Source organism: Paenibacillus sp. cl141a (genome assembly GCF_900109305.1).
GTDB lineage: Bacteria > Bacillota > Bacilli > Paenibacillales > Paenibacillaceae > Paenibacillus_AQ > Paenibacillus_AQ lautus_A.
In genome coordinates this window covers 332,172-447,514 of sequence record NZ_FNZO01000003.1, presented here as the reverse complement: position 1 = coordinate 447,514, position 115,343 = coordinate 332,172, and the positions used below count along the sequence as shown (strand labels likewise).

The 115,343-nt window shown below is 53.1% G+C and carries 96 protein-coding genes, 2 pseudogenes and 2 riboswitches (1 of these 100 only partly in view); of the genes and pseudogenes, 23 read left to right on the top strand and 75 right to left on the bottom strand.

What is annotated here, in order from left to right; all coding sequences use genetic code 11:
* Positions 1–539 carry the 5' portion of a molybdenum cofactor guanylyltransferase gene (locus tag BMX45_RS11955; protein ID WP_090909871.1) on the bottom strand. The gene continues 106 nt to the left of window position 1, outside the view, so only the first 539 of its 645 coding nucleotides appear in the window; its start codon is at positions 537–539; its stop codon lies beyond the left edge, outside the window.
* Positions 540–736: 197 nt separating this feature from the next.
* Here BMX45_RS11955 and BMX45_RS11950 point away from each other — a divergent pair, with 197 nt between their 5' ends.
* The gene (locus BMX45_RS11950) at positions 737–1,963 is read left to right on the top strand and encodes an MFS transporter (protein WP_090909995.1); all 1,227 of its coding nucleotides are present in this window, start codon (positions 737–739) and stop codon (positions 1,961–1,963) included.
* Positions 1,964–2,128: 165 nt separating this feature from the next.
* Here the strand turns inward: BMX45_RS11950 and BMX45_RS11945 are convergent, their stop codons facing one another.
* Complete coding sequence (locus tag BMX45_RS11945) at positions 2,129–3,847, bottom strand: glutamine--tRNA ligase/YqeY domain fusion protein (protein WP_090909870.1); 1,719 nt, start codon at positions 3,845–3,847, stop codon at positions 2,129–2,131.
* 276 nt (positions 3,848–4,123) lie between these two features.
* On the opposite strand from BMX45_RS11945, the gene BMX45_RS11940 reads away from it, so the two are divergent.
* Positions 4,124–4,378 carry a DUF2164 domain-containing protein gene (locus BMX45_RS11940; protein ID WP_036662061.1) on the top strand — a complete coding sequence of 85 codons (255 nt, stop codon included), beginning with the start codon at positions 4,124–4,126 and terminating at the stop codon, positions 4,376–4,378.
* 48 nt (positions 4,379–4,426) lie between these two features.
* Positions 4,427–4,975: a GNAT family N-acetyltransferase gene (locus tag BMX45_RS11935; protein ID WP_090909869.1), complete on the top strand. Its 549-nt coding sequence runs from the start codon at positions 4,427–4,429 to the stop codon at positions 4,973–4,975.
* A 157-nt stretch (positions 4,976–5,132) separates the two neighbouring features.
* On the opposite strand, the gene BMX45_RS11930 is transcribed toward BMX45_RS11935, so the two are convergent.
* The 16 genes and pseudogenes from BMX45_RS11930 to BMX45_RS11855 form a co-directional block, all read right to left on the bottom strand.
* The gene (locus tag BMX45_RS11930; protein ID WP_090909868.1) at positions 5,133–5,792 is read right to left on the bottom strand and encodes an MOSC domain-containing protein; all 660 of its coding nucleotides are present in this window, start codon (positions 5,790–5,792) and stop codon (positions 5,133–5,135) included.
* Positions 5,793–6,019: 227 nt separating this feature from the next.
* A complete protein-coding gene (locus BMX45_RS11925; protein WP_009594544.1) occupies positions 6,020–6,517 on the bottom strand; it encodes a GNAT family N-acetyltransferase in 498 nt (165 codons plus the stop codon).
* Positions 6,518–6,599: 82 nt separating this feature from the next.
* Complete coding sequence (locus BMX45_RS11920; RefSeq protein WP_090909867.1) at positions 6,600–9,977, bottom strand: GH36-type glycosyl hydrolase domain-containing protein; 3,378 nt, start codon at positions 9,975–9,977, stop codon at positions 6,600–6,602.
* 41 nt (positions 9,978–10,018) lie between these two features.
* Positions 10,019–12,184 carry a glycoside hydrolase family 3 N-terminal domain-containing protein gene (locus BMX45_RS11915; protein WP_090909866.1) on the bottom strand — a complete coding sequence of 722 codons (2,166 nt, stop codon included), beginning with the start codon at positions 12,182–12,184 and terminating at the stop codon, positions 10,019–10,021.
* A gap of 197 nt (positions 12,185–12,381) precedes the next feature.
* The gene (locus tag BMX45_RS11910; protein ID WP_090909865.1) at positions 12,382–13,143 is read right to left on the bottom strand and encodes an alpha/beta hydrolase; all 762 of its coding nucleotides are present in this window, start codon (positions 13,141–13,143) and stop codon (positions 12,382–12,384) included.
* A gap of 24 nt (positions 13,144–13,167) precedes the next feature.
* Positions 13,168–14,169, bottom strand: a complete 1,002-nt coding sequence (locus BMX45_RS11905) for a LacI family DNA-binding transcriptional regulator (protein WP_090909864.1) — start codon at positions 14,167–14,169, stop codon at positions 13,168–13,170.
* Between the two features lie 40 nt (positions 14,170–14,209).
* Complete coding sequence (locus BMX45_RS11900) at positions 14,210–15,028, bottom strand: carbohydrate ABC transporter permease (RefSeq protein ID WP_009594477.1); 819 nt, start codon at positions 15,026–15,028, stop codon at positions 14,210–14,212.
* Positions 15,029–15,073: 45 nt separating this feature from the next.
* Positions 15,074–15,979, bottom strand: coding sequence for a carbohydrate ABC transporter permease (locus tag BMX45_RS11895; RefSeq protein WP_175495086.1), 906 nt, complete (start codon positions 15,977–15,979; stop codon positions 15,074–15,076).
* Positions 15,980–16,081: 102 nt separating this feature from the next.
* The gene (locus tag BMX45_RS11890; RefSeq protein ID WP_009594526.1) at positions 16,082–17,329 is read right to left on the bottom strand and encodes a sugar ABC transporter substrate-binding protein; all 1,248 of its coding nucleotides are present in this window, start codon (positions 17,327–17,329) and stop codon (positions 16,082–16,084) included.
* Between the two features lie 446 nt (positions 17,330–17,775).
* Entirely contained in the window at positions 17,776–19,029 is a 1,254-nt protein-coding gene (locus BMX45_RS11885; protein ID WP_090909862.1) for an MFS transporter, read from the bottom strand.
* 387 nt (positions 19,030–19,416) lie between these two features.
* Positions 19,417–21,249 carry a cache domain-containing sensor histidine kinase gene (locus tag BMX45_RS11880; protein ID WP_090909861.1) on the bottom strand — a complete coding sequence of 611 codons (1,833 nt, stop codon included), beginning with the start codon at positions 21,247–21,249 and terminating at the stop codon, positions 19,417–19,419.
* Complete coding sequence (locus tag BMX45_RS11875) at positions 21,246–22,820, bottom strand: response regulator (protein WP_090909860.1); 1,575 nt, start codon at positions 22,818–22,820, stop codon at positions 21,246–21,248. Before BMX45_RS11875 ends, BMX45_RS11880 begins: the two co-directional genes overlap by 4 nt.
* A 163-nt stretch (positions 22,821–22,983) precedes the next feature.
* Positions 22,984–24,663 (bottom strand): extracellular solute-binding protein, encoded by a 1,680-nt coding sequence (locus BMX45_RS11870; RefSeq protein WP_090909859.1) that lies wholly within the window; start codon positions 24,661–24,663, stop codon positions 22,984–22,986.
* A gap of 68 nt (positions 24,664–24,731) precedes the next feature.
* Complete coding sequence (locus tag BMX45_RS11865; protein ID WP_090909858.1) at positions 24,732–25,631, bottom strand: carbohydrate ABC transporter permease; 900 nt, start codon at positions 25,629–25,631, stop codon at positions 24,732–24,734.
* Positions 25,632–25,656: 25 nt separating this feature from the next.
* Positions 25,657–26,634 (bottom strand): ABC transporter permease, encoded by a 978-nt coding sequence (locus tag BMX45_RS11860; RefSeq protein WP_090909857.1) that lies wholly within the window; start codon positions 26,632–26,634, stop codon positions 25,657–25,659.
* A gap of 244 nt (positions 26,635–26,878) precedes the next feature.
* Positions 26,879–28,941, bottom strand: a pseudogene (locus BMX45_RS11855) (molybdopterin-dependent oxidoreductase).
* 496 nt (positions 28,942–29,437) lie between these two features.
* A riboswitch (cyclic di-AMP (ydaO/yuaA leader) is annotated at positions 29,438–29,633 on the top strand.
* 165 nt (positions 29,634–29,798) lie between these two features.
* Here BMX45_RS11855 and BMX45_RS11850 point away from each other — a divergent pair.
* The gene (locus BMX45_RS11850; protein ID WP_090909856.1) at positions 29,799–31,625 is read left to right on the top strand and encodes an APC family permease; all 1,827 of its coding nucleotides are present in this window, start codon (positions 29,799–29,801) and stop codon (positions 31,623–31,625) included.
* A gap of 137 nt (positions 31,626–31,762) precedes the next feature.
* Here the strand turns inward: BMX45_RS11850 and BMX45_RS11845 are convergent, their stop codons facing one another.
* The 5 genes from BMX45_RS11845 to BMX45_RS11825 all read right to left on the bottom strand — a co-directional run bounded on the left by BMX45_RS11845 (position 31,763) and on the right by BMX45_RS11825 (position 37,384).
* Positions 31,763–32,623, bottom strand: coding sequence for a formate/nitrite transporter family protein (locus BMX45_RS11845; protein WP_090909855.1), 861 nt, complete (start codon positions 32,621–32,623; stop codon positions 31,763–31,765).
* 459 nt (positions 32,624–33,082) lie between these two features.
* On the bottom strand, positions 33,083–34,330 hold the full coding sequence (locus BMX45_RS11840; RefSeq protein ID WP_090909854.1) for an MFS transporter: 1,248 nt from the start codon (positions 34,328–34,330) through the stop codon (positions 33,083–33,085).
* 116 nt (positions 34,331–34,446) lie between these two features.
* A complete protein-coding gene (locus tag BMX45_RS11835; RefSeq protein WP_090909853.1) occupies positions 34,447–35,040 on the bottom strand; it encodes a TetR/AcrR family transcriptional regulator in 594 nt (197 codons plus the stop codon).
* 254 nt (positions 35,041–35,294) lie between these two features.
* Complete coding sequence (locus tag BMX45_RS11830; protein WP_090909852.1) at positions 35,295–35,888, bottom strand: DUF4352 domain-containing protein; 594 nt, start codon at positions 35,886–35,888, stop codon at positions 35,295–35,297.
* 134 nt (positions 35,889–36,022) lie between these two features.
* A complete protein-coding gene (locus BMX45_RS11825) occupies positions 36,023–37,384 on the bottom strand; it encodes an FAD-dependent oxidoreductase (RefSeq protein WP_090909851.1) in 1,362 nt (453 codons plus the stop codon).
* 426 nt (positions 37,385–37,810) lie between these two features.
* On the opposite strand from BMX45_RS11825, the gene BMX45_RS11820 reads away from it, so the two are divergent.
* Entirely contained in the window at positions 37,811–38,446 is a 636-nt protein-coding gene (locus BMX45_RS11820) for an SDR family oxidoreductase (protein WP_090909850.1), read from the top strand.
* Positions 38,447–38,551: 105 nt separating this feature from the next.
* Here BMX45_RS11820 and BMX45_RS11815 read toward each other — a convergent pair whose 3' ends face one another.
* Positions 38,552–39,031: a glutathione peroxidase gene (locus BMX45_RS11815; protein ID WP_090909849.1), complete on the bottom strand. Its 480-nt coding sequence runs from the start codon at positions 39,029–39,031 to the stop codon at positions 38,552–38,554.
* A 291-nt stretch (positions 39,032–39,322) separates the two neighbouring features.
* On the opposite strand from BMX45_RS11815, the gene BMX45_RS11810 reads away from it, so the two are divergent.
* Entirely contained in the window at positions 39,323–39,859 is a 537-nt protein-coding gene (locus BMX45_RS11810) for a hypothetical protein (RefSeq protein ID WP_090909994.1), read from the top strand.
* A gap of 25 nt (positions 39,860–39,884) precedes the next feature.
* Here BMX45_RS11810 and BMX45_RS11805 read toward each other — a convergent pair whose 3' ends face one another.
* The 3 genes from BMX45_RS11805 to BMX45_RS11795 form a co-directional block, all read right to left on the bottom strand.
* Positions 39,885–41,138: a hypothetical protein gene (locus BMX45_RS11805; protein WP_090909848.1), complete on the bottom strand. Its 1,254-nt coding sequence runs from the start codon at positions 41,136–41,138 to the stop codon at positions 39,885–39,887.
* Between the two features lie 194 nt (positions 41,139–41,332).
* Positions 41,333–41,683 carry a DUF3243 domain-containing protein gene (locus BMX45_RS11800; RefSeq protein WP_090909847.1) on the bottom strand — a complete coding sequence of 117 codons (351 nt, stop codon included), beginning with the start codon at positions 41,681–41,683 and terminating at the stop codon, positions 41,333–41,335.
* Between the two features lie 96 nt (positions 41,684–41,779).
* Complete coding sequence (locus BMX45_RS11795) at positions 41,780–43,396, bottom strand: DEAD/DEAH box helicase (RefSeq protein ID WP_090909846.1); 1,617 nt, start codon at positions 43,394–43,396, stop codon at positions 41,780–41,782.
* A gap of 262 nt (positions 43,397–43,658) precedes the next feature.
* Between BMX45_RS11795 and BMX45_RS11790 the strand changes: the two genes are divergently transcribed.
* Entirely contained in the window at positions 43,659–44,228 is a 570-nt protein-coding gene (locus BMX45_RS11790; protein ID WP_090909845.1) for a hypothetical protein, read from the top strand.
* Here the strand turns inward: BMX45_RS11790 and BMX45_RS11785 are convergent.
* From BMX45_RS11785 to BMX45_RS11735, 12 genes are all read right to left on the bottom strand, one after another.
* On the bottom strand, positions 44,225–45,895 hold the full coding sequence (locus BMX45_RS11785) for an ABC1 kinase family protein (RefSeq protein ID WP_090909844.1): 1,671 nt from the start codon (positions 45,893–45,895) through the stop codon (positions 44,225–44,227). The two genes, BMX45_RS11790 and BMX45_RS11785, sit on opposite strands and share 4 nt — an antisense overlap.
* Positions 45,896–46,213, bottom strand: a complete 318-nt coding sequence (locus tag BMX45_RS11780) for a phasin family protein (RefSeq protein ID WP_009590344.1) — start codon at positions 46,211–46,213, stop codon at positions 45,896–45,898.
* Positions 46,214–46,462: 249 nt separating this feature from the next.
* The gene (locus BMX45_RS11775) at positions 46,463–47,050 is read right to left on the bottom strand and encodes a PepSY domain-containing protein (RefSeq protein ID WP_090909993.1); all 588 of its coding nucleotides are present in this window, start codon (positions 47,048–47,050) and stop codon (positions 46,463–46,465) included.
* A gap of 121 nt (positions 47,051–47,171) precedes the next feature.
* A complete protein-coding gene (locus tag BMX45_RS11770; RefSeq protein ID WP_090909843.1) occupies positions 47,172–47,798 on the bottom strand; it encodes a PepSY domain-containing protein in 627 nt (208 codons plus the stop codon).
* An 88-nt stretch (positions 47,799–47,886) separates the two neighbouring features.
* Positions 47,887–49,239 (bottom strand): sensor histidine kinase, encoded by a 1,353-nt coding sequence (locus tag BMX45_RS11765; RefSeq protein WP_090909842.1) that lies wholly within the window; start codon positions 49,237–49,239, stop codon positions 47,887–47,889.
* On the bottom strand, positions 49,236–49,934 hold the full coding sequence (locus tag BMX45_RS11760; RefSeq protein ID WP_090909841.1) for a response regulator transcription factor: 699 nt from the start codon (positions 49,932–49,934) through the stop codon (positions 49,236–49,238). The genes BMX45_RS11765 and BMX45_RS11760 overlap by 4 nt, the downstream gene beginning before the upstream one ends.
* Before the next feature lie 34 nt (positions 49,935–49,968).
* Positions 49,969–50,607 (bottom strand): ThuA domain-containing protein, encoded by a 639-nt coding sequence (locus BMX45_RS11755; RefSeq protein ID WP_090909840.1) that lies wholly within the window; start codon positions 50,605–50,607, stop codon positions 49,969–49,971.
* 108 nt (positions 50,608–50,715) lie between these two features.
* Positions 50,716–51,531, bottom strand: coding sequence for a uroporphyrinogen-III synthase (locus tag BMX45_RS11750; RefSeq protein ID WP_090909839.1), 816 nt, complete (start codon positions 51,529–51,531; stop codon positions 50,716–50,718).
* 229 nt (positions 51,532–51,760) lie between these two features.
* Complete coding sequence (locus BMX45_RS31285) at positions 51,761–51,916, bottom strand: hypothetical protein (RefSeq protein WP_175495085.1); 156 nt, start codon at positions 51,914–51,916, stop codon at positions 51,761–51,763.
* Positions 51,917–52,021: 105 nt separating this feature from the next.
* Entirely contained in the window at positions 52,022–53,482 is a 1,461-nt protein-coding gene (locus tag BMX45_RS11745; protein ID WP_090909838.1) for a catalase, read from the bottom strand.
* 187 nt (positions 53,483–53,669) lie between these two features.
* Positions 53,670–54,488, bottom strand: a complete 819-nt coding sequence (locus BMX45_RS11740; RefSeq protein WP_090909837.1) for a winged helix-turn-helix domain-containing protein — start codon at positions 54,486–54,488, stop codon at positions 53,670–53,672.
* Positions 54,464–54,859, bottom strand: a complete 396-nt coding sequence (locus BMX45_RS11735) for a Fur family transcriptional regulator (RefSeq protein WP_009590342.1) — start codon at positions 54,857–54,859, stop codon at positions 54,464–54,466. The genes BMX45_RS11740 and BMX45_RS11735 overlap by 25 nt, the downstream gene beginning before the upstream one ends.
* A gap of 198 nt (positions 54,860–55,057) precedes the next feature.
* Here BMX45_RS11735 and BMX45_RS11730 point away from each other — a divergent pair, with 198 nt between their 5' ends.
* From BMX45_RS11730 to BMX45_RS11715, 4 genes are all read left to right on the top strand, one after another.
* Complete coding sequence (locus BMX45_RS11730; RefSeq protein ID WP_090909836.1) at positions 55,058–56,068, top strand: D-alanyl-D-alanine carboxypeptidase family protein; 1,011 nt, start codon at positions 55,058–55,060, stop codon at positions 56,066–56,068.
* 118 nt (positions 56,069–56,186) lie between these two features.
* The gene (locus BMX45_RS11725; protein WP_036662019.1) at positions 56,187–56,882 is read left to right on the top strand and encodes a response regulator transcription factor; all 696 of its coding nucleotides are present in this window, start codon (positions 56,187–56,189) and stop codon (positions 56,880–56,882) included.
* Positions 56,875–57,972 carry a sensor histidine kinase gene (locus tag BMX45_RS11720; protein WP_090909835.1) on the top strand — a complete coding sequence of 366 codons (1,098 nt, stop codon included), beginning with the start codon at positions 56,875–56,877 and terminating at the stop codon, positions 57,970–57,972. Before BMX45_RS11725 ends, BMX45_RS11720 begins: the two co-directional genes overlap by 8 nt.
* Before the next feature lie 113 nt (positions 57,973–58,085).
* Positions 58,086–59,198: a GGDEF domain-containing protein gene (locus tag BMX45_RS11715; RefSeq protein WP_090909834.1), complete on the top strand. Its 1,113-nt coding sequence runs from the start codon at positions 58,086–58,088 to the stop codon at positions 59,196–59,198.
* Here BMX45_RS11715 and BMX45_RS11710 read toward each other — a convergent pair.
* From BMX45_RS11710 to BMX45_RS11695, 4 genes are all read right to left on the bottom strand, one after another.
* Positions 59,195–60,145, bottom strand: coding sequence for an aldo/keto reductase family protein (locus BMX45_RS11710; protein ID WP_090909833.1), 951 nt, complete (start codon positions 60,143–60,145; stop codon positions 59,195–59,197). The two genes, BMX45_RS11715 and BMX45_RS11710, sit on opposite strands and share 4 nt — an antisense overlap.
* A 79-nt stretch (positions 60,146–60,224) precedes the next feature.
* Positions 60,225–61,334 carry a Ger(x)C family spore germination protein gene (locus BMX45_RS11705; RefSeq protein WP_090909832.1) on the bottom strand — a complete coding sequence of 370 codons (1,110 nt, stop codon included), beginning with the start codon at positions 61,332–61,334 and terminating at the stop codon, positions 60,225–60,227.
* The gene (locus BMX45_RS11700; protein WP_090909831.1) at positions 61,331–62,440 is read right to left on the bottom strand and encodes a GerAB/ArcD/ProY family transporter; all 1,110 of its coding nucleotides are present in this window, start codon (positions 62,438–62,440) and stop codon (positions 61,331–61,333) included. The genes BMX45_RS11705 and BMX45_RS11700 overlap by 4 nt, the downstream gene beginning before the upstream one ends.
* Positions 62,433–63,794, bottom strand: a complete 1,362-nt coding sequence (locus BMX45_RS11695; protein WP_090909830.1) for a spore germination protein — start codon at positions 63,792–63,794, stop codon at positions 62,433–62,435. The genes BMX45_RS11700 and BMX45_RS11695 overlap by 8 nt, the downstream gene beginning before the upstream one ends.
* 215 nt (positions 63,795–64,009) lie before the next feature.
* On the opposite strand from BMX45_RS11695, the gene BMX45_RS11690 reads away from it, so the two are divergent.
* Positions 64,010–65,563, top strand: coding sequence for an FAD-dependent oxidoreductase (locus BMX45_RS11690; RefSeq protein ID WP_090909829.1), 1,554 nt, complete (start codon positions 64,010–64,012; stop codon positions 65,561–65,563).
* 208 nt (positions 65,564–65,771) lie between these two features.
* Here the strand turns inward: BMX45_RS11690 and BMX45_RS11685 are convergent, their stop codons facing one another.
* The 12 genes and pseudogenes from BMX45_RS11685 to BMX45_RS11630 all read right to left on the bottom strand — a co-directional run bounded on the left by BMX45_RS11685 (position 65,772) and on the right by BMX45_RS11630 (position 80,378).
* Positions 65,772–66,224, bottom strand: a complete 453-nt coding sequence (locus tag BMX45_RS11685) for a hypothetical protein (RefSeq protein ID WP_090909828.1) — start codon at positions 66,222–66,224, stop codon at positions 65,772–65,774.
* Between the two features lie 248 nt (positions 66,225–66,472).
* The gene (locus BMX45_RS11680) at positions 66,473–66,913 is read right to left on the bottom strand and encodes a hypothetical protein (RefSeq protein WP_090909827.1); all 441 of its coding nucleotides are present in this window, start codon (positions 66,911–66,913) and stop codon (positions 66,473–66,475) included.
* On the bottom strand, positions 66,897–67,115 hold the full coding sequence (locus BMX45_RS11675) for a helix-turn-helix transcriptional regulator (protein ID WP_090909826.1): 219 nt from the start codon (positions 67,113–67,115) through the stop codon (positions 66,897–66,899). Before BMX45_RS11675 ends, BMX45_RS11680 begins: the two co-directional genes overlap by 17 nt.
* A gap of 204 nt (positions 67,116–67,319) precedes the next feature.
* Positions 67,320–69,194, bottom strand: coding sequence for an ABC transporter ATP-binding protein (locus BMX45_RS11670; RefSeq protein ID WP_090909825.1), 1,875 nt, complete (start codon positions 69,192–69,194; stop codon positions 67,320–67,322).
* Complete coding sequence (locus BMX45_RS11665; protein WP_090909824.1) at positions 69,191–70,918, bottom strand: ABC transporter ATP-binding protein; 1,728 nt, start codon at positions 70,916–70,918, stop codon at positions 69,191–69,193. The genes BMX45_RS11670 and BMX45_RS11665 overlap by 4 nt, the downstream gene beginning before the upstream one ends.
* A gap of 11 nt (positions 70,919–70,929) precedes the next feature.
* The gene (locus tag BMX45_RS11660) at positions 70,930–71,490 is read right to left on the bottom strand and encodes a MarR family winged helix-turn-helix transcriptional regulator (RefSeq protein ID WP_090909823.1); all 561 of its coding nucleotides are present in this window, start codon (positions 71,488–71,490) and stop codon (positions 70,930–70,932) included.
* 122 nt (positions 71,491–71,612) lie between these two features.
* Positions 71,613–72,710, bottom strand: coding sequence for a ribosome small subunit-dependent GTPase A (gene rsgA / locus BMX45_RS11655; RefSeq protein ID WP_254778039.1), 1,098 nt, complete (start codon positions 72,708–72,710; stop codon positions 71,613–71,615).
* Between the two features lie 421 nt (positions 72,711–73,131).
* Positions 73,132–75,420, bottom strand: coding sequence for an ATP-dependent DNA helicase (locus BMX45_RS11650; RefSeq protein ID WP_090909821.1), 2,289 nt, complete (start codon positions 75,418–75,420; stop codon positions 73,132–73,134).
* A 156-nt stretch (positions 75,421–75,576) separates the two neighbouring features.
* Positions 75,577–76,371: a delta-lactam-biosynthetic de-N-acetylase gene (gene pdaA, locus BMX45_RS11645; protein ID WP_090909820.1), complete on the bottom strand. Its 795-nt coding sequence runs from the start codon at positions 76,369–76,371 to the stop codon at positions 75,577–75,579.
* Between the two features lie 146 nt (positions 76,372–76,517).
* The gene (locus tag BMX45_RS11640; protein ID WP_090909819.1) at positions 76,518–77,561 is read right to left on the bottom strand and encodes an oxidoreductase; all 1,044 of its coding nucleotides are present in this window, start codon (positions 77,559–77,561) and stop codon (positions 76,518–76,520) included.
* 195 nt (positions 77,562–77,756) lie between these two features.
* A pseudogene (locus BMX45_RS11635) lies at positions 77,757–79,310 on the bottom strand (catalase); the annotation flags it as partial.
* Between the two features lie 177 nt (positions 79,311–79,487).
* Positions 79,488–80,378 carry a cidABC operon transcriptional activator CidR gene (locus tag BMX45_RS11630; RefSeq protein WP_090909817.1) on the bottom strand — a complete coding sequence of 297 codons (891 nt, stop codon included), beginning with the start codon at positions 80,376–80,378 and terminating at the stop codon, positions 79,488–79,490.
* 126 nt (positions 80,379–80,504) lie between these two features.
* On the opposite strand from BMX45_RS11630, the gene BMX45_RS11625 reads away from it, so the two are divergent.
* From BMX45_RS11625 to BMX45_RS11595, 6 genes are all read left to right on the top strand, one after another.
* Entirely contained in the window at positions 80,505–80,876 is a 372-nt protein-coding gene (locus tag BMX45_RS11625) for a CidA/LrgA family protein (protein WP_090909816.1), read from the top strand.
* Positions 80,873–81,562: a CidB/LrgB family autolysis modulator gene (locus tag BMX45_RS11620; protein WP_090909815.1), complete on the top strand. Its 690-nt coding sequence runs from the start codon at positions 80,873–80,875 to the stop codon at positions 81,560–81,562. The genes BMX45_RS11625 and BMX45_RS11620 overlap by 4 nt, the downstream gene beginning before the upstream one ends.
* 268 nt (positions 81,563–81,830) lie before the next feature.
* Positions 81,831–83,690, top strand: coding sequence for an LTA synthase family protein (locus tag BMX45_RS11615; RefSeq protein ID WP_090909814.1), 1,860 nt, complete (start codon positions 81,831–81,833; stop codon positions 83,688–83,690).
* 685 nt (positions 83,691–84,375) lie between these two features.
* Positions 84,376–85,728: a hemolysin family protein gene (locus BMX45_RS11605; protein WP_090909812.1), complete on the top strand. Its 1,353-nt coding sequence runs from the start codon at positions 84,376–84,378 to the stop codon at positions 85,726–85,728.
* 150 nt (positions 85,729–85,878) lie between these two features.
* Entirely contained in the window at positions 85,879–87,468 is a 1,590-nt protein-coding gene (locus BMX45_RS11600; RefSeq protein ID WP_090909811.1) for a PTS sugar transporter, read from the top strand.
* 347 nt (positions 87,469–87,815) lie between these two features.
* The gene (locus BMX45_RS11595; protein ID WP_090909810.1) at positions 87,816–88,373 is read left to right on the top strand and encodes a hypothetical protein; all 558 of its coding nucleotides are present in this window, start codon (positions 87,816–87,818) and stop codon (positions 88,371–88,373) included.
* A 110-nt stretch (positions 88,374–88,483) separates the two neighbouring features.
* On the opposite strand, the gene BMX45_RS11590 is transcribed toward BMX45_RS11595, so the two are convergent.
* The 13 genes from BMX45_RS11590 to BMX45_RS11530 all read right to left on the bottom strand — a co-directional run bounded on the left by BMX45_RS11590 (position 88,484) and on the right by BMX45_RS11530 (position 105,954).
* The gene (locus BMX45_RS11590; RefSeq protein ID WP_090909809.1) at positions 88,484–89,524 is read right to left on the bottom strand and encodes a hypothetical protein; all 1,041 of its coding nucleotides are present in this window, start codon (positions 89,522–89,524) and stop codon (positions 88,484–88,486) included.
* Between the two features lie 267 nt (positions 89,525–89,791).
* Entirely contained in the window at positions 89,792–91,180 is a 1,389-nt protein-coding gene (fumC, locus tag BMX45_RS11585) for a class II fumarate hydratase (protein WP_090909808.1), read from the bottom strand.
* Positions 91,181–91,496: 316 nt separating this feature from the next.
* Entirely contained in the window at positions 91,497–92,522 is a 1,026-nt protein-coding gene (locus BMX45_RS11580; protein ID WP_090909807.1) for a DUF2332 domain-containing protein, read from the bottom strand.
* Between the two features lie 182 nt (positions 92,523–92,704).
* Complete coding sequence (cydC, locus tag BMX45_RS11575; RefSeq protein WP_090909806.1) at positions 92,705–94,498, bottom strand: thiol reductant ABC exporter subunit CydC; 1,794 nt, start codon at positions 94,496–94,498, stop codon at positions 92,705–92,707.
* Complete coding sequence (gene cydD, locus BMX45_RS11570; RefSeq protein ID WP_090909805.1) at positions 94,495–96,375, bottom strand: thiol reductant ABC exporter subunit CydD; 1,881 nt, start codon at positions 96,373–96,375, stop codon at positions 94,495–94,497. The genes cydC and cydD overlap by 4 nt, the downstream gene beginning before the upstream one ends.
* On the bottom strand, positions 96,375–97,391 hold the full coding sequence (gene cydB, locus BMX45_RS11565; protein ID WP_090909804.1) for a cytochrome d ubiquinol oxidase subunit II: 1,017 nt from the start codon (positions 97,389–97,391) through the stop codon (positions 96,375–96,377). Before cydB ends, cydD begins: the two co-directional genes overlap by 1 nt.
* Positions 97,378–98,781 (bottom strand): cytochrome ubiquinol oxidase subunit I, encoded by a 1,404-nt coding sequence (locus BMX45_RS11560; RefSeq protein WP_090909803.1) that lies wholly within the window; start codon positions 98,779–98,781, stop codon positions 97,378–97,380. The genes cydB and BMX45_RS11560 overlap by 14 nt, the downstream gene beginning before the upstream one ends.
* Positions 98,782–99,069: 288 nt before the next feature.
* Positions 99,070–100,872, bottom strand: coding sequence for an adenine deaminase (gene ade / locus BMX45_RS11555; RefSeq protein WP_090909802.1), 1,803 nt, complete (start codon positions 100,870–100,872; stop codon positions 99,070–99,072).
* A gap of 351 nt (positions 100,873–101,223) precedes the next feature.
* A riboswitch (purine riboswitch) is annotated at positions 101,224–101,325 on the bottom strand.
* Positions 101,326–101,432: 107 nt separating this feature from the next.
* Positions 101,433–101,777, bottom strand: a complete 345-nt coding sequence (locus tag BMX45_RS11550; RefSeq protein WP_254778038.1) for an NAD(P)H-dependent oxidoreductase — start codon at positions 101,775–101,777, stop codon at positions 101,433–101,435.
* A 20-nt stretch (positions 101,778–101,797) separates the two neighbouring features.
* Positions 101,798–101,989 (bottom strand): hypothetical protein, encoded by a 192-nt coding sequence (locus BMX45_RS11545; protein WP_090909801.1) that lies wholly within the window; start codon positions 101,987–101,989, stop codon positions 101,798–101,800.
* Positions 101,990–102,096: 107 nt separating this feature from the next.
* On the bottom strand, positions 102,097–103,341 hold the full coding sequence (locus BMX45_RS11540) for an MFS transporter (protein ID WP_090909800.1): 1,245 nt from the start codon (positions 103,339–103,341) through the stop codon (positions 102,097–102,099).
* Between the two features lie 124 nt (positions 103,342–103,465).
* On the bottom strand, positions 103,466–105,238 hold the full coding sequence (locus BMX45_RS11535) for a sensor histidine kinase (protein ID WP_090909799.1): 1,773 nt from the start codon (positions 105,236–105,238) through the stop codon (positions 103,466–103,468).
* Complete coding sequence (locus BMX45_RS11530) at positions 105,235–105,954, bottom strand: response regulator transcription factor (RefSeq protein WP_090909798.1); 720 nt, start codon at positions 105,952–105,954, stop codon at positions 105,235–105,237. The genes BMX45_RS11535 and BMX45_RS11530 overlap by 4 nt, the downstream gene beginning before the upstream one ends.
* Positions 105,955–106,095: 141 nt before the next feature.
* On the opposite strand from BMX45_RS11530, the gene BMX45_RS11525 reads away from it, so the two are divergent.
* Both BMX45_RS11525 and BMX45_RS11520 read left to right on the top strand, forming a co-directional pair.
* Positions 106,096–107,325, top strand: coding sequence for a DUF418 domain-containing protein (locus BMX45_RS11525; protein WP_090909992.1), 1,230 nt, complete (start codon positions 106,096–106,098; stop codon positions 107,323–107,325).
* Between the two features lie 146 nt (positions 107,326–107,471).
* Positions 107,472–107,777, top strand: coding sequence for an antibiotic biosynthesis monooxygenase (locus tag BMX45_RS11520; RefSeq protein ID WP_009590367.1), 306 nt, complete (start codon positions 107,472–107,474; stop codon positions 107,775–107,777).
* A gap of 164 nt (positions 107,778–107,941) precedes the next feature.
* Here BMX45_RS11520 and BMX45_RS11515 read toward each other — a convergent pair whose 3' ends face one another.
* The gene (locus tag BMX45_RS11515) at positions 107,942–108,400 is read right to left on the bottom strand and encodes a hypothetical protein (protein WP_090909797.1); all 459 of its coding nucleotides are present in this window, start codon (positions 108,398–108,400) and stop codon (positions 107,942–107,944) included.
* A gap of 139 nt (positions 108,401–108,539) precedes the next feature.
* Between BMX45_RS11515 and BMX45_RS11510 the strand changes: the two genes are divergently transcribed.
* Positions 108,540–108,671, top strand: coding sequence for a DUF4023 domain-containing protein (locus BMX45_RS11510; RefSeq protein ID WP_009590359.1), 132 nt, complete (start codon positions 108,540–108,542; stop codon positions 108,669–108,671).
* 97 nt (positions 108,672–108,768) lie between these two features.
* On the opposite strand, the gene BMX45_RS11505 is transcribed toward BMX45_RS11510, so the two are convergent.
* From BMX45_RS11505 to BMX45_RS11485, 5 genes are all read right to left on the bottom strand, one after another.
* On the bottom strand, positions 108,769–109,110 hold the full coding sequence (locus BMX45_RS11505; protein WP_090909796.1) for a DUF1801 domain-containing protein: 342 nt from the start codon (positions 109,108–109,110) through the stop codon (positions 108,769–108,771).
* Positions 109,111–109,198: 88 nt separating this feature from the next.
* The gene (locus BMX45_RS11500; protein ID WP_090909795.1) at positions 109,199–109,597 is read right to left on the bottom strand and encodes a VOC family protein; all 399 of its coding nucleotides are present in this window, start codon (positions 109,595–109,597) and stop codon (positions 109,199–109,201) included.
* A 120-nt stretch (positions 109,598–109,717) separates the two neighbouring features.
* Positions 109,718–110,980, bottom strand: a complete 1,263-nt coding sequence (locus tag BMX45_RS11495; RefSeq protein ID WP_090909794.1) for an RNA polymerase sigma factor — start codon at positions 110,978–110,980, stop codon at positions 109,718–109,720.
* Complete coding sequence (locus BMX45_RS11490) at positions 110,980–111,411, bottom strand: YciI family protein (RefSeq protein ID WP_090909793.1); 432 nt, start codon at positions 111,409–111,411, stop codon at positions 110,980–110,982. The genes BMX45_RS11495 and BMX45_RS11490 overlap by 1 nt, the downstream gene beginning before the upstream one ends.
* A gap of 262 nt (positions 111,412–111,673) precedes the next feature.
* Positions 111,674–112,231, bottom strand: coding sequence for a CGNR zinc finger domain-containing protein (locus BMX45_RS11485; RefSeq protein WP_090909792.1), 558 nt, complete (start codon positions 112,229–112,231; stop codon positions 111,674–111,676).
* 191 nt (positions 112,232–112,422) lie between these two features.
* Here BMX45_RS11485 and BMX45_RS11480 point away from each other — a divergent pair, with 191 nt between their 5' ends.
* Positions 112,423–113,592 (top strand): epoxide hydrolase family protein, encoded by a 1,170-nt coding sequence (locus tag BMX45_RS11480; RefSeq protein ID WP_090909791.1) that lies wholly within the window; start codon positions 112,423–112,425, stop codon positions 113,590–113,592.
* Positions 113,593–113,675: 83 nt separating this feature from the next.
* Positions 113,676–114,230, top strand: a complete 555-nt coding sequence (locus BMX45_RS11475) for a P-loop NTPase family protein (protein ID WP_090909790.1) — start codon at positions 113,676–113,678, stop codon at positions 114,228–114,230.
* 17 nt (positions 114,231–114,247) lie between these two features.
* Here BMX45_RS11475 and cysK read toward each other — a convergent pair whose 3' ends face one another.
* A complete protein-coding gene (gene cysK / locus BMX45_RS11470; protein WP_015737858.1) occupies positions 114,248–115,162 on the bottom strand; it encodes a cysteine synthase A in 915 nt (304 codons plus the stop codon).
* Between the last annotated feature and the right edge of the window lie 181 nt (positions 115,163–115,343).

Sequence of the window (115,343 nt, the reverse complement as noted above, 5' to 3'; positions counted from 1 at the left end):
TCCTCATTCGCAAAAACGACATTCAGCTCCTGCACCCACTCCACCATGCGGAGCTGCCTCCGCATCAGCCTGCGCTCAAGGCTTTCCGCGGCCTCTCTGCGATACGCTGCCAGCAGTGGATGCATCCTTCCTTCCACGACCGGGATTATAGCGTCGGCGGTGTCCTGCATGTTCGCAAGATCCAGCAGTCCCTGAAGAAACCGCTCGTGGATGTAAGGCATATCGCAAGCTGCGATCAGATTCCATGTGCTCCGGGAAGACTTCAGGGCGGCATGAAGGCCCGCCATCGGACCTTGTCCGACATATAGATCGGGGACGCATTCCAAGCCGAGGAATTGATAAGGTCCCGGGTCATTGGTAGACAGGATCACCCGTCCGCTGACTTTGTCCAGCGCGTGGACCGTCCGTTCAATCAAACTCATCCCCTCCATGGGCAGCAGCGCCTTGTTTCTCCCCATTCTCCGGGAGGCTCCTCCAGCAAGCACGATACCCGTCACCTGACCCGATGGCAGACGAACATCTTGGAATTGAACGCTCATATGCTCCACCAGCCTTTCTTCAAGTTATAAAAAATCGGATTCAGTTTATAGGCTAATATCCAGAATAATGGAAAATCATTTAAAAGATGGTTTGTATCCCTTTTCAATGCGTGATACATTGAAAGGAAAGCGGCTTTTTTCTTATACCGCGATTATGGATTGTATTCGGTTTGAAAGGAATGACCCACTTGCGGAATATGGACAATGCTCAACCTTCGCTGACATCGCTCAAGCTGTTCAACTTCTTCATTTACGGAACCATGGTCATCTTCACCGGTTTCTTCCAGTTGTATTTGCAAGATATCGGCATGAGCAAAATCGAAATCGGCAGCCTGATGGCGATTGCGCCATTTGTGTCCATCTTCGCCAATCCGTTCTGGGGATTCTGGAGTGACCGGGCGGCCAACATCAAACGCGTGCTGCTGATCATGATGACCGGTACGCTGCTGCTGGTTCAGCTTGTTTTTCAAGCGAATACCTATGCAATGATATACATGACGATGATTTTCTTTTATTTTTTCCAGACGCCGATGTTCTCGCAGACGAATTCGCTGATTCTGACCTATATTGATGGAACCCCGCAAAAGTTCGGCTCGTTCCGGCTGTGGGGCTCGCTCGGATGGGCGCTGACGGCCATCGCGGCCGGGCCTGTCATCGACCGGCTTGGGTCGGGACGCATTGCCATCGTGTTCTCGATCATGCTGCTGGTGGCGGCCGTGTTCATGTTTACGCTGCCCTCCATCCAGAAAACGGCTGCATCGGCATCGGTCAGCCTTAGGGGGCTCAGCAGGCTGTTTCTGAACTCCTATTTTGTCTGGTTCATCCTTTTAGGCATCATGGTATCCATCCCGAACACGGCGAATAATACTTTTATGTCCCTATACATTCTGGAGCTTGGCGGATCCAAACAGACGGTCGGCCTCGCCATCTTCTTCTCATCGATATTCGAAGTGCTGATCTTCATTCTGTTTGACCGCTTCCTGAAGCGGAAAATCAACGTCCTGGTCGGCTGCCTGACGATTGTCAGCCTGCTCTTCGCGCTCCGCTGGCTGCTTATGGCCGAAGCCAACAGCCCGCTGGAGGTCGCCTTCATCCAGCTGCTGCACTGCGTTACCTTCGGCGGCTACTTCTATGTCGGCGTTCAGCTGACAATGCTGTTTGTTCCGACGCCGTACCGCGCCTCCGGCCAAGCGATCTATACCTTAAGCTGGAGCGGCATATCCGGTGTCATCGGCGGCCTTGCCGGCGGCTGGATGTTCCAGAACTTCGGGGCGCAGGCCATGTACCGGACCGGTACGCTGCTCGCCATCGTGGGTGCCATCGGCTTTGGCTGGATGTGGTACAACCTCCGCAAGCACGGATACCAGCCGCTGCACCCGGACGATCCCGAAGGCGACGAGATCGAGGAGTACGCTGCGAGTTAGCGCGCAGTTATCTCCCGTACGATATCAATTCCAGGATGATATCACCGTAAATATAACAAGACTCGAATGAATCCTGGAACGGAATCTTCGAGTCTTGTTTACGTTTAGGGGCCAGGTCGACCTGATTAGCGCCTACCCGTACCCCTTTTTTATTCTCTGTCTTGTTTAGTTCTTCGGAAGCTGGAACGAGCTCTTCAGGGAAACCACGCGGTTAAATACCGGACGTCCTGGCTGCGAATACTTCGAGTCGACGTTGAAATATCCGTGGCGGAAGAACTGGAACTTGTCCTGCGGCGCTGCATCCTTCATATTCGGCTCCACGAAGCCTTGCACGATTTGCAGCGAATTCGGATTGATGTCGTCCAAGAAGGACTTCTCGGCAGCTGCCTCCTCCGCTTCGCCCGCAACCTCAGGCACCATTTCCGCTTCTTCGTCTTCGTCCTTGAACAGCGGCTCGAACAGACGGAATTCGGCAGGCACGGCCTGCGTGGCCTCCACCCAGTGAATCGTCCCTTTTACCTTGCGTCCGGTAAAGCCGCTGCCGCTCTTCGTCTCCGGATCGTACGTGCAGTGAATCTCGACGACCTTGCCGTTCTCGTCTTTGATCACGTCATTGCACTTGATGAAATACGCATGCTTCAACCGGACCTCATTGCCCGGGAACAAGCGGAAATATTTGCTCGGCGGATCTTCCATGAAGTCCTCTTGCTCAATGTAAATCTCGCGCGAGAACGGAATCTGGCGGATCCCCATCTCCGGATTCTCCGTGTTGTTTTCGGCGTCCAGCCATTCGACCTGACCTTCAGGGTAGTTCGTAATGACCACCTTCAGCGGGTCCAGCACGGCCATCGTGCGGGGCGCCTTCAGCTTCAGGTCTTCGCGGATAAAGTGCTCCATCACTTGGCGGTCCACCGTGCCGTAAGCCTTCGAGATTCCCGTCTCGAACACGAAATTGCGAATGGCTTCCGGCGTATAGCCCAGACGGCGAAGTCCGGAGATCGTCGGCATGCGCGGATCGTCCCAGCCGTCCACAATGTTCTCGTCCACGAGCTGCTTCAGCTTGCGTTTGCTGGTGACCGTCTGCGCCACGTTCAGACGCCCGAATTCGTACTGACGCGGCGTGCTGTCCATCTCGCATTCGGCCACGACCCAATCATAGAACGGGCGCTGATCTTCAAACTCCAGGGAGCACAGGGAATGCGTAACCCCTTCGATGGCATCCTCCAGCGGATGGGCAAAAGCATACATCGGATAGATGCACCACTTATCCCCTGTATTGTGATGATGCGCGTGGGAGATCCGGTAGATGACCGGATCCCGCAGATTGATATTCGGGGAAGCCATATCGATCTTGGCGCGCAGCACGCGTTCACCGTTGGCGAATTCCCCTTTGCGCATCCGCTCGAACAGATCCAGGTTCTCTTCCACGCTGCGGTCCCGGTATGGACTGTTCTGTCCAGGTTCGGTCAAGGTTCCGCGCGTTTCGCGGATTTGGTCGGCGGACTGGTCGTCCACGTAAGCCTTCCCTTTCTTAATCAGCAGCACCGCGCGATTGTACATCTCTTCAAAATAATCGGACGCGAACCGCAGCTCTTCCCAATCGAAGCCAAGCCACTTCACGTCTTCCTTGATGGAGTTCACGTACTCGATGTCTTCCTTCACCGGGTTCGTGTCATCAAACCGCAAGTGTGTCCGTCCGCCGAATTCATCGGCCAGCGTAAAATTGATCCAAATGGCCTTGGCATGTCCAATATGCAGGTAACCGTTCGGCTCCGGCGGGAAACGGGTAACGATCTCCTTGACTTTACCGGACTTCAGGTCTTCGGTAATAACATTCTTTATGAAATTGGAGGGGGTGCCCCGATGGTTCTCCACGTTGATCAACCTTTCGTCCTGTAATTTCTGTCTATCTCCTGTATAAACGTGTTTCTCTTAAATATACCTGTAATGACGCGATTGTTCAAGGAATTCGGCACTCCCGCGCAGTAAGCCCGCGACTTGGGACAGGGGGGGAGGCAGGCAATAACTACAAGTCCTCAACCTGTTTGCCAAGGCTCCTCCCTTAGCCGGATATAGCGGCGAAAATCATTTTGACGGGGGCTTTTTAATAGGGTAGCATGGAGAGAAAAACAGTGTTTGAAGGAGGCCGGCCATCATCTTATGAAGCCCAGCAAATTTCCCAAAGAGCAGCGAGAACAGCTGATTGAATTGGTGCAGGAATACTTTGAAACGGAACGCGGCGAAACCCTCGGAAATCTGGCCGCGGAGAGTGTTCTTGATTTTTTCGTGGAGACCTTGGGGCCTCATCTATACAATCAAGCGCTCAGCGACTGCCGAACGGTTGTCAATCAGCGCATGATTTCCCTGGAAGAAGATATTTACGCATTGGAGCAAAAAGTGAAGCGAACTCGTTAGAGGTACATATACTTTATACTTCGCGATGGAGAACAAAGGAGATACCGTATGTTTGGATACACATTGGACGATCATGTTGAATTGCGCCCGCTTGCCATCGAACATGCACGGGCGATGTTCGAGATTACCGACCGGTCGCGTGACCGTCTCCGCAAGTGGCTTCCGTGGGTGGATGCCGTCACTGAGGTTAACGATACTGTCAACTATATCAAGGGTGCCATGAAGCAAGCAGCAGACAATGGCGGCTTCTCGGCGGGCATCTGGGTGCGCGAGGAGCTGGCGGGCACGATCTCGTTTCACGAGATCGATTGGAACAATCGCTCGGTCGGCATCGGCTACTGGCTGGATCAGCATTTTACGGGGCAGGGCCTGATGACAAGCGCGTGCCGCGCGTTTACGGATCACGCGCTGATGCGCATGGGCCTGAACCGGGTGGAGATTCGATGCGCAACGGCTAACCATCGGAGCCGGGCGATTCCGGAACGTCTGGGCTTTGTCCTTGAGGGAGTCATACGGGAAGCCGAGAAGCTGCCCCAAGGCTATGTCAACCATGCGGTTTACGGCATGATTCAGAGCGAATGGAAGCGGATGAGGTAACGCATACGGTTTAGCCTCGCCGGTACTGTATTTTCTATAACCCCAATAAAAAAACGGCTTGTATCCTACCAAAAGGACGCAAGCCGTTTTTGTTGTCCGTATGTGTTCTAGAACGCGGGCTAACCTTGGCTTAGAGCTTGGCAAGAGTCGCGCTACTTCAATCCTGACGGCTTCGAAGGGTCGCCAGCCATGTCCCGAATTGCGACTTCAAGCTTGTGGCGAGTTCGTCGATCTCCAGCATGCGCTCAAGCCCTTGTTCATCCTTTCGCCCGTCCTTCATCATGCGAAGCACTTCCAGCACCGCGATGCCGGAAGCATGGCAATCAAGCCGGGTAACGGGGGAGTCTGCACTGACGCTTCCTTCCTCGAGCACGCGGAAATAAAAACCGCTGTAACCCGTGTTCAGCACCCTTGCCGGCATGTCTTTGACGCCATGCTTTTGCGACAGCTTAAAGCAGGGATATCGGGGCTGGCTGACCTGCAGCACCGCCTCCCCTACCCGGTATACGTCTCCGATGCAGACTTCATCCTCCAGCAGCCCTCGCAGCGTCAGATTTTCGCCGAATGCAGCATACGGCATCGGTCTGCCCAAGGACCGTTCCCAATACGGATAATGCTCCGAAGGATACGCGCACACCGCCTTATCCAAGCCGCCGTGATGGATGAGATCGGCTTGCCCGTCCCCTTCGAAATTCAATGAACTTAGAAACAAGGAGCCTTCCACAGGCTGCTTATAAATTCCGGTAGACAGGTCCTTCCCCTGGTAATCCACCGTTACAGGCTTTCCCACATTCAGCGATACAATGCCCATGGTCATGGAAAAACAACCTCCGCTATCTTTCTTTTCATCTACTATATGCAATCGGGTATGCCCTTGTCCAGAAGCCGTTTCAGTGGGAGGACCCCAAAAACAAAAGGCCAACCAGAAGTCTCCGGTTGACCTAATCATACGAACAGTCCAGTAAAGCCGCCCGGACTGTCCAACCCTATGATCTCATCTCTTTCGCATCCGTGAACCGGACCAGGGCGATATCCTGAGGGGGATCATGATAAGAAGTAACACATTAAAATATCATCAACGTAACGACCATCCACGTAGAACTCCCGAATCAGCCGCCCCTCTTCCTTAAACCCGCAGTTTCTGTAAAAGGAGAGCGCGCCCGGGTTGCTGGACAGCACCCGCAGCCTCAGCTTCGCAATGCCTTCCACCCGCGCCATATCCTTCGCCGCCTCGATCAGCCGCTGTCCGATGCCCTGCCGCTGATGGGCAGGGTGGACTGCGATATTCAGCTCGAGCACATGGCGATTGCTGTTAAGGCCTGTGGGCGAACGGAAGCCGACGTAACCACACAGCTCCCCTTCATGCAGCGCAACAAGCTGCGTGCCTGGCGGGCACTGCAGAAGATAATGGTCCCGTGAGCTCCATTTCAGGGGCTCCGGGGCCGTATTGCGATCCCATACCAGTTCGTCGAGTTCCATAAGCGCAGCGGCATCCTTCATTTCCGAGAAACGGATGGTCACTGTCTCTTGACGGGTATTCATCGACATCCCTCGCTTCGATAACCATTCCCTATATTATAACAGACCGGTCCGGTTCCTGCAGACGAGTTTCACGGGTTACGATTTATTGTTCATGAACGCTGCCGTAAATATCCACGACGCTGCCTTGTTCGTCATTTCCGGTCAACCGCTTGAAATCGTCGCCCGAGATGCGAACGCCTCCCGTGCGGTAGCGGTTCCGGATCGTATTCGCGGATACATCCTGCCCGTTAATCGTGACACGGGTCCGCTCGGCGCCATCCATATGATAAACGAATGTTACCGGCACGCCGGCATAGTTGAATTGGAACTCCAAGCCATCCAGCGTCTTCGGCAGAACCGGGTCGATCACCAGGTCGCCTCCCACTTCGCGGATGCCCAGCGCATTGGAGATCAGCTGGTTCATGTAGATCCCCGGACCGCTGGAATAAATCCGCCATCCCCCTTTGACAGGTATGTCTCCGCTGCGCAGCGCATCAAACGATTCCTGGGCTTCGTAGCGCGTGTTGAACTTTCCGTCCGAGCTGCTGAAATATGCATTGCTCTGGCGCAGCTCCGCATTCGGCACCACCTCGGTGATGCCGATCGGGTTGATGCGCTCAAGCCCGCTCCAAACCTCGCTGCTCTTGCCGAGCTTGGCCATGGCTTCGACAAAGCGGATATGCGCATGCACATATTGAAGGCCAACCTCCCGGCCGAAATTCGCCGCTTGCTCCGCCCGCTTAAAGTGCGTGCTGACGCCGCCGGCATATACCGCCGGTCGGTTCATCAGCCTTACGCCGTCCGGACAGAACAGCTGCTCCCGGATAATCTCATAATGGCTGGCCGCCTGCTCCGGGGTCAGCAGCTCGCTGATCATGCTGCGCGTCATCGGCAGCAGACGGTACTGGATCCCCGTTTCCTCATCGGACGGATGCAGCAGGAATCTGCTCTGCTCCTTGCTCTCCATATAGACAAAGCCCGGAATGACTTCGGAGTTCAGGATATACGTATTGAAATCCCGCTGAATTCCTTCCGCGAGTTCCCCCATCGCACCTGACATCGCTTGATCCACGCTTTCCATGACGCGGGAGAACTGGTTCAAGGTCTGATACGTCAAGGCGACCGTCCAGCTGCTGACCATGAACTGCTTCAGCTGGGCGTTAGCCGGCTGCAGCGTATCGTCCCAGTCCCCGTCCCCATACGAAGACAGGTGGGTACCATGAAGGAAATGCTCCTGAATATAGGCCATTTGCTTCTTCACGTGTTCAAGCACGGTGTACGTCCGCTCCGTAAAATCGAAGCTGTGCTTTCTCGTGTAAGGAACGGCCGACTCCAGGATGCTGTAATCGTTGGTAACGGCCAGATAATCGCCCAGCACCTTCAGCGGCCATACGATGATGTCGCCGTGGCTCTCTTCCTGCTGGATATGGGCATACTTATCAAACATGAACCACTGCGGCCAGTTTCCGTCATCCTCATATTGGTGGGAATACACCTCAAGCAGGATATCGCGGACCTGCTCGTACTTATGCGTGGCTATGAAATATTCCACGGGTCCCTGGCATACATCGCGCGTTCCCCACGCCGCACCGCCGTACTGTTCCAACCCGTGCGGCACCGAATAATGGACGAGCATGTTGTGCGTATACCACCAGGCAAGCGCATTGACTTTGAATAAACCGTCATCCTGCCCGTTGTTCAAGCTCAGATGGAACCCGTTCATAACGGATGCGTAAAACGAACGATAGTTTGCAATCTCCTCATCCGCATTCTGCGCCTCGATTGGAGCATCCGCTGCATCAAGGCTGCCTTGCACCGTCATGGCCCACTCGGCACTCTCGGCGAGCTCAAGCACCGTTAAGGAAGCGCTCCCTGGCGCGATGTTGCTTGCCAGACAGGTTTCGTCCGTCACCTGCATATCGGCTCCCGTCACCCCAAGCCGGTAATGCAGATCCTTGTACACGGACGCGCTCAGCGAAGCCGAATCGGCACGGAACGTGAGGACGCCGTCTTCCTGAACCACATGATACGGCACTTCATATTCGTTGACATCCATCGTCATCTGCATGGTCACCAGATAACGGTAAGCTCTTCCGCTTTCGGAACGGACCTGAAGCGTAACCTCCGGTGCCGCGGCGGACGTGAAGTTCGTGATGATCAGCTTGTCGTTTTCGGTTTTGTAATACCAGCGTACATAGTTAAAGCCGATCTCGAACACGGACGGCATCGTCAAAAGGCGGTACTGCCCATCCATCTCGACATAGATCCGCTGTCCGGAAGTCTTGGGCACGTTTAGCGCGTTCCGCGCGTGACTCATCATTTTGTTAAAGTTGGTGTTTCCCGTCACCAGTTGGGAATTAAACACGCCATACATGTAAGAGGTGGTCGTGATGACCGGACTGCCCAGCTTAACGTTGTTGCCGCTCATCAAGATATGGCCGTGCGGACGCTCCACGCGAAGCTCCTTCTCCTTCAAGACGATATGCTCATAGGTGTCCGTGAAGAACGAAAGCAGCGTTTCCCCGTCTCGCTCCTCTTGGCGGCGTACAGGATACAGTGCGTTCAGTTCGTCTGCCGTCAGCGGCACGGTCTGCAGAGGTTCGCCGAAGCGGTCGGAACGTTCCATCTGCGGCAGCTTATTGCCCGTATTGGTCAAACGGCGTGCTTCCGCCTGCTGCCAGGCGGCCTGGAGCTCCTCCTGGTATTCGAGCGCAGTGACGGCATCCGGATGATCCTCCTTAAACAAACCGTAGAATACGAACCGGGCCGTCCCGTTCAACGTTACGCGAGGGGACTGCAGAGCCGTATAGGCAAACTCGTATTGATATACCTCATTCGGGAGGTTCTCTTTGAATAAAGCCTCTGCCCGATTCGTCTTTTTATAGGAAAGACCGAAGAACTGAAAGCCGTCCGTGGCATACCCGACCGCCGATGTCAGCGATCCCTGCTGAAGATAAGGGAATACGCCACCCTGCGGCTGATTTTGGCGGGAGCACACGACATAACCCCGCTCATCCTGACGGAACACGGCATGGTCGATGTATTGGGACAGGTACGCTTCATTGTTTCGAACGGCACCCGGAAGGGCAATCCCGATATCCTGTCCGTAAACGACGTCGGCTTGCATCCCTTCCCCTTGGAGCTCGATGTCCCAAAACCACGCGCCGGCATCGGTTGGGGTAAACCGTATCGTATAGGCTACTCCCTTGACGCTGCCTTCCCACATCATCCGGTTATCCGCATGCGTGACCACGCTTCGGGAATGCACACCGAGCATGGGAACGGCCTCGATGCCGTCTTCGGTATGGATTCTCAGAAACAAATTGTTGAGGGCGCCGTCAATCGGATTGGAGAGCAGTTGATTGATCATCGTCGTGCCGTAAGCAGCTTGATAAAGATCCCCGCTTGGCAAAAAGGTAAACGTCAATTCTCCCGCCTGGAGTACAACTTTCGCATCGTTCATTACATGATTGGCTGTCACAAGTTTCACTTCCTATTCTGCATAAATGATGTTGGTCCGCGTTATTTCCGAAGCCGAAAACGTCTGATCTCCGTATCCCGGCTATTCCTTCCGACCATGAGGTCGAACTCGCCGGCATCGCTCGTGAAGGACAGGTCCGAATGGTGATACCGCAGCTGTTCTTCGGTCAGGGTAAAGGCGATTTCCTGCCGTTCTCCCGGCTGCAGCAGCACCTTACGGAAGGCCTTTAGTTCCCGGACCGGTCTGACAACCTCGCCGGAACAGTCGCGGACGTACAGCTGGACGACTTCTTCCCCGGCCATATCGCCGGCATTCGTGACAGATACTTTGATCTCAAGCGGCTGTTCCGAAGACATCTCTTCCGCTGAAAGCTCCATGTTTCCGTATTCGAATTCGGTATAGCTTAGGCCGAATCCAAAGGGCAGCAGCGGCTCATTCGGAATGTCCAAATACTGCGATACATAGCGCACCTGCGCATCCGGCGCACCCTTCGGCCGCCCGGTATTATAATGGTTGTAATAGACCGGCACCTGTCCGACGGAATAAGGGAACGACATGCTGAGACGGCCGGAAGGATTAATCTCGCCAGTCAGCAGCGAAGCGATGGCCGCCCCGCCTTCGCTTCCCGGGAACCAGGCTTCCAGCACGGCATCGGCCTCATCCAGCACGCCGTGCAAATCCAGCGGGCGGCCGTTGAACAAGACGGCTGCCATCGGCTTATCCAGCGTTTTCAAATGGCGGATCAATTCGAGCTGCGGCTGCGGCAGCGTGATAAACCCGCGGCTGCCGGCTTCGCCGCTCATCTCGGAATCCTCGCCCAGCGCCAGCACGATCACATCGGCTTGCTTCGCGGTCTCCATCGCCTCCTCCAGCTGCTGATCGGTCATAGCGCTCACGCTGCAGCCCTCGGCCACCGTCAGAGCGCCGGAAGGCAGCTTGGACCGCAGTCCCTGCTCCAGCGTGACGGCATCTTCTTTAGCGCCTGTCCAAGACCATGGGCCGAGTATGTCGCCGCTGGCAGCGAACGGGCCGATCAAGGCTACGCGCTGACCGTCTCTGAGCGGCAGCAGGGAGTCGTTCTTCAGGAGCACGCAGGATTTTCCCGCGGCTTCACGGGCCGCCTGTCTGTGTTCCTCACAGAACACGATCTCCCGTTCGGCTTGCGGGTCGGCTCCCCGCGCAGGACGCTCGAACAGTCCAAGCCGCTTTTTCAATGACAGAATACGCAGCACCGCTTCATCGATCAGGCTCTCATCCACCCGTCCATCGCGTACCATTTGCGGCAAATGATGCACGTAGCTGGAGGTCATCATCTCGATGTCCACGCCAGCCTCGATGGCTCTTAACGCTGCTTCTGCCTCGTCCTCGGCAACTCCGTGAGGGATCAGCTCTTTGACCGCTCCCCAGTCGGAAATCAACACACCGTCAAATCCCCATTCGCGACGCAGCAAATCGCGCATCAGCCGCTTATTGCCTGTAGCCGGTATGCCATCGACGGTATTGAAGGCGGTCATGACCATCTCGACTCCCTCATCCAGCGCGGCCTTGTACGCAGGCAAGTAATACTCCCGGAGCTGGCGCTCGGACATGTCCACCGTGTTGTAATCACGGCCGCCTTCACCGGCTCCGTAGGCGGCAAAGTGCTTCACGCACGCGGCCAGCCGGTTTACATCGCCGCTCAAGTCGTCGCCTTGAAAACCTCTGACAAACGCTCTTGCAAATTCACTGTTCAGATAGGGATCTTCACCGGTCGACTCCATCACGCGACCCCAGCGCGGATCGCGTACCAGGTCCACCATCGGCGCAAATGTCACGTGGAGGCCGGATACCGCGGCTTCGCGCGCGGCGATTTCTGCGCTTCGTTCCGCAAGGACAGGGTCCCACGAGCTTCCCATGGCCAGCGGCACCGGGAAGATCGTTTTGAAGCCGTGTACGATATCGGCCATCAGGAGCAGCGGAATTTTTAATCGATTTTTGCGCATATGCGCTTCTTGGACGGCTATCACTTCCTCCGCCCCCGCCAAGCCCAGCACCGAGCCTGCATTGCTAACGATCTCATCGGTGATGCCCAGCGACTCCATCGGTCCTGTAATTTGTCCTGATTCTTGAGCTCCTTCGAAAAAAGGGACGGCCAGTTGTATAAGCTGCGCAATTTTTTCCTCCAGCGTCATCTGCTCGACCAGAGAAGTCAGTTGTTGATCTGCCATTTCCCATCCTCCTATGTCTTAACCTTCACGATCTAGTCGATTCGAATCGTTTTGATGTTTGCTCAAGCCATGAAATATATTCATGCAACCTTATATTTAATAGGATTTTTCACTTATACATCCATTGTTTTAGACTTGAGAAAACCAGCCTGTTCCTGCTCCATAATCGAAACGTTTCAATAAAAACGGACGAAAAATCAGGGCAGTGGCAGCCAATCCAGCACACGCTGAATTTTACGGTCCCAATATCCCCATTCATGTCCGCCCGGTTCTTCCTCGTATGTCATCGGAATCCCCAGACTGTCTGCATATCGTCTAAACGTTTGGTTATCATGATATAAAAAGTCTTCCGTTCCGCAGCACTGATACAACATCGGTTTGTTACCCCCGTATGCCGCGAATTCCGAGGCCAAATACAGCAAGTCGTCCCGGCTTCCCCGCAATCGGTCGACGCTTCCGAACAGGGCACGGATTTCGTGCTCCTGGAAGCCCGGTCCCGCAGCCCGGCTGGCGAGATCCAGCCCTCCCGACAGGCTTGCGCCGGCCGCATAACGCTCCGGATAACTCATGGCCAGCTTAAATGCGCCATACCCGCCCATGGAAATTCCGGCGACAAAGGTATCTTCCCTGCGTCCGGACACCGGAAAGAACGACTGAACCAGCTGCGGAAGCTCCTCGCTCAGGAATGTAAAGTAAGACGGACCGTTGGCCATGTCCATATAATAGCTTCGTCCGACTCCCGGCATCACGAGTGCGATGCCTTTATCCTCGGCGTACCGCTCGATGGACGATCTGCGCATCCATTCGGTCTGGTCCGCGCCTCGGCCGTGAAGCAAATAAAGCACCGGCAGCTTCGAAGAAGAACCGTATGGCATCAGCGCGGATTGCGGTATAAAAACCTCGATACCGGTAGACAGCTGTAGTGTTTCGGAATAAAAATCACACGTGATCCATGCCAAGTTCCTCATCTCCGATCCGGTACATTAACTTTCTACTTTGCTCTTCCCTGCAGATGCACGCTCCATCATTTCCGTGGTCAGCATGTACGACTGCTTTACGGATTCGCCGCCCAATATCTGAAACAGCAGATGGGCAGCAAGCGATCCCGCTTCGCTCTTGGGCTGCCTGATGGTCGTCAGCGGCGGATTCACGTATTCGGCTAATTGGATATCGTCGAATCCGATGACGGACACATCATCCGGCACCGAAATTCCGCTTTCCTCGAATGCCTTCAGCCCTCCGATGGCCATCTCGTCGTTGCCGTAAAATACGGCCGTTGGGAGCGCTCCCTGCATAATCATCATCTTGGTGGCGTTGTAACCGCCCTCGCGCACGAAGTTGCCGCTGAGGCGCCACTTCGACTGTTCTTCCAGCCCCGCCTCCGCGAGTGCCCTTAAATACCCTTGGTAACGCAAATGATTATCGTACGAGTCCGAGGATCCGCTAATATAGGCTACGTGCCGATGTCCGTTCTCCAGCAGGTAACGAGTAGCCGTGTATCCTCCCTGCTCCCCGTCGACCAGCACATTGACCAGGAATTCGCTGCATAATGGACGATCCATCACGACGATCGGAAATTGAGGCCCGGAGGTCTCGATCAGAACTTCATCGCGAATATTGGGCGCGAGAATGATGGCGCCGTCGGCCCTCTTCTCCCGCAAAAATTTAACCGCCGTCGAATCCCTGCCGCCCATCGAGCTGCAGGCAATCAGATCATACCCGTTGGTCAAAGCAACTTCCTGTACGCTCCGGATCAACTCGGAATAATAGGGCCCGGATAAATCCGTCAGAATTAGAGCGATTGTCTTGGTGCGGCTCCGCTTCAAATCCATGGCAAATCCGTTCTTCCGATAATTCAACTGTCTTGCTGCCTCGAGCACTTTTGATCTTGTCTTGGAACTCACTCTGCTGTCGCCGCTTAACGCGTATGAAGCCGTCGACAAGGCGACTCCAGCGAGCTTTGCCACATCCTTTATCGTTGCCATTTCCTTTCGCCCCTTCTAATACTTAAAAACTCTATCTATCTTATTTCATGCCAGAGATCGTATATCCTTCAATAATATGTTTTTGGAAGAAAGAAAATACGATGATGATCGGAACAACCATAAATGCAGCACCTGCCATTTGCAGACCGAAATCGGATCCATGCTGCCCTTTCAGAAGCTGCAAACCTACCGAAAGCGTATAAAGCTTCTGGTCGTTTGCCATGATGAGTGGCCACAGGAAGCTGTTCCAAGCGCCGATGAAGGCCAAAATTCCCTGCACCGCAAATACCGGCTTCGTGATCGGAACGATCAAACGGAAGAAAATCCGCAGCTCTCCCGCGCCATCCAGCCTTGATGCCTCGATCAGATCCGTCGGGATCGTCGACATGAACTGTCGGAACAGGAAAATACCGAAAGCGCCGACCAAGCCGGGGAGCACGATACCCGCCATCGTATTGGTCAAGCCCATGGCGTTAATCAGCAGATACACCGGAATCATGGTCACCTGTCCCGGAATCATCATGGTGGCGAGCACGAGATAGAACAATTTTTTGTTGCCCGGAAACTCAAACTTGGCGAATGCATATCCTGCAAGCGCGTTGAGGAACAGACCCACAAATGACCAGAACACAATAATAAGCGTATTTTTGAGGTAGACCATAAAGTCCAGCTTCGTAAATAAATCCACATAATTTTTCATGGTAAATTCTTTGGGCAATAACGTCGGCGGAACCGCCGTAAATTCATTCTCCGGCTTGAACGAGGACGTGATCATCCAGATAAACGGAATCATCATCAGCAGTCCCCCTGCAATGAGCAGCACCGTCATGACCGTCTTTTCTATTCTTTTCGCTGCCATACCCTAAAGCCTCCTTCAGTTACGATACGGAACATCGCTTGCATCTTAATACTCGACATCTTTTTTCTTGACTGCGAATTGCGCGATCGTCACAACAATGATAATGAAGAAGAGCACAAACGATCCTGCGGCCGCATAACCAAAATTACTGAGCTGGAAGCCATTGTTGTATATGAAGAGGGCCATCGACATCGTGGAATTCAGCGGTCCGCCCTTGGTCATCACCAGCGGCTCTTCGAAGAACTGAATCCAGCCGATCAGCGTCGTAATCGTAACAAAGAAGGTCGCAAAGCTCAGCAGCGGAACGGTGATGTACAACAGCTTCTTCCACTTGCTCGCGCCATCGATCTCCGCCGCTTCATAATAGGAACGCGGAATGCCCTGTAGGGCAGCAAGGAATATAATCATGTTAAGACCGATCGATTTCCATACAGCCAGAAGGATCAGCGATAACTTGGCAAGCGTGGGATCATTCAGCCACTGCTGCGCGGGAATACCAAACCAGGATAACATATGGTTAAAGAGGCCATAATGGCTGTTATAGAGGTAACCCCAAACAACCGCGACCGCCACAATATTCGTAATGGAAGGCATGTAATAAACAACGCGGAATGTCTTGAACAGCCATCCCGTGCCATAGTTAAGCAGCAATGCAGCGCCCATGGCAAGCATAACGACAAGCGGAACTCCGATAATAACATAGAACATGGTGTTAAACATGGATTTCAGGAAAACCGGATCTTTAAATACATTCATGAAGTTATCGAAGCCGACGGCTTCAATATTGGAGTAATTGGCGAGACCCGCCAGGTCGATGTTCGTGAAGCTGATGACAAGCGCAATGATGATCGGAATGATTGAGAACGTCAGAAGCAGCACCAGCGCGGGCGCAATAAACATATAAGGGTACTTATAGCGGTTAAAGCGCTTGATCAAGTTCTGCAATGTCATTCACCTCCTGCAAAAATGGGTTTCGATGATACGCTTTGGAAGCAGTCAGGCTTGTTTCATCATCGTCTGAAGAAACAAGCCGGGCTGCGTTACACGCTTTTGTTATTTGGATAGAATTTCGGTAGCCTTCGCGTTCAACTGATCCATTTCGGTCTTGATGTCCGCACCGCCCACCGTGATTCTTTCAAAGGCACCGATGGCTTCTTGGGAAACCGCATCCCACTCTTTGATGAACGGAACGGGTCTGGCGTTCTCAAGCTGTTTTCCGAATGTAGCGAAGATCGGATCTTCAAAGCGTTTGTCTTCCCATGCGCTCTTAATGGCAGGCAAGTTTTTGGATACATCGTAGTTGGTCAGCTGCGATTCTTGTTCGCTCATGAAGGAGATGAATTTAACGGCTTCATCTGCATTTTTGGTGCTGCTGAATACGGACATGTTAGCTCCGCCAAGGAACGATGCGTTGTTTTCTTTTGCAGGAAGGGTTGTGGTTGCCCATTTACCCTCAATCTCAGGCGCTTTATCCTTCACGCCTTGAATCATCCAAGGACCGCTGATGAACATCGGGAACTGTCCGTCCTTAAATGCGGCAAACAGATCCAAATCGCTCGCAAGCGGCGTCATGCCTGTGTCGTAGAAGCTCTTCAGGTATTCCATGGCTCCCATGAATTCCGGCTCGTTGAAATGAGGCTTGCGGTTCTCGTCGATCATAGCGCTTCCATTCTGCCAAGCAAACATGGACAGGTAGTTCATATCTTTGGCATCGATGGTGATCGCGTAATTGCCATTGCCTCTGGCTGCCAGTTTCTGGCCGGCATCCTTCATCTCATCCCAAGTCTTAGGACCTTCAGGATAGCCTACTTCAGCAAGAATATCGGTACGGTAGAACAATACGCGCGTTTCCACGTACCACGGAATGCCGACAACCTTGTCGTCGTAACTCATCGTTTGAACAGCACCGTCGAAATAATTCTCCGGCTTCAAATTCGGATATTGCTCAAGGTACGGCGTCAGGTCAAGCAAAGCGCCGGCTTGCGCGAATTCAGGAATCCAGGTTGTGCCCATCTGCACGACGTCCGGGCCGCTCTTCGAAGCAACCGCCGTCAACAGCTTGTCATGCGCGCTTCCCCAAGGAATGGATTGAACGCTTACCTTCACGCCGGGATTCTTCTCTTCGTATTGCTTAATCAAGGTTTCGTCCGTTTCGTCACCCATCAACCAGACTTTCAGTTCCTTCTTGCCGCCGCCTTCGCTGCCTCCGTCTGCTTTCTCAGACCCGCCCGAGCATCCGGCTAATACGACCGAGAACACCAGCAATGCTGCCAACGTCCACAATATTGATTTTTTTCTCATTCTACATTCACCCCGTTTTTAATGTTTACCAGCATGCGAAACGTAATGCAAAACTTAAATTGAAAGCACTTACTTCGAAACGTTTCGATTTTATTCAAAAAAATAAAGACGCCGGATAAAGGTTGCTTCTATAATCCTAATGTCTCTTCATTCCTCCTATGGAGCACATTTCCATGGTTATCTTAAGGATAATCATGCTCTTGTGTTAACAAAATAAGAAAATTTCTTGCTTAATAACTTCAAAAATTGCATTTTGTTTTGAAACGTTTCGACACGTTCATTATAGCTCCCCCTGAGAGCGATTTCAATATCCTTTTTATTTTTTTTGTAAGGCGTTTCTTTGACAAGGGCTGTGAGCTATGAACCGCAGGCAAAAAAGCAGCAGGCTCCGAAGCATGCCTGCTGCTTAATATGGTTCTGCCATGTTCCGTCAATTTATTAATGCGCTAAGCGTTAAGTTGGCGTTCGCTCTTGTCATGACTGTCATGGCCCAGGCCCCTGTCCCTGCTAAGCCGGGCATGCACCGCAAACGACAGGAATGACAATACGGCAACTCCCGCGGCCAACCACGCGACCGGGGTCAGTCCGCCGCCGTCATACATCGTTCCCATGGCATAAGGCCCGATCACCCGGCCAGCGGCTCCCATGCCGCCGGTCACGCCGATATAGAACGGAGCAGCTTGTCCCGAACGTTCCGAAATAAAAGCCGGGATCGCCGGCGAAATCAGCATTTCGCCCAATGTGGCCAGCACCATCGCAAGGATCATGCCTGGGTAGCTGTGCATCGCCACGATGACGACATAAGCCGCCAGGTAGAACAAGGCGCTTGCGGTCATCTGGCTGCTCTCCGTACGGGCCACCCATCGCTTGATGGCATTGGTCAGCGGCTGCGCAGCGAAGATCAGGATCCCGTTCAACGTCCACAAATAACCGTAAGCCGTCTTGGACATCCCCTCCGAGATGATAAACGGAGACACGCCCGTGTTCCAGATGGAATTGCCGAACCATAAGAACAGCGAGCCCAGTCCCATAAAGAGATAGATACGAATGTTTCCAAGCAGTGCCCAAGCACCGGGTCCCGCCGGAAGCGGACTCTTGGGCTGCGGATGATGCGACCCGTCGGACGCGCCCGTTCCGCCCAGCTTCGTCAGGTAAGACAGGAAGAAAATCGCAAAGCCGAAGGACGTGACGCCGTTTAAGACAAAGCTTAAATGATACGATATTTCCGCCAGAAACCCGCTCATGGCCGTTCCCAAGGCTACGCCGATATTATTGGCAACATAGATGACGTTAAACAATTCGCCCCGCCGATCGGCAAACCGGAAGCCGATAAAAGCCTGGATGGCCGGCATCGATACGGCGTTGCAGAATCCGATGAAACCCATCATCGCGATGAACAAGCCCCATAATCCGTTAATGAACGGAAGGGTGAACAATCCGAGGGCATTCAGCAGGAGCGAGCCCACGATCAGCTTCTTCACCCCGACCCGGTGATATAACGCGCCGCCAAGGAGTTGACCCGCGATGCCCCCCATGGACTGAATCAAGATGACAAAGCCCGCATCCTGCATGCTGCGTCCCAGCTCGTCGAATACGTACATCGTTGTCAGCGGCCACATCAAGGAGCCGCCTGCGGAGGCAACGAGACTTGCAACAAGAAAACCTTTTACTTCCTTAGGGTACTGCTCCAACCATTTCATGTTTATTATCTCCCAGCAGCCTCGCAGCAGTATATTTACGCATTAAACCTAAAATAGCCCCACAAAGTGGAGCCTACGCTCCGATGCTTATTCCAAATACTTTGCGGGGACCCCAAAAAACTTTATAAATTCTAATATATTAAAAAAAGCCCACGCGGGCTTTTATAAATCCTTTTTAAAGGAAAGAGGCAAAGGCCTTCTATTTGGATACTCCGATAACCTGAATGAATGCACAATGCTTGTCATTTCTTATCGCCCAAATCCTAGTATCGCTTGAGAGATCGATTTTTAGCAAGCACACTCATTGCCGCTTTACCTTAACAGCGAACAGGCGCTAAAAAGCGGATCCCCACTTCACGATGAACCGCTCTGGTACGGGACTCCCGTCTATCCCCCTCTCTTATCCGGGTTAGCCTTTCTCGCTCTTGCAGGTATGCGTATTTGAACCGCGGTCCCGATTCCGACTTTGCTGAAGATGGACACGCCGTACTCGTTCCCGTAATGCAGCTTCACCCGCTGGTCAATGTTGCGAATGCCGCAGCCCGTATGGCTGTTATCCCGGGGATCGAATATCTCCTGTATTCGCTCCTGCTTCATGCCTAGACCATCATCTATGATCCGGTACAGAATATCGTCGCCTTCCTTTTGAACCGAAATCCGAATATGAATGCGATCTCCACTCCAAGCATGCTTCAGCACATTCTCAATAAAGGGCTGGAGGATCAGCTTAATGGTCTCGTAAGGCCATATATTCGTATCGATATCAAAAGTGACTTCCATGCGCTGACCATATTTTACCTTCTGGATGTCCAGATACGCATTGGCCTGCTCAATCTCGGATGCTATGGGTATCAATATTCTTCCTGAATTTAATGTAAGCCTATAAAATTGTGCCAGTTGCACAACCATATCCTGAAGCTTCTCCGTTTCCCCGAATTTTGCAAGTTGATTAATGGATGACAGCGTATTGTATAAGAAATGAGGGTTGATCTGCGATTGCAGCATTTCAAGCTCTGCTTCCTTTTTTTGAAGTTGGGTCAAATACACTTCTTTTATTAACGCTTCGATATCCTCGCCCATCGCATTCAAGGCATTCGCAATTTGAGAGAACTCCCCTTTTCCCCGGTACGTGATCCGTTTATGCAAATCGCCTTCCCTAAATGCATTGAGTACCCCTACAATCTTCATGATCCGCTTAGAGAAGGATTGGGAAATGACATACCCCATATATGTAAACAACACGACGCAGATGATACAAATCACAATCAAAACGGTTCGTACCCTCTTCGCTTCCTGTTCAATAATGTTAAGCGGAACCTCAGCAACAATCTTCCAATTCTTCTGTGGCAAATCTTCTTCGATGATCAAATAATTGTTCTTATCATATGCTGCTACAGCCGCATCATGATTTGCCTTGACGGAGGTTTGGCTGTTGTCTTCAACAAATTGACCGGAAGTAAACACCACATTCCCGAAGGGATCCAGCACCGATAACATACTTCCGTCGCCGAGCTTCGTGTAATCCACGCTATCGAACAGTTGTGACAAACGAACACTGAACCGCATGATTCCCACCTCTTTGATCTCGAGCGGATTATTCATATCCACCATGCGCCGAATCATCGAGATTCGCCCATCCCGCTCATCCTCTTCTACCTGCTTCCACATCATCGTTGCATTGTATTTCTCTTCCGGCAGTATGAAGTACCAAAACTTACCTAAAATTCGGTTCATGTGGTAAATGTCATAGGTTTGTTCGTTGAAATCTTTATTTTTTTCGCTATCCCAATTTTTATACTTCTCGTACACCGTTTGATTATGAAAATAGACGGATAGCCTTAAGTTAAGGCCAACCGCCTTCGCTGCGCTCTCTAACTTCGGGAGAATGACATTGTTCATGCGGGTATGATTCTCCGTACCCGATAAATTCCTGCGAACGCTCTGAACTAATGTAGGATCATCGTACAATGTCGCCGACGTCTGGACGATATCATCTACTTTATAGGCTACATTATCTCGGATCTGCTTGAGTGTTCCCTGGATGTTTACCCGGGTCTGTTTGCGCATGGTCTCATCATACATCGAGTGAGAAATATAAAAGTTCACGAAAACCAATAACAGGATAAATAACGTGAAGGTCAGCATGAGCTTGTAGCCGATCGGTATATACCCCAGCTTCTTGTCGTTTGGTCTGGACGATGTGATCCAGCGATGGTTCATCCCAATTCTCTCTTTCGATATTCCATGGGTGTCATCGCGAATTTTTCTTTGAATTGTCGGCTGAAGTAAGGGAGATAGCGGTAACCTACCTGATCGGCGACTTCATAGACTTTGAGGCCCGGCTGTTTCAGCAATTCGCATGCTTTTTCCATACGCAGTTGTACAAGCAGTTCATTAAACGTATTTCCCGACCTCTCTTTAATCAAAAATCCGATATGGCTCGGCGAAAAAGAAAAATGTTGTGCAATATCCTTTATCGTTAGATTCTCACTCATTCGCTCTTTCATCATTTGGATAACGCTGCGAATGAATTTACCGTCTTTTGAATTGGATTTCTCGAATAATCTTTCGGAAATCTCGAAAATATGCTGTATAAACCAAGAACGAATATCACTGACGGTTTCGAATTGCATCAGAATATCCAGATGATGAATCTCCATGCCTAACAGGTCAAACAAGTCTTCATTTCGACTGCTTAAATATTGTTCGAGCTTCCATATAATATAGTTCGACATATTGCGCACGGTAAATCGGGAGCGCAGATTCCTTATCGAACCGAATAACTTCTCTAACTCATCACAGATTTGGACCAGCTCGTATTCCTCCATTGCCTTTAAGAGGACATTCATACGTTCATCAAGCATCCTCGCATCAAGCATTCCTGGCTCAGCACAGACATCTTCGTACTTGATAATGCTTCCCTTGCCTAAAAACATTTTGCCTTCCACTGCTTCAACAGCTTGCCTATAAGAAAGCTGAAGTTGATTCAAGGTGTGTACAGGTTCGCCAATCCCCGTTGTCATGGATGTCGTCAAATGCTGCTGAACGTTATCCATCAATGTACGCATCGTTTGAGTGGCGTTATTGTCTTCAAGCAGTATCGCTACTCGTTTCGAGGACAGCTTGCAGTATGGAAGCATGCCACTATCCGTAATCGTCTCTTGAATACCTTGCAGAAATCTCCTCGCCATTTCCCTCTGGGAAGAAAGACTCCCTGCTTGGCGCCAAGATACATTATCGAGTTCCATGACAGCGACGCGTATCGGCCACTTCAACTGGTCGAATTCGTATGAAAAGTTCATCATTGTCAACGACTCTTCTGATTCTTCCCGTTCAAGCAAACGTATAAGAAAATCGCTTTTGACAATGGGAATCATCTCTTGATAGGCCATCTCCACTTCGCGCTGCTTGATTTCTTCATCGAGATCCCGTTTCACCTTAATTAACGAAGCGACGAGCTCTCTATCATTCATCGGCTTGAGAACATAACTGTACGCTTTCAATAAGAGCGCTTGCTGCACATAACTGAACTCCTGATATCCGCTGACAAATATGATTCGCATGTTAGGTTTATGTTCAAGCGCAATACGCGCAAGCTCAAGGCCGGACATATAGGGCATATTCACGTCGCTGACCAATATATCGATATCCTCGTTCTTGATAAGTTCACATGCCGACAACGCATTATTGACGCTTCCCACTACGGTCATACCCAAATCAGGCCAAGGAATGAACCTTTTCATTCCTTCAAGATCCAGCTCTTCATCATCCACTAGCAGCACCTTGTACACGAGAATCCCTCCAGGCATTGTAAAAAAATCCATATTCATATAGTATAATCGATCTAAAACAGGCATTTAGCAAAAGCAAAAAATAAACATGCATAATAAAAAGAGATCTCCCAAAGAACCTTAGGGTTCTTTGGGAAATTCACCTGCGACATCTTTGTTTACATTAGTTGCCGTTCAGCTTAGCTACGTTCTCCTGCCATTTGGCCGTACGCCATTCTAATAGCTGATCGTAGCCCAGATCCATCAAATCTTTATGGCCTTGATCAAGCACTTTGTCAACTTCTTCATCGCTCTTCGCCATAACCGATTTTGCATAGATTTCGAGGAACAATTCGTCTACCGATGTTTTGATAATCCCTTCATCTGAATCTGGAGCCGGATTCAGGTTCGCAAATTCCGTGACGTTTAACTGCGTAGGCCATGTAATCGTCTGTTGGTAACGCGTTCTCCAATCCTGCTCTTCGAAAGGAAGCTTCTCCATGTACTTGTATTTGGCAGGGTCAATATAACTCGTATTCCCAACAAACATAACAGGTTCATTCTTGGATTGGATTTCCGCTACTTCAGCCGGGTCATAGGTTTCCGTGAAGTTCGGCTTGCCCTCCTCATCGAATCCATCCCAGTTCTTGCCCTCTGGTCCGAAGTATTGAACATTCATTCCTTCAGGACCTGTATACCAGTCAAGGAATGCGAAGATCGCTTCAGGGTCTTCGGCAGCTGTTGTAATATAAGCAGCATTCCATCCGAAACTGGTGTAAGTACCCGGATAGATTTTATTCTTATCCAAACCTGGCTTATGAATCGGCCAGATCATGAAATATCCGCTATCTGGATCATTCTTGGTCAATTCCGGCTGCGCCTCGCCCGCCATCGTAGTTGGACTAGCTCCTGCAAATACAGCCACTCGTCCAGTCATGACTTTTTCTAAAATCTGATCCTCGGTTTGGCTGAAGGCATCTTGAGAAATAAGCTTCTCTCTGTATAGCTTAGCAATATATTTCTGTGCCTCACGGAATACCGGATCCGTTAGCAGAGGCGTCAGCTTCCCGTCCTTTGGAACTGCAAGCAGACTAGCGTTAAGGTTAGTGTAGCTCGCACCTTCTCCGAATGCGGTGTACAGCACGCCGAGCCCCTGTCTTTCCTGCGCACGGTGCGGTTCGAACGGAACAATTTCGCTACCATACTTCTCTTTAACCTTTACCAAGTAGTTGTATAAATCATCTGTTGTTTCAAGCGGCGGCTCGCCTAGCTCTTTGTAGATCTTCTTGTTAACTACGTAACCCGCGTTACCATACGGATTGGATGAATACCAGTTCGGGAACATATACAGCTTGCCGTCATCGGAGCGAAGCATGTTCAGATCGCCCATCCATGTTTTCAAATTAGGATATTTATCGAGATAATCATCATAAGCTACCAATTTCCCCTCTTTACGGAGTCTCTCCATGTCCGGATGGTTACGATCGGTCCAGATCATATCCGGAAGATCATCCGAAGCCATCATCGCACTCAGCTTTTGGGTATGTGCTCCAGCAGCCGCAATCATATTGATTTTCACTTGCTTCTCTTCGCTCAAATATTTACCGATAGGCGTACTTTCCCATTTAGGGAAGTCCGAGTTCTCATAGTGAGCATAAGCTGAAAATTCAAGCGGCTTCTCCCCGAGCACCCATTTGCCATCACCATTACCCTCTGCCGGCGGATCGGTTTTCTTCTCGCCATCATTGTTCGCTGCCGGTGGTGGTGGGGTTGGATCCGCCGATTTTCCGCATCCTGCTAGAGCTGTGACCAGTACCAAAAGCAAAGATACCATCAACAGCAACGACTTTCTTGTCTTTCTCATTCACTAAACCCCTCTCATTTACAAAAATATATATGTTCAAAGCTGTTCGCCTTAAACCGTTCCTGGGCCTACTCTTTCAGCGAGCCTACCAGCACGCCTTTGACAAAATATTTTTGGACAAAGGGATAGACCAGAATGATGGGTAGCGTCACAACGATCATCATCGCCATCGTGAGCGATTTGGACGTAATCTGTCTCGCATTCTCCAGCAGTGCCGTCGAAGCACTATCGAGTACAGAGCTTGAACCGGTTACAATATTGGCATTCAAGGTTTGTCGAAGAATGGTCTGGATCGGGAGCAAATTATCGTTGGTGATGTAAATGCTTGGCAGAAACCAGTCGTTCCAGTGCCCAACGGCAGTCAGCAAAGCAAGCGTCGCGATAACCGGTCCGGACAAGGGGAGGATAATCCGAAAGAAAGTGCCCCAATTGCTGCAACCGTCGATATTAGCCGATTCCTCCAAGCCAACAGGAAGGCCTTTAAAGAAGGTTCGGAATATGATCATGTTCCACACACTGATGAGGGATGGAATAATAAATACTAGAAAGCTATCCATCAGTCCCAAGGAACGGATCAGGAGATACGTTGGAATCAATCCTCCACCAAAGTAGAGGGTAAATATAAAGAACAATGTGTAATATTTGCGTCCGATCAGATACGAACGGGTCATCCCGAATGCCAGGAGCGCTGTCATGAATATGGAGGTTGCCGTTCCGATTATGGTACGGCTTACGGATATAAAGAATCCGTTAAGCAGTCGATCATCTTGGAGTATGATATTGTAATTTTCGGTTGTGAACTCTCTTGGCCAGAAGGTGATTCCGCCTTTTGCGGTGTCCACGCCTACGTTGAAGGAAACCGCAACTGCATTCCAGAACGGATAGAGCGCCGAGAAGGCCAGCAAACTGAGAAAGACGTATATCACGATAAGCGTAACCTTGTCACTGAAGCTAATTCTTTTTAACATGCCGTACCTCCCGAGGGCTGCTGATTTACCATAAGCTATTACCGGATCTTCGAGCCAGATAGTTCGCGATCGTAAGCAGTCCTACACTAATAATCGCCTTGAACAATCCGATAGCAACCGCATAAGAATAACGGTGTGACCCTAGGCCCACTCGATAGACATACGTATCAATAACATCGGAAACCGGCCTCAGCACAGGATTGGATGCCAGGAGCAAGATGTCCTCGAAGCCTGCATTGAGCAAGTTGCCGATAGCAAGAATCATGAAGATGATGACGACCGGCATAATCGAAGGAAGCGTAATCAGATAGATCTGCTTGGTTTTGGAAGCCCCGTCAATGTCTGCAGCCTCGTACAGCGCCGGATCAATACTCGCAATTGCAGCCAGGAATACAATCGAGTTAAATCCGATCTCCTTCCAAACGTTAGCCGAAATGAGTATTGTCCAGAAATATTCTTTCAATGAGAGGAAATTGATCGGTTCATCAATGGCCCCTATCCTCTCCAGCAAAATGTTGATGCTTCCGTTCTCCGTTGATAGCAAGGCGGTGGTGAACCCTGCCACAATAACCCATGATAAGAAATGGGGCAGATATGTAATCGTCTGGATGACTCTTTTGAAGAGCATATGGCGAACTTCATTCAATAAAAGTGCCAGTACGATCGGTGCCGGAAATCCGATGAAGAACTTCAACAAACTGATAACAATGGTATTACGCAAAATCCTTTCAAACTCGGGAGCGGCAAAAAAGGCTTCAAAATGTTTAAAACCAACCCACGGGTTATCCCAAATCCTTGAACCGGTGAACAAGTTATAATCCATAAAACCCGTTATTACGCCGTACATAGGCAGATAGGCAAAAATAAAAACCAGAATCACTCCTGGTAACACCATGAGTTGAACATCCCATTGCTTCATTAATCGCCTAAGGAAACTTTTACTATGGATTTTTGGCTGCCGGGAAATGGGTGATTGCTGCTGTTCTGTAGTCGCTTGCGGCATATTTATCCTCCCGTTACGAAATGATGTAAAAGCATGCTGGGTCTCTGGATTTGTAGCATTCCGAAACCGTTTGCAAGTAGCTTAGTATCATTCTACCTATGGAAATATATTGAAGCTATATAATAAAACCCCGATTTTTTATACTTCCACCGGAATGTTTTATCGTTTCCAAATAATTAAAAAAGACTGCCTTCAGGTCATATAGACCTATAAGACAGTCTCTGTATGCATCTTTAGGCAGCCATCATTTAGCCCTGACCTCGACCACCGTCGAGAAGAAGGTAGCCCCTTCGCCCAAGTCGGACAGCCTGTCCGGCGTAAGGGCATTGGCGCGCTGCTTGCGGCCCTCGCCTTCCCACCACAGGCCTTGGCTGACTACGGTGCCCGGCAGCATTTTATCCGTCACCTTCGCCCGGACTTCATAGGTTCCGCGGTCATTATATACGATGACCATCTCGCCGTCCTGGAGCCCGCGTTCCTCCGCATCCGCCGGGTGAATCTGCAGGGCCGGTTCCTTCTCCAGCTTCTGATGCTTCTCCACGTTCGCAAAGGTCGAGTTCAAGAAGTTATGGTTCGGCGGCGATATGAACATAAGCGGATATTGACGCCCGCGGCCGCGCCTTACCCCGTCATATCCTTCCTTCAGCGGCACGTAGGTCGGAAGAGGCGGCAGACCTGCTTCCTCCAACTGCGCAGAGTATAACTCGATGCGCCCCGAAGGCGTCGGCAAACGGTCCAGATACGTGTCAAGCGGCGTCATGTCCAGCTTCACGTGGCGGTGTTCCCTCAGCTTGTCCAGCGTGACGCCGTTTAGATAAGGGTTATCCGGGAAGTCGAGCGCTCTTGCGATCATCTCTTCTTCGGTCTCATGAAAAGCCGGTTCCTGGAATCCCATAGCCCGTCCCAGCATGGAGAACAGCTCTACGTTGCCCTTGCTCTCCCCAAGTGCCGGAATGACCGGCTCCTGCAGCTGAACGTACTGATGCCAGTAGGAAGCGTACAGGTCCGTATTCTCGAACGAAGAGGTTGCCGGGAGCACGATATCGGCATACTTAGCCGTATCCGTCATAAACAGGTCATGCACAACCGTAAACAGGTCTTCCCGTGCAAACCCTTCCCTGACCCGCTCCGTATCGGGAGCCACAACCAGCGGATTGCTGCAATAAACGAAGAGCGACTTAATCGGCTGTTCGGTCATGGCAAGCGCTTCGCCGATCCGGTTCATGTTAATCGTGCGCGCTTCGGGATTCGGCCGGAGATCGGGACGCTCAAGCGCGTCGCTATCCATGCTGTTGTATCCGCCGTTCGACTTGGCGGCCCCTCCGCCCCGCTTCAGCCATTGTCCGGTCAAAGCGGGAAGCGCGGCAATGCTGCGCACCGTCAAGCCGCCGTTGTCGTGATGCTGAAGACCGTTGCCGATATGGATGTAGGAGGTATCGGCCCGCCGTAGAGTTCGGCCAATTTCTCGATATCCTCGATCGAGATGCCGGTAATGGAAGAAACGTACTCCGGCGTGTATTCTTTGACGTGCTCGCGCAAGGCTTCATGGCCAATCGTATACTTCCGGAGGAATTCTTCATTCACCATGCCGTCGCGGAACATGATGTGCATGAGGCCGACGGCCAGCGCCGCATCCGTGCCTGGATACAGCGGAATGAACCAGTCGGCCCATTGCCCCGTCTGATTCTTGTGGACATCGATCACAACGACCTTGGCACCGGCTTTGCGCGCTTTCTCTGCAATCACCATCTGGTGCATATTGGTGCTGACGATGTTGCCGCCCCAGACGAGGATGACGTCGGCTCGTACGGTGTCCTCCGGAACGGTTCCCCCATTAAACCCCATCACCGATTTCCAGCCCTCATTGCCCGCGGAATTGCAGATCGACTGCTTCAGGCGGCTGGCACCCAGCCTGTTGAAGAATCTGCGGTCCATGCCGTCGACGCTCAATATCCCCATATTGCCGTAGAAGCTGTAAGGCAGGATGCTCTCGGAACCGTATTCCTCGATCAAGTCCTTATAGCGTCCCGCAATCTCCTGAATGGCTTCGTCCCAGCTGATCCGCTCGAAGGCGCCCTCTCCCTTGGGACCTACCCTTCGCAGCGGATAGAGCACGCGTTCCGGATGGTACACCCGGTGTGCCATATTACGGACTTTATTGCAGATGGCTCCCTGCGTAATCGGATGCTCCGGATTACCGGTCACCTTGACGATTTTTCCGTTCTCTTTATGCAGCAGCAGGCCGCATGTATCGGGACAATCCAACGGACATACCGCCGGAAATACGCCGTTTTCCTGATGAATCATCGCTTGAGTCATTTCGTAATTCCCCCTTTTGCTCGGCTGCATCATATCCCTTTATCTTAAAAGAAAATCGGGGTTCCAGTAAAGTCATACATTTTTTTCTAATCAGGTGATTCACTTTTCTTCCCCCAGGGTATATTCCTATCAAGAGCAAAGAAGAGGAACCCAGACCCTTTCTCTTCCTTGCCGAATCATGGACCACTCCCAAAAAAATTCGCCATGCCAGTGTCTCCTCCCCCGAGACCGGCATGGCGAATTTGTTTATATGGCATCCTCCCAGTGACCGATGTCCCCACACCTAAACCTCCATATTATAGAAACTCGTGATTTTCGCAGAAAACATGCAAAATAAAAAGCCTGTCAAAGCCAGGTCGTTATGTAAGCGCTTATCTGTCATTTTTTATAAATAATTCTGTTCGAATGATCGTTGAAGGATGTTTTACAAACGATTGGAGCAGGCGTAATATACTATTCAGCTTCGAAAACATTCTTCATATTCACATGACATTCGCTTAATTTCCATGATGGAAAGCGGGGGAACCAACCGTATGGAGGGATACCTATAGGATCCTTCATCCATACTATGGGGTGAATCCTGATTCATTCGCGTACGTACGCCGCGATGGAGTCAGGTAGGGCGACTCTCACCGCCCGAATCCGACAGCTAACCTCGTCAGCGTTGATCGGGAGGGTTGTGAACTTGTGATCAAACACAGGGTTCTAACCTGTGTTTTTTGTTTGCCAAAAATCAGCATAGGAATGGCGACCGTTCCTATGTCCAGCTCATAAAAAACACCGATAGAAGTCCGTTCAGTAAGCTTCTACCATGAACTTAATCTTAAGCGGCGGTGAAAACAACCATGTTATCCTCAATCAAGCGCTTCCTCATCGGAAGACCGCTTAAATCAACGGAATTAGGCGAACAAAAGCTGAATAAAACCAAGGCCCTGGCCATCCTATCATCCGATGCGTTATCGTCCGTGGCTTATGGCCCGGAACAAATCCTCATTGTGTTGATGACCGTCGGAGCAGCTGCCTATTGGTATTCCATACCGATTGCCGTCGGCGTCCTGGTCTTATTGCTGGCACTTATCCTGTCGTACAGACAAATTATTTTCTCCTATCCGCACGGCGGCGGCGCATATGTCGTGTCCAAACGGAATTTGGGCATGTACCCGGGGCTGGTGGCCGGCGGTTCCTTGCTCGTGGACTATATCCTGACGGTTGCGGTCAGCGTGTCGGCCGGGACGGATGCGATCACGTCGGCTTTTCCGGAATTGCACGCCTATAATCTGCCGATCTCCATCGTGTTCGTTCTATGCTTGACCGTATTGAATTTAAGAGGGGTCACGGAGTCGGCCTCCATATTGGCTTATCCGGTTTACCTGTTCGTCCTTGCGTTATTCATCCTGATCGGGGTGGGGATATTCAATATTGCCACAGGCCATGCATCTCCGGACCTTCACACGCCGATCGGCACGCCCGTAGCCGGGCTGAGCTTGTTCCTGCTCCTGCGCGCATTTGCCTCGGGCAGCTCCGCCCTGACCGGCGTGGAGGCGATTTCCAACGCCATTCCGAATTTCAAAGACCCGGCCCCGAATAACGCGGCCAAAACCTTGGTGGCGATGGGATCGCTGCTGGCCCTGTTATTTTCGGGCATCGTCTTCCTGGCTTATTACTATGGGGTCAGTCCCAGCGAACAAGTCACGGTCGTTTCCCAAATTGCCGAGCATACCTTCGGGCGAAATGCGCTTTATTACTTCATACAAGGGACAACGGCCTTAATTCTGATCCTCGCCGCCAACACCGGGTATTCCGCTTTTCCCCTGTTGGCCGTCAATCTGGCGAAGGATAAGTTCATTCCTAGAATGTTCACCGTCCGCGGCGACCGTCTGGGATATTCAAACGGAATCATTATTCTTGGATTTTTCTCCATTCTGCTGCTGCTGGCTTTCGAAGGCAAAACCGAGCATCTGATTCCGCTGTATGCCGTCGGCGTGTTTATCCCGTTTACCCTCTCCCAGACGGGGATGATGGTGAAATGGATCCGCGAAAAGCCCGAAGGCTGGATCGTCAAGCTGATCATTAACACCACCGGCGCATGCATCAGCTTTATCGTGACCATGATCTTTTTCTTTACGAAATTCGCCCAGGTGTGGACCGTCCTGATATTCCTGCCGCTGATCATCTGGATTTTCACCCGGATCCGCAAGCATTACGAGGCGGTAGCGGACCAGCTCCGGATTACGACCTGCGAGCCGGTTAAGCCGATTGAGGGGAATGTCATCATCCTGCCTGTGGCAGGAATCACGCATGTGGTGGAGAACTCGCTGAATTACGCCAAATCGCTGGGAGCGGGCCAAATCATCGCAGTGTACGTGCCGTTCGAGCGGGAGGAGGAAGTCGCCTTCCAGGAAAAATGGAAAAAGTGGCAGCCGGACATCCGGCTGGTGACGCTGCACTCGCCTTATCGGAGCATCATTCAGCCGCTGACGAAATTCATCGATACCGTGCAGCGCAAGGCAAGCGAATCCGACTATCAGGTTACCGTCGTCATTCCGCAGTTCATTCCCAAGAAGGGCTGGCATAATTTCCTGCACAATCAATCCAGCCTGCTCATCCGGGCACATCTCCTGTATCGGAGAGACGTGATCATTACGACGGTTCCCTACCACTTAAAAAAATAGCGGGCTTGTTCCCTGCCTGATTCATTACGGCAGCCTCGCCCATCACGACAAAAAAGCTGCGATCAACCGATGCCTTTCATCAAGGACGGTTGAACGCAGCTTTTTCTTTAAACCAAAAGCTCGCCAGGCTTCCGGCATCAGGAAACGTTCTGCGCCGAATGAACCTGTTGAGGGACGCCGGCCGATGGCACAGGCGTCTGCTCGCCGCGCGGAGCGGCTGCGGCCTGTTTCTCCTTCTTTAAATACACGGTTCCGTATGTCGCCCCCACAAATAACGCGCCGCCAACGAAATTGCCCAGCCATACCGGAATGAAGTTCATCAGATACGCGCCCCAGCTGTAATAGCCTTCAAAAATCGCGGCCGGGATGAGAAACATGTTAGCCACCACGTGCTGAAATCCGATGGCGACAAACGCCATGGTCGGAAACCAGATCCCAAGAATTTTCCCGCTCATCTGATCCGATCCGTAGGAGAGCCATACGGCGAGGGCTACGAGCCAGTTGCACCCGATGCCCGACAGGAATGCTTGCAGGAAGCTGTCGTCCAGCTTATGCCCCGCCATGTCCACCAGCTTCTCCAGGTAAACGCCGCTGCCTGTCAGACCGGTCACATGGCCGAAAAAGTAAGCGACGAATAACGCACCCAACATATTGCTGACCGTGACAAGCGCTAAATTCCGCATCATCTCCTTCGTGGAAATTCGCCTCTTGAATCTGGCCAAGGACACGGCCATCATGTTGCCCGTCAGCAGCTCCCCGCCTGCAAGCAGGACAAGAATCAGGCCGACGGGGAATACCGCCGCGCCTATAAAACCGGCAATCCCTCCCCATTCCGGAGACGCTCCGGCAATCACGCGTATGTCAAGCAAAAAGCCGAGCGCAATAAATGCCCCCGCAAGGAATCCTAATATCATCACGTTTATGGCGGAGTTATGCGCTTTTTTCACCCCGTTCTCCACGGTAATCTCCGCAATGCGCTCAGGTTTATGGTAAGCCATGGTCACTCCCTCATTTCTTCCGCATCCGCCTTGTTCTATCTATCCGAATGCAGCTCATGGTATTCGTGTTTCGTTACCAACATTGTAACGCAGCTTCTTTGGCAAGAACGTGAATTATATCACGATCGTGTCCGTCAGGGACGGACATGTGCAGATATGATGTTCGGTATGCCATATGCTGACCACGCTGCAGCGAATAACATGGATCGGATTCGGCGTGGCCATTTACGCGAGATATGGATATAGGCACAGCACCTTGTCCATGGGTGGAGCTTCGGATCAACTTTAGCGGGGTGACTGCCTTTCGCTTCCCTCGAGGAATCGCATATGCCGAAAAAGCGGCGCCCGGTTTTCTCCGCGGCACCGCTCTTTTGGATTGCTTTTACCAGCACGAAATTTGTTCGTGTTGGATACCATTCTGCCAGATTCGGCTTAAATGTATAGATTTTTACTCACCTGCTAGGCTTTGGCCGCAGTCTCTACCCTGACAGGCGCCTCCGTTTCCTGCACCGGCACCTTGGCGATCGGCAGCTTCATGCTGATGAACGACGAGAGCAGGAATAGCGCGCCTGCCGTAAAATACACCACGACAATGGAGGTGACCGACATATACCATCCCGTCAGCCCGGAGCCGATGAGCAGCATGCCGGTAAATATCGGCGTCATCACGCCGTTCAGCCGGCCAATGAATTTTTCCTCCACCTGCTGCATCATCACCGCCATCAGGACCGTCTGCGCCATGGCCATCAGCACCCCGGTGACAAAGCGCATCGAGCCGGTCAGGATCGGCCACTGGGACAGCACCTCGACAAAGGTCGAGAATCCAAGGAAGGCCAGCCCGGCAAACAGCAAGTAGGAGCCTTTCACTTTGCCCGCAATCACCGCTGCGATCACACCGCCGATCAACATGCCCAAGCCCTCAAGCGCGGTGAACCACTGGACGCTGGACATCTCCAGCTGGAGACGCTCGGTGATGACAAAGATGTCAAGCGGCTGTACGAGCCCGCTGCCCAGCGCCAACAAAACATAGACCACCAGCAGCACCTTCAACAGCCGGCTGGAACCGATGTAGGCGAAGCCTGCCTTCATGTCCTTCACGAAAGAACCGGCCGACTCCGAGTTCTTCGAAGGTTCGTCCACGGTGGAAGGCAGAAAGGCCAACACGATCGCCGAAGCGCCGAACAGAACCAGCAAGCTGATTAAAGAGGCCTGCAATCCAAGTGCCTGATAAATCGTCGTGCCTACCATAGGCCCCAAAATGATAAACAGCGACATCGAGGTCTGGGATAACGCCGTGGCCGCGGGCACATGCTCATCCGGCAAACACCGCTTGATGATCTTCATGGACGATGGCTGCGAGAATTGCGACACGACGGCCGAGACCAGCGTCACCGCAAACACGGCCTGCCAATATCCCGCATACACAACAAACAAAATAAGCAGAATGGATATGAAGCTTAAAATATCCCCCCATATCATCGTTCGCTTGGGACGCCAACGGTCAGCCAGTACGCCGCCAACCATGGAAATCACGAAGATCGGCGCGTATTCAATCACGGTCAGCAGCGATACGGCGACCGGGTCATGGTTGCTCTGCTCCATAATAAAGAACAACAGCGCCATGTTGCGGATCCAGATCCCGATATTTTGCATAAAATCAGATACCATCAACAGTACGAACGCGCGGTTGCCAAACAAATGCTTCATACTCCATCCCCCTGTTAAAACCGACCATTCAGTTTATTTATATTTGCGAAAACGCCCTCTCCTGAAAATCAAAAGAAGCGTTTTTCGATAGATAAAACCACACATTGTATCCTACGCTATGAACCTTCACCCGATAACACACCGTTCAAAAAGTACATCACGCTCTTGCGGTACAGCTGCCTCAATTCCTCCTGGGACCGTTCGAAGTACGAAACCGACAACCCGTCCAGCAGCGATCCGAAAATAACGGCTATTTCGTCGATATCCTCTGCCGCTATGCGTCCCTCGTCCGCTCCCTCTGCCAGAATTTCGCGGTAGAGCATACGCGGACCTTGCAGAATCGCCAGCATTTCGCCCACAATCGTCTTATTTTCCGGCTGGTTGATATAGAATTCCTCCGCGATTTTGGTAAGCGGATTCTGGAAGTCGTCGACCATGTGATCGGCGATCCCGTACAGCTTCTCCTCAAAGCTGGCGTAACCGGCCTTTTTGTCGTCCCAGGCTTCCATCCATTCCCGATTCTGCTTTGTCAGCAGCTTAACGAACAAATCTTCCTTGCTCTCAAAGTGATAATAGATGCTTCCCTTGCTGGCCCCCGTATACTTGACCAGTTCATCCATTGACGTTGCTGCATATCCGCGCTGGATGAACAGCTCCTTGGCTTTATCCAGAATCATATCCCGCTTTCGCTGCGCTTTTTCTGATGACATCGGTGTGAGCACTCCTTGCCTTGGATTTAAAAGTCCGCATCAATCAGCGGAAACTCGTGATCCGTAATAATAAGATCTATTCTATGGATGCACATCATCCCTCATTAAAAACCGACTGTACGGTTTAATCATACGGTAAACCTTCCTCCATGTAAAGGAAGTTCCTCTGATACAACGAAAAAAGGATTTTGCCGAAGCAAAATCCTTGCCCACCTCGCACAATCCAAAATAACAACATGCGAGTTATTATTGCATTATTCCAAGGCCCAAATGGCTCTTCCTTCTTTCATCGGATCGCCGTAACTCAGCTGCAGCCCCTGAACGTCCTGCTTCACCTCGTACGGAATCTCGCCCGTCAGCTCGCCGCCCGGAGGAATGGTGCCGTCCAGCATCTTCACGTCATCCGTAATTGGAACCGTATAGTTAAGATCGCTTGAATCCGTCATGGAAAAAGACAGTGCCGAAGAGATGACCAACGGCTCCTGACCGTTGTTCTTCACGGTAATGTCGACCACCTTAAACGTATGGCCGGGCTGGGGCTTCAAGTACTCGTCGCCTTCGGAATCGCGTACGCCGTTCAGCGTGATGACCGCGCCGTGGTAATCGACCGTATCGCCTACAGCGGCAGGCTCGTCGATCGGTTTCGTCTCTCCATCGGCAGGTTGACCCTCCTCTTGGGATGGTTCTGCCGGCGGATTCTCTTCCGCCGCCCCCGTCTGATCGGCTCCCTCGCTATCCACGACAGCCGGCGGAGTTTCTGCCGGCGGGTCCGCCTGATTGCTGGAACATGCAGCCGTTAGCAGCATGGAGAACAACACAGCCGAGACCAGCATTATTTTTTTATTCATACTTTATCCTACCTCCTGAAAGTCGATATCGATATGTCCGGATATTTTCCAATTCGCTGTCAAAATCCATATTCCTTCTAAAACAAGTAAAAAGACCCCCGAATAAGGGGGTCTTCGTCATTGCCTTGAATGAATTAAGCGTGTATCGGCGCTTTGGTCTCAACCGCCGGCAAAGCCTGCAAGCCGGCCGTGTTAAGGAAATTCCACGGCTTATTGTAATGCGGCTGGAAGAAGAAATCGATGAAGGCCAGCTGGTCGATCGTCATGCGGTTCTGGATGCACACGGACAAGGTGTTGATGGACTGCGTCATATCCGCCTTGGAGATCACCTGTGCACCGAGCATCCGGCGGCTTTCCTGTTCATACACCACTTTCAGCGTAACCTCCTCGAAGGTAGGCATGAACTCCGGACGATAATGGTCTGTAATCGTGACCGTATCCACCTTCAAACCTTCATCCTTGGCCGCTCCCTCGGTTAATCCCGTCGAGGCAATGTTGTGTTCGTATATTTTCAATCCGGACGTACCCTGGGTTCCCATATAAGGCGTTGTGGGCTGCACCAAATTCCGTGCAACAAGCGTACCCATCCGGACAGCGTTGGTCGCCAGCGGAATGTACATCATTTTACCCGTCGGGTTATAGAGCACCGAGCAGCAATCGCCCGCTGCATAGACATCCTGCTTGCTGCTTTGCATATATGCGTCCACGACGATGGCGCCGTTCTTCAGCATATCGACCTGCCCCTTCAACAGCTCCGTATTCGGTCGGAAGCCGATGCAGAGAATGACCAGATCCGTGTCGATTTCCCCTTTGTCGGTGATGACCTTATTCACCTTGCCATCCTGGCCTTGGAAGGACGTCACGGTCTGCCCCATGGCCATCTCGATTCCTTTTTCACGGAACGATTCCTCGATCTTGCCGCTGAACTCAGGATCCAGGTATTTGTTCAGAATCCGATCGGCACTGTCGATCAAAGTCACCTGCTTGCCGTTCTGTTGGAAGGCCTCCACCAGCTCCACGCCGATGTAACCAGCGCCGACAACGGTAATATGTTTCGCTCCTTGCGCTTTATCAATGATCGCGTTGGAATGATCGTAGTTTTTGCAGAGCAAAATATTATTCAAATCGATGCCTTCAAGCTTCGGTACGATCGGCCAGGATCCGGTGGTAACAATCAGTTTGTCATAGGTATCCTCAAACGTATCCTCCGTGGCCAGATTGCGGACCTTCAAGGTTTTCCGGTCCGTATCCACCGAGATGATCTCATGCTTCATCTTGGTTTCGACACCAAGCTCGTCGAGTTTCTGCGGCGAAGAATAGAACAACCCGTCCGGATCCTTCACAACGCCCCCGACGTAAAGCGCAATGCCGCACGACAAGAATGAGATGTTATCATTGCGTTCGTAAACGGTAATCTGTGCATCGGGATAAAGTTTGGCGGTATTCACGATGGCGGACGTTCCTGCATGGGTACAACCGATAACTGCAACTTTCATGGTTTTTCCTCCTCCAAGTATGAAGCTTTATATTGGTTTAAGATGATCATTTTTGCCTGGATTCATGCTTGGTAACGCTTGTTGAGCATGAACGGGTGACTGGTAGTTCTAATTGTGAATAATTTCACTTCATGACCTTATTATAATGTGATTTATTTCACAGTTCAATAGGCGAGTTGCGTTATTCACATATTGTTCATAATTTCACATAGTGGGAATGATGAATGATCTTGACTCCAAGATTAATGTCTTGATGCCACCGAATAAGGTGAAATCGAGAATACCGGTACGGGATCTGGGGAAGCTAAAAGAGGCCCGCTTGCCAACATTCTCGAGATACCGGAATAGGTTTTTCTTATTAATAACGGATTATTCCCTTTTTGAAACAATCGGCTACGGGTAATGATGTGCAGGAGGTGCTTTATCATGACAACCGTATTTGTTGCCGGAGCGCATGGTAATACCGGAAGACGGATCGCGAAGCTTCTCGCCGAGAAGGGGTATCAAGTCCGCGGCCTGATCCCGGATGAGATTCATAAACGGAAGATGGAGCAAGAGGGTGCCGAGGGAATTATCGGTGATTTGACGCAGTCTTATTCCGATGGTTTAAGGGACGTTGACGCCGTCATCTGCGCAGTTGGCGCCGGGGTAACGGAGGATCCGCAGGAGACGGATCATGTCGGCACCGTGAGGCTGATCGAACAATGCGTGCTTCTAGGAATCAATCGTTTCATTATGATTAGCTGCATGGAGACCAAGCACCCGGAGCACTTCTCCGAACTGAAGCCCTATTTGCTTGCCAAACATAAAGCCGAGACCATTCTTGAAGAAAGTACGCTGACTCACACGATCATAAGGGCCGGCGAGTTAACGGATGACGCTCCTGCCGGCCGGGTTCAGGCACATCCCGATCTCCGGGAAGCCGGATCCATATCCCGTCAAGATGTCGCTGAAGCAGCCGTGATGTGCCTCTCCACGCCAGAGACGGAACTTAAGGCGTTCGATCTGATTCTAGGCGATCATCCCATACAAGATGCCCTGAAGGGTCTTGCTTCGGGCTGAATGGACGAAATGGCGAGGAATTTCCCAAAAAAACAGGACTGTTTCTCCTCCGGGACTAATCCCCCGACGAAAACAGCCCTGTTATGTGCTCGTTACTTCCTGCCATTAACCCAGCAGGGATTCAATGGCGCCCTTCATGGATTCAGGCGATTCCTTCGGTTCAAACCGCTGAATCACCTTGCCTTCGCGGTCCACCAGGAACTTCGTAAAATTCCAAGCGATCTCTCCGCCTTCATTCGGTCCGGGCTGCTCCGATTTCAGATACTGAAATAACGGATGAGCATGCTCCCCATTCACGTCAATCTTCTGGAAAACCGGAAAGTTCACGCCATAGTTCAATTGACAGAACGATTCAGCCTCTTCGCTCGTACCCGGCTCCTGTCCGCCAAACTGATTGCACGGAAAGCCAAGAACCTGAAGCCCTTGCTGGCTGTATTGGTCATACAGCTGTTGAAGCTCTCCATATTGCGGCGTTAGGCCGCATTGGCTTGCCGTATTCGCGATGATCAAGACTTTGCCCGAATACTGATCGAGCGAGACTTCCTGCCCCTTGGTATTGGTTGCACGATATTCATAAACTGACATCCTCGAATCTCCTCTCCAGCTTGTATTGGAATGAACCGCTTGCTTACAAGCTTCTCAGCCTGGCCCATCTTCTTACATCATACCGAATATACGTCCCTAAACCAAATTTTCGGTTCCAATACCTCTACCCCGCCATCCGTAAATCCATTATGATAAACTTATATCCGCTTCAAGCAAGAGCTACATAGACTCATGACAGCTGTTTAGTCAGCAAGTCAACAGGGTAATGATTTAGGGTTTGGAAAATATTGCGTGATCCCGCATTTCAACAACAGTAAGCGAGGAAACGAAATGAAATTGTATCCCGAAATGTTTATATCCCCATGGCATCTCATCGTCGTTGTCCTGGCCCTGATTGCCTTCATCGGACTGATCAAAGGGGGGTATGATCGAAGGACCGTGCTTCGCAGCACAGGGCTGTCGACGCTGGTTTTCTATTTTGTTCTGACGATCCCCATTGGCCTGATCACCCAGGAATCGCTTTACAAAGAAGAAACGATGCTGACCGACCTGGATCAGAACTTTGAGGACAAGAAGGCCGATTCCCAGTTGCAGAGTTTGAAAGACTATGTCGTACTTCACGTTGGAGCCTATAAAAATGAGGATGATGCCGACATCGTCGTCTATGCCGGCAACTATCACGAAAGCCAAACGTTCAACGGTCATATTACCTTGTTCGTGTACGACAAGAACGATGAGGAAGTCTTCACCGAGATGTACAGGGACATCACCCTCGCCCCCGGCGAGAAGAAAAAACTGGACACCTCTTTTACCAGCCAGCCCATGGATACCTACAGGTACCGATACGAAACGCACCCCCAAATGTGAAGGGTGCGTTTCTTTCGCTTCCGTATCAGGTTGACAGCCGGTCTCCAGACTCGAACCCTGACTTATCGTTTTCCGTAAGAGGCTGGTACGACCCCGGCATCGGCGGAAGATTCTTCGCATCCCGCCCTTTGCGCACATACCGGATTCCCAAATAGAAGAGAGCCGCCACAGGCAGCGACAGCATGGCTATCGCAAGGAGCATGCTGGACATTTGGTAGGAAGGATCGGTCTCGATCTCCGAGAAGTCCAGAAACATAAACGATACAAAAGTAACCAGCGAGAACATGATGATCTGTAACCAGCGCATCCATTTCACCAGGAAGAAGAACAGGACCGCCGACAGCGCAACAAGAAGAACGGGGTACAGCGGCTGTTCCGGGTCCGCGTTACCCAGCTCCGCCTGTCGCGTCAGCCAAAAACCGACGGCGAACTGAACCGGGAAAACCAGCCAAGCAAGCAAACCGGTTCCACGAAAAGCCGATCTTCGCTTTTGCAGTGCTTCTTCGTATTCGAGGAGCTTCATTTCGTATTCCAGCTGATCCCGTTCTTCCTCCGTCAGCTCCCTGTCTTCCTCCTCGTTCTCCTGTACCAGCCGATCCAGATACGGACGGAATTGTCGCTCGATATTCCCGTCAAATTCGGCACGCTCTAAATCCTCGTCCTCGCGAAGCAATGACGCCACCGATTCATCCCCCAGATCTTGGATGATGACGGATGTCAGATATAAAGGAATCCCTCTTCTGCCGATGACCTCCAGCCAGCGGTTCGCCTCCATCGGATCCGTGAAAGGAACGGCGACTGCCCGTTCAGCCTGCCCTTCTCCAGCAACAAGGTACATGATGGGCATTAGCTCCGCCATAGGCACCGACTCGGTCATTTTGCTGTTCCTATAAGCATAACTGAATTGAAAAATATATCGCCCGTAATATATCGCCTTTATATCGCCAATCCGAAGGCTCCCCTTCAAGGAGTCTTTCGTTTCGATATTCCATCGCTCATATTCAATGTGGTCTTCGTATAACAAATACTCATCCAGATGCGTATTATTCCAGATATGCCCTTTCAGACTCTTGGATAGTCGAATCACCATGAAGATGCCGGCGGGTATAGCCGCCAGGCTCATCCACGTCCAGACATTGGCCCAGAGGTACAGCAGAATGAAAGGTCCCATCGTAAACGCCAGGCCCAGCAAAATGCCCAGCACATGCATTTCGAACGTAAGCACCCAATAAAAAGGCTGCATTTTGGGTTTTCTCTGCTCATGAATCACCAGAGACATTCAGGCAGCGCCTCCTCCTCTAATCTTTCGAAGTTACCCAACCCAACAGATGGAATAAAGACATTGGAGATCATATTATGTATAAAGCCTAATATCAAGCCCTTCATCCTATAGTTAAGTTAATCCCTGCCTTCGAACCAAAAAACCTTCCCCGGCAAGTCGGCCGGGGAAGGACTTCCATCTCACGCTTAGCCTTATTGATTCGTACGGTTTTGAGCCAGCTTAACCAGCAGATGAGCCAGCTGATGCTGCTCCGCTTGCGTTCCGACCTTCCATAACTCCTGAAGGAGCTTCTCCTCGGAATTGCGGGGCTCCTCGTTTGCGGCGAGGTAGCCGGCTACCTTCTCTGCCGCCTGCGCCAGCTGCTCTTCATTCAAACCAATGCTCTCGGCAAGCTGAATTCGTTTGCTCAAATAGGATTGAAAGGCATCGAAGTCAGCCAGGATCCGTTCCTTCTCCTTGTCGTCAATCCGGTCCATTGCGTCATTGACCTTACTCACATCCAGCTCACCGTTCTTGTTCACCACATGATTATGTTCAGACATGGTAACGCCTCCTTGTCATTGACTGGGTAACGCTCTCTACTTAAACGTGAACTCCCGGATTGAAACAGATCGTCTCCTAAAATTTTCCTACAATTTCTAGCGGCTCCGGCCGCCACGTCGTCCACCGCTTTGGCCTCTGGCAGCGCGGCCTTCGGAGGATCGGGTTCCGCCTTGTCCGCCGCGGCCTACGAGATTCCCCCGCCCCTCGGTTCTGGACGGTCCGCGGCTGCTGCCTCGTGTTCCGGCTTGCTGCCCACGGCCCTCGCTTGCACGACCACCTTCACGCGCGCCGCTGCCTCGGCCTCCGGCCGCCGATGGTCCGCGGCCCTCTCCGGTACGGCCTCCTGTCGGGCCCGAATCGCGGTCATCCCTGCGCGATGATCCTGCCCTTCCTCTACCCTGCTCGTTACCGCGGCTACGCCCGGAACCCGTGCCCCGTTCGGCACGGCTTCTGCCTTGACCACGTTCATTATCGGATTCAAGTGACGAGACATTTCTTGCTTTTTTCGAGCGGCCCGTATCCCTGCCCGAGCCGCCGGAGCTTTCCCTAAGGCTTCCTGCAGCAGAATCATAGCGTACTCGCTTCAACCGCTGGGAGATTCCTTCTTCGATGCGCTGCAGATCATTAAGGTCTTTCCCGGCCGCAAACGTGATGGCCATACCGCTCCCCCCCGCCCGACCGGTCCGGCCGATACGATGGATGTAACTTTCAACATCATGGGGCATATCGTAGTTAAATACATGGGTAACGCCTTCGACGTCCAGCCCCCTCGCGGCAACATCCGTTGCAACGAGCAGCTGCAGCTTGGCTTCGCGGAATCGCTTCATGACCGCTTCCCGCTTCGCCTGGGACAGATCCCCGTGCAGCTCGTCCGATTGATAGCCATGGGCGAGCAGCGCCTCGTTCAACGTGGTGGCTCTGCGCTTCGTCCGGCAGAAGATGATCGCGAGGAATGGATTATGCTCTTCGATCATTGCACGCAAGGCATCCTGTTTGGAACGGTCCGTACATTCGACCACCACCTGCTGGATCTGCTCCAGCGGGATCGGGGAGGCCCCTTTAATCACGATATCGACAGGTTGATTCATATAATTGCCGGCAAGCTGCTTCACGCCGGCAGGCATCGTCGCCGAGAAGAGCATCGTTTGACGTCGATACGGAAGCGCATGGATCAGCGCCTCCACCTCATCCAGAAAGCCCATATGCAGCATCTGGTCGGCTTCGTCCAGCACCAGCTGCTTCACGCCGCCAAGCTCTAACGTGCCCCGTCGCAAATGGTCCAGCAGCCGGCCCGGCGTGCCGATGATCAATTGGCGTCCGCCTTCAAGCTTGCGGAGCTGTTTCTCCACGTCCTGCCCGCCATAGACTGCCAGAATTTTGATGCCCTCCGGCTCTCCTGCCGTCAGCTTCTTGGCTTCTTCCGTAATTTGCAATGCCAATTCCCGTGTCGGCGCAACGATGAGCGCCTGCGGGTACGCCCGCTTGGGATCGATATGCTGCAGAATCGGCAGCATGAAAGCCAGCGTCTTGCCTGTGCCGGTCTTCGCCCGGGCAATGACGTCCTTTCCCTGCAGCAGCAGCGGAATGCTCTCTTGCTGTACCGGAGTCGGTTCCGTAATTCCCTGCTCCTTCAATTTCCGTACTCTTTGTTCGTCAATGCCCAGCTGTTGAAAGTTCGGCAAACGTTCCACCTCATTTAATTTATTTAGCATCTTATAATTTAATTAGCATCCCATGGTCTCAATCCATTCGATTCAGCAATCAAAACCAACATATTTTCATACATAAATCCCAACTAAAGGCCGATAACATTCGTTCTTAGAAGAACAGGGCGCTTCCCTTATGTGTCCAGTGAATGAAAATATGGATTGAATCCATTTACTATTTTCGCCAGAAAACTGACAAACGACCCTGACTTTGGTAATGTCAATGATATAGAAATCCAGTATACGCCAGCGAGGAGGTGTCCCCGATATGCATATTCTACAGCTCATCCTGACAGCCTTGATCTTGATGATCCTATTCGGCCTTATCAATCTAATGATGAATTATATTTCAAGACGCGACGGGGAGCCCATCGTTCCCTTCCGGAAGAAGCTGTGGCTCATTCCGCTGTTGTCGGCCTTTATCATTATGCCGTTGGAGCTCTTTTCCATGCTGTATGCCCAGTGGTTCCCCATGCCCGATCCTTCAGGAACAGGCGAAACGCTTGCCTACGACGGCCAAGGCGTGCTGCTTGGCTTCTCGCTTTTGGTCCTGATCGGGTTCCTGATCTTCGAAGGTCTCATACATCCACTGGTCATCGCCTTGCTGCGGCTTCTGCTTCGCAAGGATACCTCCATCTATATGAAACAGGCAGTGACGGTCGTGACCGATACCCTGCTGTTGTACATAGCCTCTCTGATCGTGCCCGCCATTCCCGTGGAGGGCTGGCTGCAATCGTTGGTCATCGCCGTATTTTTCCATCTCATAGAGTGGATCCTGATCGGTGTTCAGGCCTGGATGCAGCAGCGCAAACGGACAAGAGCCGAATCGGCAGGCTAGAACCTGCCGGATTTGAATATGGCGTACAGCAGCCACGCCACCATCAGCAGGGCTACGATGAATCCGACTTCAATCACCGGGAAGCTCCATATCATCATCGGCTCCCGGCTGAGCGACGATCCGATAATCAGCCCTACCATGATGATGCTGAAAGCCAGAAGCACGATGCTGAAGGACAGCCGGTTACTGATCTGATCCAACTTGCGCATCAGCATTTTCAGTTCCGGAACGCTGATCTCCACCCGCAGTTTTCCTTTGCTGATCAGGGCCGACAGCTGCCGGGCTTGACCGGGCAGATCGAGCAAACTCTCGGCAAGCCCCGCCACCCCATCCAGCACCTTCCTGCTGATCCGGCGGGTATTGTACCGCTTCTTCAGCAGCTTCCTTCCAAAAGGCTCCGCCATATCGATAATGCTCAGGCTCGGGTCCAGCATCTCGATGACCCCTTCCAGGGTCAGCAATGATTTGCCAAGCAGCGTCATATCCGGAGGCAGCATAATCCGGTGCCGCTGGGCAACGGCAAACAGATCGGTCAATGCCTTGCCGATGCGCACCTGAGCAAAAGGCACGTCATAATACTCTTCCCGCAGACGGTCCATATCCGACCGCAGCGCATCCATGTCGCAATCGTCCGGAATCAAACCCATTCTGGAAATCGCCCGGATCATCCCTTCCGAATTCCGCCTCATCAATGCAATAATGAGTCCTGACAGGTGATCCTTCATATCTTCGCTGAGGTGACCGACCAGCCCGAAATCCAGAAAGACCAGCTTGCCGTCCTCCCTGACGAGCAGGTTCCCCGGATGAGGGTCGGCATGAAAGAAGCCCTCAATAAAAATCTGCTGCAGCATGCCGTCGGTCAGATGCTCGGCGATCGCCTTGAGATCATGCCCCTTGGCCACAATCTCCTGCCTGCGGCTTAAGGTAAGACCCTCGGCATACTCCATCATCAGCACCTTCGATGATGTATAATCCCAATAAATCCGCGGGATATGGACAAATTCCTGCTCCGTCATCCGGGATGCGATCTTCTCCGCATTCCGGGCTTCATGGCTGTAATCCAGCTCCGCCATCATCGCTCTGGCAAACTCGTCGACGATCCGATCCACGCGGTACTGCTTTACCCATTCCCAATGGCGCTCGGCAATCGAAATTAAATCCCGCAGGATTTCCAAGTCGCGGCCGATCATGCGGGCCACGCCCGGACGCTGAACCTTGATCGCTACAAGCTCTCCGGATTTCAGCCTCCCGGCGTGAACCTGCCCGATTGAGGCGGCAGCCAGCGGCTTGTCCTCAAACTCACTCAACACGTCATTGATCGGCATGCCCCATTCTTGTTCAATCAGCTCCCGCGCACTGGCGGAAGGAAACGGAGGCACCCGTTCCTGCAGTTTGACCAATTCCTGGATAATATGGTCTGGCAGCAGGTCCGATCTGGTGCTCGCCAATTGGCCCAGCTTCACAAAGGCAGGCCCCAGATCCTCCAGCACTCGCCGGATGCGTTCCCCAAGCGTAATCGTCTCCGGCTGCTCCTTGGAGTTCCAGCGGACAGGCAGCGACAGAACATGGAACAGTCCCATCTCCTCCACCATATAGCCAAAGCCATGACGCATGAGCGCCATGGCGATTTCCCGGTAACGTCCGGCATGTCGAATTCGGACCGCCATCTATTCCTGCCGCGATCCTTCCAGTTCTACAACCTTCTTCTCCAGAGCGGCAATGCGCTGTTCCAGGCTGGCGACATCGCTCTCTTTGGGAACATCCAGATCGGACAACACGCGCTGCACCTGCTCATAAATATATGACTTGATCTGGGATTGCTCCTCTTCGCCGCGCTCGACGAGGCGGTTCACCAGCGCCTTGGATTCCGCAGGAGCCAGCTCCCCGCGTTTGACCAGATCATCCACGATTTTCTCTACTTTTTCCTTGCTGACCACGGTAAGGCCCAATCCTAACGAGATGGCTTTCTTAAAAAGATCACTCACGATATATCCCTCCCGGTCGTTGTCTGGTTCCATTATAACCTTTAACGCTGGCAAAAACATCTATCCTTGGACTTGCTTTCATAAGTATCGAGAAGCTCCCTTATCAATGTCCCCTGATTTTCCATGAAATATGAGGGCCAATCGGGTGGACGGCGGGAATGCACTTAATGCCACGACAAAAAAGCGAACGCCCGGGTTACATCCCGTGCTGTTCGCTGATACGGCTATCCTACGCAGATGAAGAACGGTTTAATCGTCATCCCGATCGTCATCGTCATGGTCGTCGTATTTCTCGTATTCTGCCTTGATCACTTTGCCGCTGACCGCGTTAACCTCTACCTCGGACAAACCTTTGGCCGTCTTCACTTCGACGTCATACACCCACCGGCCGTCATCGTGGTCCAGATCAACCTCTACGGCTGTCCCGCTCTTGACGTGCTTGACAGCGATCGCGGATGCCTTGCCGGCACCGATCAGATTCCCCGGAATGCTGTCACGGTCATCATCCCGATCTACTATGACGCCAAGGGATTTGCCTGTATAGGCATCAATCCATACATCGACATCCCGGTTGCTCTGCTGAATCTCAACATCGTACACCAGCTTGCCCTTTTTGCGGTCGATGTCAATGCTCTCCACTTTACCGCTGGCAGCCGCGAGTGCCAATTGTTCGGCTTTTTCCATTCCAATGAGCTGTTTCTCCTGCTTGGCTGCTGCCTGGGCTCCTGCCGGCGTTGTCTGTCCTGATCCTGCAGCCTGCACGGCACTATAGCCGTATACTCCACTTGCCGCGATCGCTACGGACAGCGCACCTGCCCACCATGTTCTTTTGTTCATCATCTTACGCCTCCTCAAAACTCTCTGTGTGATCTCTACAAACCCAATATAACGTCACAACATGAGAGCTTTCGGAGAGAAAGATTAGAATACGATGAGAAAATGCGAACAGGCCTCTAATCTATTCATCGTCATCCTCGTCATCCCAAGTCACGGTCATGATCTTGCCGGTAATCGCGTGGACCTGAATGGTGGCTTCGCGCCCGTCTTCCCGCTCGATCTCGACCAGATAATAACGGCTGCTCTTGCTCTCGCGATATTCCACGTCTTCCACCGTTCCCGGTACCTTCTCTAAAGAAAGCTTGATCGCGTACTCTTTGGTGATCATCGTTGCAGGCGGCTCCGCAGTTCCGCTTTCACCATCTGCTGATCCCTTCTCGCCATTCTCAGCAGGCTCCGCAGGAGTCGTGCTTGGATTGTCGTTTGGCTGCTTGGTTTCTCCGGGTTCCGGCTCTGGCTCCGCTTTGGCTTTTTCCAGCTGCTTGATGGACACGATATCGCCTTGACGGGCATCCACCGTCATCTCATACCTTCCGGTATTGGACTCCAGCTCCATCCGGTACATCTCCCCATCCAGCGTTGCCTTTGTAATCTCACCGTCCGGATATTGTTTCAATACTCCGCTTACGGCTTCCTCCTGCGACATCGCCTCCGTCGAACGGGTAAACGGACTCCATACCGCATTCACGATGATCATGACAGCAACCACGATAATGACGCCCAGCAGCACACTCACTTTTTTACGCATTGAATCACCTCGCAACCCATTCGGTCTTTACCGTCAGTATAGCGCAGCATGGTTAGAATTCGATGAGAAAACGGTGGGCTGCTGACGTTTATTTCGATTCTTGGAGCCGAATGGTGGCCGTTGTACCCACGCCGGGCAGGCTGTCCAGCTCCAGATCAGCAGAGATGGCCTCCGCGATATCCTTGGCCAAGGACAATCCAAGGCCGGCTCCCCCGCCCCGGCGGGTACGAGCTTCGTCCACCCGGTAGAAACGGTCGAAGACGTGCTCCAGCTCTTCTTTGGCAATGCCGATTCCGCGGTCGATGACCCGGATATATACCTCCGACGGCTTTCTGCCCACCTGGATGACGATATGTTCGTCACTGTATTTCCGTGCATTATCCAGCAGAATGAACAAGAGCTGCTTGAGCCTGCGGCTGTCCGTCCAGCCCAGAACCTCGCCGCCGGCTTCAACCTCGACCGTGCGGTTATAGGCGTCGCGAAATGCACGGGCGGAAGACTCCGCTAATGCCGCGAGATCCAGCTGCTCCATCTCGACCTGCCATTGGTCCTGATTGCGGGCAAGCAGGAGCAGCTGCTCCGTCATCTCCTTCATCCGGATTGCTTCCGAATGGATCGCATCGACGGACTCCATGAACAGCTCCGGCCGATCCAGACCTCGCCGCTTCAACAAACTGGCGTAACTCTCGATGATGGTGAGCGGTGTTTTTAACTCGTGGGAAGCGTTGGACACGAATTGTTCCTGCCTCGCATGGTTGCTCTCCAGCAGCGTGATCATGTCATTGAACGCAGCTCCCATCTCCACCAGCTCATCCTTGGATGTTTCCTTCAGCTCGATCCGACGGAACCGTCCGCTCTGCCGAATCTCCCGCATCGTACGGATCAAGGCCGTAATCGGCTGCACGATTAAACGCCCCAATATCCGCGTCGAAATGATGACCGGAACCAAAGCAATCGCGGTTACGGCCACCAGCACGATCCGCAGCACCTGCAGCGTCTCCATCGTAGCGGCAAGGCTGCGGGAAATTTGGATGTTGTATACCGCCCCGTCGCTCCAAATGACAGGCAGGGACACCAGCACATAACGCATTCCTTCATATCGGATCTGCTCGACCTGCTTATTGGCGTTATAAGGCAGCTTCAGCTCATCCATATCCTCGCCGGAGGAGGTCACGTAAGGAGACTTCGCCTTGCTGTCAGCCGGGACGAATTGAATCTTTCCGTCAGCCGGGACATAACTTCGCAACAGATCGTCAATGGGAATGGTCGCGGCAGAATGCGCAGTGCTTCTGACGATGCTTCCCGCCTCGGCTTCCGCCTGCTCCAGCTGGCTGTCCACCGTCATTTTGCTGAACACGTAATACACGGATAAGTTCATGACTATCAGGATGGCGGCCATCAGCACCGACGAATAGAGATGGATTTTGCTGCTGAGCTTCATGGGGTCTCTTTCAGCACGTAGCCGACGCCGCGAACGGTGTGGATAAGCTCTTGCGTGCCGCCATGATCGATTTTCTTGCGGACGTAACGTATGTATACATCAACGACGTTGGTATCGCCGTAATAATCATACCCCCACACGGCAGCAAGAATCTGCTCGCGGTTCAGCACCTGCCGCTTGTTCTTCAGCAAATAGACGAGCAAGTCAAATTCACGCGGCGTCAGATCGATCCTTCTGCCGTCGCGAATCACTTCCCGCGTGCCTTCATTCAATTTCAAATCCGCGGCCGTAAGCCACTCCCCAGCCGCTTCCTCTTCCGGATGAGTCTTTCCTTGAAGCCGTAGTGCGGCACGAATCCGGGCCAGCAGCTCTTCGATCTGAAACGGCTTCGTAATATAATCATTGGCTCCAAGATCCAGCCCCGATACCTTATCTTCAACGGAGCTCTTCGCCGTAAGCAGCAGCACGGCCGTATGGGAATCATGGGCACGAATCCGCCGCAGCAGTTCAATCCCGCTCATACCCGGAAGCATGACATCCAGCAGAATGAGATCCACCTCCTGGCTGCGGTATGCCTCTAGCGCATCCAGCCCGTTATCCGCCTTGGTGACCTGGTATCCTTCACTCTCCAGCTCGATTTCAAGCAAACGGGAGATTTTCGCTTCATCCTCAACAATTAGTATCTTGCCGCTCACGCGCGTCCCTCCTGCCCGATCATTTCGAAATGCCTTAACCCGGAACGCGCGCCGCCCACTTGGCCGCTTGCGTAATCATTAAACGCAGCTGAGGCTGGAGAAAGGACGGCTCATGATGGCCCGGCATCAAGAAGACCACGCGTCCAATGCCATACGTATGGCACCAAGCGGCAGGCCACTGCTTGCCTTCGTACTCATAATGCAGCAGCACGGTTTTTTCCGTGAACGGACTGAATACGAACCGGTAAGGCTCCTCGTCCAGCACAAACGGCTCAACGCCCTCCGTAATATCGTGATCGGTCTCCCCCGGAACGAAATACAGCTTCTCCATCGGCGGGTGCCCGTCAAAACGGGCGCCAATCAGCTGCGCCAGCTCATAACGGTTTGCCAAGGTAACGCCATTATGAATCACGACCAAGCCGCCGCCTCCGCTTACGTAGGACAGCAGGCCTGCGGTCTGCCGCGGCGAAACCCGCTCGTCCCACAAGTCGCTATAGGCGATGCACAGCTCGTAAGGGTAGAGATTGCTTTCATGAAGCATTTTATGGTTTTCCGTGCACTGCACGGTGAACATGTCGTTCAGCAGATGCGTGATCTGTTTATCAATGCCTTGCAGCGGATGAAACTTCGGGTGCGTGTAGCTGCCGAGCAGCAATGCTTTTCTCTTATCCATCGGTCATCCTCCTATTTACTACTCAATATTTCACATGAACCTGGGGAACATGCATCGACGAGCTGGAATGGATCGAAATCCTTAGCTTCGTTACGTTATATCATGACATTATTCTTGATTTTGAGCAAAATAACGGCCAAGCGTCACCATCATGCTGCCCATTCGTTCTTCCTCGGGAACCACCATGCGTTCAATGCCTTCCTCCCGGAGCCCCTGAGCCGTCACCCTGCCGACAGCCGCCGCCACGACCGGTCCGCGGAACGCCTCCAGCACGGCTTCCAGCTTGCCATGGGCACGAGCATAATCCGCAAGAAAACGAAACTGTGGCGCACTTGTAAAAGCAACCGCATGAACCTTGCCGCCAACGATTTCGTCAACGAGCAGGGAAATATCCTCCTCCAGCGGCGGTATATGCTGATACGGCAGGATCTGCTGCACCTCTGCTCCCCGTTGCTGAAGCCAATCGACCAGCTTAGGCGCAGACTCGCCATGCAGCTGCAAAATGACGCGTTGACCCGACAAGTCATGCGGCGCTAGCGACCGGATCAGTCCGGACGTGCTGCCGTCATCGTCTCTGACCACCGGTGCCAAACCGCGTTTTTTCAGAGCATTCGCGGTCTTGTACCCTCTTGCCGCAATCGAGGTGCGCTCCAGCGTTTCATTCAATGTATCCAACAGGCCCATCTGCTCGGCCGTATCGTAAATGGCCTCCAGGCCGATTCCCGTCGTAAAGATCGCCCACGGCGCAGGCGCCTCGAGCCAAGCTTCGATGGAACGCCGGAGCACTTCATCATCCAAAAATACCGTCCCCTGCGCCGGGCGAAGCACCGCCGTGCCTCCCATCTTCTCCACCAGCTTGGCCATGTCCGCCGCTTTGCGCGGGCCTGCCAAGGCTACAACCCGATCTTTCATATGCTGTGCCATGATATATGCCTCACTCTCTTAAATTCTAGCTCGTGCAGCCTTCATGCTGTATAGCTTCTAGCAGTTGACTCCAGTATAAAGGCCATGATCCCATAGATAAAGCCACTAAGGTCTTATTCTTCCAAAAAACCCCCTTTCCTGCCGCATGCAAAAAAGCAGCAAAGGAATAGGCGTTCCTCTGCTGCTCAGCTTAAATATTTCAGTGGATGATACACCGCCTTGGATTCTCTTAAATCCTAAAGCGTTTGACCATCTCCTGCAGTTCTTCCGCCAACCGGCTTAAATCTGCCGCGGACGCCGTTACCTCTTCCATGGAAGCATGCTGTTCCTGGGAGGCTGCCGATATGGTCTGCGTTTGGCTGATCTCTAAAGAAAAAAGAGGCACCCATTTATGCGGGTACCTCTTTTGGCCGGCGACCGCCGTCTATATAAAGGCCTTCCATCCTGCACAGCGGAAACAGGATGGCGGGCTCTTATATGCTTAGTCGTGTTACTTCGGCTGACCGGCCGGGATGAATCCGCTCAGGTCCACGCCAAGCCCTGCGGCAAGTCTTGCGCCATATTCGGCGTCTGCACGGTAAAAATTGCATACGGCACGGAGCTGGATGTCGGATTTGACCTGGGTCAGGTCATCAACCAGATTGCGAAGCAGATGATCCTTCTGCTGCTCCGTAAACGAACGGTACAATTCGCCGGCTTGGGTGAAGTCATCCGTTTTCTCGATGCGCTGGCGAACGACATGACCGCTCAGCGGAGCTTCGCTCTCATTCACGGACGGATCTTCCACAGGGCCCGTTGTATAGCTGTTCGGTTCATAGTTCACCGGCGATGGATCTTGATTCACGTTCATCAAGCCGTCGCGTTGATGATTGCGCACAGGGGCATACGGGCAGTTGATCGGGATCTGCAAATAATTTGCGCCCAGACGATGACGCTGCGTATCCGGGTAAGAGAATAACCGGCCCTGAAGCAATTTATCCTCGGACGGCTCAATGCCAGGCACCAATGCGCTTGGGGAGAAAGCCGCCTGCTCCACCTCGGCGAAGAAATTCTGCGGGTTACGGTTCAGGGTCATCGTACCCACGGTTATGAACGGGAAGCGATCCTCCGGCCAAGTCTTGGTCGGGTCCAGGGGATCAAAGGACAAATCATCCATTGCTTCCGGAGACATCAGCTGCACCTGCAGGCGCCATTTCGGGAAATTCCCGTTAGCGATGTGTTCGCGAAGATCACGGGTGGCATGATTGAAGTCTTTGCCCTGCACCGCTCCCACTTCGTCTGCATTCAGCGTGTTGATGCCTTGCACGGATTCCCATTTGTATTTAATGTAGGTCACTTTGCCTTCGCTGTTCACCCACTTGAACGCATGGACGCTGAAGCCGTCCAACTCGCGATAGTTCGCCGGCGTGCCATGATCCGAGAACAGCCAGGTCATCATATGGGTGGATTCCGGGGACAGCGTCATGAAATCCCAATACCGGCCGGGCTCTTGAATGTTGCTCTCCGGCGAAGGCTTCAAGGAATGCACCATATCGGGGAATTTGATGGCGTCCCGAATGAAGAAGACCGGGAGATGATTGCCTACAATGTCATAGTTCCCTTCTTCCGTATAGAACTTCACGGCGAATCCGCGCGGATCGCGTGCCGTTTCGGGCGACCCGGTTCCATGGATGACCGTGGAGAACCGGACGAACACGGGGGTTTCCTGACCGATTTCCTGCAGGAATGCCGCTTTGGTATACGGCTTCATGTCATGCTCGACCACAAATACGCCGTGGGCACCTGCTCCGCGTGCATGAACGACGCGTTCCGGAATCCGTTCACGGTCGAAGTGGGCGATTTTCTCGATCAGATGATAATCCTCAAGCAGTGTCGGTCCGCGGCGGCCCGCCGTTTTGGAATTTTGGTTATCTCCTACGGGAGCACCTTGGTTGGTTGTCAATCTATCCATCTATGAACCCTCCATCATTTCTATAATTGATTTTAGACTGAATCTAAATTTATGAAATGATTGTATCATCGGAGGTTCCCTCGGATCATGATTGTCGCGTGAGCATTATGTGACCCTTCCATGAGCCTTATATGAAGTTCGGATGAATCATTGCTACAATCGCGTATGAACAAAAAAAGGGAGGGGATTAATCCGCCAGGCGGTATCCCACTCCTCTAACCGTTGCGATATAGCGCGGGGCACCCGCGTTGTCGTTCAGCTTTTTGCGCAAGCTTTTGATGTGGACATCCACCACGTTGCTGCCGCCCATAAAATCGGTATCCCAAATTTTGCACATCAGGTCCTCACGCGTGCATACGGCCCCTTCGCTGTCCAGCAGCAGCATCAGCAAATGATACTCCGTCTTGGTCAAGTGAATTGGGGTGCTGCCCCGGTGGATGGTCATTTTATCACGGTCGATCGATAAATCTTTATAGATCATGCCCCGCATGACCTCTTCTCCACCCGACAAACCCGCTGCCGAGGAGAATAATCGGATCGTCCGCTGCACCTGATACATCATCGTATCTTTGGAACGGGCCGGCCATACCATCAGCTCTTCATCCAACAGGCTTGATCCTGCATTGCTCAGGAGCTCCTCGCCTACAAGATACAAGATCGGAATCGTGGTATGTTCCGGCAGCAGAAGCTCCTTCTCCTTGTTGAACGCCGCCATATTCCGGCAGCCCGTCATGTCGGCGATAATCAGTCCCGTGTTCAGGGCAGACTGCAGTCGAGGTTCCCATTTACGGAACATCATGACCTCGAAGCAGTTCTCCGTCAAGGTTATGAACATTTCGTTCACTCGGCCCGGAGAACGGCTGATCAATGCGGCCCGAAGCGTGGTGGGACAAGCATCTCCAATCGCCATCGGCGTCGTGGGATGCACATACAGATTACCGGATTGGAAATCCGGAAACGCATAGACTTTCCCGAGCTCCGTCATTTCTTCCGTTTGATTTGACATTCTGGACACACCCCCCCGAATACGACGTGAGCATGATGGATAACGTAGTTGGTTTCACCGGCTACCGTAGCAGCCCAATCCTCTGGCACCTCCGTCATGACCTCGTCCACTTTGCCGCAGACTTCACAAATAATATGCTGGTGCTCGTCGGTACGGGCATCGTATCGACTCGCGCTCTCGCCCAGCTTCAATTCCCGGATCAGCTGTTTATCCGTCAAATAACGCAGAGAATTATAAACGGTCCCGTACGCGAGATTATATCCTTTCTCCACCAGCCGGTTCATGATATCCGCAGCAGTCGGATGATCATGCGATTCCCGAAGGACATCGTACACCGCTTGGCGTTGCGTCGTCAGATTTAAAGATTTCAAGGTATTCACCCTTTTAATTTATTTTTAGATCAAGTATAAATCCTATTCGCCTCAAGGTCAACATCCCGCACCAAAAACGCTGCTGGTAATCTTTAAGATTTCTTTAGATTCAATTAAAAATTACTTTAGTTTGTCTGGCTAGACTTAGAACATACATAAATGAGACATATAACCAGTCAAAGGAGACGATAGAGCGTCATGGAATCCATAACCAAGCATCCCCGCAAAACATCTCCAGCCCCTGAAACATCCCGGCAGCAAGCCGGCACGCTTCGGCATCAACGTGCGAACCGCCGCAAGGGACGGGCGAAATTAAGCCTGTTGCTGCTGCTGTTCGGCGTCATTCTGATAGCCGTGTTCATAGCGAGGGTATTTATCCCCCCTCCCATCAAAGCGAGCTCGGCCATCCTGATTCATGCGGATACGGGCCGCGTGCTCTACGCGATGCATGCCGATCTCCCCCTTCCTCCCGCAAGCATGTCCAAGATGATGACCGAGCTGCTGGTGCTGGATGCGGTTCGTTCCGGGCAGCATGCCTGGGACGAGAACGTACCGGTCAGCCGATATGCCGCAGAGGTACCCGGTTCGGCCATCGGCATGCATGAAGGCGAACGTTACACGCTGAAGCAGCTGTTCGAAGCACTCATCATCCATTCGGCCAATGATGCGGCCGTTGCTATTGCGGAGCACCTCGGCGGGTCGGAGGCCCGATTCGTGGAGACCATGAATGTCCGGGCGAAGGAAATCGGCCTCTCTGACCGCACCGTATTCGCCAATGCTTCCGGTTTGCCTGCGGCCGACCTGGTTCCTTTTGCCGAGGCGGCCTCCGAAGAGGACACCGTCATGACGGCCCGGGACTCGGCCATGCTCGCCAGATGGCTGGTGAACAAACACCCGGAAATGCTTGAGGTAACCAGCCAGCGGGATTTGCCCGTCCCGCAGAAGGAACTCTCCCTGCACACCACGAATCTCATGCTGCCCGGCGAGCCGCATGCTTACCAAGGCAATGACGGCTTTAAGACCGGGTATACAGCCTCGGCCGGTTATTGCTTCACAGGAACCGCATCACGGGGCGGGAACCGGCTGATTTCCGTCGTGATGGGAACCGGGGACGCCGATCAGCGGTTTACGGAAACCCGGAAGCTGATGGATTACGGATTCGATCGCCAAGGCATTCTTTCGAATCTCGTATCCGGCCTTTTTAAATAGCTATTGTGCAGGTACTCCCTATTTTTTGAAGGCAAAGCTGCACTTTATGCGGTTGATTTAGGGTACACTGTTCCTAAAGGAATCATAGTTTTCATGGGAGATGTACGGGAGGATATCAATGAGAAGCGTATTAATCGTAGATGACGATAAAGAAATATCCGGGCTGATCTCCATTTATCTGGAGAATGAAGGATACCGCGTAATCCAAGCCCACGACGGGGAAGAAGCCCTGCAGGCCATGACCTCGAACAACGGAATGATAGATCTCGTGATTCTGGACGTCATGATGCCCAAGCTGAACGGGATCGACACCTGCCGCAGAATCCGGGAAACCTCGTCCATTCCCATTCTGATGCTGAGCGCGAAGAGCGAGGATATGGATAAAATACTGGGGCTCATGACAGGCGCGGATGATTATATGATTAAACCGTTCAATCCGCTGGAACTGACGACACGAGTCAAAACACTGCTGCGGCGCTCCACCCAGTACAACGTGGACCTTCACCAGGGGGACAGCGACCGGATCCGGATCGACGGGCTCGACATTAACCGGACAACGCATGAGGTAACGGCCAATGGCCATGCCATCTCCCTGACGGCCAGGGAATTCGAGATTTTGTACTTGCTTGCCCGTCAACCGGGGAGAATCTTTAGCGCCGAGGATATCTTCCAGCAGGTCTGGAAGGAAAAATATTACGTCTCCAACAATACGGTCATGGTTCATATCAGCAACCTGAGGGACAAGCTCGAGAAGGAACTCGGTTATAAACTCATCCAAACGGTATGGGGCGTCGGGTACAAAATCCATGCGTAAGCTGCAGTGGAAGATTATCACGCTGTTCTTCGCCAGCGGTGCCTTGACCTTGTCCATATTGTTCATCGCACAGCAGATCATGCGATTGATCGGCCGGGAGTATTGGAAGGAGCCCTGGGTGGATACCCTTTTCAGAGTGGAACGTACGCTGTCGAGTTTCTTCGGCTTTCCGGTCGTCCCGACGATCATCGGCATCGTGCTGTTTATCTGCATGGTGCTTCTCTTAAGTCAAGGCACCATTCGCCAAATCAATCAATTGATGCAGGGGACGCAGCGTTTGGCGAAGGGCGAGTTGGACCAGGCGATCATCGTAAGCTCGAACGACGAGCTGGGCCAGATGGCCGTGCAAATCAATCAAATGGCCCAGCAGCTCAAGCTGTCGCTGGCAGAAGAGCGGATGGCGGTCCAGTCCAAAAACGAGCTTATCAGCAACGTATCGCATGATCTGCGCACCCCGCTCACCTCCATCATCGGGTACTTGCGGCTGGTCAACGAAGACCATTACAAGGATGAGGTCGAACTCCGCTATTACACTGATATCGCCTACGATAAATCGCTGCGTCTGGGCGGGCTCGTGAACGATTTGTTTGAGTACACCCGGATGGGGTATTCCCCGATTAACCGTGTGGACATCAATTTGGTTGAGCTGCTTGCCCAATTGGCCGTGGACTTTTCATTGACCGGGCAGCATGAATCAGTACAGGTCGTGTTTACGCCTGCCGCGGAGAAAATCATGATCTCATCGGACGGGGATAAGCTGATGCGCACCTTCGAGAATCTGCTGTCCAATGCGGTAAGGCACGGACGGGAGGCCGGGCGTGTGGATTTAAAAGTATCGCAGGATCCCAAGTTTGCCATCGTGCAGGTGATCAACTACGGTCCTCCGATTCCCCAGCATGCCATTCCCCACTTGTTCGAGCGGTTTTACCGGGCAGATGAATCGCGGACCGATCAAACCGGCGGCTCGGGGCTTGGCCTGGCCATCGTAAAAACCATCGTCGATGCCCATCATGGCACGATCCAGGTGACCAGTACGACAGAGTTGACGATGTTCGAGGTTCGCCTGCCATTGCAGGTCCCAGAAAATTAACAAACATTACGTTTGTCATTCGACATACAATTCCATTTTCCGATAAAATAGGGGGGAATGTCTTCATCGCTCTGTCGTTCTTACCGCAGGGTACGTGAAAGGAATGATCCCCTATGACTAATATCCTATTTACCAATTTTTGTATATTTGTAACCTTCTTATACTTATCCGGACTGCTGTCCCAAAAATATGTCGCAGGTGTCGTGGCGCCATCCTTCACCGTCAAGATCAACGCCGGACTGCTCTTTGGCATCTATGGGATCATTTTGATGTACTACTCGTTCCCCATCGACCCGCGGTTTTTTGCCGATTTGCGGCATCTGGCCATTATGGTGATCGCCACCTACCTGGGATGGCTTCCGTCCTTGATTGCCGGCATGCTGATTGCACTCGGACGGTTGATCCTGTTCGGCATGTCCGCCTCCTCGGCCATTGCAGGTGCCGGTATGCTGCTGATCAGCGTCGTCTGCGGAATCCTTTCCCGTACCTGTTGGAATCGTCTGAACAAAATGCTGATGATGAGCGTATCCAGCATGTTGATCATCTTGTTCATTATGTGGATGAACATCCCGAACCACCAAAAGGTGTTTACCGTCTTCACGCAGCAGCTCGTCATATCGGTGCTGGCCACGGTGGTCATCTACATGCTGACCGAATATATCAGCACCTCGAATAAACTGTTCCTGCAGATGAAGAAGAACGCGGAAACGGATTACCTGACCAGCCTGCACAATTTGCGCCAGTTCGAGCAGCTGTTGTCGGAACGCTTCCTCGAAGCCCAGCATTTCAGCGAGCGGCTGGGTGTCCTGGTCGTGGACATCGATCATTTCAAACAAATAAACGACACCTACGGCCATGCGGCCGGAGATGTCGTTTTGCAGCAGCTAAGCAAAGTGCTGAGGGATCATTCCCGTTCTTTTGATGAGGTATCCCGCAACGGCGGGGAGGAATTCTCGGTGCTGGTCCCGGAAGCCACCATCGACGAGACGGCCGCGATCGCGGAACGAATCCGAGCCGCGGTAGAGGACCACGTCTTCACCCTCGAAGACGGAGCCAAGCTTCGAATCACCGTGTCCATCGGCGCTGCCGTGCATCCCGATACGATCCGGTCCAAAAATGCCAAGGAGCTGCTCCAGCAAGCGGACCGCGAGCTGTACCGCGCCAAGGAAAGCGGGCGCAACCGCGTATGCTCCGCACCCGAAATCAACGACCTGATTCTCTCCTAATTCGGATCCGCCTTCAGGATGTCCTCGATGACAGCCACCGTATCCGAGGACAATTTCATACCGGAAGCCTTCACGTTCTCTTCCACCTGCTCCGGACGGCTGGCACCCACCAGCGCGCTGGCTACGTTGTTCTGGCGCAGAATCCAGGCCAAAGCCAATTGGCCGACGGTCATGTCCAGCTCGCTTGCGACAAGGCTCAGCGCCTGCACCTTTTGGATGCGATCTTCGTTTATTTTGAGCCGGTCGGCTCCAATCTTCGAAGCGCGACTGTTCTCCGGGACGTCCTGCTTCGAGGCGTACTTGCCGGTCAAAAGCCCTTGAGCGAGCGGCGAGTATACGACCTGTCCAATCCCCTTCTTCTCGCCAAGCGGAATTATCTCCTCCTCGATCTTGCGCTCGAACATGTTGTACAGCGGCTGATTCACCACGATGCGGTCCAGTAAATACCGGTCCGCCACGGCCAAGGCCGCTTCCATCTGGGCCGCCGTCCACATGCTGACGCCGACATAGAGCACCTTGCCTTGGCGGACAAGATCATCCAGCGCGCGAAGCGTCTCCTCAAGCGGCGTTTCCTCATGATATCGATGGCAGTAGTAGATGTCGATGTAATCGGTGCCCAGCCGCTTTAGACTGGCATCGCACTGCTCTTTGATATGCTTGCGGGACAGCCCCTGATCATTCGGTCCGTCTCCCATCTTGCCGAACACCTTTGTGGCCAGCACATAGGATTCTCTCGGAAATGCCCTTAAGGTCTCGCCCACGACGACTTCAGCCGCTCCTTGAGCATAGACGTTCGCCGTATCGAAAAAATTGACGCCGAGTCCATAGGCAGTCTGAATCGACTTGATCGCATTTTCCCGTTCCACGTATCCCCCGTAGGTCAGCCAGCTCCCGAGACTGATATCGCTAACCTTCAGTCCGCTTCCGCCCAGTCTTCTGAATTCCATATGTGAAACCTCCTTCATACAAGATAGATGCTTATCCTTATTGTAACATCTTCCTGTACGATAAACAGATATCCCCCGCCTAGCGTTTGTAGCCGGTAGACTTTATTTTTACCTTAACCGATACATTAAACTTGGCATGCGGATAAATGGCCGCCCATTCCTCCATCTCCGTCCGGTTGTTCCAATGCGTGCCGCCATACCGGAGGCCGAAACCCAGCGGATCCAGTCCTGTTTTTTGAATTTTCTCCAGAACGCTTTTGACCGCTTGGGATAACTCCTTGCCGAATTGCGCTTCGATGTTGTCCAGATCCCTCGGATCCAGCTGCGTGGGATCCTCTTTCTCCTCCAATATCGCCGTGATCCTTATCTTATAATCAATCGTTTCTTCACCCCGTTTATCCGTTACGATCTTGTATCTGGCCCGGGTTCTGTCCGTGTTCACTTCAAGCAATTTGCCGCCAATCTTCGTTCCGAAATTCGTGCTTAAATTCGGGAGGTCCAGCAGATTATACAGCCTGGTTTCATCCGGGGTCAGGATGTACTTCACTTTCTTCTTGTCCATCAAGGCTACTTTATCGATATTCAGAACCTTGTCTTCGGTCGTTTCCACAACGGGCATAACCGGGTCCTCCCCCTCCTCCATCATTCGGCGGCTCAGATCGAAGGAATAGGTCTTCGTGATGAAAGGGGATTCGGTGCCATCCTCGCTGAGTGCCAGAAATATGGCGTTCCCGGCGATCCGCTCCGTAGGGGGGTCCGCTTTCAATACGGCTTCTGCGGTAGGTACGGCAACAGCCGGATACATGAGCAGCTGCATGTCCCGTCTCCGAACGGTCCAGTCCTGGACTTTGCTGATATCTGTCCGTGCGAAAGCCTCGCCGTACATCACACCCTTGCAATGTCCGAAGTCAAGCTCCTTATCCACCTTGGATTTGACCTCCCGGATCGCCTCCGCTATGCTTGTCGATTCCTGCGTAATGAGCAGAGATTTTTTGTCCCCAGTTTTCGGATCGCCCGAAGGAATGGCGATTTTGAAGCTGAAACGGTGCATTTCGGGATTTTTCTCCGAGACATCGATCCCTATGGAAACTACGAATAGCCTAAGATCGATATCCCGAAATTCGCAGCCCGACAGTAACAAAAAAGAGCAGCACATGAGACAGAGCAGCCCTCGTTTCAGGCCATTCATGCTCTCTTCCTCCTTTTCTTCCATACCGCATAGATTAACATGGCAATAAGCAGGAACTCGCCCGCAAACCGGACGTCCAGAAATACGATCGCCATATCGTTCAATATGTATTGATTCACTATTAACGAGGTTCCGTAGGTAATAAGGGAAAAGAGCAACAGGACCCACCATTCGACTTTTCGCTTCTTATCTATCGATTTGCCCTTATCCCCCGTTAAACCGAAGCCTCCCAGGATCAATTCCTTGCCAACATGCCAGTGAATGATGGAATTCACGAGGGAAAGGCACATATAGGCCACATAGAAGACGTAAATCATCCGTTCAACGATGAAATAACGGATCCGGAGTGCGTCTATCGTCGAGAAGGCAGGATACACATGTCCTCCGGCTCCCGCGGCTCCCAATATCCCGATGGGCGCGAACATCGAAACGAGAAGGGTCAGTATGCTGACTACCACGATTGCCCAAATATGGCGAACTCTGAATTGGTGAAAGATCCGGTTGAATACCACCATGTTCACGTATCCCGTAAAAATATAGGTTGCTGCCGCAACCGTCCCGTAATTAGGTATATTCCAGGCATGGGTAATGATCTGCCTCACGGCATCCCAGCTGAAATACGGATTGCTGAAGACGCGCCATGACATATAAGCGATCAGAGGAACGGTGATGTACAAAATCATCTCCAACCCGTAAAGAATCGACTCGGAATCGAGCCTGGCGCTAAGCGCCACAACCACCAGAAATCCCATTAGAACGATATAGGGAGACACGTCCGGACTGACGTAACGGTTGGTAATATCCACGAAGCTGGTCAAGGTAATGACGCTGGAGAAATACCACGCAAGTCCGTATAACACAAGCAGGATGCCGGATATCCCTTTCGGCATCACCGATAGGAAAATCTCCGGCAGCCCTTGTCCCGGAAATTTCTGAATCAGTTTGATGAAGCCAAACATAATCAGGGTCCCGATCGGGATGGATACGAGGATCGACATCATCGCACCGTCAAAGCGATCCGTAATCAAGATGCGGGGGACATAATTAATCAGGTTGATGGTTGCGTTGAGCAGGAAGAGGTAATAAAAATATTTGTTTCTAACCACTTCGCTGGTCCCCTTTCTTGTTCCGATCCACGGCAAACATCTTCAAGTAAGGTTTGCCGAAGGACCGTAGGCTCGTGAGGTACATGATCATGGCCACCACACCCAACACGATGCCAACCAAGCCGAAGAAGGTCGCAAGCACGATGAACAGATACTTCGTAACGCGGATGCCGGAGCTCATCATCGTGATCGGGATGACGAAGTTAGTAATGGCAACCGCGGACACCAGAATGATCATGATGTTGCTGACCAGTCCGGCCTCCGTAGCGGCGGTTCCCAGAATGAGACCCCCGACCGTGGTCGCGGTCTGGCCAATCGCTTTGGGCAGCCGAACGCTGGCCTCCGTCAGAAATTCCATCGCGAGCAGCATAAAGATCACTTCGAAGAAGGACGGGTACGGTACCGTGGCCCGGCTTCCTGCAATGAGAAGCGTAACTTGCATCCTCAATATTTCCGGGTTATACGAAGTGAATGCCACGTATAGACTTGGCATCAGCACGGTTACAAACAAGGCGATATACCGAATGGCCTTGAGAAACCAGCCGATAGGAGGAAGCTGGATTTTATCGTCCATCGCGGTAAAGAAATCATTGAATATGGCCGGCAGCAGAAGGGCATACCCCGTTGAATCCATCAACACGGCGATCTTTCCCTGCGATATATTCAATACAGTCCGGTCTGGGCGCTCGGTCAGCATCAGCGTCGGATACAACCGAAATCGGGGGTGCATCGTGTGTCTCTCGATTTCGGATGCCGACTGCACAATATCCGCTTTGAGCTCGGACAGTCGCTTTTTAAGCTCCTGCAGCACCGTTTCTTCCACTTTGAGCGCATCGTACATAATGATGATCCGGGTCTGCGATATTTTGCCGACGGTCATGAATTCCGTCTTCAAATCGGTGGTTTGGTATCGATGGCGAACCAGGTTCAGGTTCACCTCGATATTCTCCGTAAACGAATCATCGGGTCCCTGAATGACGTTCTCCGTACTGGCTGGTTGGATAAAACTGGCATTAACCAAGACGGCGTCAAAAAGCAGCACGGTGTCCCGTATGAATATGGCAACGCAGCCCCTCAGTATATTGCGGAGCAATTCCTGCTCATCTTTCGGCTCCATGCTCGATGGAAAGGATCGGATGAATTGCTCGTATAAGTCCAAGGAGTTCAGCTCATAAAAGCGGTTAATCAAATTTTCGTTGATCATGACAGGATCGCACATGCTCTTTAAATAGACCAGCAGCGCGTGCTCACCCTCGTTCTTCAGCTCGCGCTGCTCGATATCACCGATGCGGTTAAGCTGCTCCTTCAGGCAGTTCTTGGCTTGGTCCGCGTTCAAATACTGTTCGCTGGTCAAGATACCATCCCCCATCTTCTTATATTTCCGTGAACTCCCGCTTGTTTCCCTAGGTTCTGCACAAATGTCCCAAAATATTTACAATCCTCCAGAAAACTTCAAGAAGCATCTTTCCATCCAAACGGCATAGTTTCTAATCATTCCCATGTGGTAATAATGAAGACAAGAGACTGAGTTTATGGGTGATCCCCATAGTAACCAAGGAGGAATCGTGAATGAACCCATCCAATTCATCGCATCAGGAACTGCCGCAATTTCCGGAGTCGCTGTGGGTAGCAACAACCGAACTGCCTGCCTTTCCCCGCTTGGCCGAAGATATTGAGACGGATGTGGCCATAGTCGGGGCCGGTATAACCGGCATCACGACCGCTTATTTGCTGGCCAAAGCAGGCAAAGATGTCGTGCTGATCGAGGCAGGGCAAATCCTGAACGGGACCACCGGCCATACTACAGCCAAGGTCACGGCCCAGCACGGGCTGATTTATCATGAATTCCTAAATCATTTCGGGGATGAGAAGACAAGGCTCTATTACGAAGGAAATCGGGAAGCGATTGAATTCATTAGGGACATTGTTGGCGGAGACGAGGAAAAGTTTGGGCTAAAGCTGGAGGATGCCTATATTTACGCTCAAACGGATGACAAATACCTCTCCAAGCTGGAGGACGAAATCAAAGCCTACGAGAAGCTCGGCATCCCGGGAGAATGGCAGGAAAGCCTCCCTCTGCCTATGCCCGTCCGCGGAGCGATCAAGATGCCGGGGCAATATCAGTTCCATCCCCTACAATACCTTAAGCATCTGACGGAGCAATTTCTGAAGCTCGGTGGGCGAATCTATGAGAATACGACCATGGATGAAAAAGTCGAAACCGACGGACCCATCACGCTGCTCACCAAGCGGGGCGGCCACCGGATTACTTGCAATCACGCCGTATCCGCGTCTCATTTTCCGTTCTATGACGGGAAAGGGCTGTTCTTCACGCGGCTGCATGTGGAACGTTCCTATGCGGTTGCCGTCAAACCCGAAACCGCTTATCCGGGCGGGATGTTCTTGAGCGTGGATCAGCCGACCCGTTCCCTGCGGTCGGCTACCTATAACGGCGAGGAGTTGGTTATCGTCGGCGGCGAGAACCATCCGACGGGCCGGAGCATCTGCACCCATCAGCATTACGAGAACCTGGAGCTTTTTGCAGGAAATCTGCTGGGCGCCTCCGCCATTCCTTATCGTTGGTCGACCCAGGACCTGATCACGCTGGACAACATGCCTTATATCGGGCCGATCACGTCCAATCAGGACCGGATCTTTGTCGCAACAGGCTTCCGGAAATGGGGGATGACAACGGGAACATTGGCCGCGAAGATCATTTGCGATCAAATACTGGAGAAAGATAATCGTTATGCCGACGTCTTTAACCCGTCCCGCTTCAAGGCAGACCCGAGCATCAAAACATTCGTCGCGCAAAATGCCATGGTTGCAAAGGATTTCGTTGCCGGCAAGTTCGAAATGTCCCACGCCGACATAACCGAGCTGAAGCCAGGCGAAGGCGCCGTCGTCCGTCATAACGGGCAGCGTGCCGGGGCCTATAAGGATGATCAAGGAAACCTCTATCTTGTGGATACCACCTGTACCCATCTCGGCTGCGAGGTGGAATGGAACGAGGGCGAACGCTCATGGGATTGCCCTTGCCACGGATCACGCTTCCGCCATAACGGCGAGGTGCTGGAAGGACCGGCTATTGAGCCGTTGAAGCAATTGGACCCGGAGAGCTAATAATCCCAGCCCACCGCGCCTTAAGAGGACTTAAACCAGAAAGAAGTGAGCCACCGGGCTTCACTTCTTTTTATACATCACCTGCGATATTCGTATTTCCTGCGGGATTCGGACAGCAAATCTCTGCAGATTTATTCCTCATTCAAAAAGGCACCCTGACGGGTGCCTGTGTCTTGATATATGGCGAAGATGCTCGTTGCACGACAGCCTAAGCGATTTCCGGCGCCAGCTCCTCGCGGTATGCCGCAAGCGACTGATCCACGATGACCTGTATGAAATCGGGATCGATATCCTGGATCCAAGGCATGGCGTTATTCCAAGCATTTTCCTCGATTTGAAGCGCGAGCTGCCTCTGATCCCATTCATCCACCGTTTGATCCATCCGGTCGCACAGCTCTGTCAGGGTCATGTCCATTGAATGGCCCAGCTCATGCGCGAATACCACCGCAAAATAGGCATGGAACGGCTCAAGCGTGCCAAACAGCTGCAAGCACTGCTGGCGTATGACTTCGGTATACATCGTCACGCTGTGCGAATGCATCACATATTTTCCGCCGATTAACCGGCCCCCTGGAAAATACGCCTCCATCTCCACGGTGACACTGCTGCCCGACCGACGTAGAAGCTCTTGCGTAATTCGGTTCAGTTCGGACTTATTCAATAATGATCATGGCTCCCTTTAAAGATATAAACATAAACATCATTATAAAAGAACCATATGAAATTGCAATATTAAATATGCCTGCCCGCTGACTCTCAACCAACCAAAAACCTTAACCGATGCGGGCTGACAGACATGGGTGCCGACGTCTACATATCGCCCCCCATCCATATTGGCCAATCCACCGATCCCATCATCAGCTTGATCAAAAAAGCCCTTACATACGCTAAATCATCCCAAAACGAACTTTACATTCTCTTCCCATAATAATTGAACAGCAAGATCCCCAACACAATTTGGAAAATGAAAACACCTGCCAATACAGTCACCACAATGGGTTCTACACCGACCAGACTGAATGCAAGGGTCACAGCCATAAGAATATAAAACATAGTAATGTTTGTTTTCCAGCCTGCTTTTTCCTTCAATCGAATGCTGCGTTCATCCTGAACATCGATCTTCTTCTGTCTTAATCGTTCAGCATACATTACCTGATTAGAAGACTTGTTCATCCATAACATGTACACCGTGTTACCCAAACCCAGAACGAGAAGAACGGAACCTGCACCGACCATTAAACCGGAAAGTCCGCGTAATGCTTCACTTCTAAGAACAAATCCACCAATACATGTGATAACCAGACCTGCCAGGGCCAACAATACATATACCCATTTACTGGTCGTTTTCATTCACTTGCTCCTCCTCATAAACAAAGATATCTTCAATGCTCATGTTAAAATAACGGGCAATTTTGAACGCAAGAATAATAGACGGATTGTAACGACCGTTCTCCAGTGAGCCAATCGTCTGTCTGGATACCTCCAATCTGTCCGCAAGTTCCTCCTGCTTGATCCCCTGTTTCTTTCGGATTTCTTCCAGTCTGTTCTTCAATCGTGATATCCCCTCCAAAATGGAAAGTTAACTTTCCATGAATATATCAAACCACCTCCCCTATGTCAAGCAAGCTTTCCATTGCTCTCTGCATTTCACCGGAACCTATCGTATAGTTGTCTGTAAGCTCCAGGCTTCCAAGGTAAAAAAAGAAGACCCACTTCACACTGAATGGGTCTTCTTATGATGGCAATCCTTGCCTCGTTATCCGGCTTCATGCTGTTCGCTGAATTGGCTGTTGTACAGGTCCGCGTAAAAGCCGCCTTGGGACAGCAGCTCTTCATGGGTTCCCTGCTCGATGATGCTGCCCTTGTTCATGACCAGAATCAGGTCGGCATCCCGGATCGTGGACAACCGATGCGCGATGACAAAGCTGGTCCGGTCCTTCATCAGCTCATTCATCGCTTTCTGGATATAAAGCTCCGTCCGCGTATCCACGCTGCTGGTAGCCTCATCAAGGATGAGAATGGACGGGTTGGCGAGAATGGCCCGCGCAATCGTCAGAAGCTGTTTCTGCCCTTGCGATATATTGGAGGCTTCCTCGTTCAGAACGGTATCGTAGCCCTCCGGCAGCGTCCGGATGAAATGATCCGCGTGAGCCGCTTCTGCCGCCCGGATGATCTCTTGTTCCGTGGCGCCTTCCCGTCCGTATCCGATATTATCCCGGATCGTCCCGTTAAAGAGCCAGGTATCCTGCAGCACCATACCGAACAGGCTGCGCAGTTCACTGCGCCGAAGAGCCGTTATATCCGTGCCGTCTATCGTAATTTTGCCCTGATTCAGCTCATAGAACCGCATCAGCAGATTAATGAGCGTGGTCTTCCCTGCACCGGTCGGACCGACAATCGCGACCGTTTGTCCGTGCTTCACGTCCACATTCATATTTTCGATGAGAAGCAGGTCCGCTTTATAGCCGAAACTCACGTTCTCGAAGGTCACGTCGCCAAGCGGCTGCTTAAGCTCGGCGGGAGCCGTATGCTCTGATACCTCTTCTTCCTCGTCAAGCACTTCGAATACGCGCTCTGCCGAGGCTACGGTGGATTGAATGACGTTCGCGATGTTCGCAAGCTGAGTAATCGGCTGCGTAAATTGGCGCGAATATTGAATGAAGGCCTGAATATCCCCGATCTCGATTGCCCGGCGGGTAACCAAAACACCGCCGACAACGCTGACGATCACATATCCGATATTGCCGACAAAACTCATGAGCGGCATGATGGTGCCCGATATAAACTGGGCTTTCCAACCGGCATCATAGAGTTTGTCGTTAACCTCGTCGAATTGCTCCATGGACTGCCGTTCTCGGCCGAAGGCCTTCACTACTTTATGACCGGTGTACATTTCCTCCACATGTCCGTTCAGCTGGCCCAGATGCTTCTGCTGGGCCACGAAATGCTTCTGCGAGCGCTTGGCAACCATGATGGTCACCACCACGCTGAGCGGCAGGGTCAGGATAACGACCAACGTCAGCAGCGGACTGATCGTGAGCATCATGATGATGACGCCGACCAGCGTGACCACCGACGTAATCATTTGGGTCAAGCTCTGCTGGAGCGTGCTGCTGATATTGTCCATATCGTTGGTCACCCGGCTCAGCGTTTCCCCATGCGTGCGGGCGTCGAAATATTTCAGCGGCAGGCGGCCGAGTTTGTTGTACACATCCTTACGCAAATCATACACGGTGCGCTGGGCCACGCCGGCCATGACATACTGCTGGATGTACGCAAACAACGAGCTTAAGAGATATAGTCCTGCTAGCCAGAGCATAATCGTCCGAATGGCGTCAAAATCGATTCCGGCACCCGGCACGCCTTGCATCTTGGCCATGAAGCCTTTGAATAGGATCGTGGTGGCATCCCCCAATATTTTCGGGCTCACGATGCTGAATATTGTACTGAGAATAGCTGCGATCAAGACGATCAGCAGCTTGCCGGTATGCGGCTTGAGATATCGCGTTAACCGGCGAAACGTGCCTTTGAAGTCCTTGGCTTTCTCCCCTGGCATCCCCGGCCCGTGCGGTCCGCCGCCAAAGGGACCGCCCGGGCCCCGAGGATGTCCTCCCCGTTTCTTCTCACTCATGCGATCTCCTCCTCTGACAGCTGCGAAGTGACGATTTCGCGGTACACATCGCTGGAAGCCATAAGCTCCTCATGCGTGCCGATGCCGGCAATGCGTCCCTCGTCCAGCACGATAATCCGGTCGGCGTCCATGACGGTGCTGACCCGCTGAGCAACGATCAAAACGGTGGCCTCCGTCGTTTCCTCGCGAAGCGCTGCGCGAAGATTGGCGTCCGTCTTGAAATCCAGTGCCGAGAAGCTGTCGTCAAACACATAAATCTCGGGTCTGCGAACCAGCGCCCTTGCAATCGAGAGCCGCTGCTTCTGTCCGCCGGATACGTTGCTGCCGCCCTGCGAAATCTCGGCATCGTACCCGCCTTCCATGGAGGAGATGAAATCGGCGGCCTGGGCAACCTTCGCTGCATGCCGGATCTCCTCGTCCGTCGCATCCTCTTTGCCGTAGCGGATATTCTCCGCAATGGTCCCTGTGAAGAGCAGCGCCTTCTGCGGCACGAATCCGATCCGGTTCCGCAGATCCTCCTGCATCATGTCGCGGATATCGGTTCCGTTGACGAGAATCCGGCCCGACGTCACGTCGTAGAAACGCGGGATCAAGCTAATCAGCGTGGATTTGCCCGAGCCGGTTCCGCCGATGATCGCCGTGACTTCGCCCGGCCCGGCGTGGAAAGAGATATCGGATATGGCGGGCTCCTCCGCGCCCGGGTAATAGAAGGTCACATCCTGAAATTCGATCGATCCCTGCTGCACGCCGGCACCGCTCGGCTGTTTCGGATCGTGGATCTCAGGCATCATGTTCAATACTTCATTGATCCGGACCGCCGATGCCTGTGCTCGCGGAATCATGACAAACATGACGGATAGCATGATCAGCGAGAACATGATCATCATCGCGTATTGGAGAAACGCCATGAGGTCGCCGACCTTCATATGTTCGGCATCTATGCGGTGGGCTCCGAACCAGACGATCGCCAGCGTGGCAAAGTTCATGACCAGCATCATGACGGGCATCATCGCCCCCATGATTTTGTTGACTTTGATCGAAGTGGCCGTCAGGTCCTCGTTCGCGTCGTTAAAGCGGACCGTTTCATGGTCCATCCGATTGAAGGAACGGATGACCCGGATTCCGGTCAGATTCTCCCGCAGCACCCGGCTCAGCGTATCGATCTTCACCTGAATCGCTTTGAAGAGCGGAATGCCTTTTTTGGCGATCAGGAAAATAGCAAGTGCCAGAACCGGCAGGACAATCAGCAGCACCGTCGTCAGTCCGGGATCTCTCGACACGGCCATCACGATGCCCCCAATACACATCATCGGCGCAATCGCCATCATGCGAAGGATCATGATCGTGACCTGCTGCACCTGCGTAATGTCGTTTGTCGTACGGGTAATCAGCGAGGCCGTGCCGATCTTGTCGAACTCCTGCAGCGTGAAATTCTCGACATGGGAGAACACGCGCCCGCGAAGAATCTTCCCGAATCCGGTCGCCGATTTGGATGCCAGATAACTCGCGGCAATAGAGCAAATCATGCCCCCCGCCGCAACCAGCAGCATAAAGCCGCCCACGCGCCAAATATAAGGGACGTCTCCCTTCACGATGCCGATATCCACGATGTCCGCCATCAAGGTTGGCAAGTACAGATCAGACAGACACTGGAAAAATGTGAACAGCAGGACCAAAATGACTGCTGTCCGGTACGGTTTCATATAGTGAAACAGCTTTAACAAATCCCCCACCCCTACTCGTTGTCTGATATCATTTCGTTTGATTTGCGTTTTTGTTCATGAAATTGATATACCTTCGTCAGCAGCTCCGTCAGTTTGACGCTGTCCTCTTCCCCGAGGAAATCCACCAGCTCGTTAAAGCTGTTCTTGACGTTCTGATAGGTTTGCTGGACAACGCGGTTCCCTTCCTCCGTCAGCTGCACGCGGACCGCACGCCGATCCTGCGCATCCATCACCCGCTCCACCAGCCCTTTGCTCTCCAGTGCATTGATGAATTGCGTGATCGTGGGCGACGTAACATTCATCATGCTGCTGATTTCGGACACTTTCATGCCCGGACCAGCAGGCTCGATATGATGTTTAAGTCCCATCAGGACGCGAATCTCACCTGGTGTATACCCTGAAATCAAGTGCTGATCCCACTCCTGCTTGTGGAACATGCGTATGCTGTACAAGAGCCTGCCGGCAACGCTGTCCTCCCGCCTGCCGCCCTTCATGCATGGTCCTTCCCGCGAATGTTGATCCTCGTTCCCGTTCATTTCTTTATGTAAATCTGGATGCTGATCCTCTGCCATGGTCCACCTCTTCTCGGCAACGGCTCGAATAAATAGATAGATTGCCAATTTATTTGGTTACCTAACTATATACCCGGAAGATAACCGAAGTCAAATCGACTCCGGCCTTCCCTTAACCTCCATTATTCATCATCGTACAGCAGCTGCTGATATGCCCCTTTGCGGCCTCGGTCGCCCTTGCGCGACGACTTGCCCGAGCTCTTGTTCTGGCGGCGTGTGCTTACCCTCTCTTTACGGGCGATATGGGCCAGCTCCCGCTCCGTCTTCTTGTAATTCGCATATCGCTTGGCATCCAGCGTTCCGTCCTGCAGCGCTTCCCGGACCGCACAGCCGGCCTCCGTTTCATGCCGGCAATCATGGAACCGACACTGCTGCGCCAGCGCGGAAATATCCGCGAAGGCCGCCTCGAACCCTTCTTCCGAATCCCACAGCTGCAGCTCCCGCATGCCCGGCGTATCCACCATGATCGCGCCTCCCGGCAGCACGAAAAGCTCCCTGTGCGTCGTGGTGTGCCGTCCTCTTGCGTCCTCCTCGCGTATCCCTTGAACCCGCTGCATCTCCTGGCCGGACAGCCAGTTCAGCAGCGTCGATTTGCCGGCACCGGAGGTACCCGTAATGGCGACCGTTTTCCCTTGCACCAGATACTCTCCAAGCTGCTCCTTGCCTTGATCCATCAAGGAGCTTACCGCATGGACCGGCACGCCCGGAGCAACCGCCTCTACCTCCGCGACGTACGCTTCCGGCGATTCGCATAGGTCCGCCTTGGTGAGCAGCACGACCGGTGCGGCTCCGCTCTCCCAGACCGCAATCAGATAGCGTTCAATCCGGCGAACATTAAAATCCTTGTTGAGCGCGTTAATGATAAACACGGTATCCATGTTAGCCGCAATGATCTGCTCATCCGGCACGCTTCCTGCCTCCCTGCGCGTAACGGCGGACTGACGGGGCAGCAGATGATGAATGACGGCGCGGGATTCGCCCTGCAGCGGCTCCACCATGACCCAATCGCCGACTGCGGGGAAGTCGCTTTTGCTGCCCGCTTCGTATTCATACTTGCCTGTGACAATGGCCGTCTGCTCACCCTCCTGGGTGATAATGCGGTACTGCTTCGAGAATTGGGCCGTAATGCGGGCCGGCACCAGCGCCTTGTCCTGCTTCGGGATCTGAGCGGCCATCAAACGCCAATGTTCATTCCATCCATAGGCTTGCAACGTTGTCATGTCTTGTTTAGTCAAATTCGTGATATCCCCTTATCGTTGTTGGATTGGTTGTTAACAAATGATCAAACACAAAAAAAACCGCAGATTTGTATCCGCGGCTGATCTGAAACTATGCAGGAAGAAGGCATTGATCCTCGGCGGCCTAACCGCCAAAGATCATACCGGAGCCTTGCATAGACACAAAAAACCCGCAGGATACCAAGCACGGTCTCCTGCGGGTTCTTAGGTACGGAGATGAAGACATGTTAAACCCAATGCCTTACACCCCGGTTACCATTAGAATTTCCCGTCCAAAGAGACCAACGTCAATGCGACCCATCCACTATGCATCATAACCATTTGACATCAGCCTCCTTCAGCTTAATTAATATATCCGTATTATAGGGGTCGTATTTCCAGGTGTCAACATCCCATGAAAAAATTAGATGCGCCTGTAATGCCTCCACTCCTCCGGCAGCAACATCCCGTACTGTCGATTCAGAAAGCGGTCGTCAACGAGCGTCAGCGTCCCGCTGTCCTGCTCGGATCGGATCAAGCGCCCTCCGGCTTGCAGCACTTTGTTCATGCCGGGGTAAACGTAGGCGTAATCGTATCCCCTCTTGCCGGTACGATCAAAATAATCCTTGATGATATCATTCTCGAAGGATAGCTGCGGCAACCCTACACCGATGACCACGACGCTCGAAAGCCGTTCTCCCTTCAAATCGATGCCTTCGGAGAAAATACCGCCCATCACGGCAAAGCCGATCAGCGGATCCTCCGCATCGGCCTGGAATGCATTCAGGAACGCCTCCCGCTCCTCCTCGCTCATTCCATGCCCCTGGAGCAAGGTACGGGCTTCCGGGTTCATTCTGGCAAACGCCTCGTGAATATCCTGCATGTAGGGATAGGACGGCAGGAAGATCAAGGTATTTACCGGTTTTTCCTGAACCAGTGCACTCAGCATCCGAACGATGGCCTCGCTGTTGCGCTCCCGATCCTTGAAGCGCGTTGATAACGGCAAAATCCGAACATCCAATTGCTCGGAAGAGAAGGGCGAGGGAATCGATAGGCTGTAATCCTCTTCCTCGCCTCCGAGCATGTCGCGGTAATATCCGAGCGGCATGAGTGTTGCCGAGAAGAATACGCTGGAGCGGTAGTTTTTTCCCGCCTGCTGGAGCAAATACGAGGGGTCCAGGCAAAACAGCTTGAGAAACACCTCGCTCCCGCTCATCTCCGCATACGTGACAAAGCGGTCGTCATACAGCTTGGAGATGCGCAGATACCCCTGAACGGCAAAATAGCATTCCAAAAGCGCATCGGCCTCATCCCCGCTCTTGCCGGTCATCAGTTCGGCCTCTGCCTGAAGCGAGAAATCCTCCAGCAGCTCGACCATCATCTCCGGCTGCTGGGACCCGACGATCCGCTCTTCCTCCTCGCTGACCTTGCGCAGCACCTTAAAGCGGTTATTCACCCGCTTCGCCGTGTTGTAAAGCCCGGGATTGCTCTCTTTGTACGCTCTTTGCAGCTCCAGGAACGCGGACTTATTCAGCTCGGCCGAGAACATCCCCCGCGCCCGGTCGACCAGGTTGTGCGCCTCATCTATGAGCAGCACGCTGCGCTTCTTCACGTCCTCCGGCATCCGCTTGAAGGAGACGCGCGGGTCGAACACGTAGTTGTAATCGCAGATGACGGCATCGGCGGCGTACGCGGCATCCAGCGAGAATTCAAACGGGCATACCGTATGCTTGCGGGCATACTCTTCAACGACAGGCCTCGTGATCAACGTTTCATTCGAGAGCAAATCCAGTATGGCGTCATTAATCCGGTCATAGTAGCCCTCCGAGAACGCGCAGCCCATCTGGCTGCAGCCCTCCGCTTCGCTGAAACAGATCTTGTCCTTCGCCGTCAGCGTGACTGTATGCATGCAGAGCCCTTGACGCTCCATGCGTGCCATGGCTTCCTCCGCGGTGGTTCGGGTAATCGTCTTGGCCGTCAGGTAAAAAATCCGGGATAACAAGCCCTCGCCGATCGCTTTGACCGAAGGAAACAGCGTGGATATAGTTTTGCCGATGCCCGTAGGGGCTTTGGCAAACAATCTTCGTCCTTCCCCGATGCTTTTATACACGGCTCCGGCCAGCTTCCGCTGTCCCTCGCGGTAGGCGGGAAACGGAAACTTTAGTTCGCGGATGCTCCGGTCCCTCCGCTCGCCATGCTCCCGCAGCAGGTTGGCGTAAGGCGCGTAGGCCGCCACAACCTCAAACACAAAGGATTCCAGCTGAGCGAAGCTCCATTCCTGCACGAACTGCTTCCGTTCTCCGCTCGGGACCTGGAAGTAGGTCAGTCTCACGGCCATCGTCGGAATTTCATGCAGCTTCGCGTACATATAGGCATACATTTTGGCCTGAGCCCAATGAACCGGGTACGTGTGCTCCGTAATCTCGCCCAAATCGCCGGAGGTCGACTTGATCTCGTCGATCATGATCCGCTCGTTCTCTTGAATCAGGCCGTCGCAGCGACCTTCCACCACAAACAGCAGATCCTCGTAAGGAATCTCCGCTTCAAGCTGAACTTCCTTCTGATCGTTCTCGCCATAGTCGCGCTGTACCTGTTGATGCGCACGGGTTCCCTCGGTCAGGGACGTCGCCGTGCGAAAACCGGAGGTAATGCTGCCGCTGCGAAAGACATATTCCACCAGCGGCCTGACGGATATTTGGATAGTATGAGGCATGATGGTCTCCTTCGTTCATGTTCTATATGAAGGGTATTATACCAAACATTCGTTCCGGAATGCGAAGTATCCGCGGGCATTCGATAACAAAAAAAGCGTGCAGACGGCCTCCTGGCAGGATGGCGTCTGCACGCTGTACGCATATGCAGCAGATGCTTATGGGGATTTCTTTTGCATCTGGTCGAGGCTCTTGAATTCGTAGCCCCGGTTCCTTGCTTCGTCAATGATCCGTCCCAGCGCCTCCGTGTTGTCCTTGGAGATGGAGTGCAGCAGGATTACGGCGCCGGGGTGGAGCTGCGCGGTCACTTTATCGTAAGCATACTGCGCGCCGCGCTGGGACTTCACGTCCCAGTCCATATACGCGAGCGACCAGAAGACATTGGTGTACCCCAGCTGCTTGCTGGTCGCCAGGGACCGCTCATCGAAAATGCCGCGGGGCGTGCGCAAATATTTCATGTCCGGCTGGCCGGTGATGCGCATAACCTCCTTCTTCACCCGTTCGAGCTCCTCGGTCAGCTTCTCTGCCGAGATGGTGGTCACGTCCGGATGATTCCAGGAATGGTTGCCGATAATATGGCCTTCCGCCGTCATCCGTTTCAGCAGGTCTTCCTGTGTCTTTACATAATGTCCGGTCACGAAAAAGGCGGCAGGCACCTTCTTCTCTTTAAGCGTATCCAGAATACGGGAGGTATACCCGTTCTCATACCCGTTATCAAACGTAAGATAAAGCTCCTTCTGCTCGGCATCGCCCATGAAGACGGCATCGTATTTTTGCAGAAGCTCCTTGAAGCCTTCCTCATTGATCGAGGGCAGCTGGCCGTTGACGCTTTTCTTAAATCCAAAGTGAAACGGACCGCTTCCGCCTGCCAAAGCTGCTCCGGAGATGGACAGCATCACCGCCAAGCTCACAAGAAGCATAAGGGCCGGCCGAAGGATACCACGTTTCTTCATATCCGTTCTCTCTCCTTCATTGTTGTGATATGGATCGACTCCCCTGATGAAAGACGTACCAAGGGTGGTATCACCTAATATCCCACAAATCGGAGCAAACTATGTGTCAATCCAGGACAGTCCTGCTTTCGGATGCGGCGGCATGTTTATGTGATCTTGATCAACCGGCCCTTCTGATGGCTCTGCAGCGCATATTCGATCATTCGAATGACATTGCGGGCTTCTTCAGGCTGGACAGGCAGCGAACCGCCTTTAAGGATTGCTTCGGCCAATCCCTGGTAAAAAGCTTGATAGCGTCCCGGCAGCGTCTCGATCTCCCCTTGCACCGCTAGCCCGCTCAGCTCGGTAGCCAGCTCCCCGTATTGGTCCGGCTGGTCTTCGCCCCAGCCCGCGTCCCCGGGATGCATGCCCTGCTTCAGCTGGCCTTCCTGCGGATCCGTTCCATATTTCAGGAAGCTTCCCTTATCGCCATGCAGCTCGAATTTCGGCCCTGCCTGCCGGACCAGCGAACCGGAATGCAGAATGACGCGAAACGTCTTATAACCCAGCACCAAATGAAAATAATCATGGGCTTTGGACCCTTTGCGCTCCGTTCTCAAGTCCGCCCAGAGCGTCTCCGGCAGGCCGAACAGGAACAGCGCCTGATCAATCAGATGCGAACCTAAATCATACAAGATCCCGGATCCGGCCATCGCCTGCTCCCTCCACCGCTCCGACTGAACTTCCGGACGGTAGCGGCTGAACTGCGACTGATAGATGGAAAGCTTGCCTAAGGCTCCCGTCTCCAGCAGATTGCGGACGGTCAGAAAATCATTGTCCCAGCGCCGGTTGTGGTACACCGTCAGCAGCACGTCCTTCTGCTTGGCCAGATCAATCAGCTCGTCCGCTTCGGCGGATGTTACGGTAAACGGCTTCTCGACGACCACATGCTTTCCGGCCTCGATGGCTAACCGGGTATATTCATAATGCGTTGCATTCGGACTCGTTATGATGACAACATCGATATCCGGAATGGACAAGAGCTCATCCACGCTGTCAACAACGGCCGTATCGGGCATATCCTGGTGGACCTTGTCCGGATCCGATGATACAACCGTGTGCACCCTGTAATCCGGCACGCTTCTAAGAATAGGTGCATGAAACACCGACCCGGACAGGCCGTAGCCGATGATTCCCGCTTGTATTGCCATAACGCAAGCCTCCTCTTCCCATGGTTCTATGTTGATTCGATATGTATCGCTTGGTTTCCTTGCAACATCTTAACATTCCGCAAATATTTTACAACCTGATACGGGAAAGCCGCCTGCACGTCATTCTTGTGCAGGCGGCTTCGCTATTCCGTGCTGTCCGCGTTTGCGGGACGGCGCTCTAAGGCCGGCAAAGGATTAATACGGGTCTGCCTCGTGACCCATACGGTTCGCATCCTCTACGGCCTGCTCCCGGGCGGTCTCGTTCGACGCCTTCCTTGCCTGCTCGAGCCCTTCCCGTACGCGGCGCCCATAGTCCTCATCCGCATTCGTGAAATATTCCACCATCTTGTCTTGAATCCGGATATCGCATTGGATCAGCGCACCCACGAGGTTGTTGATCAGGTCGTTTCGCTCCCATTCCTCAAACGCTCGGTACGTATCCCCGGCCTGCTTGAAATCCAGCGTGCGGTCCAGCTTCTGCCGCACGAGGTTGGCATCGTAATGCGGCTGATGCGGCTTCGCCGTCTGCGATGCTTCCACCAGCCCATCCGTCATGGATGGCTCGTAGTCCACATGCGGGCTTTGACCAGGCGCCTTATCCACGAAAAAGGACATCTGTCCGCCCCGCTGATTGGTAGCGACCCGTTTCTTCGGCGCATTGATCGGCAGCTGCAGGTAGTTCGTTCCTACACGATGCCGCTGGGTATCCGAGTAGGAGAAGGTACGCCCCTGCAGCAGCTTGTCGTCCGAGAAATCAAGCCCGTCAACGAGCACGCCCGTGCCGAAGGCCGCCTGCTCCACTTCGTTGTAGTAGTTCTCCGGATTTTTGTTCAGCACCATTTTGCCTACCTTCAGGAACGGGAATTGATCCTCCGGCCACAGCTTCGTCGGATCCAGCGGATCGAATTCCAACTCGGGATGCTCGTCGTCGCTCATAATTTGCACGCACAACTCCCACTCCGGGTAATCCCCGCGTTCAATGGCTTCGTACAGATCCTGCGTTGCGTGGCTGTCATTCATGCCCTGAATCTTGTTCGCTTCTTCCTGCGTAAGATTCTTAATCCCCTGCTTCAGCGGTTCCCAATGATATTTGACGAGCACGCCGGTGCCTTCTGCATTAACCCATTTGTATGTATTCACACCGGAGCCCTGCATTTGGCGATAGTTGGCCGGAATGCCCCAAGGGGAATACACAAACGTAATCATATGCGTCGCTTCCGGGGAACGGGACACGAAATCGAACATGCCTACGGGACCCGGAACGTTGGATACCGGATCCGGCTTGAACGCATGGACCATATCCGGGAATTTGAGCGGGTCGCGGATAAAGAATATTTTCAGGTTGTTGCCGACCAGATCCCAGTTTCCCTCCTCGGTGTAGAATTTCACGGCGAACCCGCGCGGATCCCGAAGCGTTTCAGGCGAGCCGGAACCGTGGATTACGGTTGAGAACCGGACAAATACCGGCGTGCGCTTGCCTTCAACCTGGAACTGCTTGGCCCGGGTATACTTGGAAACCGGCTCGTCACCTACTTTTCCATAGGCTTCGAAATATCCGTGCGCTCCCGCACCTCTGGCATGCACGACGCGCTCCGGAATGCGTTCGCGGTCAAAATGCGTGATTTTCTCCAAAAAATGATAGTTCTCCAGGGTCATCGGCCCCCGATTTCCGACCGTTCGCACATTCTGATTATCCGAAATAGGATGTCCCTGCCGGTTGGTCAGCGTATCCTCCCGCTCCGTCTCGCCCCGATTCTCGGCGTATCCTGCCCGTTCTTGGTTTATTCCATGATTAGCATCATGATCTTGGCCACTCACGAATGTCTCTCCTCCTTGGTTATAAATCTTGTAAATGGGTTCTCTTTACTATGGATATTATGTCCAAGGCGTGAAAATGTATGAAATGCCCTTCAATTTATAACAAACTTACGCATGCTCGCCCAGCAGGGAACGCGTAAAGCTGATCCATTCCCTGACGGCAAAGGACAGGTAGCGGTCTTTTCTCCAGATCATTCCGAGCTGCCAGGGGATCGACGGATTGTCCAGCGGCAGTATCGTCACGCGCGAAGAATCGATCTCTTTGCATATCGTTTCGGGAAGCAGCGCGATCCCCAGATTGGCGGCAACCATGCCGCTGATGAGATCCCACTGCGAGCTTTCGTAGACCACCCGCGGCTCAAAGCCGGCGCTGACGCACTCGCGGATAATCCGGTCATGGAGCGTAAAATCCTCACGGAACAACACAAACGCCTCGTCAGCAAGCTCACTCAGGTGCACATGCTCCCTTCCGGCCAACCGATGCGACGGATGCAGAAGCAGATTCAGCTTCTCTTTCACGAAGGAATAATAATGGAACACGTCTTCATTGACAGGCAGCACAGCGACGCCGATGTCCGTCTGGCCGCTCTCCACGTCCGCCTCTACCTTCTTGGCGCCGTCCTCGATCAGCTGAATGGTAATCTTCGGATATTCCCGGTGGAACTGCCCGATTACTTCAGGAAAAAAGCTTGAGCCCACCATGGGCGGAAGCCCGATGCGCAGATGGCCGCGCTTCAGATTCATGAGATCTTCCAGCTCGGCCGATACCCGCTGGAAGGATTCCACCATCTGCTGGGCCTGCTGGTACATGATGTGGCCGGCGTCGGTCAGCTCAATCCGTTTGCCCTGACGATAGAACAAGGTAACGCCCCACTCGTCCTCCATGTTGCGAATCGTTTTGCTGATCGTCGGCTGCGTAATGTACAGCTTCTCTGCGGCCTTGGTGAAGCTCTGGTTCCTCGCTACCTCAAGAAAATACTCCAGGTGCCGTATGTCCATTCCCGATGCTCCCTTCATTTTGGCTATGTATAGATAAATGGAATACTTATCATTCGATATATGCATTTTACCTATGAAAATTATCGTTGTAAAATTTCAATAACAATGAAAATAAGGAGGCCGGTCATGGTCAACATGTTGAAAGGAACGCTTCAAGTGGCCGGATTCATGCTTCTTTCCTTAGGGATGGATCAACTGGCCGCCTGGCTGAATATAGGAATTCCGGGCAGCATTCTCGGAATCGTGGTCGTGTTTATCCTTCTCGAAACCAAGATCCTCCGTCTGGAGTGGATCGAGCTTGGCGCCAATTGGCTTCTCGCCGAACTCCTGCTGTTCTTTATCCCCGCCGCGGTCGGGATCATGAAATATTTCCCGATGCTGGAAGCCGAAGGGCTCCAGATTCTGGTCGTCGTTTTGTTCAGCACCGTCATCGTGATGGTAAGCTCTGGGCTGACGGCCGGCTTCATCTCATCCAGAAAGGGGCGTAAAACGCCATGAACATCCTGCTGACCGTCATCCTCGGCCTGCTGTTAACGGTCGGGATTTACGTGGGGGCCAAAAGGCTGTATCGCCGCCTGCCGAAGGTTTATTTATCGCCGCTCCTGATCACGCCGGTGCTGATTGTTGTGATATTGACACAAACGGGCGTATCCTATGAATCATACAATGAAGGTGCGCAGTGGATCAGCAAGCTGCTCGGACCGGCCACGATCGCTTTTGCCGTACCGCTGTACAAGAACTTCCAAACCCTGAAGAAACACGCGGCCGAGATTATGCTCAGCGTGCTGACGGGATCGGTGCTGGCCATGTTATCTTCCGCGTTTCTCGCAAAGTGGATGCACCTGAACAGCTCTTTGGCTACGAGCCTGGTCCCGCGCTCCATTACGACGCCTATCGCCATGAACGTATCCGAGGTGATCGGGGGCGTTCCGAACATGACCGCCGTCTTCGTCATTATGACCGGGATTCTCGGATCCATGATCGGACCCGCCGTCATGCGGATCTTCCGGATCCGGGGCGATATCGCGAGAGGGGTTCTGTTTGGGACCAGCGCCCACGGAACCGGCACCTCCAAGGCATTCGAATTCAGTTCCCTCTCGGGAACCATATCCAGCATTTCGATGATCGTCGCCGCGCTCATCACCCTCGGAACCGCACCGCTGATCATGTCCTTTCTTTATTAATATTTGCTAAAACTCTGACAAAACCGGCGATGACCGGTTTTTTCGTTGTCTTTTTGTGTTGTTATAGGAAACTTTGGGACTTACTTTAACTCTTTGACAACCTCCTCCGAAGAGGTCATAATAAATTCTGTTCATTAGTTTTGTTAAATAAATGGTATACGAAACGTAAATCTACAGTAAGAATAACGTCTATGTATTCTTAAAAAACGAATAGCCGCCGAAGTTTTGCGAACAGGTCTGTGGCGGCCCTGAAAGGAAGGCGATACAGGTGTTCTCCACCTCGCGGTTTCGGTTAACGATTACGAAGCCATTTATATTTTTCTCTGTTATTATGCTGCTCAAAAGCTACCTGGCCTGGACGGTCATTTTTGATGATGTCATGCCATGGAAACCGCTGATTACGGAAATTCCTTTTATCTGGCTTGTGTTCAGCTTGATCGAATGGTTTGCTTCCAAGCGAAAGCTGACGGCCTATATGAGCGTTAACCTGCTGCTAACCGCCATCTTTTTTGCAGCCATTATGTATTATAAATATTACGGTGTCATCGTTACCTATCACGCGTTAGAGCAGGTGAACCAGGTAACGGCGGTAAGCAACAGCGTATTCTCCTTGATGGACCCTTACTATCTGCTGATCTTCACGGATATCATCGTGATGTTCGTTCTGTTGTGGCGCAGCGACCGCGTTAAGAACTGGAAGATTCGGCATGCAAAAAAAGAAAAACGCAAAATCATCCCGATTGTTTTTGTTGTCTCTTTAATGCTGTGCCTGTTCCAGATCATGCCGAACCGCGCAAGCATGAACGAAATCGTGAAGGCGCAGGAAATGGGGATTCTGAACTACGAGGCCTATACGATTTTCCAACAGGAGAATAAAGAACTCGTGGATGCCAAAACCATTACCCAGGATAAAGTCAACGCATTGAAAGGCCTGGAAGCGTCCGATAAAGAGGCTCTGCTTACAGGTGTCGCCAAAGGCAAGAATCTGATCATCATCCAGATGGAGTCCTTCCAGAAGTTCTTGGTCGACCTCACGATTGACGGCAAGGAAATTACGCCTAACATCAACAAGCTGGCCCGCGAAAGCAATTACTTTCCGAACTTCTACCAGAACGTCGGTCAAGGCAATACCTCGGATGCCGAGTTTGTTGTGAATACTTCCTTCTACATCCCGCCGCGGGGTGCGGCAACGCAGCATTATGCGGACAGGGTTCTGCCAAGCCTGCCGAGACTGCTGCAAGGGGAAGGATATGATACGGCGACCTTCCACACCAACGTCGTGGAGTTCTGGAACCGCGGGGAGCTGTACAAGGCGCTCGGTTTCAACCGTTATTACGATAAAGCGTTCTTCGGGGAAGACGATAAGCTGTTCTTTGGTGCCTCGGATGACGCCCTGTACTCCAAAACGGCCGCCGAGCTGAAGAAAATGAACGAGGCCGGTAAACCTTTTTATACCCAGGTCATTTCCATGTCGGCTCACCATCCGTTCACGATTCCTGAGGATAAATATCGGATGACCCTGCCGGAGCGGTATGAAGGCACCTTCGTTGGCGACTACATCCGTTCCCAGAATTATGCCGATGACGCACTCGGCAAATTCATCGAGCAGCTGAAGAAAGACGGCGTATGGGATAACAGCTTGATCGTTCTCTACGGCGATCATCTTGGACTGCCGATATACTCCCTGGACCACAAGGATAAAGAGCTGATGCACGAAATTTACGGCCGCGAATATACCTCCGGAGATATGATCAACATTCCGCTTATCATCCATGGCGAGGGAATTCAGCCTGAAGTGAAGGAGCAGGTCGGCGGACAAATCGACCTCTTGCCGACAGTGTCCAACCTGCTCGGCGTATCGATCGACAATCAGCTTCATTTCGGCCAGGATCTGCTGAACCACACCGATAATAATTTGCTGCCGGAGCGGTATTATCTGCCTTCGGGTACGTTCATCAACAATACGACCCTGTACATTCCGGGCATCGGCTTTGAGGACGGAACCAAGCATCCGCTTCCGAATTCGGACGTGAAGAAGACCCAGGCGACCAAGGAAGAATTCGAACGCTCGCTCCAGCTGCTTCATCTGTCCGACAGTTATATCAGACAGCTGCCATACCATAAATAGGCCCTTGCTGCATGGGACAACTCTTCGGAATTCTTGGAGAGTTGTCTTTTTTGTATGCCTGGCGATCATCAGAAACCCTTGATATATAAGGATTTATATAGCCGAGTGCGTCTGTTATTTGACATAGTGGCTTACTTTTTCTTATGATTAATAGCAATATACCTTGTTTTGAAGACCGCGTTCGTGGTGAAATTACGTACAACTACTCAAATCACTTCATATTCATACGCAGACAATTAAGCCATATATTTTTTAGAGCAAATCGATTACGAATTGTAGGAGTGACGATCCGACTTGGACCCCATACGAAGGATAAACAGAATTATATGTTCCACACTTGGCTTACTGCTGATTGCTTCCGTTTGCAATGTTCCCCTAGTGGACATCACCGATTCCGCTGCGGCGACGCAGGGTATGGAAGCGTCCGAAGGCACTCTTCCATCGCCGACGCCGGTACCCAAAAGTCCGGAGCCCGTTCGGTTGATGCTGGAGTCGAAACGCCATGTGTCTCTGCTTTCCTTGCATAACGTTACATGCAACACGAATACCGATATGTTTCTCCTCCTCAAGCACATGCTGCTAGAACCTTTGAAGTTTCGATCGAATTATGTTGACAGCCATGCATAGTAAACGTTGGTTATTAAAAAACTAATTCAGATCAGATAACAAAAAGGATGTGTTTTGTTTGGACGACAATATAGGCTTAAATTTATTCCTAGTCGCTGTACTTATCGCAGCTACCGCTTTTTTCGTTATGACGGAATTTGCTATCATAAGACTTCGTCCCAGCCGGGTAGACCAATTGGTGATGGAAGGGCGCAAAGGCGCTCTTGCCGTTAAAAAGGTAACTTCGAATCTCGACGGATATCTATCCGCTTGTCAGCTCGGGATTACCATCACGGCGCTCGGTCTCGGTTGGCTCGGGGAACCGACCATCGAGAAGATCCTGCACCCGGTATTTGACAGCCTTGCCATTCCTGCGGCAATCGCATCGCTGATTTCATTCCTGCTTGCATTTATTATCATGACTTACATTCACGTCGTTATCGGTGAACTTGCACCGAAAACGATCGCTATCAATAAAGCTGAAGCCGTGTCGTTCCTCTGCGCGACGCCGATCATATGGTTCAACCGGATTATGTACCCGTTCATCTGGCTCTTGAACGGATCGGCCAACAAGATCGTTCGCCTGTTCGGCATGCATCCGGCAAGTGAACATGAAGAGGCTCACTCGGAAGAAGAACTCCGCATGATTCTCAGCGACAGCTATGAGAGCGGAAAGATTAACCAAGCCGAATACGGTTATGTAAGCCGAATTTTTGCTTTTGACGACATGCTTGCCAAAGAGATTATGGTACCTCGTACCGACATGATCTGTCTGTATGTTGACAAGCCGCTTGCCGCCAACCTGCAGATTATCAAGCGCGAGCAGTACACCCGGTTCCCGGTTGTCCGCGGAGACAAGGATCAGATCGTCGGCATGGTGAACACCAAACAGTTCTTCCTGGAGTTTGATGACAATTCCAATATCGACTTGACCAAGCTGATTCATCCCGCCATGACGGTATCCGAAGCGATCCCGATCAAGAAGCTGCTTCGAAAAATGCAGCAGGAAGGCACGCATATGGCCATCCTGATCGACGAATACGGCGGTACGTCCGGCATGATCACGATCGAGGATATTTTGGAGGAGATCGTCGGCGAAATCCGCGACGAATTCGACGAGGATGAAGAACGCGAGCTGACCCAGCCTGAGCCGAACCGCATCATCGCAGACGGTAAGGTATCCATTAACCGGATCAACGACCTGCTTCATACGGACCTGAGCACCGATGACCTGGATACGATCGGCGGCTGGCTGTACGGTCATAACTCCGAACTCGCCAAAGGCGATACGTGGAGTTACAATGACCTGACGTTCACCGTCATCGAGAAGAAGACCCATCGTTATACGAAGCTGCAAATCGTCAAAGAAACGCCTGAAGAAGCGGCGGAGGAAGCCTCTGCCGTTGCAGCGGCCAGCGAAAGCAACGAATAGACAACTAGATGACCAAGCCGCCATGCAGCCCTTACCGGGTATGCATGGCGGCTTTTGATTTGGTGGATCGCATTTTAACACTTTAACAAGTTATAACTCTGCTGTAATATAGAAATTATCTAATTTCTAACGTATTGGGGGCAGCAAGTCATGAATCGTCAAATCGCCATCATCGGAAGCAGCGGCGGCAATCTGTACAATCTCGGCGGCAAAGACCCGCGCAAACTGCTGGATGAGATATTGATGCAGCTCGATAGCGCCGGCCTTTCCTGCGGAGCCCTGCAGTTTATCGCTGCCCAGGTCTCCATGGATACAGCCAAGGATACGACGCCTGCGGCTCTTTACAGCTGGAGCTCTTCCCAAGGAGAGCCCATCATTGTCGCTGAAGGCACCCTTCAGCAGGTCAATCAGGCGGCCGAGCGTCTGGACCGGGAGATTGCCGAGCAGATTGAACTCGGCGAAATTGACGGCATCATCGTCATGAGCGCCGACCCGGAGGGCAGCAACCGGCATGCCATTGAGGCGGCTGCCAAATTCCGCCTGCCGGTGACCGGTACGGGCGGAACCTCCATGGCCATCATCCAAACCAAAGGCGCGCATGTCATTGCGGCTTCGGGCACAACCGGAACCACCAACAGAACGCGCGCGGTCACCTTTGTCACTTCCCTCAGCAAGCATTGGCGGCTTACGTACCGGCCGGTCATCGGGAATGCGTCCGCAAATATCCATGCGGCGTCCGGCAGCTCATCTCCATGGCGAAGAATCAATATTCGGGGCATCATGATGGCGTCCCTCCCCGGTTTTATCGGCATGGCCCTGATCCTGGCGGTCAGCAAAATCCCGGGGTTATCTTCGTTGACCGAAGTGTTTGACCTGCTGATCAAGGCGTTGCCGGTCATCGTTGCCGTCATTGCGGCCAAACAGGTCTCCGAGCTGGACGAGGTGTCCATCGTGGCGGGCATCGTGGCAGGCGTCCTGTCCGTCGAAGGTGGCATTATCGGCGGCATTATCGGCGGGATCGGCGCAGGCATTATCGTCCATTACATATTCCGTCAATGCGTGGAGTGGCGTTTCCCCGCTACGACGGTCAACATTGTTGCCGGCGGCGTGTCGGGACTGATTGCCGGTTTGCTGGTCTACTTCCTCATTGCGCCGATTGCGCTGAGCGCAGGGCAAGGCATCCGCTTCCTGATTGAGACCCTTGTCTCCTGGAGCCCCGCCATGGCCGGGTTGATTGCCGGCCTGTTGATCTGGCCCGCCATCATCGGCGGCGTCTATCATGCCGCCATCCTGCCGATTGTGCTGCTGGAGATGGAGACAACCAGCAACAGCTTCCTCGGCGCGGTCGATATGGTCGGCTTGGTGATGGTATCCGCAGGCATCACGCTTGCCAATATTATCGCTCCGCGAGATAAGGGAGAAGCCGCGGTCGCAGCCCCCGGATTCGCCATCAACATGGGGTTTGGCACCTTCGTTGAAGCTGCCTATCCGTTCATGTTTTCGAACAAGCTTGTATTTGCCGGAGCGATTGCCTCGGCTGGACTTGGCGGCATGCTCGTCGGTTTGTTCGGGGTCCGGGGGACAGCCTATGTGCCCTCCTTCATCGGGCCTATTACATCGAATAACACGATGGGCTTCCTGATTTCGATGGCAGCCAGCCTGCTCTGTTCGTTCCTGATCACCTTCTTCGTGAACAAGCTGTCCGGTTACCGGGATGCCAGGAATACCATGAGCATGTAATGCGAAGCTGGTTCCACCCTATGCATAGGTGCTTCTCCATGACATAAGAAGTCCCCTCAAAAAAAGGACGGATCAAGCGCATCAGCTTGATCTGTCCTTTTATCATGTATGTTCACTGCCACTCCCATCGGCTTCCCCATAATGGCGCAATACTTGACCTTGCGGCGCTCGATTCCTTGTTGACAGCTGCGGGCCAGCCTGAATCAAGGTTCCTAAAGGGCTTACATTCGCAGGCTTGTCCTTATTTTCTTACGAGAACGGGCTAACCAATGGATCAGAAAAAGAGTCTATATAGTAGATAGGCTCCCCATTCGGCTGCCTACATCCATTCGGTATGCAAGGAGGTTATGACGATCGAGAAATTCAGAAGGATATCGCTCTTCGCACTGACCAGCGTCCTGTTAGCCGCTTCCCTCATCTGGCAGGGCGAACAAGCAGCCGCTAACGAAGCGGAAGGCTATTACGTAAACGTCGGCGGCACCCATATAAAGGACGTCCATGTTCGCAAAAGCAAGGCGTACATTCCGCTCAAATCCTTAGCCGATGCAATGGGATACGAAATCTCGTATACGCTGCAGGAGGAGCTGGACAACTTTCATCAATATGACCTGAAAGCGGCAAGCGGTCCCCCAATATCGGTATGGGGAAACGACAGCTGGGGATATACGATCGTACGGCGTGCTACGCAAGAGATGAGCGTGAACGATATCGACATTTATAAACCGGTGAGGCTGTGTGCCGAAGAATCGGACCACTGCAAGCTGGACAAGAGCAAGTACGACGGTCCCCTGTTCATAAAGAACACCCTCTACGTCCCTGTCCGCGACATGGCCAAGGCATTGAACTTAAAGCTGACCATGACCAAGACGCCGAAAGGACGAAACATCCAGCTGTCCCTGCATTAACGAAGGCTCCCTTCAAATGTTGGATCATGCATCATCAACAAGAAGCCAGGCGAGTTATCCACTCCGCCTGGCTTCTGAATCTAGAATCAATTTATACTCCAGCAAAATCCTCATTCCAGCCCTCTGATCTCGATGTCATCCGCGGACGCAATGTCCGAAATATCGAACACCCTAAAGCTGTAGGTACTGGTTTTCCCCTTCATATAATCGATATCCTGCTCCACCTTCTTCACGCTCTCCGGCGTCTTCAAATCCGCGGCATAATAATCGATGGTAAGGTCCGTCTCCCCCGGCACCGTCACCGAAGGCAGCCGCCGAATCAGCTCCAGCACCCGTTCCTTCTCCTGCGCCAGATTATCCGCCGTCAAATCCTCGAATACGATCAGTCTTATGTTCTGTCTGACATCACCATCGGCGTTATTCGCCAGCTGGCTATAATCACGCTCTACCGTGTCGCTACCTGCGAAGACATACGCCTCCCCAAACGCCTGGTCCGGATAAAGCTCATCCAGCAGAGGTTTCAGCCGGTCCCTCAGCTGCTGTCCCCAGAGCCGGTTCAGGTAGGTATCATTCGATATGACGGGAGGGCTGGCTTCATTACTGCTCAGGGTAAATTCAAGCTCTGGCGCCTGCTCCGGATGGGCCGTAAGATTATACGAGCCTATGGCCCAGGTATAATCCACGTCCGTGACCTTAAAGGGTTCGTTGTACTTCTGTTCCAGATAGGACTCCGCCGCTTCCTGAACCTCTCGTTTCTCCGCAGCCGTCTTCATGAACGGGGCGGATCCCCAGGTGTACCCGGCGTAAATCGACCCTGCGAACAAGGCCAGTCCGACGATCGTCCGCACCACGATTTTCCAAGGGGAGGCGAGCTGACGCCGCCGTTTCTCGTCGAACATCGGTTTCCTGGGCGATCGGTAGCTGAAGTAGATGACCGGTATGATCAAACCTATAATATGAAGCCCAATAGCAAGCGGACCGATAATCAAGCCCAAATATCCCAGTGTCATGAAAAAAATAAACAAAGCTGCTCCCTGCAGCGCCATGAGCAGCATTGCGCCTATGATCATGCCCGGCGTCCCGATATAAAACATCCCGAGCCCGGTGCATATCAGAGAGAGCAGCGTAGCCATCCATTGATGTTTCTTCAAGTTATCATCCGTCCTTCATGCAAATGGTTTGTGAAGCATTGTCAGATGCTGTCACCATATTATAACCGCTGCGAAGCCGGAGATAAACGATTGAAGCACTTTCGCAGCAAACGAGCGGCATTCCGTGATGTTTTCTTGCAATGATCGAATGCGTTCGGCTCAGTGGGTAACGACCTCTAATCAACAAAAGCCCACTTCACCGTGGTGAAATGGGCTTTTGGTTCAATGGAAAGCCAGCCTTGAAATAAAAGCTCAAAAGAAAACTCCCTATTCCTTCGGATGTATCATTTCTTCCGGACGGACGATCCGGTCAAAATCCTCTCCGCTAAGCAGACCGCTTGCCAGCGCCGCTTCGCGAAGCGTTGTCCCTTCATTATGCGCACGTTTAGCGATGGCTGCGGCATTCTCGTATCCGATATGCGGATTCAGCGCCGTCACCAGCATTAGCGACCGCTCCATGTTCGCGCGGATCACGTCAAGATTGGCTTCGATGCCGATGGCGCAATTCTGGTCGAACGAATCCATGGCATCCGACAGCAGACGCACGGACTGCAAGAAATTATAAATGATGACCGGCTTGAAGACGTTCAGCTCAAAATTGCCCTGGCTTGCCGCAAAACCGATCGTGGCATCATTGCCCATCACTTGGCAGACCACCATCGTCAGCGCTTCGCTCTGGGTTGGATTTACTTTCCCCGGCATGATGGAGCTTCCCGGTTCGTTGGCAGGGATCGTGAGCTCGCCGATGCCGGAACGGGGACCGCTTGCCAGCCAGCGAACGTCGTTGGCGATCTTCATCAGATCGGCAGCCAGCGCCTTCAGCGCCCCATGGGCAAATACGATCTCATCATGGCTGGTCAACGAATGGAACTTGTTGCTGGCGGACGTGTAGCTTTTTCCGATCTGCAGGCTGATTTCGGCCGCCGTCATTTCTCCGAATTTCGGATGCGCGTTAATGCCCGTACCGACGGCGGTACCGCCGATAGCCAGCTCGCGCAGCGGTTCTACGGCCGAAGCCAGCATCAATTCGCACTTCTCCAGCATCCGGTGCCAACCGCTGATTTCCTGTCCGAGCGTCAAAGGCGTTGCATCCTGAAGGTGCGTACGGCCGATTTTGATCAGATCCTTATATTCATCGCTTTTCTTCTCGAACGTTTTCTTCAAACGGCGGAGCGCAGGCATCACTTGATCTTCCATGGCCACGACCGCAGCCATGTGCATCGCCGTTGGAAACGTATCGTTGGAGCTTTGGGATTTGTTGACGTCATCGTTGGGGTGAACGCGCAGCGTGCTGTCTTTTCGCTCGAGCAGCTGATTGGCCCGATTCGCAATGACTTCGTTCACGTTCATGTTGGATTGCGTGCCGCTGCCGGTCTGCCATACCACCAGCGGAAAATGCTCATCCCACTTGCCGTCCACGATCTCGTCGGCCGCGGTTGTGATCGCATCCACCTTATCTGCATCCAGCTTGCCGAGCTTGCCGTTGACGATGGCCGCGCTCTTCTTTAATATCGCGAACGCCCGAATGATCTCCTTCGGCATCGTTTCGGTTCCTATCCGGAAATTCTCGGAACTGCGCTGTGTCTGCGCTGCCCATAACTTATCCGCAGGCACTTTAATCTCACCCAGGGTATCCTTCTCAATACGATAATCCATCCCAACTTCCTCCTTTGGTCTCCTTGAATGCTGCCATGTCCTGAACGAGAGCCCTTCCACCATGGAAGAGCCCGATCCTCGGGTTCAATCGCATAGCATAAAGCGCTTTATATTCCATCTCTCCTATTATGACACAGACTTGCCCAATAAAAAAATATACGCGATGAAGGCTGCGGCTGTTATTCTCTAAGTCTCAGCCCGGCCGGCTGGCTGCCTTCCGGGCTCACGGTCGTTCACGGGCATATGACTTGTAACGGACGGTGGTCACCGTTCCGTTCGCCGTCTTGATTCAGGCTGAATCCATCATCTCCCGGCCTTATAACAGCCACTCGAACCAGCGCGCATGCCCATCCGTGCGTGCCGCCGTAAACTTGATCGGCAAGCCCCCGAGGATATAATCGGCATGCAGATCCTCATCCTGCATATTGTTGTAGACATGCACAATATCGCGCTTTCTTCCAATCTCGCTCAGATGCCGCAGCAATTTTTGCTTGGAAGCCTCCGGAATCTGGTTGGCCACATGCGTATGAAACACGCAGATCACGGCCTCATCCGGAATCTCCTTCACGATGTCAGGCAGCAGCTCCGTCCCGTCCCCCTCCCGGAAACGTACGTCTGACTGCTGCTTCAACGCCTTCGCCGCATGCTCCAGCATGGACACCCGATCGTGATTGCCCGGCCAAATCAAAGCTCGCAGCCATAAGAAATGCTCCGGGTTCCGTACGTCATTCACATGCAGATCGATCCCCATCCGGTAAACAACCGGCGGACTGGAGGCCAGCAGGAACGGCTTGCGGTCTCCCCTGATCTCCGATGTAATGCGAACCTTCGATTCCGTAAGGCCGTAACTCGCCGTGTCTCCGTAGGAATAACTGTATTGATCCCACAGCAGCTGCAATCCGGCACTCGTTCCAAGCTCCACCAGGGCAAGCAGCTTTCGGACCTTGTCATAGATGGAGCAGAACACCGGGTACAGGTACGCGCAGCGACGGACCTCGTTCGTCTGTACCCGTTTGCGCTTCAGGATTCCGATAATGGCTGCTTCATACTCCAGTACGAATGCCCGGAAATGGGGATAACAGGAGGCCATCTCCTTCGGATGCTCCGCCAGGCCGGGGTAATACGCCCTCAGCTCCGGACCCTCGCCCTGAAGCAGCAAGTATTGAACCGCACCGAACAGCATATTGGGCACGGGCTGGCCGGACGGAACCAAGGCAGCGACCTGCAGCACCTCTTCATCTTCGGCAATATGCCAGGCCAAATACTCATAAAACACGCTGGAACCCGGACATTCCCGCTCGGCAAAATGACGAAATACATTCACCAACCGTTTCGAATCCACCCTATACCACACCCCTAACGTTGTAATGAACCCTTGATCCTGCTTAAGACTAATGTTACATCTTTCCAGAATGCGCGTGGATTCCGATCTTTTATCGGGCTTATAAGAAAAAAGAAGGCAACAAAAAGAAGAACCAGCCTCCTGAAAGGCCGGTTCTTCTGCTGGTAAATCGCCTCGGCTGTCTATACCGCCGGACGATCCAAACGGTACAAGTTCCGATACCGCGGATATCGCTCCATCAGCTCATCGTGGGTGCCCCGCATCACGATTCGACCGTCTTCCATGAAAAGGATCTCATCCATGCGCTCCACGCCGACCAGATGATGCGTCACCCAAATCAAGGTGCGGTCCTGCAGGCTGGCGAATATGGTGGACAGCAGTTCCCGCTCGGTTATGGGATCCAGCCCGACCGTGGGCTCATCCAGAATGACAACAGGCGTCTTCTGCAGCAGAATACGGGCCAATGCCACGCGCTGGCGCTCTCCTCCGGAGAAACGCTGTCCGGCTTCCTGCATGCGGGTGCCAAGTCCTTCCGGAAGGGAGGCTACCAGCGATTCAAGCCGTGCCATGGCGGCGGCTTCCCGGATTTCAGCCTCCGTGGCGTCCGGAGAGCCAAGCCGAATATTGTTCGCAAGCGTTGTGTCGAACAAGTGCGGACTCTGGTTCAATACCGAAATGACCGAAGAAATCTCATCGCCGAAACGCACTGACTCCACGCCGCCTAGGGTAAGGCTTCCTCCGGATGGCGCCAGCACGCCCTGGATCAGCTGCAGCAGGGTGGATTTGCCGGCACCGGAGCGTCCGATGATGGCTACCTTGGCGCCGGGAGCAATATCCAGCGTCACATCGGTTAATGCAGAAGATTCCCTGTCCACGCCGGATGGTTCCAGCCCCGATAGGCCGTCTGCCCCCTGATCATAACGGAAGCTGACGCCGTCCGCCTTCACATGAACGCCGCGGCTTATGACGGATTCGATCTCTGCCTTATCCAGCATCTGCGGCAGGTTCCGCTCTTCGGAGGCATCCGCGCTTTCAATCGCCCGAAGCCTTGCGACCGATTGGCCGTACTGCGGAATCCGCTCAACGGCTTCGGACACCGGCAGAAATGCATCCATTAACGGGAACACAACCAGCACAAAAGCCGCGATCAGCGTAACGTCGATGGCACCATTCGCATACTGCCTCCCCGACCAATACAGCACCGATACCACCGTCACGGCAACCACACCTTGACCGATAAAGGCGCGGAAGCGCGACCAGCGCTTAAGCGAGCGGTCGGTCCGGTCCACCTCGGCTTCATCCGCCTCATAACCGGTCAGGAATTCCGCCTGCCGGCCGCTGACGTACCATTCATGAATGCCCAGCACCGCGTCGGTCAGCTTCCGGTAGAGGTGGCTGCGGGCCTGTTTCACTTCCCGATTCTTCCGTTTGGTGAGCAGCAGCGAGATCAGCGGCAGCACCAGAACCAGTACCGCTATATACAGTGCGAGCAGAAGGGCGAATGCCGGATCAAACAGACCGACGGCCAGAATGACCCCGGCATATAACACAAGCGCAACAATCGATGGGAAGACCGTTCGGATGTAAACATCCTGCAAATACTCGATGTCATCGGAAAGCACCCCCAACAGATCCCCGGTGCGATACCGGGAAGATAAACGGAGGGCTTGCGGTTCCAGAATACGGTACAGCCGAAGCCTCATGCGAGACAGGATGCGAAGAATCGTATCATGCCCCACCAGGCGCTCCACGTAATGGATCACCGCACGTCCGATGCCGAAGGTGCGAACCCCTACGGTCGGCACGTACACCATCAGGATGTTTTCCGGACGCAGGGCGGATTTGGAGATCAAATAACCCGATGTGAACATCAGCATCCCGGCAAACATAATGGTGAGCACGCCCAGTGAGACAATGAGGAGAAAGCGCCAGAAATTTGCCGTTACATAGGGTCGAAACCACGATTCCTGCTTCATTGTACCCCCTCCATCTGCGATGTCATCAATCCATAATAGACGCCCTGTCGTGCCATAAGCTCCTCATGGGTTCCCGTTTCCGCAACGCGCCCCTGGTGCAGAACGATGATATAATCCATATCCTGCATCCAGTGAAGCCTGTGCGTCGCCAGAAATACCCACTTGTCTTGAAAAAGGGACAGCATCGTCTCCTTCAGCTCATATTCCGTCTCAATATCCAGATGCGCCGTCGGCTCATCCAACAGCAGAACCTGCCGGCCGCCGAGCAGCGCCCTGGCCAAAGCCACGCGTTGTGCCTGGCCGCCGCTTAAAGCGCGTCCGCCGCCGCCGATCATCTCCGCAAGGCCGTCCGGCAAGCTTTTTACCAGCTCCGACAGACCGGCCGCCTGCACCGCCGCTTCCACTTGAGCTCTGGACGCCTCCGGCGCATAAAAGCGCACGTTCTCCTCCAAGGTTGCCCCAAACAAATACGGCTGCTGCGGCATATAGGTGACCTCCGACCGCCACTCGCTTCGGTTCGATTCTGCCAGCTTCACGCCGTTCAACGCCATCGCTCCGGATGTTGGCGCCATGAAGCCGCCTAACAGCTCGATCAGCGTGGATTTGCCGGCTCCGCTCTCCCCGACGATGCCGATCTTGCGTTGTCCCGGTATTCGGAAGGTGACCTCCTCCAATGAAGCCGGCCCTTGTTCTTCATGTCTGAGGCCGATACCGGAGAGCTCCAGCACGCTGTCCTTTTCCCATCGGAATGTTGTCTGCGGTCTGCGGCTGGGGCCCGAGAAATTATTTTGAATTTTAAATGTTAGGCCTGTTGAGGTTCGTCCCATCGTTTCTGCCGCCGGGGCTTCAAGCACTCCCGTTGGCTCGAATAGACCTGCGTCGTTAGCCGAACCCTCCGCAGCAACAGGACCCGAGCTTCCGCTCGTGTGCCCCTTTCGGGCTTCCCGGATGATGGATCGCATCGCCTCCCCTGCCTGCTTGCCGTCCAGCGTGGCGTGGAAGTCCGCTCCGACCATGCGCACCGGCAGGAAATACTCCGGTGCCAGGATCAGGATAAGCAGCGCGGGCAGCAGCTCCAGGCTGCCGTTAATGAGGCGCAGGCCCAGGTTTACCGCAACCGATGCCACGGACAGCATCGTAAAGAAATCCAGCGCAAAAGAGGACAGAAACGCCACGCGCAGCGTCCGCATGGTAGCTGCACGATACCCTTCGCTGACCTGCTGTATGCTCGCGCCGTGCTTGCGGCTCTGTCCCAGAAACTTCAGGGTGGTCAGCCCTCTCAGCGAATCCACGAAATGATTGGACAGCATCCGGTAGGAATCCAGCTGCCGCTCGGTCTGCTTTCTCGCGGCAAGTCCCACGAGGATGAGAAACACGATCAGGATCGGCATGGTCACCAGCAGAATAATGCCCGAGATCCGGTCCGTCATGAAAACGTACAGCCATACCAGCGCCGGGGTAATGCCCGCCCCCATCATGCGAGGTATGGTCAGCTCCGCATATTTGCGGAACTTGCCGATGCCCTCCAGCACAAGCGTAACCACATTGCCTGTTCCTTTCGACCGGACAAAGGACGGCCCGTTCCGAAACAGCTCCTCCAGCAGCTGCTTTCTCAGGCTCGTGCCCGTCTCCTCGGCAAAGCGCTGCGCGATTCCTTGCTGCACGACCGAGATCCCGTGGCGTGCCAGAAATGCAAGCAGGAACAAGGCAATGATCTCCCCCTGCTCCTGCAGCGTTGATCCCGCAAACAGGGCGGATACGGCTTCCGCCAGCCATTTGGCTTGCAGAAGGATGGCCATGCTCTGTGCCAGGGTACATACGGCGACAAGGAAGAATACCGTCTTGGCGCCTTTGTATCCCAGCAGATCTTTTCCCATCAGTATTCCAGATGCTCCTTCTCATGTACCCGTTTGTGGAAAACGAAGTAACTCCAAATTTGATAGCCCAAAACAAACGGCAGCAGCGATACGGCCACAATCGTCATAATTTTGAGGGAATACGGTCCGGAGGCCGCATTATAAACGGTCAGGTCAAATGCTGCGTTGATGGAGCTGACCATCACGCGCGGGAACAAGCCCACGAATACGGACGTTACCAAGAGTGCGATGACCGCGCCGGTCATCCCGAAAGCCCAGCCGTCCCGCTTGACGTTCATGAAATATCCGCCCAGCAGGAATGCAAGCAGGGCCAGCACCAGCAGGACGGTTAACGCCACGCCGCGCTTCTCGAAGATATCGGTCATGAAATACGTCATCACCCCGAACGCCACGAATAGGGCCGCAACAGGAATCAGAAGTCTCCGGGCCATGCGGCGCGCCCGTTCCTGGAGATCCCCCAGCGTGCGCAGCGTCGTGAACATCAAGCCATGCAGCAGGCAGAGCATCACCATCGTCAACCCGCCGACCACCGTATAAAGATTCACGACATCGAAGAATCCGGCATGCAGCTGCATCTCTTCGTTAATCGGGAGCCCCTGGATCAGGCAGGCAAAAACAACGCCGAGCAGGAATGGCGGAAGCACGCTTCCGGTGAAGATCGCTCCGTCCCATACCCGTTTCCAGCGGACATCGCCCACCTTGCCGCGGAATTCAAATGCCACGCCGCGCCCGATCAAGGCCAGCAGAAGAAAGACAAGCGGGATGTAGAAGCCGCTGAACAGCGTGGCATACCAGTTCGGGAAGGCCGCGAACATCGCGCCGCCCGCCGTCAGCAGCCAGACCTCGTTGGCGTCCCAGAACGGGCCGATCGAGTTGATCAGCACCCGGCGCTGGGTATCGTTCTTGGCCAGCAGCTGCGTGGACATCCCGACTCCGAAATCGAAGCCCTCCAGGAAGAAGAACCCGATAAACAATACGGCGACGAGCACAAACCACAGTTCGTTAAGAGACAGCATTGTAGTCCTCCTTATTAAACGGATCGCTTGCGTGGTGATCGTCTTCCTCCGCCGCATACGGTCCTTTCTTAATGACTTTGATGAACAGATAGGCCATCACGGCTGCCAGCACCGCATAAATGGCGGTAAACATGATGAGCGAGAACAGGATCGAGCCTGCGCTTACGTTCGGCGAAACGCTGTTCTCCGTGGTGATCAGCCCGAATACCGTCCAAGGCTGGCGTCCGATCTCCGTCATGATCCATCCCGATGTGTTGGCGATGAACGGCAGGGAAATGCCAAACAGCATCAGTCTGAGGAACCATTTGCCGGCCTTCTCGACTTTTTTGCGCAGCATCAGCCACGCTCCGTACAATCCCAGCAGAATCATGACGCTGCCGGCAGCCACCATAATCCGGAAGCTCCAGAAAGTGGTGCGGACCGGCGGAATATAGTCTCCAGGACCGTATTCCTGCTCATATTGGGCTTGCAGCTCCTTCATGCCGATGACTTCGCCGGAAAATTTGCTGTAGGACAAAAAGCTGAGCAAATACGGGATTTTGAACTCCATCGTGTTCTCCTGCTTATCCGGATCGATGGCAGCGATGACCGTCCAAGGCGCGGGATCGTCGCTCGTTTCCCACAAGCTCTCGGCGGCGGCCATCTTCATCGGCTGCGTATCCACCAGATACTGCGCCTGCTGGTGGCCGAATACCGCAACCAGAATGGAGGTGATGAGACCGACCACGATGGCGATGTGGAATGACTTTTTGAAGAAATCCCAATCCTGCTTCTTCAGCAGCTTATACGCGCTTACCCCCGCTACCAGGAAAGCCCCGGTTGCCAGCGCCCCGAAGATCGTGTGCGGGAATTCCACCAGCAGCTGACCGTTCGTGATCAGCGCGAAGAAATCGTTCATCTCCGCCCGTCCATTGTTGATCTCAAATCCGACCGGACGCTGCATGAACGAGTTCGCTGCCAGGATCCAGAAGGCGGACATCAGAGTGCCGAAGGACACCAGCCAGATGCTGAGCAGATGGACCTTCTTGGATAACCGGTCCCACCCGAATATCCACAGCCCGATAAACGTCGACTCTAGGAAAAACGCCAGCAGGGCTTCGATCGCAAGCGGTGCGCCGAACACGTCCCCGACAAAGCGCGAGTAATCCGACCAGTTCATCCCGAACTGGAATTCCTGCAGAATCCCTGTCACCACCCCCACCGCAAAGTTGATCAGGAACAGCTTTCCCCAGAACTTGGCCATTTTCTTGTAGACTTCCTGGCCCTTGACAACATACATCGTCTCCATGATGGCGATCAGAAACGCCAATCCGATGGATAACGGTACGAAAATAAAGTGAAAAATGGTTGTCGATGCGAATTGAATTCGCGCCAGCATAACCGGATCCATAAAAGATACCCCTTCCTTTAGCTCACGTGATCACTTCAAATTTGATTCTTTTTGTATTGTCGCAGACCGCGCTCTTATGGATTGTGATAAACATCACAATATAAAGACCGAAATAGGTGAAAAAGTTATCAATTTGTGACGGAAATCACTAAGTAGGCAATGGATTATGTGAGGATTATCCATAGAAGCGTGGCTTGCGGCATCCACTCACAGGCTAAACTCAGTATTTACGCACTAAAAAAGCAGGTCAGCCATGTAGGCCAGCCTGCTTTAATGTATGTGCCACCCTTATTGAACCGCGCCGATCTCCGTCTCGATGAGCTTGAATTCCGTCACATCCGCGATCCCGCGATTGGTAATGCGGATCTCCGGAATGACCGGAAGCGCAATGAGCGAGAACGTCATGAACGGCGCGTGGATCGAGCAGCCGAGCTGTTTCCAGGCTTCCTCCAGGGCAGCGACTTCCTCGGCCACGACCTCGACCGGACGGTCCGCCAGCAAGCCCGCAATCGGCATTGCCACTTTCGCCAGCACCTGGCCGTTCTGTACCACGATCATGCCGCCTCCGCATGCTGCCAGTTCGTTCGCCGCAAGCGCCATATCCTCGGCGTTCGTGCCCATCACGAGCAGGTTGTGGCTATCGTGCGCCACCGTGGAAGCAACCGCGCCTGACTGAAGTCCGAAGCCACTCGCAAAGCCGAGCGAGATTTGCCCGGTTGCGCCGTGGCGCTCGATGCATGCCAGCTGAACCACGTCCTGGCCCAGGTCCGGCTGGATGACGCCCTGCTCAACCGCGAGCACCGCGGTCATTTTGGCGGTACGGGCACTGTTCTCGATGACGCGCACCACGTTCACTTCCGTACGTGCCGCATCGAACTTGCTGCGCAGCAGAAAGTCGCCGGCGGTAAGCGAACGCTGCAGCCGAACCGATTGAAAGGCTTTTTCCGGATACGAAAACGCCGGGAATGCCTTCACGAGACGGCCGTTCTCCGCGACCACTTCGCCATCCGTGATCACCACCGAAGGCACCATGCTCTTCAGATCGTCAATGAGCAAAATATCAGCCGTTTTGCCCGGTGAAATGCTGCCGAGCTCCATGTCCATGCCGAAATATCGAGCCACGTTGATCGTGCCCATCTGGATCGCCGTAACCGGGTCCACGCCCTCCTCCATAGCGCGGCGGACCACATGGTTCATATGGCCGAGCCGCAGCAGCGTCTGCGGATACACATCATCCGTGACCAAGGAGATATTGTCGGTACGTACCTTGTCCTCCGTTACCACCTTAATCACTTCCTTCACATCCTGCCAAGCCGAACCTTCGCGGATCATCAGATGCATACCGAGGCGAACCTTTTCCAAAGCCTGCTCTCTCGTTACCGTCTCATGATCGGAGCTGACGCCGGTTGCCAGATAGGCTTGTAGCATCCGGTCATCCTCGGCCGGAAAATGCCCCGTCACCGTCTTGCCCGCACGCAGCGTGGCTTCGATCTCTCCGCTCATGGTCGGATCGCCGTATACGACGCCCGGGAAGTTCATCACTTCGCCAAGCCCGGCGACGCCGGGCCAAGTCAGCCCTTCCTCGATGTCGGCTACCCCCAGCTGCGCCCCGGCATCCTCCAGATCGAACGTCGCCGGTACGCAGGAAGGAATGGTGGTGAACACCTTCATGGGCAGCTGCTGCCCTTCCTCGTGCATCCAGCGCACGCCCTCCATGCCGAATACGTTGGCGATCTCATGGGGATCCATATAAACCCCGGTCGTTCCCGTAACGATGGCCGCTTTGGCAAACTCCGTTACGGTCAGCATCGTGCTCTCCACATGCATATGGCCGTCCAGCAGACCCGGCGAGATGAAGCGCCCATTCGCTTCGATCACCTGCGTCCCCTCTCCGATCGTATGATCGGCGCTGCCGATATAAGCGATGCGCCCGCACGCCATCGCCACGTCTATCCGTTCCTGAAGCTCGCCCGTAAACACATTGACCAGCGTGCCGTTTTTGATGACCAGATCCGCTGGCTCTTGTCCCATGGCAACCTTCCCCAGCTGCTGGCTGACCTCGTATCGTTTCTGTCTCTGGATTGAACTCATGATGATTGCACGCTCCCCTTTTTTTAGATATCAGAAAGTATCTACTTTGAAGCTTGCGACTTCCTGATATCGCAATAAAAACTTCTTCTTACTTCGGTCGTCGATAGACGTTTTTCTTATAATGAACCGGTAAAAGCACAAAATCGATCTTGCGTAACACGCCAAACAACCCGGACAGCGTATCTGCCCGGGTTGCCTGCAACTATATCCATTGAGGAAGAGAAGTCACGCACGGCAGCCATGCATTGCTAATAGTCTGCACATCACCCCATCCGTTAAAACGTGCTTAGATCCCATTTCAGGCGATCTTGCAGCCCGGCTTCGATGTTTAAGCGAAGCCGGACTTGGGGAGCGGATTCTCAACCTTCATGTAGTCAAGTCATTTACGGTAACCTGGTAGAAACGCCTGGGCCCTATTCCCCGGCATATACATCAAGATTTGATTTTGAACACATGACCCATTCAATTCTTTGGTCGTTTCATTTGTTGTAAGAATTATAATCCTCCTGCCCGAGAAGTCAAGCCATTGGAAGGAACTGCACATCGCCCCTATTACCCGATCACGCCAATTTCCGTCCCATTCTCCGCACACGCTCGAGCCATTGGTTTCTTGCGGTATCGGGCATTTTGCGAAGCTGGGTAATGTTCGTGGCACGGACGGTGCCCACGCCGCAGAACTTCAGAATGGAATGCTTCATCATCTGATGTCCCGGCTGTCCGAGATAGAACCGGTAGTAGACGTACGGCGAATCCATCGTGACGATCAGACGAGCCGTCTTCCCTTTGAGCAGCTGCTCCGGCAAAGGCGAGTTCCGGCGGTACTTAAAGGCGAATCCCGGCAGAAAAACCCTATCGATGAACCCTTTGAGCAGTGCCGGCATGCCGCCCCACCAATTCGGATACAAAAACACTTAATAAATGCCCGTCACTTCAGGTGCCAGCGGCGACAGCGGTTCTTCCAGCTCCCCTGCATCGTGGATATCGCAAGCTGACTGAATGCACCGATGATCAGCACGGCGGTTAACCGCGTCTTCTGCAGCGGAATATCCCGCTGCAGCACCGCTTGCTCGAGCAGATCCTCCAAAGCATCAAGGGGTTGGCGTCCAATAAGAGGCAAAAAAAGGCACCCAAAACTTAGGGTGCCTCTCTTCGTACGTACTCTTTACGTTTCGTATATATCGCTAAAATCGCATGCCAGTCTTGGGCTCGGCCCTCCTGTCCAAGCTAAATCCCCGCTTCGATGGGAGCGGCCTTTATCTTGTTGCTGTACAGCAGCATGAGCGGAATGCTGATGACAAATGCGCCGGCCACAAGCAGGAACGGAATTCTCGGATCGATGCCGTACGCCCAGCCGCCAATGATGCCGGAAGGCGAAATGACGATGAGGATGAGCACCTGGAGCAGCGCGAATATTTTGGCGCGGTTCTCGTCGTCGATGGCATTGGCCACCGCCGTCTCCAGATACGGATACGTCATCATCGTGCCGAATGCGGCAATGACGGTGCTCAGGCTCAGTACCAGCAGATCTCCTTGCGGTGCAAACACCAGCATGACATTGGACAATACCGAGATGACAAAGCCCCATACCATCGTCCGGTGCACGTGCCGCTCCCCGATCCGGGGCATGATCCACCGCATGAAAATCAGCATAATGACGGAGGAGAAGGCTGGAAAAACGGAGATCAGGCCGCTGCCCAAATGCAAATATTCCACCATGAAGATGGAGACGTAGGTTGTCTTCACCGTCATCTGAAAATTAAACAGGATATAAACGCCGAAGATCATCATCAGCAGCGGATTGCCCAGCATGCTCTTCATCACCTGGACATAGTCGGACATCCCTTCCCGCAGGCCCATCGCCTTCGTTTCCTTCATTTTGCGGTACCCGATCTCCGTCTCCCTTGTCGCATAATGGCGCCCAATGAACTGGATCGTCATCAGGATACAGGCAAGGACGAACATGATGCGCACTCCGGGCACCAGCGAGAAATGATACACCAGCAGCCCGCCGAGCGGTGCAAACAATCCGCCGACGACGCTAATCAGCTGCAGTAGCGTAAAGACATAGGTACGCTCCTTCGGCGCCGTATCCTCCACCAGCAAACAGTAAAAGGCGGTATGCGGCACCTTCTGAAAGCCGTTGATGACGGCGGCGATCACAAAAAACCAGAAGTTCTGGGAGACCGCCCAGAGCAGCGTGGCCACGCTCCAGCTCAGCACATCGAAGTAAAGGAGCGCTTTTTTTCGGCCCAAACGGTCCGTTAAATACCCGCTGAGAAACGAGGACAGCACCTGCACAAGCAGACCGATCGAGGTAATCCAGCCGATCCCCGTCTCGGTTACCCCCAGTTGGTACATGTAGATGGAGGTGTACGTCGTGAACATGCTGTAAGGGATTAGAAACAGCGGCTCGTAGACGAGACAGCCCCGCGCATTGCCGGTCAATTGCCGAAACGAAGTTGAACCCATAATATCCTCCGGACATGAAGTATAATTCGTTGCCTAGTCATTATAGCGCACCCGGGGCAGAAGCAGGATAGGAAAGTTGCAGGATTTTTGAAGCGATTCGGAATATGTCGATCCAAGCCCAGGGCTACACCTTCCCGCGCGAATTCGGCCCCTCATCTTCTTGCGCCGCAGCCTCAGGCAAAAGAACGGTAATGGTGGTTCCCCTGCCCACTTCCGACCATACGCTTACCCGGCCCCGATGCGCCTCGACAATCGCTTTCGCAATGCTCATCCCGAGACCCGAGCCGTCCATGCTCTCTTCGGTATTCGTTCCCCGGTAGTAACGCTCGAACAGGTTGCAGCGGGTTTCCTCGTCCATTCCCACGCCTTGATCCGCAACCACGATCGCCGCGCCGCGGGGACGCCTCTCTACCCGGACCTCAACGTTTACCCCATCCGGATTATGCTTCACGGCATTCGTGATCAGGTTATCCATTAACCGCTGCAGCCACTTGGCATTGCCGTCGATGAGCAGCTCCTCTTCACCGCCGATATAGTTGAAATTGGCATCCAGCGTGGCATCGTTGACGTATTTCAGCACGCAGCGGCGCACCAGCTCGTTCAGGTCAAGCCGAATCAGCTCTTGCGGACGGATTTCGCTTCTCAGACGGAAGACGAGCGAGAAGTCATTGATCAGCTCCAGCATGTAGGCGCCTTTCTCCCGGATCACGGTTCCCATCTCACGCAATTCTTCCTGGCTCCAATCCTGCGGCGCGCTCTCCAGCATATAACCGTAGCCCTGAATGGAGGATAACGGCGTGCGCAGGTCATGCGATATCCCGGACATCCATTCTTCCCGATTCCGGTCGAGCCGCTCCCGTTCCCGTTCGGTTTCGGCCAGCTGCTCCGCCATTTTATAAAAGGAATGGATGACTTCTTTGTACAGCTTGTAGCGCATGCGAAGCTTTCCGCTCTTGCGGAAGACCCGCTTCCGGTCCTTCGGCGTCAGCACTTCCTCATAAGCTCCGCTGCCCATCCGCTCGAACCATCCGGTAAACAGCAGCAGCGGACGGCTGTACCGGTATCCATGCCATATCGCCACTCCAAGCGACAGCACAAGCACGCAGATCATCGTCCACAACGCCACGCGAATCAGCTCGTTCATCATCGGCCGCTTCTCCAGCACCCCATCCTGCGGCGTATGATACACCCAGGTGTTGCCGCTGGCCGCATCGCGGTAGACCGCGATATGCGTGGAATACGTGCCCGGCTGCTCCTGCATGGTGATGATCTCCAGCGGATGGTAGCTTACCTTGTTGTCGGAACCCGCCCCAATCGCTTGGACAACGCGGCCCTCCCGGTCAATGACATGCAAATATCCACCCAGACCGGCTAAATCGCGGCGAAGCGGAGCCTCATCCTCCGGCCTCACCCTGCCGCCGTCCTGATAACGGGCAACCCATTCCCGAAGATGATCCGAGCTCTCATCGATGCGTCCGATCAGAAACAATAGCGGCTCCTCATAGGTCAGATCCATCTGCCAATCCATCGTATACTCGCCGAGGCGGCGTTTCTCCTTGATCTCAAGCAAGGTGCTTACCGAGTACGTTGACGGAACATCCGAAGCCGTGTTCGTGGAGTGAATCACGTTTCCCTCCATATCCACCACTTGAAGCCACATATCCTTCTCCTGAAGCAGAAGCTTCCAATATTCCTCCAGCTGCACCTCGCCATTCTCCGTTACCGTCTCCGTCACGATGCTGTTCAAGACGCCTGTCGGAAAGTTGCGCTTGATCTCATCGTCGCTGACATGTTTGATCAAGAAGAATAAGAGCACAATCAGAAAGCAAAACATAAACGCCGAGAAAGCAATTAATTGGTATGTAAAATGGAAGGCGAGCCTTCTGCGCAGCCTCATCGCGCTTTCTCCTTGACCAGCTTGTACCCAAGCCCCCGGACCGTCAGCAGATACTGCGGGTTGCTCGGGTCCTCCTCGATGCGCTCGCGGATGCGGCGGATATGCACCATGACGGTGTTGTCCTCGCCCATGCCGTCGATGCCCCACACCGCTTCGTACAGCTGCGACTTGGAGAATACGACCCCGGGATGCTTGCAAAAATACAGCAGCAGCTGAAAGACCTGCGCCGGACAAGGCACGGGCTCTCCCAGCACCGTCAGCTCGCCTGCGGATTCGTCGACCTTGAACCGGCCGAAATCCCATGCGCGCTGAATCGCCGGCTGTTCTGCCGCGGCGGCCGGCCCAAAGCCGCCCCGGCGCAGACGCGCCTTGATCCTTGCAGCGATCTCCAGCGGATTAAAGGGCTTGGTGACATAATCGTCACCGCCCATCGCAAAGCCGGTCAGCACATCCAGATCCGACGCCTTAGCCGTCAGGAACAGGATGTGCGGGCTGCCATAGGAACGGATCTGCGGACAGAGATCAAATCCCGTGCCGTCCGGCAGCATGACATCCAGCAGCACGATATCCGCTCCGTGCGTTGCGATTTCGCTGAGCGCTTCCTTGCAGCTGGAAGCCGTGTATATTCGGTTAAAGCCTTCCTTGCGCAGCACCATCTGCAGCATTTTCACAATGGAAGGTTCGTCGTCTACGATTAAAATTCGCGTTTGATCCATTTTATCCTCACCCGACATTTATGCTAGCACAGCAACCTTAACAGGAGTTAAACAAATGCTGGAAGTGTTAAGAAAAAGTTAGGATGCCGTTTCCGAGTTATTTCGTTTGGAGCTTTATACTTGGTGTCAGAGGTGATTGACATGAATTCAAATAAACGTTCGACCGCCGTGGATGCGATTCGCGGCTTGAGCTTGCTCGGCATCCTGATGGCCAATATGCTTATTTTCCAGTACGGCATGTTCGGCAAAGACGAGCTGCATTTCTTCCAGCCTTCCACGCTGGACCTGATCAGCCACGACATGCTCAAGGTGTTCGTAGAGGGCAGCTTCATGCCTATCTTTACGTTCCTGTTCGGCTACAGCATGATCAAGATGCGGGAAAGCCTGATCGGCAAGGGGCTTAAATACGGACGTAGCTTCTTCCGCAGGTCGGTTCTTCTGATCGTACTCGGCCTGCTGCATTCCATATTCGTCTGGGAAGGCGATATTCTGCTGTTCTATGGGGGGATCGGCCTCTTCCTGGTGCTGTTTGTGAAACGGAAGGCCAAAACGATTTTGATCTGGGGCATTCTCTTGCTCGCGCTGATGGCCGTCTTCGGGTACGGCTCCATGGAGCCTGCGGCAGGCGGAGCGGAGCGCATGGAGAACTATGTGAAGCAGTCCATCGAAGTCTACGGGAGCGGCACGTATGGCGAGATCCTAAACTTCCGATCAACCGAGGAAATGCCCATCGACCTCCCGGACTGGCTGATGCTGCTGGTGATCCTGATTGCCCCGCTGATGAGCGCGCCGATGTTCCTGTTCGGCATGGTCGCCGCGAAACGCGGGCGCTTCCTCCATCCGTCCATGGAGATCAAGCTGTATTTAAGATGGTCGCTGCTCATTCCGGTCGGGCTTGGGCTGAAAACCGCAGGCGTTATGCTAGAATCCACGAACAACTGGAGCGGCGTCCTGATGATGCTCGGCGGCCCCCTGCTCGCACTGGGGTATCTCCACCTGTTCGCATCCTTATACGCCTTCTCGTCCAAACAATCGGTGGTGATCCGGGCGTTTGAAGCGGTGGGGCGAATGTCGTTAACGAACTATCTGACGCAAAGCGTGGTGTGCGTATTAATATTTTACGGCTTCGGATTCGGCATGTTCGGCAAACTCGGCGTGCTGCAGGGAGCGCTGCTGGCGATCCTCATCTATGCCGTGCTGGCAACGGCCAGCCTGCTCTGGTTGAAACGGTTCCGCAGCGGACCGGTTGAACGGCTGCTCCGTATAGGCACCTACTGGTCGTGGAGCGGAAGGGCAAAACCTAAAGCGGCAGCCCCGGCTTCCGCCGTACCTGCGGCAGAGCTCCCGGCTGAAGGTCCCCCCGCGACCTGAGTTTTCCTTCTCTCGGGCATGAAACCAGGGTTATCCCGGTCCCCTTAGATGAAATCGGTTCTTTCGTTCATGTATAATGGACGTACAAGAACGAGCAAGACATTTCGGGAATTATTCCGCTCATAAACCGAAGGAGGATTACGTATATGCTGGTTGTTACAAACTCGATCAAGGTCAAGCCGGGCTTCGGACAAGAAATCGCGCAGCGGTTCGCTGAAGCGAAGGGCGTTCAGGAGATTGAAGGATTCGTGCGGATGGAAGTATGGCATGAAGCCAAGGAAGGCGCAGAGGCCGAGGAGCTGAAGGTCTCTACGGTATGGGAAGACGAGGAGGCGTTCAAGCGCTGGACTTCCAGCGAATCGTTCCGGCAATCCCACGGTCAGGGCCGCAACGAGAATATTTTGGGTGCATCCTTGAACAAATACGAGCTGCTGATCAGTCATAAGAAGTAAGCGAGACATTGAATCCGGCAACCGGATTCAGGCTGTCTTTAGACTCCTGCGAACAAGATGCAGCCCGGGTATTGGCCCGGCTGGATCTTTTTTGCGTATAATTGACCGTGTGGCAACCATTTTTGCATGCTGACGGATTCGCTGCAAAGCTCCCCACGGGGAAGTTATTCGTTAAACGTTAATCCCGGCAGCAATTCGGGGTTATGGGAGCGTCCCAGCTCCACCATGTACGCGTTCAGTTCGGGCAGCTCCGGGCCTGTCAATATATACGACTCCCCATCCACCTGAAACTCGCTCGCCACGCGAATCTGCTGCTCGCCCTGCACGACATCCATAAAGAACAGAAACCCCGATTCCTCGTTACCCGCCATCCGTTTGGCTTGAAGGGTATCCACCCGTTTCATGATCGGCTCAATGTCCTGTTCCTGGTCGAGCACCATCCGCGTGCCATCCCCATACACGACTTGAATGGCTTTTACCTTCGCTGCGTCCAGCTTCATCAGTTTCTTAACCGAATACAATCGTTGGTCCGCAGATCCGCTATCCTCGTTAATTCCGCTGCAGCCGGCGATACCCAAAACAACGAGCATTCCCACCATGATCAACACGAGTTTACTGGACATCCCTCATCCCCCCAATACGAAAATCTCACAACCCCTGCCCGTTCCAAGTCTTCAAAATCTTCAAATAGGATCACAACGAAATGGTTATATTAAGCACGATCAGGCAAGCCACATTCTAAACGAAAGGAGTCTATATCCTATGGAAAGCACGCATGATTTCGTGGAAAAAATGAACGAGAACGCGGAGAAAGCCCGTCGCAACAAAGAGAATCACGGCAAAGGAACGCCAAGCGACAAGCTGCCAACCAAACAGCACGGCACCAAGAAATAGAATGACGTTTACCGCGATCCTCCTAGGATCGCGGCTATAGATGCCGGGGAGCTCCCATGGTACTGTTACCCGTGTCGCAATCCCTACTACATATGGATTACAGGCCTTCGGATGCCTGCTTCAGCAAAGAAGCCAGCGCTGCGTAGTCGACCTGCTGCCCGGCCGATATTTTGATGGTCTTTCGCTCAGGCGGCCCCTCGAACAGCGTATCGGGCCATTCCAGCCCTTCCGCATTGAAAATCGTAAAACTCACGGCGCTCTTCGCGACGCTGATTACCGCCGCGTATTTTCCGTTTTTCAGAAAATGCGGTTTTTTATATTGAAGCCGTTCCTCGACGTCCGGGATCGTATTGTGCACGAGCTCCCGAAGCCGCTCGCTGACTTCGACCTTCCAGGTATCGCTGATGGCTGCCATGTAATCCGTTACCTCTTGATTCATCTTATTGGCTCCTTCTGTATCGTAGTATGGTATTTTTCAAATGTAAATGGATTTCAATTCCGGATTGCTGCTTCCGGCAGCTCTAGGCTCAGGCCTGATGAACCATCTGCCAAGTCATGCCGTACCGGTCTACCACTTCGCCGTAATAGGCTCCCCAAGGCTGCAGGGCAAAAGGATACTTCTCGGTCCCCCCATCGCTAAGATGGCGATAAGCAGCGCGGGCCTCTTCCTCGTGATCGAACGTGATGGCCAGCCCCATGCTCGTGCTCTTGCCGGTTTCTTGAAAAGCGTCGGTGAGGATCAGCTGATTGCCGCCGGCCAGCGTCAACGACATATGCATGACTTTATCCTGATGGGCTTCCGGTATTCCCGGCATGTCTTTGAATGTAGTCAATACACCGATCTCTCCGCCAATCGCCTGCATGTAGAATTCGGCCTGGCCTCTTGCATCCTCGGAAATAATAAAAGGTACCATTCGTGCTTGCATGTTCATCTTCCTCTCGGTTCGATTTTTTGTTTTATATCTAAATGACGAACGAGATTTGACGTAATCGACACGACTTTCATATTTTTTCGGATTTTTTAAAAAAATCCTGCAAAGCGTATCTCAAGGGGCCGCTCGCAGGCATTCTGCCGCGCGGTCAAGGAGCAGTGCCCGCTCCCTCTGATTATCCGTCAGCGATGCGGCCAGCTTGAACTCCGCGCAGGCTTCGTCCAGGCGACCCAGCTTAAAGAGCATGTCACCCCTCACGCTAGGGAGAAGATGATACCCCTTCAAGGCAGGCTCGCTTCGCAAAATGTCCACGATCTCAAGGCCGATCTCCGGGCCGAAAGCCATGGAAAGGGCCACGGCCCGGTTCAATTCCACGATCGGCGAGGGAGACACCTGCGCCAATGCCTCATACAGCGCGGAGATCCGAATCCAGTCGGTCTCTGCGGCACTGGGCGCTCCGGCATGGCATGCGGAGATGGCTGCCTGAATAGCGTAAGGCCCAGTCATTCCGCCCAACTGCTCGATTCGCTCCAGAGCGGCAAACCCCCGCCGGATCAATAAATAATCCCATAATGCCCGATTCTGATCCATGAGCAGTACAGGCTCGCCCTGCGCATTGACCCGTGACTTGAACCGGGAGGACTGAAATTCCATCAACGCGACCAATCCGTGCACCTCGGCCTCCGTCGGCGCGATCTCCGCAACCACCCGTCCGATCCGAAGCGCTTCCTGGCACAGCAGCGGGCGAATCCACTGGCTGCCCGATGAAGCGGCGTATCCCTCATTAAACATAAGGTAGATCACCTCGAGGACTGATGCTAATCGCGGCTTCAGTTCGGTTCCCTGGGGAATCTCGAATGCAACCCGGGTCGCGGACAGCGTCCGTTTGGCACGAACGATTCGCTGCGCGATCGTCGGTTCCGGCACAAGATAAGCGCGGGCGATCTCCGCTGTCGTCAACCCGCCGAGCAGACGCAGCGTCAGGGCTACGCGCGCCTCGGGGGACAGAACCGGGTGGCAGGTCATAAAGATCAGCCGCAGAAGATCGTCGTTCACTTCTCCCGTCTCCGGCACCTCCATTTCCGAATCCATTCGGGCATCCATTTCGCGTCCCAACAGCTCATACTTCCGATCGCGCACCTTATTCCGGCGCAGCAAGTCCAGCGCTTTGCGCTTTGCCGCGGTCATAAGCCATCCGCCGGGGTTATCCGGTATTCCGTCATTCGGCCACCGTTCCAGCGCTGTAATGAGCGCATCCTGAGCCAGATCCTCGGCGAGGCCGATGTCACGGACCATCCGGGTCAGGTAGGCAATGATTTTGGAAGATTCGATTCTCCAGATGGCCTCGATCGTACGATGGGTATCAGCCGCCGACATTATGGATTCTGCCTTTGGATGTGTTCGCGCATTTCATATTGCTTGGCCTGCGCTTCCGGGTCCTGCGACAGCTCTGTCGGTTCGAATACCTGACGGAGCTCGATCTGCCCCGCGCCGAAGCCGTGCGGATCAGGCATGCGTTTGGCCCACTCGATCGCCTCTTCCCTCGTTTTCACTTCGATCAAGGTATACCCCGCGATCAGCTCCTTCGCTTCCGTAAAGGGACCATCGGTGATTTTCGGCTTGCCTCCCGGCTCCGGATAAGAAATCCGGATGGCGCCCGAGCTTGGGTGAAGCCCATCCGCAGCAAGCAGCACGCCCGCCCTGGCCAGCTCCATGTTGTACCTCATCATGGCATCCAATTGCTCTGCGCTTGGCAGCACGCCTGCCTCGGAATCCTCAGTTGCTTTCACGATCATCATAAATCTCATGTTTCTTCCCCTCCTGGTTATCGTTGCTTTCGCTTAAATTTTTCGTCCTATGCTTAACCAACGAATAGAGTTTCCCCTAATCGACAAACGCTTCACTTTTTTCAATAAAAAAATAATAAGTAACAACCATTTCGTTATTGGACCGTGTATTCCTGTTGAAAAACATTCGGCTCCACGAAAAAAAGACCAATCAAGACGAACGCTTGATTGGTCGATGGAGGGGCGATTATCCTTATCCAAGCCCGTTCCTATGGCAGGCAGTTCATCCCATGGACTTAGCCCGCTCCCGATACGTCTTATTTTTTGCCCGATTGCCGCAGGCCTTCATTGAGCACCACTTGCCCGTTCCCGGCCTGGAGCGGTCAACAAATATCCACTGGCAATCCGCGGCTGTGCACACTCTCAATCTGTTCCACACGTTGTTCTCACGAAGCCGGAATACCAGAATCAGCAGTCGGGCCAAGCCCCCTCTTCCTTGTGCATCCACTGGCTCAATGGCGTCAGAGGCTTCACTGAAGCAATAGGCGAACCGGAATCGGCCGGCTGCACGGTTTAACGCTTGGAAGCCGGCTTCCTTGTGGTCATGTATATTATTCGGAATGGCTGCCCTTAAGCCGCCCCGCAGATCGCGGGCCAAAGCCAGATCCTCTTCGGATACGGCGTCCTGTTTCAGAATAAAGCCGTTTTTTAACAGCCATGTACGCAGATCGTCCGCGGTAGAAAGCAGCTCCAAACCCGGATCCCCCTCATACCGCATCCGTTTATCATGGGTGTTGATAAAATCGGCGATGATTTCGAGCTGCTCAAATTCATTTCCCACAACAAACAAACCTCCTATTGATTTCCCTACAACAAACCAGTAAAGTGTATTTATCGGTTAGCTAACCGTTTATAATATTTTAATGGTCATCACATTAAAAGAAAGCACCCCTGCTCCATTTTTATCTATTCTGCTGCAAGTCTGCTGGTATCAGTATACCAGACTCCCATTCTTCCTAAGAGGTGAAGCGAATGAATATCCAACCGTTTTCTTTTCAAATCGAGTCCGCTGCCATCGACGATTTATATCGGCGCCTGGACATGACCCGGTGGCCTGACGAAATCCCCGGCGGAAATTGGAATTATGGCATCCCCCTTGATTTCATGAAGGACATGGTCGCCTACTGGAGGCATGAATTCGATTGGGGAGCCTTCCGGCGCTCCATTCAGGCTTATCCGAATTATATCGCCCAAATCGATGGAATCGATATTCACTTTATACATATCAAAGGCAGCGGAGAACACTCCGTCCCGCTCCTTATTGCTCATGGTTGGCCGAGCTCCTTCTATGAAATGCTGGAACTTATCCCATATCTTATGAATCCTGGGCAATTCGGCGGGCGTGCGGAAATTTCCTTTGACGTTGTCATACCGTCTATCCCGGGCCATGGGTTCTCCGGCATTCCTCTGCGTCCGGGCTTTGAGGACCGTCAGGCCGGGGAACTGCTCATGAAATTAATGACAGGGCTTGGTTATGAACGATTCGGCGCGCATGGCTACGATATCGGTGCCAGCATCCTCGGACTTATGTGTCTTGACCATCCCGACCGGTTCATCGGCTACCATACCACCTCGCCTGGGAACCCAAGTCCCTATGTGGATTCGTCTTCCTCGCTGTCCGATGAGGAGACTGCATTCCTCGAATATCAGAAGCAATGGGGACGCGAGGAGGGCGCTTACGCCCATATCCTGGGCACACGCCCACAGACCGCGGCCTATGGTTTGCATGATTCGCCCGTAGCGCTGGCCGCGTTCATTCTGGAAAAATGGCACTACTGGACCTCTCCCGAGGATGATAACGTCTTGCAGCATTTCAGCAAGGAGCAGCTCATGGCCAACGTCTCCATTTACTGGCTGACCCAGAGCATCAATGCCTCGAACCGTTATTATTATGAAGGCAAGCATACGAGGTGGCCGGGGCCCGAAGAGTTTTCGCCTGTACCGCACGGAGTCACCTTAACCGCTCAGCGGAACGAGCGTCCGCCCCGGACATTCGTGGAGCGGATATTTCCGAATGTGATCCACTGGAAGGATCTGAATGCTGGCGGGCATTTCATTGCCGCGGAACAACCCTCCTGGATTGCCGAGCAAATCACGGCATTCTTCAAGCAGCTTTGCGATACGCCGCAGGAGGCACTATAATTTTACGACTAACGAAACAAGGACATCCCCGCTCCGGTACCGAAATGATTAACTACCATTTCTCATGAATGCGGTGACCTCTTATGAACACTAAGATCCCGAACCGGATCCATATTATCGGCTCCGTCGGCAGCGGCAAGACAACGCTTGCCCGGAAGCTGTCCGCCCAGTTTAATCTCCCTTATTATGAGCTCGACAATGTCGTATGGGAGCGGGCCGAGCCGGACGATATCAGGAGGTGTGAGGCGGATCGGGACGCGCTATTGCTAAGCATCGTGAACACGAATGGCTGGATCATCGAGGGCGCTCATCTGAAATGGGTCAGCCCCAGCTTCCGCCATGCGGATCTTATCGTTTTCCTGAACCCGTCTTACTCTACAATAACCTACCGGATCATCACAAGGTTCATCAAGCAACGACTGCGACTTGAACAAGCGCACTATACCCCTACTTGGGACATGCTCAAAAAAATGTTCGATTGGAGCGCCTCCTATCAGCGGGAGGGCAGATATCAGATTCGGGACACGCTTGCGGATTATCCCGGCAAAGTGGTCGTCGTGAAGAGCCATGAACAACTCATGCAGGAGCTTAAGCAGCGGATGCCCTCCATAGAACACCAAGGAAGGACCTCCGGTTAACCGGAGGTCCTTCCCACTTAGAAAATATCCATGCTGAGATACCGTTCTCCCGTATCCGGGGCAATGCAGACAACCCGCTTCCCTTCCCCCAGCCGCTTCGCTACGCGAAGGGCCGCGAATACCGATGCGCCGGAGGATGGGCCTACCAGTATTCCTTCCTTGCGGGCCAAATTCCGAGCGGTCTGCAATGCATCCTCGTCGGCGATCTGGATAATCTCGTCATATACGCTTGTATTCAGGATCTTTGGTACGAAGCCCGGGCTTGTGCCCACGAGCTTGTGCGGTCCCGGCTGTCCGCCGGAGAGCACGGGCGAGCCCTGCGGCTCGACCACCGCGATATGCAGGTTCGGCAAAGACTTCCTCAGCTCTTCCCCGGTTCCGGTTACGGTGCCTCCCGTTCCCGCCGTCGCCACGAAGGCGTCCAGCCGCCCTTCCATCTGTTCCATTATTTCCGGTGCTGTCGTCACCCTGTGAATGTCCGGGTTGGCCGCATTCTCGAACTGCTGCGGAATGAAGCTGCCCGGAATCTGCTCCCTAAGCTCGAGCGCCTTGGCAATCGAGCCCGGCATGCGTTCGCTGCTCGGTGTCAGCACGACCTCCGCACCGTAGGCCTTCAGGATATTAATTCGTTCCTTGGACATGTTGTCCGGCATAATCAAGATGGCCCGATAACCCTTGGCGGCTGCAATCATCGCCAGGCCGATGCCGGTATTCCCGCTCGTCGGCTCGATAATGGTGCCTCCCGGTTGGAGCAGGCCCTGCTCCTCCGCGGTATGAATCAGATTGTAGGCCGCACGGTCCTTCACGCTGCCGGAAGGATTGAATCTCTCAAGCTTTACATAGACGTCGGCTGATCCTTCCGGCACTAGCCGCCGTAGTTTCACCATTGGCGTCTGACCGATCATATCAACTACACTATTATAGATCTCCATGATGTTGATCTTCTCCTTTTATATATGTGAAGTCATTCTGCGTTAAACCATATGACTCACAAAGACAATAAGCTTACTCGGATTATAACAAAAACGTTGATCGACGTACATTCACAGATGACAGACCGCATTTAGAGGAAGTTTTTCTTGCGATATCAGGAAGAACATGCTTTGAAGTTGA

Excerpts from the sequence above, each read along its gene's own strand:
- cydC (WP_090909806.1), bottom strand. The coding sequence starts at position 94,498 with ATGAAGCAGGAATCGTGGTTTCGACCCTATGTAACGGCAAATTTCTGG.
- BMX45_RS11835 (WP_090909853.1), bottom strand. The coding sequence starts at position 35,040 with ATGTCATCAGAAAAAGCGCAGCGAAAGCGGGATATGATTCTGGATAAA.
- BMX45_RS11935 (WP_090909869.1), top strand. The coding sequence starts at position 4,427 with ATGTTTGGATACACATTGGACGATCATGTTGAATTGCGCCCGCTTGCC.
- BMX45_RS11650 (WP_090909821.1), bottom strand. The coding sequence starts at position 75,420 with ATGCCTCATACTATCCAAATATCCGTCAGGCCGCTGGTGGAATATGTC.
- BMX45_RS11740 (WP_090909837.1), bottom strand. The coding sequence starts at position 54,488 with ATGTCAAATCAAACGGAAGAAATGACGGAGCTCGGGAAAGTCTATGCG.
- BMX45_RS11630 (WP_090909817.1), bottom strand. The coding sequence starts at position 80,378 with ATGGACATACGGCACCTGGAGTATTTTCTTGAGGTAGCGAGGAACCAG.
- BMX45_RS11890 (WP_009594526.1), bottom strand. The coding sequence starts at position 17,329 with ATGAGAAAAAAATCAATATTGTGGACGTTGGCAGCATTGCTGGTGTTC.
- BMX45_RS11715 (WP_090909834.1), top strand. The coding sequence starts at position 58,086 with ATGACTAATATCCTATTTACCAATTTTTGTATATTTGTAACCTTCTTA.
- BMX45_RS11900 (WP_009594477.1), bottom strand. The coding sequence starts at position 15,028 with ATGGCAGCGAAAAGAATAGAAAAGACGGTCATGACGGTGCTGCTCATT.
- BMX45_RS11560 (WP_090909803.1), bottom strand. The coding sequence starts at position 98,781 with ATGGATCCGGTTATGCTGGCGCGAATTCAATTCGCATCGACAACCATT.
- BMX45_RS11480 (WP_090909791.1), top strand. The coding sequence starts at position 112,423 with ATGAATATCCAACCGTTTTCTTTTCAAATCGAGTCCGCTGCCATCGAC.
- BMX45_RS11600 (WP_090909811.1), top strand. The coding sequence starts at position 85,879 with ATGAATCGTCAAATCGCCATCATCGGAAGCAGCGGCGGCAATCTGTAC.
- BMX45_RS11865 (WP_090909858.1), bottom strand. The coding sequence starts at position 25,631 with ATGTTAAAAAGAATTAGCTTCAGTGACAAGGTTACGCTTATCGTGATA.
- BMX45_RS11475 (WP_090909790.1), top strand. The coding sequence starts at position 113,676 with ATGAACACTAAGATCCCGAACCGGATCCATATTATCGGCTCCGTCGGC.
- BMX45_RS11860 (WP_090909857.1), bottom strand. The coding sequence starts at position 26,634 with ATGCCGCAAGCGACTACAGAACAGCAGCAATCACCCATTTCCCGGCAG.
- BMX45_RS11505 (WP_090909796.1), bottom strand. The coding sequence starts at position 109,110 with ATGAATCAAGAGGTAACGGATTACATGGCAGCCATCAGCGATACCTGG.
- BMX45_RS11765 (WP_090909842.1), bottom strand. The coding sequence starts at position 49,239 with ATGAAGCTCAGCAGCAAAATCCATCTCTATTCGTCGGTGCTGATGGCC.
- BMX45_RS11660 (WP_090909823.1), bottom strand. The coding sequence starts at position 71,490 with ATGGCAGAGGATCAGCATCCAGATTTACATAAAGAAATGAACGGGAAC.
- BMX45_RS11925 (WP_009594544.1), bottom strand. The coding sequence starts at position 6,517 with ATGAATACCCGTCAAGAGACAGTGACCATCCGTTTCTCGGAAATGAAG.
- BMX45_RS11805 (WP_090909848.1), bottom strand. The coding sequence starts at position 41,138 with ATGTCTCTGGTGATTCATGAGCAGAGAAAACCCAAAATGCAGCCTTTT.
- BMX45_RS11815 (WP_090909849.1), bottom strand. The coding sequence starts at position 39,031 with ATGTCAGTTTATGAATATCGTGCAACCAATACCAAGGGGCAGGAAGTC.
- BMX45_RS11490 (WP_090909793.1), bottom strand. The coding sequence starts at position 111,411 with ATGAGATTTATGATGATCGTGAAAGCAACTGAGGATTCCGAGGCAGGC.
- BMX45_RS11795 (WP_090909846.1), bottom strand. The coding sequence starts at position 43,396 with ATGCTAAATAAATTAAATGAGGTGGAACGTTTGCCGAACTTTCAACAG.
- BMX45_RS11915 (WP_090909866.1), bottom strand. The coding sequence starts at position 12,184 with ATGGCAGATCAACAACTGACTTCTCTGGTCGAGCAGATGACGCTGGAG.
- BMX45_RS11725 (WP_036662019.1), top strand. The coding sequence starts at position 56,187 with ATGAGAAGCGTATTAATCGTAGATGACGATAAAGAAATATCCGGGCTG.
- BMX45_RS11750 (WP_090909839.1), bottom strand. The coding sequence starts at position 51,531 with ATGGCACAGCATATGAAAGATCGGGTTGTAGCCTTGGCAGGCCCGCGC.
- cysK (WP_015737858.1), bottom strand. The coding sequence starts at position 115,162 with ATGGAGATCTATAATAGTGTAGTTGATATGATCGGTCAGACGCCAATG.
- BMX45_RS11745 (WP_090909838.1), bottom strand. The coding sequence starts at position 53,482 with ATGGATAGATTGACAACCAACCAAGGTGCTCCCGTAGGAGATAACCAA.
- BMX45_RS11705 (WP_090909832.1), bottom strand. The coding sequence starts at position 61,334 with ATGAATGGCCTGAAACGAGGGCTGCTCTGTCTCATGTGCTGCTCTTTT.
- BMX45_RS11720 (WP_090909835.1), top strand. The coding sequence starts at position 56,875 with ATGCGTAAGCTGCAGTGGAAGATTATCACGCTGTTCTTCGCCAGCGGT.
- BMX45_RS11515 (WP_090909797.1), bottom strand. The coding sequence starts at position 108,400 with ATGTCCAGTAAACTCGTGTTGATCATGGTGGGAATGCTCGTTGTTTTG.
- BMX45_RS11680 (WP_090909827.1), bottom strand. The coding sequence starts at position 66,913 with ATGAAAACGACCAGTAAATGGGTATATGTATTGTTGGCCCTGGCAGGT.
- cydD (WP_090909805.1), bottom strand. The coding sequence starts at position 96,375 with ATGGGAAAAGATCTGCTGGGATACAAAGGCGCCAAGACGGTATTCTTC.
- BMX45_RS11530 (WP_090909798.1), bottom strand. The coding sequence starts at position 105,954 with ATGGATCAAACGCGAATTTTAATCGTAGACGACGAACCTTCCATTGTG.
- BMX45_RS11820 (WP_090909850.1), top strand. The coding sequence starts at position 37,811 with ATGACAACCGTATTTGTTGCCGGAGCGCATGGTAATACCGGAAGACGG.
- BMX45_RS11830 (WP_090909852.1), bottom strand. The coding sequence starts at position 35,888 with ATGAATAAAAAAATAATGCTGGTCTCGGCTGTGTTGTTCTCCATGCTG.
- cydB (WP_090909804.1), bottom strand. The coding sequence starts at position 97,391 with ATGCTGTCTCTTAACGAACTGTGGTTTGTGCTCGTCGCCGTATTGTTT.
- BMX45_RS11525 (WP_090909992.1), top strand. The coding sequence starts at position 106,096 with ATGAATTCAAATAAACGTTCGACCGCCGTGGATGCGATTCGCGGCTTG.
- BMX45_RS11880 (WP_090909861.1), bottom strand. The coding sequence starts at position 21,249 with ATGAACCATCGCTGGATCACATCGTCCAGACCAAACGACAAGAAGCTG.
- BMX45_RS11775 (WP_090909993.1), bottom strand. The coding sequence starts at position 47,050 with ATGAACAAAAGAACATGGTGGGCAGGTGCGCTGTCCGTAGCGATCGCG.
- BMX45_RS11940 (WP_036662061.1), top strand. The coding sequence starts at position 4,124 with ATGAAGCCCAGCAAATTTCCCAAAGAGCAGCGAGAACAGCTGATTGAA.
- BMX45_RS11870 (WP_090909859.1), bottom strand. The coding sequence starts at position 24,663 with ATGAGAAAGACAAGAAAGTCGTTGCTGTTGATGGTATCTTTGCTTTTG.
- BMX45_RS11930 (WP_090909868.1), bottom strand. The coding sequence starts at position 5,792 with ATGACCATGGGCATTGTATCGCTGAATGTGGGAAAGCCTGTAACGGTG.
- BMX45_RS11845 (WP_090909855.1), bottom strand. The coding sequence starts at position 32,623 with ATGGCTTACCATAAACCTGAGCGCATTGCGGAGATTACCGTGGAGAAC.
- BMX45_RS11690 (WP_090909829.1), top strand. The coding sequence starts at position 64,010 with ATGAACCCATCCAATTCATCGCATCAGGAACTGCCGCAATTTCCGGAG.
- BMX45_RS11510 (WP_009590359.1), top strand. The coding sequence starts at position 108,540 with ATGGAAAGCACGCATGATTTCGTGGAAAAAATGAACGAGAACGCGGAG.
- BMX45_RS11850 (WP_090909856.1), top strand. The coding sequence starts at position 29,799 with ATGTTATCCTCAATCAAGCGCTTCCTCATCGGAAGACCGCTTAAATCA.
- pdaA (WP_090909820.1), bottom strand. The coding sequence starts at position 76,371 with ATGAAGAAACGTGGTATCCTTCGGCCGGCCCTTATGCTTCTTGTGAGC.
- BMX45_RS11670 (WP_090909825.1), bottom strand. The coding sequence starts at position 69,194 with ATGAGTGAGAAGAAACGGGGAGGACATCCTCGGGGCCCGGGCGGTCCC.
- BMX45_RS11950 (WP_090909995.1), top strand. The coding sequence starts at position 737 with ATGGACAATGCTCAACCTTCGCTGACATCGCTCAAGCTGTTCAACTTC.
- BMX45_RS11825 (WP_090909851.1), bottom strand. The coding sequence starts at position 37,384 with ATGAAAGTTGCAGTTATCGGTTGTACCCATGCAGGAACGTCCGCCATC.
- BMX45_RS11710 (WP_090909833.1), bottom strand. The coding sequence starts at position 60,145 with ATGGAATTCAGAAGACTGGGCGGAAGCGGACTGAAGGTTAGCGATATC.
- BMX45_RS11500 (WP_090909795.1), bottom strand. The coding sequence starts at position 109,597 with ATGCAAGCACGAATGGTACCTTTTATTATTTCCGAGGATGCAAGAGGC.
- BMX45_RS11895 (WP_175495086.1), bottom strand. The coding sequence starts at position 15,979 with ATGACATTGCAGAACTTGATCAAGCGCTTTAACCGCTATAAGTACCCT.
- BMX45_RS11785 (WP_090909844.1), bottom strand. The coding sequence starts at position 45,895 with ATGGCGGTCCGAATTCGACATGCCGGACGTTACCGGGAAATCGCCATG.
- BMX45_RS11730 (WP_090909836.1), top strand. The coding sequence starts at position 55,058 with ATGGAATCCATAACCAAGCATCCCCGCAAAACATCTCCAGCCCCTGAA.
- BMX45_RS11535 (WP_090909799.1), bottom strand. The coding sequence starts at position 105,238 with ATGAGGCTGCGCAGAAGGCTCGCCTTCCATTTTACATACCAATTAATT.
- BMX45_RS11625 (WP_090909816.1), top strand. The coding sequence starts at position 80,505 with ATGGTCAACATGTTGAAAGGAACGCTTCAAGTGGCCGGATTCATGCTT.
- ade (WP_090909802.1), bottom strand. The coding sequence starts at position 100,872 with ATGAGTTCAATCCAGAGACAGAAACGATACGAGGTCAGCCAGCAGCTG.
- BMX45_RS11755 (WP_090909840.1), bottom strand. The coding sequence starts at position 50,607 with ATGGATAAGAGAAAAGCATTGCTGCTCGGCAGCTACACGCACCCGAAG.
- BMX45_RS11790 (WP_090909845.1), top strand. The coding sequence starts at position 43,659 with ATGCATATTCTACAGCTCATCCTGACAGCCTTGATCTTGATGATCCTA.
- BMX45_RS11495 (WP_090909794.1), bottom strand. The coding sequence starts at position 110,980 with ATGTCGGCGGCTGATACCCATCGTACGATCGAGGCCATCTGGAGAATC.
- BMX45_RS11595 (WP_090909810.1), top strand. The coding sequence starts at position 87,816 with ATGACGATCGAGAAATTCAGAAGGATATCGCTCTTCGCACTGACCAGC.
- BMX45_RS11905 (WP_090909864.1), bottom strand. The coding sequence starts at position 14,169 with ATGGCAACGATAAAGGATGTGGCAAAGCTCGCTGGAGTCGCCTTGTCG.
- BMX45_RS11800 (WP_090909847.1), bottom strand. The coding sequence starts at position 41,683 with ATGTCTGAACATAATCATGTGGTGAACAAGAACGGTGAGCTGGATGTG.
- BMX45_RS11620 (WP_090909815.1), top strand. The coding sequence starts at position 80,873 with ATGAACATCCTGCTGACCGTCATCCTCGGCCTGCTGTTAACGGTCGGG.
- BMX45_RS11840 (WP_090909854.1), bottom strand. The coding sequence starts at position 34,330 with ATGAAGCATTTGTTTGGCAACCGCGCGTTCGTACTGTTGATGGTATCT.
- BMX45_RS11540 (WP_090909800.1), bottom strand. The coding sequence starts at position 103,341 with ATGGGTTCAACTTCGTTTCGGCAATTGACCGGCAATGCGCGGGGCTGT.
- BMX45_RS11640 (WP_090909819.1), bottom strand. The coding sequence starts at position 77,561 with ATGGCAATACAAGCGGGAATCATCGGCTACGGCCTGTCCGGGTCGGTG.
- fumC (WP_090909808.1), bottom strand. The coding sequence starts at position 91,180 with ATGGATTATCGTATTGAGAAGGATACCCTGGGTGAGATTAAAGTGCCT.
- BMX45_RS11885 (WP_090909862.1), bottom strand. The coding sequence starts at position 19,029 with ATGAAATGGTTGGAGCAGTACCCTAAGGAAGTAAAAGGTTTTCTTGTT.
- rsgA (WP_254778039.1), bottom strand. The coding sequence starts at position 72,710 with ATGACAACGTTGCAAGCCTATGGATGGAATGAACATTGGCGTTTGATG.
- BMX45_RS11810 (WP_090909994.1), top strand. The coding sequence starts at position 39,323 with ATGAAATTGTATCCCGAAATGTTTATATCCCCATGGCATCTCATCGTC.
- BMX45_RS11770 (WP_090909843.1), bottom strand. The coding sequence starts at position 47,798 with ATGCGTAAAAAAGTGAGTGTGCTGCTGGGCGTCATTATCGTGGTTGCT.
- BMX45_RS11520 (WP_009590367.1), top strand. The coding sequence starts at position 107,472 with ATGCTGGTTGTTACAAACTCGATCAAGGTCAAGCCGGGCTTCGGACAA.